Source organism: Vibrio sp. SCSIO 43135 (assembly GCF_023716665.1).
Classification (GTDB): domain Bacteria; phylum Pseudomonadota; class Gammaproteobacteria; order Enterobacterales; family Vibrionaceae; genus Vibrio; species Vibrio paucivorans.
In genome coordinates, this window is record NZ_CP071859.1 from 1 (window position 1) to 115,343 (window position 115,343).

97 protein-coding genes, 4 tRNA genes, 3 rRNA genes, 2 pseudogenes and 1 riboswitch (1 of these 107 running past the window's edge) are annotated in these 115,343 nt (G+C 45.7%); of the genes and pseudogenes, 55 read left to right on the forward strand and 51 right to left on the reverse strand.

The genetic code is table 11. From position 1 onward, the window contains the following. Nucleotides 1–213: 213 nt before the first annotated feature. The 5 genes from dnaA (at nt 214) to J4N42_RS00025 (ending at nt 7,233) form a co-directional block, all read left to right on the forward strand. Nucleotides 214–1,620, forward strand: a complete 1,407-nt coding sequence (gene dnaA / locus J4N42_RS00005; protein ID WP_252028899.1) for a chromosomal replication initiator protein DnaA — start codon at nt 214–216, stop codon at nt 1,618–1,620. Nucleotides 1,621–1,687: 67 nt separating this feature from the next. Continuing rightward, entirely contained in the window at nt 1,688–2,788 is a 1,101-nt protein-coding gene (dnaN, locus tag J4N42_RS00010) for a DNA polymerase III subunit beta (protein WP_252028900.1), read from the forward strand. A 16-nt stretch (nt 2,789–2,804) separates the two neighbouring features. Beyond that, nucleotides 2,805–3,884 carry a DNA replication/repair protein RecF gene (gene recF / locus J4N42_RS00015; protein ID WP_252028901.1) on the forward strand — a complete coding sequence of 360 codons (1,080 nt, stop codon included), beginning with the start codon at nt 2,805–2,807 and terminating at the stop codon, nt 3,882–3,884. Nucleotides 3,885–3,897: 13 nt separating this feature from the next. Next, nucleotides 3,898–6,315: a DNA topoisomerase (ATP-hydrolyzing) subunit B gene (gene gyrB / locus J4N42_RS00020; RefSeq protein ID WP_252028902.1), complete on the forward strand. Its 2,418-nt coding sequence runs from the start codon at nt 3,898–3,900 to the stop codon at nt 6,313–6,315. Nucleotides 6,316–6,798: 483 nt separating this feature from the next. Further along, the gene (locus J4N42_RS00025; protein ID WP_252028903.1) at nt 6,799–7,233 is read left to right on the forward strand and encodes an Hsp20 family protein; all 435 of its coding nucleotides are present in this window, start codon (nt 6,799–6,801) and stop codon (nt 7,231–7,233) included. A 130-nt stretch (nt 7,234–7,363) separates the two neighbouring features. Here the strand turns inward: J4N42_RS00025 and J4N42_RS00030 are convergent, their stop codons facing one another. From J4N42_RS00030 to glyQ, 3 genes are all read right to left on the reverse strand, one after another. Further along, complete coding sequence (locus J4N42_RS00030; protein WP_252028904.1) at nt 7,364–8,617, reverse strand: valine--pyruvate transaminase; 1,254 nt, start codon at nt 8,615–8,617, stop codon at nt 7,364–7,366. A gap of 212 nt (nt 8,618–8,829) precedes the next feature. Beyond that, nucleotides 8,830–10,896, reverse strand: a complete 2,067-nt coding sequence (gene glyS, locus J4N42_RS00035; protein WP_252028905.1) for a glycine--tRNA ligase subunit beta — start codon at nt 10,894–10,896, stop codon at nt 8,830–8,832. 2 nt (nt 10,897–10,898) lie between these two features. Further along, the gene (glyQ, locus tag J4N42_RS00040) at nt 10,899–11,819 is read right to left on the reverse strand and encodes a glycine--tRNA ligase subunit alpha (RefSeq protein WP_008075491.1); all 921 of its coding nucleotides are present in this window, start codon (nt 11,817–11,819) and stop codon (nt 10,899–10,901) included. A gap of 211 nt (nt 11,820–12,030) precedes the next feature. Continuing rightward, nucleotides 12,031–12,210, forward strand: a riboswitch (yybP-ykoY riboswitch). A 27-nt stretch (nt 12,211–12,237) separates the two neighbouring features. Here glyQ and J4N42_RS00045 point away from each other — a divergent pair. Together J4N42_RS00045 and J4N42_RS00050 are read left to right on the forward strand one after the other, a co-directional pair. Next, entirely contained in the window at nt 12,238–12,792 is a 555-nt protein-coding gene (locus J4N42_RS00045) for a TMEM165/GDT1 family protein (RefSeq protein WP_252028906.1), read from the forward strand. Nucleotides 12,793–12,971: 179 nt separating this feature from the next. Further along, nucleotides 12,972–13,232, forward strand: coding sequence for a hypothetical protein (locus J4N42_RS00050; protein WP_252028907.1), 261 nt, complete (start codon nt 12,972–12,974; stop codon nt 13,230–13,232). A gap of 45 nt (nt 13,233–13,277) precedes the next feature. Here J4N42_RS00050 and tusA read toward each other — a convergent pair whose 3' ends face one another. Further along, complete coding sequence (tusA, locus tag J4N42_RS00055; protein WP_252028908.1) at nt 13,278–13,526, reverse strand: sulfurtransferase TusA; 249 nt, start codon at nt 13,524–13,526, stop codon at nt 13,278–13,280. Nucleotides 13,527–13,675: 149 nt separating this feature from the next. Between tusA and J4N42_RS00060 the strand changes: the two genes are divergently transcribed. After that, on the forward strand, nt 13,676–13,867 hold the full coding sequence (locus J4N42_RS00060) for a hypothetical protein (protein WP_252028909.1): 192 nt from the start codon (nt 13,676–13,678) through the stop codon (nt 13,865–13,867). 157 nt (nt 13,868–14,024) lie between these two features. Next, entirely contained in the window at nt 14,025–14,966 is a 942-nt protein-coding gene (locus J4N42_RS00065) for a LysR family transcriptional regulator (protein ID WP_252028910.1), read from the forward strand. A gap of 73 nt (nt 14,967–15,039) precedes the next feature. On the opposite strand, the gene acuI is transcribed toward J4N42_RS00065, so the two are convergent. The 6 genes from acuI to ilvG form a co-directional block, all read right to left on the reverse strand. After that, nucleotides 15,040–16,020, reverse strand: a complete 981-nt coding sequence (gene acuI / locus J4N42_RS00070; protein WP_252028911.1) for an acrylyl-CoA reductase (NADPH) — start codon at nt 16,018–16,020, stop codon at nt 15,040–15,042. 173 nt (nt 16,021–16,193) lie between these two features. Next, a complete protein-coding gene (gene ilvA, locus J4N42_RS00075; RefSeq protein ID WP_252028912.1) occupies nt 16,194–17,723 on the reverse strand; it encodes a threonine ammonia-lyase, biosynthetic in 1,530 nt (509 codons plus the stop codon). A 4-nt stretch (nt 17,724–17,727) separates the two neighbouring features. After that, nucleotides 17,728–19,584, reverse strand: coding sequence for a dihydroxy-acid dehydratase (gene ilvD, locus J4N42_RS00080; protein ID WP_252028913.1), 1,857 nt, complete (start codon nt 19,582–19,584; stop codon nt 17,728–17,730). A gap of 18 nt (nt 19,585–19,602) precedes the next feature. Beyond that, the gene (gene ilvE, locus J4N42_RS00085; RefSeq protein WP_252028914.1) at nt 19,603–20,553 is read right to left on the reverse strand and encodes a branched-chain-amino-acid transaminase; all 951 of its coding nucleotides are present in this window, start codon (nt 20,551–20,553) and stop codon (nt 19,603–19,605) included. A gap of 11 nt (nt 20,554–20,564) precedes the next feature. Further along, nucleotides 20,565–20,849, reverse strand: a complete 285-nt coding sequence (ilvM, locus tag J4N42_RS00090; RefSeq protein WP_252028915.1) for an acetolactate synthase 2 small subunit — start codon at nt 20,847–20,849, stop codon at nt 20,565–20,567. Between the two features lie 12 nt (nt 20,850–20,861). Continuing rightward, nucleotides 20,862–22,508, reverse strand: a complete 1,647-nt coding sequence (gene ilvG / locus J4N42_RS00095; protein WP_252028916.1) for an acetolactate synthase 2 catalytic subunit — start codon at nt 22,506–22,508, stop codon at nt 20,862–20,864. Between the two features lie 480 nt (nt 22,509–22,988). On the opposite strand from ilvG, the gene J4N42_RS00100 reads away from it, so the two are divergent. After that, nucleotides 22,989–24,512: a YifB family Mg chelatase-like AAA ATPase gene (locus tag J4N42_RS00100; RefSeq protein ID WP_252028917.1), complete on the forward strand. Its 1,524-nt coding sequence runs from the start codon at nt 22,989–22,991 to the stop codon at nt 24,510–24,512. Nucleotides 24,513–24,524: 12 nt separating this feature from the next. Here the strand turns inward: J4N42_RS00100 and J4N42_RS00105 are convergent, their stop codons facing one another. Next, nucleotides 24,525–25,481 carry a DUF2860 domain-containing protein gene (locus tag J4N42_RS00105; RefSeq protein WP_252028918.1) on the reverse strand — a complete coding sequence of 319 codons (957 nt, stop codon included), beginning with the start codon at nt 25,479–25,481 and terminating at the stop codon, nt 24,525–24,527. A gap of 210 nt (nt 25,482–25,691) precedes the next feature. Here J4N42_RS00105 and yihG point away from each other — a divergent pair, with 210 nt between their 5' ends. Next, a complete protein-coding gene (yihG, locus tag J4N42_RS00110) occupies nt 25,692–26,570 on the forward strand; it encodes a 1-acylglycerol-3-phosphate O-acyltransferase, YihG family (protein WP_252028919.1) in 879 nt (292 codons plus the stop codon). A 38-nt stretch (nt 26,571–26,608) separates the two neighbouring features. Here the strand turns inward: yihG and J4N42_RS00115 are convergent, their stop codons facing one another. The 5 genes from J4N42_RS00115 to J4N42_RS00135 all read right to left on the reverse strand — a co-directional run bounded on the left by J4N42_RS00115 (nt 26,609) and on the right by J4N42_RS00135 (nt 30,645). Next, a complete protein-coding gene (locus J4N42_RS00115; RefSeq protein ID WP_252028920.1) occupies nt 26,609–27,211 on the reverse strand; it encodes a thiol:disulfide interchange protein DsbA/DsbL in 603 nt (200 codons plus the stop codon). 37 nt (nt 27,212–27,248) lie between these two features. Beyond that, nucleotides 27,249–28,235 (reverse strand): serine/threonine protein kinase, encoded by a 987-nt coding sequence (locus tag J4N42_RS00120; protein WP_252028921.1) that lies wholly within the window; start codon nt 28,233–28,235, stop codon nt 27,249–27,251. Between the two features lie 163 nt (nt 28,236–28,398). Continuing rightward, nucleotides 28,399–29,817: a cytochrome c oxidase accessory protein CcoG gene (ccoG, locus tag J4N42_RS00125; protein WP_252028922.1), complete on the reverse strand. Its 1,419-nt coding sequence runs from the start codon at nt 29,815–29,817 to the stop codon at nt 28,399–28,401. 296 nt (nt 29,818–30,113) lie between these two features. After that, nucleotides 30,114–30,380 (reverse strand): YihD family protein, encoded by a 267-nt coding sequence (locus J4N42_RS00130; RefSeq protein ID WP_252028923.1) that lies wholly within the window; start codon nt 30,378–30,380, stop codon nt 30,114–30,116. 97 nt (nt 30,381–30,477) lie between these two features. Continuing rightward, on the reverse strand, nt 30,478–30,645 hold the full coding sequence (locus J4N42_RS00135; protein WP_252028924.1) for a hypothetical protein: 168 nt from the start codon (nt 30,643–30,645) through the stop codon (nt 30,478–30,480). Nucleotides 30,646–30,987: 342 nt separating this feature from the next. Here J4N42_RS00135 and J4N42_RS00140 point away from each other — a divergent pair, with 342 nt between their 5' ends. Together J4N42_RS00140 and trhA are read left to right on the forward strand one after the other, a co-directional pair. Continuing rightward, on the forward strand, nt 30,988–31,788 hold the full coding sequence (locus tag J4N42_RS00140) for a sporulation protein (RefSeq protein WP_252028925.1): 801 nt from the start codon (nt 30,988–30,990) through the stop codon (nt 31,786–31,788). Between the two features lie 92 nt (nt 31,789–31,880). Further along, nucleotides 31,881–32,546, forward strand: a complete 666-nt coding sequence (trhA, locus tag J4N42_RS00145) for a PAQR family membrane homeostasis protein TrhA (RefSeq protein ID WP_252028926.1) — start codon at nt 31,881–31,883, stop codon at nt 32,544–32,546. A 1-nt stretch (nt 32,547) separates the two neighbouring features. Here trhA and J4N42_RS00150 read toward each other — a convergent pair whose 3' ends face one another. The 6 genes from J4N42_RS00150 to def all read right to left on the reverse strand — a co-directional run bounded on the left by J4N42_RS00150 (nt 32,548) and on the right by def (nt 38,948). Then, nucleotides 32,548–33,108 (reverse strand): DUF3157 family protein, encoded by a 561-nt coding sequence (locus J4N42_RS00150; RefSeq protein WP_252028927.1) that lies wholly within the window; start codon nt 33,106–33,108, stop codon nt 32,548–32,550. A 14-nt stretch (nt 33,109–33,122) separates the two neighbouring features. Beyond that, the gene (locus J4N42_RS00155; RefSeq protein ID WP_252028928.1) at nt 33,123–34,568 is read right to left on the reverse strand and encodes a TrkH family potassium uptake protein; all 1,446 of its coding nucleotides are present in this window, start codon (nt 34,566–34,568) and stop codon (nt 33,123–33,125) included. Between the two features lie 31 nt (nt 34,569–34,599). After that, a complete protein-coding gene (trkA, locus tag J4N42_RS00160; RefSeq protein ID WP_252028929.1) occupies nt 34,600–35,976 on the reverse strand; it encodes a Trk system potassium transporter TrkA in 1,377 nt (458 codons plus the stop codon). 108 nt (nt 35,977–36,084) lie between these two features. Continuing rightward, nucleotides 36,085–37,365: a 16S rRNA (cytosine(967)-C(5))-methyltransferase RsmB gene (gene rsmB / locus J4N42_RS00165; RefSeq protein ID WP_252028930.1), complete on the reverse strand. Its 1,281-nt coding sequence runs from the start codon at nt 37,363–37,365 to the stop codon at nt 36,085–36,087. Between the two features lie 64 nt (nt 37,366–37,429). Further along, a complete protein-coding gene (fmt, locus tag J4N42_RS00170; RefSeq protein WP_252028931.1) occupies nt 37,430–38,377 on the reverse strand; it encodes a methionyl-tRNA formyltransferase in 948 nt (315 codons plus the stop codon). Between the two features lie 49 nt (nt 38,378–38,426). Further along, a complete protein-coding gene (gene def / locus J4N42_RS00175; RefSeq protein WP_252028932.1) occupies nt 38,427–38,948 on the reverse strand; it encodes a peptide deformylase in 522 nt (173 codons plus the stop codon). A 128-nt stretch (nt 38,949–39,076) separates the two neighbouring features. Between def and J4N42_RS00180 the strand changes: the two genes are divergently transcribed. Genes J4N42_RS00180 through J4N42_RS00195 form a run of 4 tightly spaced genes read left to right on the forward strand, consistent with a single transcriptional unit; the run spans nt 39,077 to nt 42,404 of the window. Then, on the forward strand, nt 39,077–40,183 hold the full coding sequence (locus J4N42_RS00180; protein ID WP_252028933.1) for a LysM peptidoglycan-binding domain-containing protein: 1,107 nt from the start codon (nt 39,077–39,079) through the stop codon (nt 40,181–40,183). Further along, the gene (gene dprA, locus J4N42_RS00185) at nt 40,183–41,328 is read left to right on the forward strand and encodes a DNA-processing protein DprA (RefSeq protein WP_252028934.1); all 1,146 of its coding nucleotides are present in this window, start codon (nt 40,183–40,185) and stop codon (nt 41,326–41,328) included. The genes J4N42_RS00180 and dprA overlap by 1 nt, the downstream gene beginning before the upstream one ends. 2 nt (nt 41,329–41,330) lie before the next feature. Then, nucleotides 41,331–41,807, forward strand: a complete 477-nt coding sequence (locus J4N42_RS00190; RefSeq protein WP_279348551.1) for a DUF494 family protein — start codon at nt 41,331–41,333, stop codon at nt 41,805–41,807. 15 nt (nt 41,808–41,822) lie between these two features. Next, on the forward strand, nt 41,823–42,404 hold the full coding sequence (locus J4N42_RS00195) for a DNA topoisomerase family protein (RefSeq protein ID WP_252028935.1): 582 nt from the start codon (nt 41,823–41,825) through the stop codon (nt 42,402–42,404). Nucleotides 42,405–42,472: 68 nt separating this feature from the next. Here J4N42_RS00195 and J4N42_RS00200 read toward each other — a convergent pair whose 3' ends face one another. Next, nucleotides 42,473–43,603: a 5-(carboxyamino)imidazole ribonucleotide synthase gene (locus J4N42_RS00200; RefSeq protein WP_252028936.1), complete on the reverse strand. Its 1,131-nt coding sequence runs from the start codon at nt 43,601–43,603 to the stop codon at nt 42,473–42,475. 4 nt (nt 43,604–43,607) lie between these two features. Next, the gene (purE, locus tag J4N42_RS00205) at nt 43,608–44,093 is read right to left on the reverse strand and encodes a 5-(carboxyamino)imidazole ribonucleotide mutase (RefSeq protein ID WP_252028937.1); all 486 of its coding nucleotides are present in this window, start codon (nt 44,091–44,093) and stop codon (nt 43,608–43,610) included. Between the two features lie 200 nt (nt 44,094–44,293). On the opposite strand from purE, the gene tsaC reads away from it, so the two are divergent. The 4 genes from tsaC to J4N42_RS00225 all read left to right on the forward strand — a co-directional run bounded on the left by tsaC (nt 44,294) and on the right by J4N42_RS00225 (nt 46,974). Further along, entirely contained in the window at nt 44,294–44,851 is a 558-nt protein-coding gene (tsaC, locus tag J4N42_RS00210) for an L-threonylcarbamoyladenylate synthase type 1 TsaC (protein ID WP_252028938.1), read from the forward strand. A gap of 33 nt (nt 44,852–44,884) precedes the next feature. Next, complete coding sequence (gene hemF, locus J4N42_RS00215; RefSeq protein WP_252028939.1) at nt 44,885–45,802, forward strand: oxygen-dependent coproporphyrinogen oxidase; 918 nt, start codon at nt 44,885–44,887, stop codon at nt 45,800–45,802. A gap of 75 nt (nt 45,803–45,877) precedes the next feature. Further along, entirely contained in the window at nt 45,878–46,711 is an 834-nt protein-coding gene (aroE, locus tag J4N42_RS00220) for a shikimate dehydrogenase (RefSeq protein WP_252028940.1), read from the forward strand. Continuing rightward, entirely contained in the window at nt 46,711–46,974 is a 264-nt protein-coding gene (locus tag J4N42_RS00225) for a DUF1488 family protein (RefSeq protein ID WP_252028941.1), read from the forward strand. Before aroE ends, J4N42_RS00225 begins: the two co-directional genes overlap by 1 nt. Nucleotide 46,975: 1 nt before the next feature. Here J4N42_RS00225 and J4N42_RS00230 read toward each other — a convergent pair whose 3' ends face one another. Then, entirely contained in the window at nt 46,976–47,521 is a 546-nt protein-coding gene (locus tag J4N42_RS00230) for a gamma carbonic anhydrase family protein (RefSeq protein ID WP_252028942.1), read from the reverse strand. A gap of 519 nt (nt 47,522–48,040) precedes the next feature. Between J4N42_RS00230 and J4N42_RS00235 the strand changes: the two genes are divergently transcribed. The 7 genes from J4N42_RS00235 to J4N42_RS00265 all read left to right on the forward strand — a co-directional run bounded on the left by J4N42_RS00235 (nt 48,041) and on the right by J4N42_RS00265 (nt 53,578). Continuing rightward, nucleotides 48,041–49,593 (forward strand): 16S ribosomal RNA (locus J4N42_RS00235). Between the two features lie 92 nt (nt 49,594–49,685). Beyond that, a tRNA-Glu gene (locus J4N42_RS00240) sits at nt 49,686–49,761 on the forward strand. A gap of 2 nt (nt 49,762–49,763) precedes the next feature. Continuing rightward, a tRNA-Lys gene (locus J4N42_RS00245) sits at nt 49,764–49,839 on the forward strand. Between the two features lie 33 nt (nt 49,840–49,872). Then, nucleotides 49,873–49,948, forward strand: a tRNA-Val gene (locus J4N42_RS00250). A 352-nt stretch (nt 49,949–50,300) separates the two neighbouring features. After that, nucleotides 50,301–53,190 (forward strand): 23S ribosomal RNA (locus J4N42_RS00255). Between the two features lie 89 nt (nt 53,191–53,279). Further along, nucleotides 53,280–53,395, forward strand: a 5S ribosomal RNA gene (gene rrf / locus J4N42_RS00260). The 16S, 23S and 5S rRNA genes sit together here with 4 tRNA genes alongside, the layout of an rRNA operon. 92 nt (nt 53,396–53,487) lie before the next feature. Continuing rightward, a tRNA-Ser gene (locus tag J4N42_RS00265) sits at nt 53,488–53,578 on the forward strand. Nucleotides 53,579–53,812: 234 nt separating this feature from the next. On the opposite strand, the gene add is transcribed toward J4N42_RS00265, so the two are convergent. The 6 genes from add to glnA all read right to left on the reverse strand — a co-directional run bounded on the left by add (nt 53,813) and on the right by glnA (nt 62,341). Continuing rightward, complete coding sequence (gene add / locus J4N42_RS00270; RefSeq protein WP_252028943.1) at nt 53,813–54,817, reverse strand: adenosine deaminase; 1,005 nt, start codon at nt 54,815–54,817, stop codon at nt 53,813–53,815. A gap of 97 nt (nt 54,818–54,914) precedes the next feature. Then, nucleotides 54,915–57,461 (reverse strand): phosphodiesterase GepA, encoded by a 2,547-nt coding sequence (gene gepA, locus J4N42_RS00275; protein WP_503034755.1) that lies wholly within the window; start codon nt 57,459–57,461, stop codon nt 54,915–54,917. Nucleotides 57,462–57,572: 111 nt separating this feature from the next. Further along, on the reverse strand, nt 57,573–58,976 hold the full coding sequence (glnG, locus tag J4N42_RS00280; RefSeq protein WP_252028945.1) for a nitrogen regulation protein NR(I): 1,404 nt from the start codon (nt 58,974–58,976) through the stop codon (nt 57,573–57,575). A 50-nt stretch (nt 58,977–59,026) separates the two neighbouring features. Then, nucleotides 59,027–60,073: a nitrogen regulation protein NR(II) gene (gene glnL / locus J4N42_RS00285; RefSeq protein WP_252028946.1), complete on the reverse strand. Its 1,047-nt coding sequence runs from the start codon at nt 60,071–60,073 to the stop codon at nt 59,027–59,029. Between the two features lie 124 nt (nt 60,074–60,197). Further along, on the reverse strand, nt 60,198–60,737 hold the full coding sequence (locus J4N42_RS00290; protein ID WP_252028947.1) for a DUF4124 domain-containing protein: 540 nt from the start codon (nt 60,735–60,737) through the stop codon (nt 60,198–60,200). 194 nt (nt 60,738–60,931) lie between these two features. Beyond that, a complete protein-coding gene (glnA, locus tag J4N42_RS00295; RefSeq protein ID WP_252028948.1) occupies nt 60,932–62,341 on the reverse strand; it encodes a glutamate--ammonia ligase in 1,410 nt (469 codons plus the stop codon). Nucleotides 62,342–62,841: 500 nt separating this feature from the next. On the opposite strand from glnA, the gene typA reads away from it, so the two are divergent. The 5 genes from typA to J4N42_RS00320 all read left to right on the forward strand — a co-directional run bounded on the left by typA (nt 62,842) and on the right by J4N42_RS00320 (nt 67,713). After that, the gene (gene typA, locus J4N42_RS00300; RefSeq protein WP_252028949.1) at nt 62,842–64,671 is read left to right on the forward strand and encodes a translational GTPase TypA; all 1,830 of its coding nucleotides are present in this window, start codon (nt 62,842–62,844) and stop codon (nt 64,669–64,671) included. Between the two features lie 87 nt (nt 64,672–64,758). Next, a complete protein-coding gene (locus tag J4N42_RS00305) occupies nt 64,759–65,292 on the forward strand; it encodes an AAA family ATPase (protein ID WP_252028950.1) in 534 nt (177 codons plus the stop codon). 88 nt (nt 65,293–65,380) lie between these two features. Beyond that, a complete protein-coding gene (locus J4N42_RS00310; RefSeq protein ID WP_252028951.1) occupies nt 65,381–66,313 on the forward strand; it encodes a virulence factor BrkB family protein in 933 nt (310 codons plus the stop codon). After that, nucleotides 66,285–66,719 (forward strand): D-aminoacyl-tRNA deacylase, encoded by a 435-nt coding sequence (dtd, locus tag J4N42_RS00315; protein ID WP_252028952.1) that lies wholly within the window; start codon nt 66,285–66,287, stop codon nt 66,717–66,719. Before J4N42_RS00310 ends, dtd begins: the two co-directional genes overlap by 29 nt. A gap of 70 nt (nt 66,720–66,789) precedes the next feature. Further along, nucleotides 66,790–67,713 (forward strand): bifunctional GNAT family N-acetyltransferase/hotdog fold thioesterase, encoded by a 924-nt coding sequence (locus tag J4N42_RS00320; RefSeq protein ID WP_252028953.1) that lies wholly within the window; start codon nt 66,790–66,792, stop codon nt 67,711–67,713. Here J4N42_RS00320 and J4N42_RS00325 read toward each other — a convergent pair. The 4 genes from J4N42_RS00325 to hslR form a co-directional block, all read right to left on the reverse strand. After that, nucleotides 67,710–69,629: an AsmA family protein gene (locus J4N42_RS00325; RefSeq protein WP_252028954.1), complete on the reverse strand. Its 1,920-nt coding sequence runs from the start codon at nt 69,627–69,629 to the stop codon at nt 67,710–67,712. The two genes, J4N42_RS00320 and J4N42_RS00325, sit on opposite strands and share 4 nt — an antisense overlap. A 123-nt stretch (nt 69,630–69,752) precedes the next feature. Continuing rightward, nucleotides 69,753–71,381, reverse strand: a complete 1,629-nt coding sequence (gene pckA / locus J4N42_RS00330) for a phosphoenolpyruvate carboxykinase (ATP) (protein ID WP_252028955.1) — start codon at nt 71,379–71,381, stop codon at nt 69,753–69,755. Nucleotides 71,382–71,716: 335 nt separating this feature from the next. Then, nucleotides 71,717–72,592 carry an Hsp33 family molecular chaperone HslO gene (hslO, locus tag J4N42_RS00335; RefSeq protein WP_252028956.1) on the reverse strand — a complete coding sequence of 292 codons (876 nt, stop codon included), beginning with the start codon at nt 72,590–72,592 and terminating at the stop codon, nt 71,717–71,719. A 30-nt stretch (nt 72,593–72,622) separates the two neighbouring features. Then, the gene (gene hslR / locus J4N42_RS00340) at nt 72,623–73,009 is read right to left on the reverse strand and encodes a ribosome-associated heat shock protein Hsp15 (protein WP_252028957.1); all 387 of its coding nucleotides are present in this window, start codon (nt 73,007–73,009) and stop codon (nt 72,623–72,625) included. Nucleotides 73,010–73,259: 250 nt separating this feature from the next. On the opposite strand from hslR, the gene gspC reads away from it, so the two are divergent. The 12 genes from gspC to J4N42_RS00400 all read left to right on the forward strand — a co-directional run bounded on the left by gspC (nt 73,260) and on the right by J4N42_RS00400 (nt 84,616). Continuing rightward, nucleotides 73,260–74,144, forward strand: coding sequence for a type II secretion system protein GspC (gene gspC, locus J4N42_RS00345; protein ID WP_503034756.1), 885 nt, complete (start codon nt 73,260–73,262; stop codon nt 74,142–74,144). Between the two features lie 37 nt (nt 74,145–74,181). Next, complete coding sequence (gspD, locus tag J4N42_RS00350; protein WP_252028958.1) at nt 74,182–76,209, forward strand: type II secretion system secretin GspD; 2,028 nt, start codon at nt 74,182–74,184, stop codon at nt 76,207–76,209. Then, nucleotides 76,206–77,699 (forward strand): type II secretion system ATPase GspE, encoded by a 1,494-nt coding sequence (gene gspE, locus J4N42_RS00355; RefSeq protein WP_252028959.1) that lies wholly within the window; start codon nt 76,206–76,208, stop codon nt 77,697–77,699. The genes gspD and gspE overlap by 4 nt, the downstream gene beginning before the upstream one ends. Then, nucleotides 77,699–78,922: a type II secretion system inner membrane protein GspF gene (gspF, locus tag J4N42_RS00360; RefSeq protein WP_252028960.1), complete on the forward strand. Its 1,224-nt coding sequence runs from the start codon at nt 77,699–77,701 to the stop codon at nt 78,920–78,922. Before gspE ends, gspF begins: the two co-directional genes overlap by 1 nt. Before the next feature lie 95 nt (nt 78,923–79,017). Next, a complete protein-coding gene (gspG, locus tag J4N42_RS00365; protein ID WP_252028961.1) occupies nt 79,018–79,461 on the forward strand; it encodes a type II secretion system major pseudopilin GspG in 444 nt (147 codons plus the stop codon). 45 nt (nt 79,462–79,506) lie between these two features. After that, nucleotides 79,507–80,100, forward strand: a complete 594-nt coding sequence (gene gspH, locus J4N42_RS00370) for a type II secretion system minor pseudopilin GspH (protein WP_252030760.1) — start codon at nt 79,507–79,509, stop codon at nt 80,098–80,100. Then, the gene (gene gspI / locus J4N42_RS00375; RefSeq protein WP_252028962.1) at nt 80,093–80,446 is read left to right on the forward strand and encodes a type II secretion system minor pseudopilin GspI; all 354 of its coding nucleotides are present in this window, start codon (nt 80,093–80,095) and stop codon (nt 80,444–80,446) included. The genes gspH and gspI overlap by 8 nt, the downstream gene beginning before the upstream one ends. Nucleotides 80,447–80,459: 13 nt before the next feature. Beyond that, nucleotides 80,460–81,149: a type II secretion system minor pseudopilin GspJ gene (gspJ, locus tag J4N42_RS00380; RefSeq protein ID WP_252028963.1), complete on the forward strand. Its 690-nt coding sequence runs from the start codon at nt 80,460–80,462 to the stop codon at nt 81,147–81,149. Next, on the forward strand, nt 81,121–82,158 hold the full coding sequence (gene gspK / locus J4N42_RS00385; protein ID WP_252028964.1) for a type II secretion system minor pseudopilin GspK: 1,038 nt from the start codon (nt 81,121–81,123) through the stop codon (nt 82,156–82,158). Before gspJ ends, gspK begins: the two co-directional genes overlap by 29 nt. Next, entirely contained in the window at nt 82,124–83,350 is a 1,227-nt protein-coding gene (gene gspL / locus J4N42_RS00390) for a type II secretion system protein GspL (protein WP_252028965.1), read from the forward strand. The genes gspK and gspL overlap by 35 nt, the downstream gene beginning before the upstream one ends. A 13-nt stretch (nt 83,351–83,363) precedes the next feature. Beyond that, nucleotides 83,364–83,858 (forward strand): type II secretion system protein M, encoded by a 495-nt coding sequence (locus tag J4N42_RS00395; RefSeq protein ID WP_252028966.1) that lies wholly within the window; start codon nt 83,364–83,366, stop codon nt 83,856–83,858. Then, complete coding sequence (locus J4N42_RS00400; RefSeq protein WP_252028967.1) at nt 83,858–84,616, forward strand: type II secretion system protein N; 759 nt, start codon at nt 83,858–83,860, stop codon at nt 84,614–84,616. Before J4N42_RS00395 ends, J4N42_RS00400 begins: the two co-directional genes overlap by 1 nt. Nucleotides 84,617–84,681: 65 nt before the next feature. Here J4N42_RS00400 and cysQ read toward each other — a convergent pair whose 3' ends face one another. The 4 genes from cysQ to J4N42_RS00420 form a co-directional block, all read right to left on the reverse strand. Further along, entirely contained in the window at nt 84,682–85,509 is an 828-nt protein-coding gene (gene cysQ, locus J4N42_RS00405; RefSeq protein ID WP_252028968.1) for a 3'(2'),5'-bisphosphate nucleotidase CysQ, read from the reverse strand. A gap of 70 nt (nt 85,510–85,579) precedes the next feature. Next, nucleotides 85,580–86,128, reverse strand: a complete 549-nt coding sequence (nudE, locus tag J4N42_RS00410) for an ADP compounds hydrolase NudE (protein WP_252028969.1) — start codon at nt 86,126–86,128, stop codon at nt 85,580–85,582. A gap of 463 nt (nt 86,129–86,591) precedes the next feature. Then, nucleotides 86,592–87,179: a Fe-S biogenesis protein NfuA gene (gene nfuA, locus J4N42_RS00415; protein ID WP_252028970.1), complete on the reverse strand. Its 588-nt coding sequence runs from the start codon at nt 87,177–87,179 to the stop codon at nt 86,592–86,594. Nucleotides 87,180–87,271: 92 nt separating this feature from the next. Further along, on the reverse strand, nt 87,272–88,018 hold the full coding sequence (locus tag J4N42_RS00420; protein ID WP_252028971.1) for a ComF family protein: 747 nt from the start codon (nt 88,016–88,018) through the stop codon (nt 87,272–87,274). Nucleotides 88,019–88,069: 51 nt separating this feature from the next. Here J4N42_RS00420 and bioH point away from each other — a divergent pair, with 51 nt between their 5' ends. Together bioH and J4N42_RS00430 are read left to right on the forward strand one after the other, a co-directional pair. Beyond that, a complete protein-coding gene (gene bioH, locus J4N42_RS00425) occupies nt 88,070–88,855 on the forward strand; it encodes a pimeloyl-ACP methyl ester esterase BioH (protein ID WP_252028972.1) in 786 nt (261 codons plus the stop codon). Between the two features lie 109 nt (nt 88,856–88,964). Next, nucleotides 88,965–89,435: an ATP-dependent Lon protease gene (locus tag J4N42_RS00430; RefSeq protein ID WP_252028973.1), complete on the forward strand. Its 471-nt coding sequence runs from the start codon at nt 88,965–88,967 to the stop codon at nt 89,433–89,435. 164 nt (nt 89,436–89,599) lie between these two features. Here the strand turns inward: J4N42_RS00430 and J4N42_RS00435 are convergent, their stop codons facing one another. Continuing rightward, nucleotides 89,600–91,927, reverse strand: coding sequence for a Tex family protein (locus J4N42_RS00435; RefSeq protein WP_252028974.1), 2,328 nt, complete (start codon nt 91,925–91,927; stop codon nt 89,600–89,602). Between the two features lie 264 nt (nt 91,928–92,191). Here J4N42_RS00435 and J4N42_RS00440 point away from each other — a divergent pair, with 264 nt between their 5' ends. Next, nucleotides 92,192–94,069 carry an ATP-dependent zinc protease family protein gene (locus J4N42_RS00440; RefSeq protein WP_252028975.1) on the forward strand — a complete coding sequence of 626 codons (1,878 nt, stop codon included), beginning with the start codon at nt 92,192–92,194 and terminating at the stop codon, nt 94,067–94,069. Nucleotides 94,070–94,113: 44 nt separating this feature from the next. On the opposite strand, the pseudogene greB (J4N42_RS00445) reads toward J4N42_RS00440, so the two are convergent. Further along, nucleotides 94,114–94,446, reverse strand: a pseudogene (gene greB, locus J4N42_RS00445) (transcription elongation factor GreB); the annotation flags it as partial. 342 nt (nt 94,447–94,788) lie between these two features. Between greB (J4N42_RS00445) and gmtY the strand changes: the two are divergent. The 4 genes from gmtY to greB (J4N42_RS00465) are packed head-to-tail and all read left to right on the forward strand — an operon-like array spanning nt 94,789 to nt 101,532. After that, nucleotides 94,789–96,084 carry a gamma-mobile-trio recombinase GmtY gene (gmtY, locus tag J4N42_RS00450; protein ID WP_252028976.1) on the forward strand — a complete coding sequence of 432 codons (1,296 nt, stop codon included), beginning with the start codon at nt 94,789–94,791 and terminating at the stop codon, nt 96,082–96,084. Next, complete coding sequence (gmtZ, locus tag J4N42_RS00455) at nt 96,084–100,409, forward strand: gamma-mobile-trio integrase GmtZ (RefSeq protein ID WP_252028977.1); 4,326 nt, start codon at nt 96,084–96,086, stop codon at nt 100,407–100,409. The genes gmtY and gmtZ overlap by 1 nt, the downstream gene beginning before the upstream one ends. 1 nt (nt 100,410) lies before the next feature. Next, nucleotides 100,411–101,034, forward strand: coding sequence for a gamma-mobile-trio protein GmtX (gmtX, locus tag J4N42_RS00460; RefSeq protein WP_252028978.1), 624 nt, complete (start codon nt 100,411–100,413; stop codon nt 101,032–101,034). A gap of 18 nt (nt 101,035–101,052) precedes the next feature. After that, nucleotides 101,053–101,532: a transcription elongation factor GreB gene (greB, locus tag J4N42_RS00465; protein ID WP_252028979.1), complete on the forward strand. Its 480-nt coding sequence runs from the start codon at nt 101,053–101,055 to the stop codon at nt 101,530–101,532. On the opposite strand, the gene J4N42_RS00470 is transcribed toward greB (J4N42_RS00465), so the two are convergent. Beyond that, nucleotides 101,529–101,843: a helix-turn-helix domain-containing protein gene (locus J4N42_RS00470; RefSeq protein ID WP_252028980.1), complete on the reverse strand. Its 315-nt coding sequence runs from the start codon at nt 101,841–101,843 to the stop codon at nt 101,529–101,531. The genes greB (J4N42_RS00465) and J4N42_RS00470 overlap by 4 nt on opposite strands. Nucleotides 101,844–101,944: 101 nt before the next feature. Between J4N42_RS00470 and J4N42_RS00475 the strand changes: the two genes are divergently transcribed. Further along, entirely contained in the window at nt 101,945–102,475 is a 531-nt protein-coding gene (locus tag J4N42_RS00475; RefSeq protein ID WP_252028981.1) for a VspR family transcription factor, read from the forward strand. Nucleotides 102,476–102,798: 323 nt separating this feature from the next. Here the strand turns inward: J4N42_RS00475 and J4N42_RS00480 are convergent, their stop codons facing one another. From J4N42_RS00480 to J4N42_RS00505, 6 genes and pseudogenes are all read right to left on the reverse strand, one after another. Then, complete coding sequence (locus J4N42_RS00480; RefSeq protein ID WP_252028982.1) at nt 102,799–104,625, reverse strand: GAP1-N1 domain-containing protein; 1,827 nt, start codon at nt 104,623–104,625, stop codon at nt 102,799–102,801. Further along, entirely contained in the window at nt 104,618–105,460 is an 843-nt protein-coding gene (locus J4N42_RS00485) for a TRAFAC clade GTPase domain-containing protein (protein WP_252028983.1), read from the reverse strand. The genes J4N42_RS00480 and J4N42_RS00485 overlap by 8 nt, the downstream gene beginning before the upstream one ends. After that, on the reverse strand, nt 105,453–106,460 hold the full coding sequence (locus tag J4N42_RS00490) for a TRAFAC clade GTPase domain-containing protein (RefSeq protein WP_252028984.1): 1,008 nt from the start codon (nt 106,458–106,460) through the stop codon (nt 105,453–105,455). The genes J4N42_RS00485 and J4N42_RS00490 overlap by 8 nt, the downstream gene beginning before the upstream one ends. A 5-nt stretch (nt 106,461–106,465) precedes the next feature. Continuing rightward, the gene (locus tag J4N42_RS00495; protein WP_252028985.1) at nt 106,466–107,593 is read right to left on the reverse strand and encodes a GTPase-associated system all-helical protein GASH; all 1,128 of its coding nucleotides are present in this window, start codon (nt 107,591–107,593) and stop codon (nt 106,466–106,468) included. Then, entirely contained in the window at nt 107,590–108,930 is a 1,341-nt protein-coding gene (locus J4N42_RS00500; protein ID WP_252028986.1) for a metallophosphoesterase family protein, read from the reverse strand. Before J4N42_RS00500 ends, J4N42_RS00495 begins: the two co-directional genes overlap by 4 nt. 712 nt (nt 108,931–109,642) lie before the next feature. After that, nucleotides 109,643–109,783 (reverse strand): annotated as a pseudogene (locus J4N42_RS00505) (transcription elongation factor GreB); the annotation flags it as partial. 156 nt (nt 109,784–109,939) lie between these two features. On the opposite strand from J4N42_RS00505, the gene ompR reads away from it, so the two are divergent. Together ompR and envZ are read left to right on the forward strand one after the other, a co-directional pair. Next, complete coding sequence (gene ompR / locus J4N42_RS00510) at nt 109,940–110,659, forward strand: osmolarity response regulator transcription factor OmpR (RefSeq protein WP_252028987.1); 720 nt, start codon at nt 109,940–109,942, stop codon at nt 110,657–110,659. Nucleotides 110,660–110,756: 97 nt separating this feature from the next. Then, entirely contained in the window at nt 110,757–112,061 is a 1,305-nt protein-coding gene (gene envZ, locus J4N42_RS00515) for a two-component system sensor histidine kinase EnvZ (protein ID WP_252028988.1), read from the forward strand. 54 nt (nt 112,062–112,115) lie between these two features. Here the strand turns inward: envZ and recG are convergent, their stop codons facing one another. The 3 genes from recG to spoT form a co-directional block, all read right to left on the reverse strand. Beyond that, the gene (gene recG, locus J4N42_RS00520) at nt 112,116–114,194 is read right to left on the reverse strand and encodes an ATP-dependent DNA helicase RecG (RefSeq protein WP_252028989.1); all 2,079 of its coding nucleotides are present in this window, start codon (nt 114,192–114,194) and stop codon (nt 112,116–112,118) included. Between the two features lie 122 nt (nt 114,195–114,316). Further along, nucleotides 114,317–115,000: a tRNA (guanosine(18)-2'-O)-methyltransferase TrmH gene (gene trmH, locus J4N42_RS00525; RefSeq protein WP_252028990.1), complete on the reverse strand. Its 684-nt coding sequence runs from the start codon at nt 114,998–115,000 to the stop codon at nt 114,317–114,319. Between the two features lie 53 nt (nt 115,001–115,053). Beyond that, nucleotides 115,054–115,343, reverse strand: the 3' end of a protein-coding gene (gene spoT / locus J4N42_RS00530) for a bifunctional GTP diphosphokinase/guanosine-3',5'-bis pyrophosphate 3'-pyrophosphohydrolase (RefSeq protein ID WP_252028991.1). The gene runs 1,831 nt beyond the window's last position; 290 of the gene's 2,121 nt are visible here — the last part of the coding sequence; the start codon falls outside the window, past its right edge; it ends in the stop codon at nt 115,054–115,056.

The following is a 115,343-nucleotide window of genomic DNA, read 5'->3' on the forward strand; positions in this document are numbered from 1 at the left end:
CACCAATCTTACGATCTGCTCAAAATGGCACTAATGTGGATCAAAGTGTGGGTAATTTTAGGGCAATATGTGTTGATCCATAGGATTAAGTCGAAAATATTGTGAATAACTTAGATCTTATTCACTGGATCACCGATCAATTGCTGGCGATCTTGGTTATCAACAGGTAAAATTGCCAATCTTTTCCGATCATTAATTACGAGTGGGGGCACCGTGTCATCTTCGCTTTGGTTGCAATGTTTGCAACAGCTTCAAGAAGAGCTACCAGCAACAGAGTTCAGTATGTGGGTTCGACCGCTGCAAGCTGAGCTCAATGACAATACGCTTACTCTATTTGCCCCAAACCGCTTTGTACTTGATTGGGTGCGCGATAAGTATCTAAATAGCATTAACCGACTACTGCAAGAGTTCTGCGGTAACGACATTCCAAGTCTTCGTTTTGAGGTTGGTAGCCGTCCAGTTGCTGCGCCAAAGCCAGCACCGACGCGCACGCCAGCCGATGTGGCTGCGGAATCCTCGGCTCCCGCACAGCTTCAAGCGCGTAAACCCGTGCATAAAACATGGGATGACGACGCTGAAGCGATTGTCGACATCAATCACCGTTCAAACGTGAACCCAAAACACAAGTTCAATAACTTTGTTGAAGGTAAATCAAACCAACTTGGCCTGGCGGCTGCTCGTCAGGTATCGGATAACCCTGGTTCTGCTTATAACCCACTGTTCCTATACGGTGGTACTGGCCTAGGTAAAACCCACTTATTGCATGCGGTAGGTAATGCGATTGTGGATAACAAACCGAATGCTAAAGTGGTGTACATGCACTCCGAGCGCTTTGTACAAGATATGGTTAAAGCGCTACAGAATAATGCGATTGAAGAATTTAAGCGCTATTACCGTAGTGTTGATGCATTACTTATCGATGATATTCAATTCTTTGCCAACAAAGAGCGTTCACAGGAAGAGTTTTTCCATACCTTTAACGCATTGTTAGAAGGCAACCAGCAAATTATCCTGACATCGGATCGCTATCCGAAAGAGATCAATGGGGTAGAAGATCGCTTGAAATCCCGCTTTGGTTGGGGCTTAACGGTAGCGATTGAGCCACCAGAGCTTGAGACGCGTGTTGCGATCTTAATGAAGAAAGCAGAAGACCACCAAATTCACCTTGCTGATGAAGTGGCATTTTTCATTGCTAAGCGTCTGCGTTCTAACGTTCGTGAGCTTGAAGGGGCGCTAAACCGTGTTATTGCCAATGCCAACTTTACTGGCCGCCCAATCACTATCGATTTTGTTCGTGAAGCACTGCGTGACTTGCTGGCACTGCAAGAAAAGTTAGTCACTATTGATAATATCCAAAAGACTGTGGCGGAATACTACAAAATTAAAGTTGCAGACTTACTGTCTAAACGCCGCTCTCGCTCAGTGGCTCGTCCACGTCAACTTGCAATGGCACTGGCTAAAGAACTAACAAACCACAGTTTGCCAGAAATTGGTGATGCATTTGGTGGTCGTGACCATACAACGGTGCTGCACGCTTGTCGTAAGATCGAACAGCTGCGTGAAGAAAGCCATGATATTAAAGAAGACTATTCGAATTTGATTCGTACCCTTTCTTCTTAAATCACAGTATTCTTATACCTAATAGAACAATGTCGGCGTCGTGCCAAACTACCGTTAAGAGCTAGATATGAAATTTACGATTGAACGTAGTCATCTAATTAAGCCACTACAGCAAGTGTCGGGCGCATTAGGTGGAAGACCTACATTGCCGATTCTAGGCAACTTGCTGATCACCGTTCAAGATAATGTTCTGTCGATGACAGCGACAGATTTAGAAGTCGAGCTGATCAGTCGCGTGACGCTAGAAGGGGACTTTGAAGCGGGTAGTGTGACGGTTCCATCTCGTAAGTTCCTCGACATCTGCCGCGGGTTACCAGATAGCTCGGTTATTACTGTGGTATTAGAAGGCGATCGCGTACAAGTACGTTCTGGTCGCAGTCGATTTTCACTTTCAACGCTCCCTGCCAGCGATTTCCCTAATATCGAAGATTGGCAGAGCGAAGTAGAAGTCTCTGTTACTCAAGCTGAATTGCGTGGTCTGGTTGAAAAAACACAGTTCTCGATGGCAAACCAAGATGTGCGTTATTACCTCAACGGCATGTTGTTCGAAATCGAGGGAACGACGCTACGTAGTGTCGCGACTGATGGCCACCGAATGGCAGTGTCTCAAACTCAGCTATCTGCTGAGTTTGCTCAAAAGCAGATCATTGTACCGCGTAAAGGGGTACAAGAGCTGGTTAAGTTATTGGATGCACCAGAACAGCCAGTAGTACTGCAAATCGGTAGCTCGAATGTGCGTGCAGAAGTGAATAGCTTTATCTTTACTTCTAAGCTAGTTGATGGCCGTTTCCCTGATTATCGCCGCGTATTGCCGCAAAATACCACCAAAACGCTGGAAGCAGGTTGTGATGAGTTACGCCAAGCATTTTCGCGTGCAGCGATTCTCTCCAATGAAAAATTCCGTGGTGTTCGTGTCAATCTAGCCGATAACGAAATGCGCATTACGGCGAATAACCCAGAGCAAGAAGAAGCGGAAGAAATGCTAGACGTCTCTTTTGAAGGTGATGCTCTAGAGATTGGGTTCAACGTAAGCTATGTGCTTGATGTACTTAACACGCTACGTTGTGAGACAGTTAGAGTCTCTATGTCGGATGCGAATGCCAGTGCACTGATCGAAAATTCACAAGATGACAGTGCAATGTACGTTGTCATGCCTATTCGCCTCTAATTGCTTCTGAATTTAAATGCCTCTTACGCGTTTAATCGTCCAACAATTTCGTAATATTAAAGCCTGTGATATTGAACTATCGACAGGCTTTAACTTTCTTATTGGTCCTAATGGCAGTGGAAAAACCAGTGTCTTAGAAGCGATCTATTTGCTTGGTCATGGGCGTTCGTTTAAGAGCTCCCTTACTGGGCGAATTATCCAAAATGAGTGTGAAGAGCTGTTTGTACATGGCCGTTTTTTGAACTCGGATCAATTTGAACTACCAATTGGCATTAATAAGCAGCGCGATGGCTCGACAGAGGTTAAAATAAGCGGTCAATCTGGGCAAAAACTGGCGCAGTTAGCGCAAGTTTTACCTTTGCAGTTGATTCATCCTGAAGGGTTTGATCTACTCACTGATGGGCCGAAACATCGCCGTGCATTTATTGATTGGGGCGTGTTTCATACTGAAACGGCATTCTACGATGCGTGGGGGCGTTTCAAGCGCTTAAACAAGCAACGCAATGCCTTACTGAAAACGGCTACCAGTTATCGAGAACTGAGTTACTGGGATCAGGAAATGGCGCGATTGGCCGAGAATATTAGTGCTTGGCGCAGCCAGTACGTTGAGCAAATGAAAACAGTGGCAGAGGAAATTTGTCGCACATTTTTGCCAGAATTTGATATTCAATTGAAGTATTATCGTGGTTGGGAAAAAGATACCCCATATCAACAAATCCTCGAGACTAACTTCGAACGTGATCAGTCGCTCGGCTACACCTTTAGTGGGCCAAATAAAGCGGATTTAAGAATTAAGGTGAATGGGACACCTGTAGAGGATGTTCTGTCACGTGGTCAGTTGAAGTTAATGGTGTGTGCATTGAGAGTCGCTCAAGGGCAACACTTAACTCAAATGACAGGTAAGCAGTGCATCTACTTGATAGATGACTTCGCTTCCGAATTAGATAGCCAACGTCGCAAGCGTCTCGCAGACTGCTTGAAAGAGACGGGGGCTCAAGTTTTTGTAAGTTCTATTACCGAAAGCCAAATTGCCGATATGCATGACAATACCGGTAAGATGTTTCATGTGGAACAAGGCAAGATAGAGCAAGGATAAAAGAGAGAAACTCATGTCTGAAAATTACGATTCATCGAGTATTAAAGTACTGAAGGGTCTGGATGCAGTACGTAAGCGTCCAGGTATGTACATCGGCGACACAGATGATGGCACCGGTCTACACCACATGGTTTTTGAGGTGGTGGATAACTCAATTGATGAAGCGTTAGCAGGTCACTGTAATGACATCATTGTGACTATTCATGAGGACAACTCAGTATCAGTACGCGATGACGGTCGTGGTATCCCGACTGAAATGCACCCAGAAGAAAACGTATCTGCGGCAGAAGTTATCATGACGGTACTTCACGCTGGTGGTAAGTTCGATGACAACTCGTACAAAGTATCAGGTGGTCTACACGGGGTGGGTGTTTCGGTAGTAAACGCACTCTCTAAGCAAGTGACGCTAACGATTCACCGCGGTGGTGAGATTCATACTCAAACGTATCACCATGGTGAGCCTCAAGCGCCACTTTCAGTGATCGGTAAAACGGACACAACAGGTACAGAAATCCGATTCTGGCCAAGTGAAGAAACGTTCTCTAACGTTGAGTTCCACTATGACATCTTGGCAAAACGCCTACGTGAACTGTCTTTCCTAAACTCTGGTGTATCTATCAAATTGATCGACGAGCGTGAAGAAGATAAGAGCGATCACTTCATGTTTGAAGGTGGTATTCAAGCGTTCGTTGAACACTTGAACACTAATAAAACGCCAATTATTCAGAAGATTTTCCACTTCGATAATGAACGTGATGACGGTATTACCGTAGAAGTAGCCATGCAGTGGAACGATGGTTTCCAAGAAAACATTTACTGTTTCACCAACAACATCCCTCAGCGTGATGGTGGTACTCACCTAGCAGGTTTCCGTGCAGCATTGACTCGTACACTGAATACCTTCATGGATAAAGAAGGTTTCTCGAAGAAAGCGAAAACGGCGACGTCGGGTGATGATGCTCGTGAAGGCTTAACAGCAGTTGTTTCGGTTAAAGTGCCAGATCCTAAGTTCTCAAGCCAAACCAAAGACAAGCTGGTTTCTTCTGAAGTGAAATCTGCAGTTGAATCAGCAATGGGTGAGAAACTGTCTGAGTTCCTAGTTGAGAACCCGAACGAAGCGAAGATGGTTTGTTCGAAAATCATCGACGCAGCACGTGCTCGTGAAGCGGCGCGTAAAGCTCGTGAAATGACTCGTCGTAAAGGCGCGCTAGACTTAGCTGGCCTACCAGGCAAGCTTGCAGACTGCCAAGAAAAAGACCCAGCGCTTTCAGAACTCTACATAGTGGAGGGTGATTCGGCAGGCGGCTCCGCAAAACAAGGCCGTAACCGTAAGAACCAAGCGATTCTTCCACTGAAAGGTAAAATCCTTAACGTAGAGAAAGCACGTTTCGACAAGATGCTTTCTTCACAGGAAGTAGCAACGCTGATCACCGCACTTGGCTGTGGTATTGGTCGTGACGAGTACAACCCAGATAAACTGCGTTACCATAACATCATCATCATGACCGATGCGGATGTCGATGGTTCGCACATCCGTACGCTACTATTGACCTTCTTCTACCGTCAAATGCCAGAGCTTATTGAGCGTGGCTACATCTACATTGCTCAGCCACCACTATACAAAGTGAAGAAAGGCAAACAAGAGCAGTACATCAAAGATGAAGATGCAATGAACCAATATCAGGTTGCGTTGGCACTGGATAATGCTGCTCTACACGTTAACCCAGAAGCGCCAGCGCTAGCGGGTGAAGCGCTAGAGAAGTTGGTTCAGCAGTACAATGCGGGTATCAAGCTGGTGGAGCGTATGAGCCGCCGTTACCCACAACCTCTTGTGCATGAATTCATTTACACTCCACGTCTAACTGCAGAGCAATGTCATGATGCATCAGCGGTTGAAGCGTGGACTAAGCAGCTTGTCGATCAGCTAAATGCGAAAGAAGTGGGCGCAAGCCAATACAGCTTTGAAGTTGAACAGCATGCAGAGCTAGGCCTAAACCTGCCGAAGATTGTGGTACGTACTCACGGCGTGACTCATGAGCACGTTTTAAGCATTGATCTGATTAATTCTAAAGAATACGGCAAACTGGCAGATCTTTCAGAAGCGCTAGAAGGCCTAATCGAAGAGGGTGCTTACATTAAACGTGGTGAGCGTACTCAGCCTGTCGCGAACTTTGTTGAAGCACTAGAATGGCTAATCAAAGAGTCTCGTCGTGGTCTAAGTCTACAGCGATACAAAGGTCTAGGTGAGATGAACCCAGATCAGCTTTGGGAAACGACTATGGACCCAGAGACTCGCCGCATGATGCAAGTAACAATCGAAGATGCGGTTGGTGCAGATCAGCTGTTTACGACACTAATGGGTGACCAAGTAGAACCTCGTCGTAACTTCATCGAAGAGAATGCTCTTAAAGTAGCCAACCTAGACGTTTAGTATCTTTGATACTTCGCTCTTTCGCTTAATTTCTGTGTCAGAGGTGCTCACATACCTTCGTATGCTCCGCGCCTCTTCCTTGAACTAAAGCGAAATAGCTTCGTCTCAAAAACTAAATTGTTATTTTAAAGACTGCCAGAAATGGCGGTCTTTTTTTGTTTTTAAGTGATTGAAAAGTATTGGCTTGTAAAAATAATTGAAAAAAGTCCCTTGAAACTGATTTGAGCTATCCACATATCTATTTGTGAAGAGGGAAGCTGTCTTGCTCAAGAGAGAAGAAACAGACCCTTTGGAACGCTGAAGAGGTATCGCTCAGGAGAGGATAGCCTTGAAGGCACACAATTGAACTGATTTATTACTACGTCCCTGCGTTATGAGAACCCGAGGAGTAGAGGATAAATCCCTTAGTCGGCAGCGATCGAACACACTATCGATCCATGCAAACTCACGACTAAGACTATTGCTTACTAAAAGGATAGCATTATGAGAACTGTAGATTTCACTCCACTTTACCGCAACGCAATTGGCTTCGATCGTCTATTCAACATGATGGAAGCGAATACTTCGAAGAATTCTTCTGGTGGTTACCCTCCATACAACATCGAGCAAAAAGATGAGAACAACTACCGTATTACGATGGCGGTTGCTGGTTTTGCTGATGAGCACTTAGACCTGACTCAAAAAGAGAATATGTTGATCGTTAAGGGTGAACGCAAAGCTGAAGAAGAGAAAACATATGTTTATCAGGGTATTGCTGAGCGCGATTTCGAGCGTAAATTCCAGCTGGCAGACTACGTGAAAGTCGTTGGTGCGAGCATGGAAAATGGTCTATTACACATCGACTTAGAGCGCGAAATCCCAGAAGCTATGCAACCTCGTAAAATTGCGATTAATGGCAGCAAGCTAATTGAAGGTTAATGGTTGCCAATAGCTTTAATTAGCTGAGCTAAATCGGGAAAAGAGTGAAAGAGCACCTTATTGGTGCTCTTTTTTATTGTGTGGTTTTTAAGTCACCCCATAGGAAGGAGAGGAGTGTCTAAGCCGAGTGCTATTGATGTTCGCGATATGCTTTTTCTACTTCTTCAGCAATAATGGCAATGCCTTTTTGCATCATTTCATCGTCTTGAACGTAGTTCATTCGTAGGCATTGATGTGCATGGTCCCAATCGCCTTTTTGGCCGATAAAGAAATATTCCCCAGGTACTATCAGTACACCACGTGCTTTTAAGCGTTGGTATAGTTCCATTGTGGTAATAGGTAATTCGTCAAACCACAACCAAAGGAAAATAGCCCCTTCTGGTTTATGAATTCGAAAACGAGGGTCGGTGATGGATTGCTGCAAAAGCTCCACAGCTCGTTGGGACTTTTGCTGGTAAAACGGCTTGATGACATTACTGCTGAGGTTTAATAAATCACCCTTTTCAATCATATGATTAGCCAGTGCAGGGCCAATACTGCCCGGAGCTAAACTGATAATGCCATTCATATTCGTAAGAGCTTGGGTCACTTCTTCACTTGCTATCACAATGCCACATCGCACACCAGGTAAACCCAGTTTAGATAAGCTCATACATAGAATTGTGTTTTCGTTCCAAAATGGCTGAACATCTTCAAAAATGATGTTTGGAAATGGCAGACCATAAGCGTTATCGATAATCAGCGGGATATTGTTTTCTCGGGCGAGTTTATCCAGTTTCAGGATTTCTTCGTCAGTGAGAACATTACCGGTTGGATTGGTTGGGCGAGAAGCACATATCGCCGCTACGGAGCCATCAACCGTTAACTGTTCAAAGTCGACATGGTATTTAAACAATCCATCTTCAAGCATCTCAATTTCAGGGTGGTAGGACACAAAAATGTCTTCATCAATCCCTGCGTCACCATAACCAATGTACTCGGGTGCCAACGGCAGTAGAATTTTCTTATGAGAACCATCTGATTGAGCACCTGCCAACAAGTTAAATAAGTAAAAGAAGCCACTTTGGCTACCGTTGGTTAGGCTGATGTTCTTTTTGCTGATATTCCACCCATAGGTGTCTTTTAAAAGCTTAGCGAGTGCTTTAACAAAGCTATCTTTTCCCTGAGGGCCGTCGTAGTTGGCCATGGCGGCCACGAGGTCCCCGTTGGCGAGCATCTCCTCACTGGCTTGGCGAAAGTAGTCGAGCATGGCAGGAATGGCCGCTGGGTTACCACCACCGAGCATGATAGCGCCAGGTGTGCGTAAACCATCGTTAAGATCATCCATTAACTGCGTAATACCGGAATACTGATTAAATTTTTCACCAAACTTTGAGAATTGCATTACTACTTTTACCTAATTCATTGTGATTGCTTTTATTGAGTGTGAGTACTGAAGAAAGTTAGTGTCATACACTGTGCTTCGAGTAATCCTTGAACATACCTTAATGACAATGCGAGTCAAAGCTCATTTTTAGCTTAGCGCAAAAATAAAGCCCAACTCATGGAGTTGGGCTTTATCATTTTATCTCTGAAAGAATGGCTTCGAAGTGAAGATTACTTCTGCAGTAGAGAAATATCCGCAATCTGTAGGAACAGGTTACGTAGGTTGTTCAGCAGTGTTAGACGGTTTTTCTTCAGAGCTTCGTCATCTGCCATTACCATTACGTTATCGAAGAAGGCATCAACAGGCTCGCGTAGACCTGCAAGCTTGCTTAGCGCTTCTTGGTAGTTACCTGTAGCGAATGCTGGCTCTAGCGCTTCTGTCATCACTTCAACGCTTTCTGCTAGTGCTTTCTCTGCGTCTTCTTGTAGAAGAGCTAGGTCGATCTCAGCAGCTAGTTCACCGTCGAATTTCGCTAGGATGTTACCTACACGCTTGTTCGCAGCAGCTAGTGCTTCAGCGGCTTCTAGCTCGCGGAAGTGAGATACCGCTTTTACGCGTTGGTCGAAGTCTGCTGGTTTCGTTGGACGGTTAGCCAGTACGGCTTGGATGATGTCCACACTGAAGCCTTCGTCTTTGTACCATGCGTTGAAACGACCAAGCATAAACTCGATAACGTCGTCAGAAACATTTGCGTTAGTCAGCTTGTCGCCAAATAGAGACTGAGCCTTTGCGATAAGGTCTGTTAGGTCTAGGTTGTAGCCGTTTTCTACGATGATACGTAACACACCTAGTGATGCACGACGAAGTGCAAATGGGTCAGAGCCTTTTGGAGCTTGGCCAATACCGAAGATACCTACGATAGTGTCTAGCTTGTCTGCCATTGCTACTGCAGAAGAGATACCAGTGCTTGGTAGGTCATCACCTGCGAAACGAGGCATGTACTGCTCGTAAAGTGCTAGTGCAACTTGCTCGTCTTCACCATCGTGAGTCGCGTAGTGCATGCCCATTACACCCTGAGTATCGGTAAATTCGAATACCATAGAGGTCATTAGGTCACACTTAGCCAGTAGGCCTGCACGCTTAGATTTTTCAACGTCAGCATCGATCTGCTCAGCGATGTAGCCAGCAAGCTCGGTGATGCGGTCTGTTTTGTCTTTGATAGTACCAAGCTGTTTCTGGAAGATAGCTTGTTCTAGCTCTGGTAGACGGTCGATAAGAGGACGCTTACGGTCAGTGTTGAAGAAGAATTCTGCATCCGCTAGACGTGGACGTACAACCTTCTCGTTACCTTCGATTACGTAGCGAGGCTCTTTTGATTCGATGTTTGAAACGAAGATGAAGTTAGGCAGTAGCTTCTTGTTGTCATCGTAAACAGGGAAGTACTTCTGGTCACCTTTCATGGTGTAAACCAACGCTTCAGAAGGAACCTTTAGGAACTCTTCTTCAAACTTCGCAGTTAGGACTACTGGCCACTCAACTAGAGAAGTTACTTCTTCTACTAGGTCATCTTCTAGATCCGCTGTACCACCAACCGCTGCTGCTGCTTTTTGTGAATCAGCAAGGATGATCGCTTTACGCGCTTCGTAATCTGCCATTACTTTACCGCGCTCTTCTAGGATCGCTGGGTATTGCTCTGCAGAATCGATAGTGAACTCTTGCTCACCCATGAAGCGATGACCACGGATAGTGCGATCTGAAGCTACGCCTAGGATTTCGCCTTCGATAAGGTCAGAGCCCATAAGCATAGTTAGTGTTTTAACAGGACGGATAAATTGAGTCGTCTTGTTACCCCAACGCATTGGCTTTGCGATAGGTAGGTTACCCAGTGCTTTTGCTGCTAGGTCTACAACGATTTCAGACGTTGCTTGGCCTTTCACTTCTTGTTTGAAAAGAAGCCATTCGCCTTTGTCTGTTACTAGGCGGTCAGCTTGCTCAACCGTGATGCCGTTACCACGTGCCCAACCTTGAGCCGCTTTAGTTGCATTGCCGTCAGCATCGAATGCCACAGAAACTGCAGGACCGCGTTTCTCAACCACTTTGTCTGCTTGGCCTTCAGCTAGAGCTGAAACCTTAAGTGCGAGACGACGAGGAGCCGCGTACCATTTTACACCTTCGTGTGCTAGGTCTGCGCCTTTAAGCTCTGCTTCGAAGTTTGCAGCGAAAGCTTCTGCTAGAGTACGAAGTTGCGTTGGTGGTAGCTCTTCAGTACCCAGTTCAATTAGAAATTCTTTAGCCATGATTACTTCTCCTCTTCCTTACGGCACATTGGGAAGCCAAGAGCTTCACGTGATGCGTAGTACGCTTCTGCAACAGACTTAGTCAGGTTGCGGATACGAAGGATGTAACGTTGGCGCTCTGTAACAGAGATAGCTTTACGCGCATCAAGAATGTTGAATGCGTGGCCAGCTTTAAGAATGCGCTCGTAAGCTGGAAGCGGAAGTGGCTTCTCAAGCTCAAGTAGCTCTTTACACTCTTTCTCACACTGATCAAAGAACGTGAATAGGAAATCTACGTCTGCGTGCTCGAAGTTGTACGTTGATTGCTCAACTTCGTTTTGGTGGAAGATATCACCGTAAGTTACCTTGCTGCCGTCTGGTGCGATGTTCCACACTAGGTCGTAAACAGAATCGACTTCTTGGATGTACATAGCTAGACGCTCGATACCGTAAGTGATCTCACCAGTAACTGGTTTACACTCAAGGCCACCAACTTGCTGGAAGTAAGTAAACTGAGTCACTTCCATGCCGTTTAGCCAAACTTCCCAACCAAGACCCCATGCGCCTAGCGTTGGGTTTTCCCAGTTGTCTTCTACGAAACGAATATCGTGTACTAGCGGGTCGATACCAAGAACTTCAAGTGAGCCTAGGTACAACTCCTGGATGTTATCTGGAGAAGGCTTTAGGGCTACTTGGAACTGATAGTAGTGCTGCAGACGGTTCGGGTTTTCACCGTAACGGCCATCGGTAGGACGACGTGAAGGTTGAACGTAAGCTGTCGACATTGGCTCTGGGCCAAGTGCACGTAGACATGTCATTGGGTGAGAGGTGCCCGCACCTACTTCCATATCTAGAGGTTGAACAATGGTACAACCGTTTTGTGCCCAGTAATCCTGCAGCGCGAGGATCATTCCCTGGAAGGTTTTGATATCGTATTTTTGCATAGTAATTCGCGCGATTCTTCTGTCTTAAATTGAGAAAAAATAACAATCAAGTATACCCAGATATTTGGCATGGGAGTAGAGCTAATCTTGATTAATTGGTAGCCGAAAATCTCCTTTAGTGGATTTTTTCCGACTTATCTAACCGATTTCTATTAAAAGGGAGTTTATTTGTAGTTTGAAGGTTGAGAATCTTCAACGAGGTGGATAGAATCACGCTGTCTTTGGGGAGTAGCTTACCGTTTTAAACACTCTGTTTATTCGGTTCGTTCGTCAACATAATTGGTGCAAAATCACCATGGCGTTCGAGGCTTATCGCACGATGAGTTTAGCAAGACCTTAGACAAATCATCACGAACCAGGGTGGGGCGTGAGGTTTGTCTTCGGTTAAAATAATTATCCCACCCTAAAAGAGCATGTCGTGAGCGTTTTAGCTATTTCAATTACCACTGTAGCGTTAGCAGAAATTGGAGATAAGACCCAACTGTTATCCCTATTGCTGGCCAGCCGTTACCGAAAACCAATTCCTATTATTGCTGCAATCTTTTTTGCAACGATCGCCAATCACGCATTAGCGGCATGGCTAGGGGTGGTTATTGCTGATTACTTATCGCCTGAGATCTTAAAGTGGGTGCTGGTGGTGAGTTTTATCGTTATGGCAGCATGGGTTCTCATTCCAGATAAGCTGGATGACGACGAACAGATCTCTAACCGAGGCCCTTTTATAGCCAGCTTTATTGCGTTTTTTATTGCGGAGATTGGCGACAAAACTCAAATAGCCACTTCGATTTTGGGTGCACAATATGCCGATGCACTGACTTGGGTGATCTTAGGTACGACGATTGGCATGCTGTTAGCTAATGTTCCGGTAGTGATTATCGGAAAGTTATCTGCCGACAAAATGCCACTGGCATTGATCCGAAAAATCACCGCTATGTTATTCATGGCATTAGCCATTGGTGCGGCATTTTTCTAAGCCAATTTCGAGTGAGCTTATAGCGCAAGGTCTTGATTGGTTAGGTTGAAGTTGCACTGGATCAAACTCTGGTTCGGTAGCATTGAATAGCGTGATGGCTGACATATTAGTGTCACAATTGTCATGCTAATTTAATGTTGGACAAGGTAATCCGTTCCTATCAGCGAGAGGGCACTATTATGCTTACACGTTATATGGGTATGACTGCGAAAAGTCAGAGTTACTTATTCACCTTTGGTCTAGTACTGACCATTCTCGGGATGGTGCTAACAGATATGTGGCTGCCGATGGTCGTAGGCGCTATTTTGATGACCGGCTTAATGGTGGAGTCTTGGATTCGCGTTGCGCACATTATTCCCATGCATGAAGAAATGCGCGCTATGAGAACCCAAGTCAATAAGCTGCAATTGGAAATACGCACCTTAGAGTACAACGAATAAAAAAACGGCAGCCCAAGGGCTGCCGTTTGTTTTAGTTGGCTGGAATTATTCCATACCTTTCTTTATCAGATATTGGTAAGGCAACGTCTCTGTTTGCGAACCAATTAACTGGTGATCCATAAAACGGCAAAAGCTCGGAATGTCGCGAGTTGTTGACGGGTCATCAGCATTCACTAACAGCACCTCACCGTCTTGCAGATTTCGAATCGTCTTCCTGACCATCATGACCGGCTCTGGGCAGCGTAGTCCTTCTGCCTCTAGAGTATGTGTTGCGAGTTCTGGGTTAAATGTCATGGTCATATCTTTATTACAGCGTATTGAGAGGTGAATGATACTAATGGAGAAAAAATATTCAATAAGCACTTGGCAAAGCGATCGAATTGTTTTAACTTAGTTAACAAGTTGGTAACAAATGCATTTATGCAGCGAATGGAGGAGCAAATATGTTAACAGCCCTAGATAGACTGACCATCTACTCTGTACTCTGTTTTATTTCATTTTGCGCCTTAGTTTTGCGTACGCCAGCAGAGACGTCATTAATGCCATTACTTGGTATGAGTGCAACTATTGCAGGAATTTGGCTTGAGATGCGCCGTTGGCACGGTTCATCAGAAGAACAAGAGAATAATTCCTAGCATATCGTAGGCACTTGTAAGACTACGCTCAAATACATTCCGACACTATCCCCAGTTTTCTTGGGCTTCCCCGCTGAAAGGCGGGATTTTTTTTATCTAAAGAAAGAGTACACTTAACGGATAAGGCAACCCTTCTGCCGATTGTGGAGTGTATACAGTGGAATTAGAAGATATCTACCGACGTGACCTGAGTCTATTGGTGGCGTTGAGAGTCTTGATTGAAGAAAGCAGTGTGAGCAAAGCGGCAGCTCGGCTTAACCTGAGCCAATCGGCGATGAGTCGGGTTCTTGGGCGCTTACGCGATTTGCTTGATGATCCACTATTTACCCGCCAAGGTCAGCATCTTATTCCCACCGAGAAAGCGCTTGAGGTTGATCGGGCGCTTGGTGAGCCTTTGGAGTCTTTGCGCGCATTACTCTCTCCGGTGGAGTTTGACCCGCAAAGCTGCGATCAGACTTTTACCATCGCTACTACCGACTACGCAATGCAAACTATTTTGCCTTTTGCACTACCAAGAATTTATCAGGAAGCACCGAACCTATCGTTTGAGTTTTTGCCTCTACAACATGATCGATTAGCTGATCAACTGACTTACGAAGGTGCGGATTTAGCGATTTGTCGGCCCACCGCACCTGTCGACCCACTGCGTAGTGAAATTCTAGGCCGGGTAGGGGTGTTGTGTTTATTATCCAAACAGCACCCTCTGGCAGACGCAGATATGAGCTTAGAGGATTATTTGAGTTATCCGCATGCCATGATTGCTATAAGTGATGGCGTGAAAGCCCTAATTGAGCAAGCGCTGGTGGACAAACCTAAACGCAAAATGGTGTTGCGCGCATATCATCTTGAAGCGGCACTCGCGATCGTTGATACCATGCCGATTATTATTACCGTGCCTGCTGATTTAGCTTATTTGGTGGCTGAGCGTTATGACCTAGTGGTGAAACCACTGCCATTCCAGTTCACCCCGTTTGATTATTCAATGATATGGCACCCTCGTTGTGAGCATTCACCTGCACAAGAATGGCTTCGCTCTATGGTGAAGGAAGAGTGCAGCCGCTTGATAGCCAAACGCATTGAAGATATGGGGCTAAACTGATGGTTTTAAATTGACTATCTAGTGATACAAAAAGAGCCAGCAATGCTGGCTCTTTCTGTTTTCTTGCTTGTCGTTATAGCTTGATGACAACGCGACCCGTTACTTGGCCGTTGGTAATGTCTTCTGCGTACTTTGGTGCTTCTTCTAGTGCAACTTCGGTACAGGCTTGCTCGAAGTAGCTGTCTGGTAGCAGTTCAACCAGTTTTTCCCACGCTGCAATACGTTTTTCTGTTGGGCACATTACGGAGTCGACACCTTGTAGGCGAACGTTACGTAGGATGAATGGCATTACCGTTGTTGGTAGATCAAAACCACCAGCAAGGCCACACGCTGCAACTGCGCTGTTGTAATCCATCTGCGCCAACACTTTCGCTAGTACTTTGCTACCAACCGTATCTACCGCACCAGCCCATACTTGTTTTTCTAGTGGGCGAGCTGGCTCTTCAAATTCAACGCGGTCGATAATGCGGCTAGCACCCAGTTTCTCAAGCAGTGGGCCGTTTTGCTCCACACGACCTGTTAGCGCTGCAACTTTGTACCCTAGCTCTGCCAGAAGTGTCACTGCAACAGAACCGACACCACCACTTGCACCCGTGACCAGGATTTCACCATCTTCCGGTTTGATACCTGCGTCAAGTAACGCTTGTACACAAAGCATACCTGTGAAGCCTGCAGTGCCGACCATCATCGCTTTTTTGCTGTCTAGGCCTTTTGGTAGTGGAACCAGCCAATCTGCTTTTAGGCGAGCACGCTGTGCCATACCACCCCAGTGGTTTTCACCTACACCCCAGCCAGTCAGTACTACTTTGTCACCCGCTTGGTAACGGCCGTCTTCAGAGCTTATTACTGTACCCGCTAAGTCGATGCCTGGCACCATAGGGAAGTTACGGATGATCTTACCTTTACCTGTGATCGCCAAACCGTCTTTGTAGTTCAGGGATGAGTAATCCACTTCAATCAGGACGTCACCTTCAGGAAGTTGCGATTCATCAATCTGTTCGATGTTAGCGATGGTACGTTTTTCTTCTTGGTTTAGGACTAAGGCGTTAAACATAAGAGTCTCCAGTTAAGCACTGCAAGGAATTAAATTAGCGTTAGTGTAGACGCTAAATCTATATGATTAAAATGAAACTTTAGCATTATATCTATGCGTAAAACGCATCTTATTTTGCAGAACATAGACATTGAGTAGCAAAAAGCCAGTCGAAGACGACTGGCTTTGGAAGTTTAAGATAAGAAGAACTGATAGGAAGGATTATCGGTTTCATCTTTACACTGATAACCCAGCTCTCTTAGGTGAGTAGAGAAGCGAGCTAAATCACTTTCATCCAGCTCAAAACCACATAACACTCGGCCGTAATCTGCGCCATGGTTACGATAGTTGAATAAGCTGATATTCCAGTGTGTACCAAGCGTACTCAAGAACTTAAGCAGTGCGCCAGGGTATTCTGGGAATTCAAAGCTGTACAAACGCTCTTTGAGAGGCTTTGAAGGTTTGCCGCCAATCATGTAGCGAACGTGCAGTTTTGCCATTTCATCATCAGACAAATCTACTACTGGGTAGCCCCCGTCACGCAGATCTTGGATGATGCTCTCCAATTCTTCCTGACCACCTTGAAGGCGAACACCCACAAAAATATTGGCCAGTTCATCGCTACTGTAACGGTAGTTAAACTCAGTAACCGCGCGGCCACCTATGATGTTACAGAACTCAAAGAAAGCACCTTGGCGCTCTGGGATTGTAACCGCAAGTAAGCCTTCACGCTTTTCACCCAGCTCACAACGTTCAGAAACATAACGTAAACCGTGGAAATTGGTGTTGGCACCAGACAGCACTGTACCAAGCTGTTTGCCCTGCAACTGATTTTGTTCTGCGAACTTTTTCAGGCCAGCAAGCGCTAACGCGCCGGAAGGTTCAGCGATTGCTCGAGTATCTTCGAATATATCTTTTACGGCTGCACAGATTTCATCGCTTGATACCGCAATATGGCCATCAATGTACTTTTGGCATAAACGGAAGGTTTCTTCACCAATTCGTTTCACCGCAACCCCATCTGCAAACATGCTGACTTGGTCTAATACCACTGGCTCACCAGCATCGAGCGCGGCTTTCAAGCAAGAAGAGTCTTCTGGCTCTACGGCAATCACTTTGATTTCAGGCATCAGCTGTTTAACTAATACCGCTACGCCTGCTGCTAAGCCGCCGCCACCTACTGGCACAAAGATGTAATCCAAATGGCCGTTTTGTTGCAGCATTTCCATACCAATAGTGCCTTGCCCTGCGATCACCAATGGGTGGTCGAAAGGTGGGACAAAGGTATAGCCATGCTCAGAGGACAAGCGCTCTGCTTCGGCTTTAGCTTCATCAAAGTTGCTGCCGTGCAACACTACGTTGCCACCAAACCCACGTACCGCTTCGACTTTGATGTCTGGCGTCGTTTTTGGCATCACGATGGTGGTCTTGATACCTAGTTTAGTGCCTGAAAGTGCCATGCCTTGTGCGTGGTTGCCTGCCGATGCGGCTATGACACCTGCAGCTTTTTGCTCCTCAGTTAAGCTCGCGACCATGTTGTAAGCACCGCGTAGCTTGAATGAGTGTACTGGCTGGCGATCCTCACGTTTGAGTTGCACATTGTTGCCAATGCGCTGCGATAGGCGAGGCATTTCTTGAAGTGGCGTAACCGTCGCCACTTCATAGACCGGAGCGCGAAGGATTTGGCGCAGATAGTCTGCGCCTGTTTGTTCGGTCAGGGTCATAGGGTTACCCCTCGAGTTTAGACTTGTCGCGTACTGCGCCTTTGTCTGCACTGGTCGCCATACTTGCGTATGCTTTCAGTGCAAATGACACTTCACGTTGACGGTCAACCGGTTTCCAGCCGAGTTCGTCTTGCTTAGCGCGACGTTCAGCGAGTTCTTGCTCCGACACTTCAAGTGAGATTGAACGGTTTGGAATATCAATCGCAATCATATCGCCTTGTTGAACCAAGCCAATCGCACCGCCGTTAGCGGCTTCTGGTGAAGCGTGACCGATTGAAAGGCCAGATGTACCGCCAGAGAAACGACCATCAGTCAGTAGCGCACACTCTTTACCAAGTCCCATTGATTTCAGGTAAGTGGTTGGATAGAGCATTTCTTGCATACCTGGGCCACCTTTCGGACCTTCGTAACGGATAACAACCACATCGCCCGCTTTCACTTTGCCACCAAGAATGCCTTCTACCGCGTCTTCTTGGCTTTCAAATACCATAGCAGGACCTGTGAATTTTAGGATGCTTTCGTCTACGCCTGCGGTTTTTACGATACAGCCGTCAAGTGCGATATTTCCCGACAATACGGCTAGGCCACCTTCTTGGCTAAAGGCATTGTCTTTAGTACGAATACAGCCTTCTGCACGGTCGTCATCAAGGCGATCCCAACGGCAGTCTTGAGAGAATGCTTGCGTTGTACGGATACCAGCAGGGCCGGCACGGAAGAACTTAAGTACGTCTTCATCTTCGGTTTGCATGATGTCGTATTGAGCTAACTGCTCTTTCATCGACACGCCGAGTACTGTGCGCGCATCATTGTGCAATAGTCCAGCGCGATCCAACTCACCAAGGATAGCCATAACACCACCCGCGCGGTGTACGTCTTCCATGTGGTACTTCTGAGTGGATGGCGCCACTTTACATAGATGTGGTACTTGGCGAGATAGGCGGTCGATATCTTCCATATCGAAATCAACTTCACCTTCTTGTGCCGCAGCTAGTAGGTGAAGAATGGTGTTGGTTGAGCCACCCATCGCGATATCGAGTGCCATTGCGTTCTCGAATGCATCAAAAGTTGCGATGTTGCGTGGTAGCGCTGAATCATCGCCTTGCTCGTAGTAGCGCTTGGTTAACTCAACGATGCGTTTACCGGCATTGATGAATAGATCTTCACGGTCGGCGTGCGTTGCTAGCATAGAGCCGTTACCTGGCTGAGAAAGGCCGAGCGCTTCGGTTAGACAGTTCATCGAGTTTGCTGTGAACATGCCTGAACATGAACCACAAGTAGGACACGCGCTACGCTCGATTTGCTCGCTCTGCTCGTCAGAGACTTTCGGGTCAGCGCCTTGAATCATTGCATCGACAAGGTCGAGTTTAATGATTTGGTCTGAAAGCTTAGTTTTACCTGCTTCCATTGGGCCACCGGACACGAAAATTACAGGGATGTTTAGGCGCATTGACGCCATCAGCATTCCCGGAGTGATTTTGTCACAGTTCGAGATACATACCATAGCGTCGGCACAGTGAGCGTTGACCATGTATTCTACAGAGTCGGCGATAAGCTCGCGTGATGGTAGTGAGTACAGCATGCCGCCGTGACCCATTGCGATGCCATCATCGACAGCGATGGTGTTGAATTCTTTAGCAATACCGCCCGCTTTCTCAATTTCACCCGCAACCAGTTGGCCCATATCTTTTAGGTGTACGTGGCCCGGTACGAATTGAGTGAATGAGTTAACTACTGCAATGATAGGCTTACCGAAATCTTCATCTTTTACGCCAGTTGCACGCCATAGTGCGCGAGCGCCAGCCATGTTGCGTCCGTGAGTCGTTGTTGCGCTACGGTATTTGTTTTTTGGAGCCGAGGACATCTGATACTTCCTTATAAATTATTTAGCTGAGGGTGCGTTTTCTGGGTAGACGTAATCCAACCAGCCCCACTTGTCTTCAGTGGTGCCGTTGAATAAGCCAAAGTAAAGATCTTGCATTACTTTGGTGATTGGTCCGCGTTTACCGCAACCTACTTCAATTTTGTCGATAGTACGAACTGGAACAATTTCTGCTGCCGTACCGGTCATAAATACTTCGTCTGCAAGGTAAAGCGCTTCACGAGCGATATTCGCTTCACGCACTTCATAGCCTTGTTCTTTTGCTAGCGTCATGATGGTGTCACGAGTAATACCAGGTAAAATCGCGCTGGTTGCTGGTGGAGTCGTAATTACGCCATCTTTAATCACAAAGATGTTTTCACCCGCACCTTCAGACAGGTAACCATCTACGCTTAGTGCGATACCTTCATCGTAACCGTGACGACGTGCTTCACCACCAACCAGTAGTGAGGACAGGTAGTTACCGCCCGCTTTTGCTGCGGTTGGAATCGTATTTGGAGCAGCACGGTTCCAGCTAGAAATCATCGCATCTACGCCGTTTTCTAACGCTTCTTCACCTAGGTAAGAACCCCAAGGGAATGCTGCAATGATCAGCTCCATCTCAGTGCCTTCTGGAGGGCATACACCCAAGCCAACGTTACCCACAAAGCCAAGTGGGCGAATATAAGCAGACTGGAGTTTGTTTTGACGCAGTGTTTCACGAGTGGCTTCCATGATTTCTTCTTCAGTGTAAGGAATCGGGAAGCGATAAATCTTAGCAGAGTCTTTTAGGCGCTTAGCATGCTCCGGATGACGGAAGATGATTGGGCCGTTAGGTGTGTTATAGCAACGTACACCCTCAAATACCGAGGTTCCGTAGTGCATTGCATGAGTAAGTACATGGACATTAGCTTGGTCCCATGGAACCATTTTCCCATTAAACCAAATGAAATCTGCAGTTCTCGCTGTCATTATTGCTTTCCTTATGCACTTACTTGTTGTTGTAGGTTGTTATTCGGGAGCTCGTCATTGCGTATTTGCAACACGTCTACTGTGCGTACATCCCATAACTTCTCTATCTGGTTGGTAAGAAATGAAATCGGTCGATCGCTATCGACAATGATTTCAACACTCGCGACCTTACTCGCGTGGTTTTGTGTTGCAGCAACCTGCTTGATCACAAAGCCACGGTGGCGAATAACACGTAGTACCCTTTCTAATAATACTGGCTTATCGTCAGCCTTAATGTCTAATAAATATCTTTCCATTGGCTGAGTCTCCTACGTGTTTTCCAACATATCACTGTTTGATGCACCTGGTGGTACGAGTGGCCACACATTTTCTTCTTCATCGATTAAAACGTGCAGTAGATAAGAAGTCTTGCTCTCTAACATTTCTTTTAGAGCAGGCTCTACTTCTTCTTTTCTCGTGATGGTTTTACCTGGAATATCAAACGCTTTCGCTAACATGACGAAATCAGGGTTATCATCCAAAATTGTTTCACTATGGCGGCCATCAAAGAACAGCGATTGCCACTGGCGCACCATGCCTAAGCGTTGGTTGTCTAGCAGAACAATTTTTACTGGGATTTGGCGGCGTTTCAGTGTGCCGAGTTCTTGTACGTTCATCATGAACGAACCGTCACCGGTAATAAGTACAGACTGATCGTCCGGGCGAGCAACAGCTGCGCCCATCGCAGCAGGTAGGCCAAAGCCCATAGTGCCTAAACCAGCAGAGGTAATGAAGTTTTGTGGATTGCGTGGCTGAATGTGCTGCGCAGCCCACATTTGGTGTTGGCCAACATCCGTCGACACAATGCTGCTTTCAGGCATCATATCCGAAAGCTGTTTCAGCAGTAGCGGGGCAAAGATTAGATCACCTGGGTGATCGTAGCGCCACTTAAACGCGCTGCGTAAACTCTCTGAGTGGTGAACCCATGGTGTGATGTCTTGGCTTAATTCCAACTGAGGCAAAATTACATTGATATCACCGCGCAGTGATGCGTTAGCCGTTCGGAGTTTATTGAACTCAGCGGCATCAATATCGATGTGAATGACTTTAGCGTGCGGTGCGAAGGTATCCAGTTTACCGGTGACTCGGTCATCGAATCGAGCGCCAACCACAATCAGTAAGTCACACTCTTGCACAATGAGGTTTGCCGCTTTCGTACCATGCATACCGAGCATGCCAAGGTAGTGTGGGTCGTGACGTTCGATAGTACCCAAGCCTTTCAGCGTGCTGACTGATGGCATAGGGTTAATACGTAGAAATTCACGTACTGATCCGGTTGCGTGTGCCAGCTGAACGCCACCACCCACATACAATACCGGGCGAGTGCTTTGTGCTAACACTTCTTGTGCGCGAGCAAAATCTTCATTGCTTGCAACAGGGATTGCTGGTGGAATGAACTCTGGAAGACTCTCGACAGGCGCTTGTCCAAGCTGAACGTCTTTCGCTATATCAACAATAACAGGGCCTGGGCGGCCAGTTTTGGCAACTTCAAATGCTTCTGCAAGGGTTGGAGCGAGTTCGTTGATGTCGGTGACGAGATAACTGTGTTTAGTACATGAAAGGGACATACCGATCACATCCATTTCTTGGAATGCATCGGTACCGATGTGAGAGCTTGCTACCTGACCAGTGATAGCAACTAATGGCACTGAATCCATAAAGGCATCGGCCAAACCCGTTACCAAGTTGGTAGCTCCTGGGCCCGACGTTGCCATACATACTGCAACGTCTTGAGTAGAGCGAGCCATGCCTATTGCAGCCATTGCAGCACCTTGTTCGTGTCGGCAAAGGATGTGTTCTACGCCGCCATCATAAAGCGCATCGTAGATTGGCATAATAGCGCCACCGGGATAACCAAATATGGTTTTGATCCCTTCTTGTCTTAAAGCGGCTACGACTAATTCAGCACCTGTCATCGTATGCCTCCTGTACTACCTGTCTGTGTAGTGATGTTGTGATTGTTGCACGTCATGTGCGCTCCCATTCTTCCTGTCATTTCTGACTACTATCTGTATGTGGTAATCAGGACTTACTTCAATTTAATAGTTGTAAAAAAACCCCCGGACTTTTCAGTGCGGGGGTTTTTTAAATCTTGTGGTTATCTTTCGCCCACTAAACCCCGCGCGGTGCCAATAATGACCACGATAAGCAGGATAATCAGTGCATTGAAGCGGGCGTTGAAGTTCATCTTTTCTTCTTTATATTGAGTCGCGTAATATCTTACGTAATTGTTTGCGTCTCTAGTGGTAACATACAAATCCGTTAAATGACAAGCAAAAAGTCATTCTTTTTTCACATTCAATCATCATTCCTACAAGCTATATAACAACCTCTATGAAAATACAGGCAGCTGATTACAGCTGTGAATGCTTTTAAATCAATAGCAAGGGTGTGTTATGGGGTTGGCGATAATTCATAGCCGTGCCAGTGTGGGAGTTGAAGCTCCTGCCGTTACAGTCGAAGTACATATTAGTAATGGGATGCCAGGGTTCAATTTGGTGGGCTTACCCGAAACGACGGTTAAAGAATCCAAAGATAGGGTGCGCAGTGCCATCATCAACTCACGATTTGAGTTTCCTTCCAAGCGAATTACAGTGAACCTAGCACCAGCAGACTTACCTAAAGAAGGCGGGCGGTTTGACTTACCCATTGCGCTTGGCATTCTTGCTGCCTCGCAGCAAATTGCGATAGAGCGGCTGGGGGATATGGAATTTGTCGGTGAGCTGGCTTTGTCGGGCGAATTGAGAAAAGTGAAAGGAGTACTGCCTGCGGCATTGGCGGCCAATAGTGCACAGCGTTGTCTCGTCGTGCCGCATCATAATGGCGATCAAGCAGCATTGGTCGCACAAGACAGTCACAAATCGGCGCAAAGTCTGTTAGAGGTATGCGCGGAAGTATGTGGGCAGCAGAGCTTGGGGCTGCACCAGAGTGTCACTCAGCAAGTTTCACCAAATTTGCAACGCGACCTGCAAGATATCATTGGCCAACAGCAGGGTAAGCGAGCACTAGAGATAGCCGCGGCAGGAAACCATAATTTGCTTTTCTTAGGCCCGCCCGGTACAGGAAAAACCATGCTAGCCTCTCGTCTGTGCGATTTATTGCCAGAAATGAGTGATGAAGAAGCAATGGAAACGGCATCGGTGGCGTCGCTGACTCAGCAGGAAATCAATGTTCACAATTGGAAGCAAAGACCATTTCGTGCCCCTCACCACTCGAGCTCTATGGCGGCGTTAGTTGGAGGCGGCTCTATCCCAAGACCAGGGGAGATTTCGTTGGCACATAACGGGCTGCTGTTTCTTGATGAAATGCCTGAGTTTGAGCGCAAAGTGCTGGATTCACTCCGTGAGCCTTTGGAGTCCGGGGAAATTATCATTTCGCGAGTACAGGGCAAAACTCGTTTTCCTGCTCGGTTTCAGCTTGTGGGCGCACTCAACCCTAGCCCGACAGGGTATTACGAAGGCAATCAGTCTCGAATCAATCCCCAAGCTATATTGCGTTATCTCGGCAGGTTATCGGGGCCATTGCTGGATCGTTTTGACATGTCGATAGAAATCCCGTCATTACCGAAAGGGACATTGGCTCAAGGAGGCGATAGGGGAGAGCCTACTCAAGTGGTCAAGCATAGAGTGGCGTGCGCAAGAAATATCATGTGGCAGCGCGGTGGTATGAGCAATGCGTTGCTAGGCAGTCGAGAAATAGAAGCTTACTGTCCACTGCAAAAGGAAGACGCCGAGTTTTTGGAGAATGCGCTACATAGGTTAGGCTTATCTATTCGGGCTTACCATCGAATAATCAAGGTAGCGCGAACCATCGCAGATTTGGAAGGCAGCGAACAGATAGCGAGGCCGCATTTAGCTGAAGCATTAGGCTATCGAGCGATGGATAGACTGCTTAAGCAACTTACCGCTCAAGCAGTCTAGCAGTTTGTACGATTAGAACTTGTAGTTGATACCGAGAGACATGAAGTACTCGGTTTCATCGTAGAAAGTGATATTAGAATCGCTGCTGCTGTAGCCCGCTAGCGAGATCAGCGACCAATTTTCCCAGTTCATCAACTTATCGTATTCATAAACCGCAAATAAACCGAGCTTATCGTCGGAACGTATTTGGTTTCCAAACAAGGAGTTTTCACCTTCGTAATCCGACACAGTATATGAGCCTGTGAGACCAAACGTATGCTTGTTAAGGAATGTGAAATAGCTTAACTCAAATGCATACGAGTCGTAAGAGTTGGCGTTGCCATCCGCTTCGTGTTTGATGTACTTGAGCGCCGGTAGGACAAAGCTAGTGCGGCTGAGCATCTGACGATACTGCGCTTTGAGGTAATAGCTTTTTCCATCGCGAGCTAGCTCGGTGCCGACCAGTTCGTCGTTTTCTACGTCTTTCGTTCCGTAGGCAAAATCTAGGGTAAACGGTGTGCCTGCAATTCGATCTAGAGTGAGGCGGTACGCATTGCCGTCTTCATCGGTTTCTTGGCGAGCGGTATTCAGTTCATAAGGGTTAGTCCAACTTTTCGCTGCCATTACTGTTGGTAAGTAAGCGACATCGATAATTGTCCCACCAGGGATCTGATATTTGTAACCAAATTGAAAGGCCAAAGTACCGACCGCGATATCTTCACGGGTGGTACCCATATACAACTGCTGCTGTTGTTGGCTGCCGAAGGTGTAGGCCAGGTTACCCAATGGGCCGACAAAACTGCCACTTTCTGAGCTTCCACTCTGATCGCGCGAAGTGATGGTCGCCTCACCTTCTGTATTGAAGTTAGAGTCACTGGAAGTGTAGCCCGCGTTGAGTGAAATTTCGCCGCTGATACCAGCAGGCCCAAGTGCAGCGTAGGAAGGAATGGCAACAGCACTTAAAAGGGCAATAGAGAGAGACTTGTTCATTGAAATTCCTTTTAACTATCAAACATAAATAGACTGAATGTTTCAATAATGTCGATTACAACACATTAAAACTAATCTGACCATTTTGTGAGTGATTCCATTGTGAGAATACAATTGTATAATTACACACTGTTTTATTGTCAGCGGCACTTTATGCTTGCTTAACAGGATCTTAGTCACTTTATATTAGCTATTCTGATGTTGGCCACTATGTTTGCGTATTTATTGCTCGTACTTAATGTTTCCCTAGTTATTGCGAACTCAGCAATTTGCTCCATTCTGATCTGTATTATTGCGTTGTTTAAGTTTGTGCTGCCAACACAAAGCTCGAAAGCGGCGGGCACGGCATTAGCAAATAAGGTGATGTGGCTGTGGGCAACCGTCAATGCCAAAATCCTCTCGATATCCAACGACATTGATTGGGATATTCAAGGAGGAGAGCAACTGAAAAAAGATGGTTGGTATTTGATGATCAGCAATCACTTAAGTTGGACTGACATTGTGGTGCTGTGTTGCGTGTTTAAAGATCGTATCCCGATGCCGAAGTTTTTTCTAAAGCAGCAACTTTTATATGTCCCGTTTATTGGTATGGCTTGTTGGGCGCTTGATATGCCGTTTATGCGCCGCTATTCCCGTGAGTACTTAATTAGGAACCCACACAAGCGTGGGCAGGATCTTGAAACGACTCGCCGCTCATGTGCCAAATTCCGTCATACTCCCACAACGGTGGTTAACTATGTAGAAGGCACGCGCTTTACATCTGAAAAGCAGCGCAAGAGTCGAGCAGGCTATCAACACTTATTGCAGCCTAAATCTGGTGGTATTGCTTATACCTTAGCGGCCATGGGAGAGCAGTTCGATAATATTGTTGATGTCACTCTGGCTTACCCAGAGAATACGGAAAAACCGTTTAAAGATGCTCTTATGGGCCGCATGAGTAAGATTGTGGTGAGAACCAAAGTGCTGCCAGTCGATGAGCAAGTGCAAGGCGATTACTTTAATGATAAGCCTTATAAGCGCCAGTTCCAGCAATGGCTAGGGGAACTTTGGCAAGACAAAGACCAAGTGCTAAAAGATATTCATAAATAAAAAAGGGAGCCAAATGGCTCCCTTTTTTATTGCAGCGTTTATTTCTTAGTGAGTAGGTAGTTAACCAGCTCAAAGTACTCATCCAGAGTTTTGATCGACTGAGACTGAACTAAGTAACGGTTGTTTACAACAACAGCCGGTACACCAGACAAACCGCTATCTTTAAACTGTTTGTCGAAGCGACGAACCATAGAATCTACTGCAAAGCCATTGAAAGCCGCGTCGAACTTCTTACCATCGATACCTTCATCAACAAAGATTTGGCGTAGCTCTGCGTCATCTTTTGGTGCTTTACGAATATTGTGAATGCGGTTAAACATTACAGGCACCATTTTGTCTTCCACTTTCATAGCAACCATAGTTGCGTAGGCCTTGCTCATTGAAAGCCCCATGTTGCCACCCATGAAAGAAACGTGGTTCTTTTGTAGTTTAGCACCTTCAGGTAGTTGGTCTTTCAACTGCTGAATGATTGGCTCAAACGTATTACAGTGTGGGCAGTAGAACGAGAAAAACTCGGTTACAACAGGCTTTTTAGAGGCTTCTAGGTCCAACACTTTGTAGTGTTCGCCTTGTTTAAATTGAGCTGCGTGAGCAGACAGGCTCAGCATGAGAGTTGCAACAAGTGCAAACAGCTTTTTCATTTTTTACTCCATTGTACTTTTTAGGCAAAACAGCCTGTTACCACTGAGGCATTAAAGAAAGAGGTGCTTCCTCTAACGCCGCAATTTGTTCTTTAAAGGCTAAAACTTGGCTTTCCCAGTATTTTGGATCATCGAACCATGGAAAAGCGATAGGAAAAGCAGGATCTTGCCACCTTTTTGCTAGCCATGCCATATAGTGCACCATTCGTAGACCGCGCAATGGCTCGATTAGTTTCAACTGGTTGGAATTAAAGTCGCAAAACTCTTGGTAGGCTTCCAAAATCACATCGAGCTGCATCAGCTTATCTTGGCGTTCGCCGTTTAACAGCATCCACAAATCTTGAATTGCTGGGCCATTACGTGAGTCATCCAAATCAACAAACATCGGCCCATCTCGCCATAGAATATTACCAGGGTGGCAGTCACCATGTAGGCGAATAGGAGCCGCACTGTTATCCCAATGCTGTTCTAGTTGACCGATCAATAAATCGAGGTCATTGAAGAACGCATTCTCAAGATGCATTGGGATAAACTGAGAGTTCTCTAAGATTTTTCTAGGTTGATGTAAGTACTCATCCAAACCTATGGTAGGACGATGAGTAAAGGGTTGTCGGCTACCCACTTTATGAATCCGGCCTAAAAAGCGGCCAACACCTTCAAGCTGGTCGATGTTATCGACTTCAAATTGTCGCCCACCCACACTGGCAAACAGAGCAAACAAGTACCCCTGATATAGATGCAGCGTTGCTCCGTTGATCTGGCAAGGTGGAGCAACGGGGATGTCTGACTCAATCAGCTCAAGAGTGAACTGATGTTCCTCAATAATCTGTTGTTGGCTCCAACGCTCTGGACGATAGAACTTCACTACGTAGCGTTGACGCTCTTCGTCTGTAAATTGGTAGACGCGGTTTTCGTAGCTATTGAGTGGAAGAAAACCAGACTCAGCACGAATTCCGATGCTTTCTAAGGCGTACCACATGAAGTCGGGTGTCAGTGCATCAAAATTAAAGGCTTGGTTAGTCATAGGTTTGGCTCGTTGAGTGGCGATGGCGGTGGTTCTCATCGCGTGAGTAATTGCTTATATGATTACACAGTTTTGCCGTTCGAACCTAATCACTGTGAGCTTATGTTGTTGCTAGAAAATAAAAAGGCTCATTGCTGAGCCTTTAGGAAGGTATTAGTGAAAACTAGAGCTTTTTGATAAAACGGCTCTCTACTTCGATAGAGAAATCTTCACTGTCGGAAAGGACAAATTGAATGGTTGTCACTGGCGAACTGAGTTCATCAGGGTTAGCACCTAAACTCATTGGTAAGTTCACCACTTCACCCGGCTGTACGGTGACGGTTTGTCGACCATACCAAGACACATCACTGAAGCCTTTCACATCCAAGCGATATTCTTGTACCTGCTGGGTTTTATTGATCACTTTTAGAGTGTAGGTGTTTTCAATCTCACCGGAGCTGTTGGTTCTAAACAATTGATTGCGGTCACGGATAACGCTGAGACCGGCGGGGTCAACGCTGACAATCTGGACAAAGAACAAGCCAATCATTAATAGTAAAACCGCACCATAACCCAGCAATTTTGGGCGCATGACTTTGGTGTTGTGGCCAGATAAACGATGCTCTGTGGTGTAGTTGATCAAGCCTTTTTCATAGCCCATGCGATCCATGGTTTTGTTACAAGCATCAATACATGCACCGCAGTTAATACACTCATACTGCAGGCCGTCACGGATATCGATACCGGTTGGGCACACCTGAACACACAAATCACAGTCGATACAGTCACCTAAACCGAGTGCTTTTGGATCGGCTTTACGTGAGCGAGGGCCTCGGCTTTCACCACGCTTGGCATCATAACCAACGATAAAGGTGTCTTTATCGAACATGGCTGATTGGAAACGAGCATATGGGCACATGTGGACACAGACAATTGAGCGCATCCAGCCTGCGTTTGCGTAGGTACAACCAGCAAAGAACAGTACCCAAAACGCCACCCAGAAACTGGTGTTAAAGGTGAAGAAGTCAATCACGAGCTCTCGAACTGGAACAAAGTACCCAACAAAGGTCATGCCGGTTGCAAGCGCAATGGCCCACCACGCGAGGTGCTTCGCGGTTTTTCGCATTGCGAGGTTAGCGGTCATTTTGCCAGAGTCTTGTTTACGACGTTTGTTTGCTGCTCCCTCTAGTTTTTCTTCAAACCAGATATACATGAAAGTCCAGACCGTTTGCGGGCATAAATAACCACACCACACCCGGCCTAAAAAGGTTGTGAGGAAAAACAAGCCGAACGCGGCGATCATGAATAGCAGCGCTAGCAAAGTGAGATCTTGTGGGTAGAGGGTTGTACCAAAGAAATTAAACTGCTGATTGCCGATGTCGAGCAAGATAGCTTGTCGTTCACCGTAAGGAATCCAAGGAATTAAGGCAAATAACAGCAGCAGAAACCAGCCACCATAACGGCGCAGTTTCTGGAATGTACCTTTACTTTCCCGAACGTAAATACGATTGCTTGGGTTAAAGCGATCGTCATTTCCTTTATGGGTTTTGGGGTTAAAGGTTTTAGGAGTCACATCTTTGATATCGATCTTATCCTGACTCATGAAGTTTTCCTTTTTAGGCTTAACGGCACAATTTCTTTGATTGTGCTCTATGACATTGCTCAAAGAGGTTTTATCAACGCTGTTGATACAAGAGTTGATAAGGCCTCTCTAATATTTTAGAAGATTCTTATGGACGGCGATTATATACGCAATAACATTTTTATTTCTTTAACGTTATCAACCTTTAACAACAAAGATCAGTACAGTTTTATAAATAAATAGCCTAACAGTTCAGGCTTTCATGATGTTTAGGTATAAAAAAAGCGACATGACGTCGCTTTAGTATTCTGAGCGGCTTAGTCGATCAAGCCACGAGCACGCAAGATTGCGGTTTTAAAATCGTCTTCTTGGTCTTTTTTAAGACCCGGAATCATTTCATCTTTTTCGCTGTTACGCATTTTAAGATGGTAGATCAGCACATCGTCAGTGAGATCTTCCAATTTGCCTTCATAGCCAGCTTCTTGGCTCAGTTTGATGATGAACTGAAGTAGGTTCAATTCTTGGTCTTTTTGCCATTCTGGCTCAAGTAGCTCAAGTAGCTCTTCAATACGGTGACACTTCACGGACTTTCTCCACAATATTTATAATGATTTGTTGGTAAAGGTATCAAATTGCAGAAATGAAGGTAAGAAAAAAGCGCAGTGATACTGCGCTTTTTAATTAGGCTGCTTTGACAACTTTTGCAGGAGCTTCAGCCATAAGAGCTGTTTTCTCTACAAGAGTCATCGCAGGAGCGATTTTTTTTGCAACCGGTGCAGTAACAAAGCCACTGCGACGGCGCATCGCACTACGATTAGTGTGCGAGAACCTGACTGCTGTTGGGCGCATTAATTTACCTAACTGTCAGGCATATCCATTGCCAATGTAATGGCCTGTTCAACTATGAGTTGAGCTTCAACAATCTGAAGGGTGGCTCTTCTGGCTTTCGCCAATCCAAATAATTGAGCAGGAATAATGATATGCATGCATATCACAAAGTAGATTATCACCATCTGATAAATTGATCGATAGATGAACAATAAATACACAAAATATTAATGGCTTTAATTCATTATGAGAAAGGTATGAAAAGCAGCGTAGTGTGCGGTCTGGGTATAAAATTGTGTGAGTAGGGTAATTGAGTTCATAGTGACTTCAGGATTACTATGGCTGTCTACCAAGGAGGTGTGTATGTCGTTTTTTAAGAAAACTCTCGCGAGTTTTGGTATTGGCTCTGCACAGGTTGATTCCGTTCTACAGCAAGAAGTGTTGTACCCAGGTCAAAGCGTTGACGTCACCATCCATGTATATGGTGGCTCCAGTGACCAAGATATCGACAACATCGACTTAAAGCTTTGCTGCCGCTATGTTGAAGAGGTTCCTGTCGATCGCGATAGGGGGCAACATCGTCCTGGTGAGCGAATGCGTAAGGTGAATCAAAGCTATACATTGGCTAAGTGGAGCTTACCTTATGCGTTTACTATCAAAGCAGGGGAGACCCGCGACTTCAGTATTAGTTTAGATGTGCCTTGGAATACTCCGATCACGGTTGGAGACGCCAAGGTTTGGCTCGAAACTGGGCTCGACATTTCAATGGCAATAGACCCTACAGACAAAGATATTCTCACGGTTCGACCTGACCCTTTGATGGATGGCATTTTCACTGCCCTCGAAGAGCAAGGTTTGCGCATCAGGCAAGTGGAATGTGAAGCAGTAAAAGGATTTGATTTACCGTTTGTACAGGAATTTGAGTTTGTGCCAACCACAGGCCCGTATCATGGTCGTTGGCGTGAGTTGGAAGTTGTTGCTTACCGTACCGACGAAGTACTTAAGCTATGGTTTGAGATAGATCGTAATCGCAGCGGCGCTAAAGGGTTGTTGGCAACTTTCCTCGGTACCGGCCAGCTCAAAAGGCAGTTGGATATTCCATTGCATACTCCAGCGGAGGACGCGGGCCAGCAGGTGCTCGAGTATCTGGAGAGTACTTCTTAACCAAAACTTAACGTATTTGAGCTTACACCTGTACGCTTAATGTGTCATACTGCGCTTGTTGGAATAAATACTCTAGCTCGAACAGGTGCACTATGACGCAATCCACTCAAGCCAGTTATGGTTTAAAAGAAGAGATCGCCAATGCGGTGACCCATGGCCTTGGAATGGTATTCGGCATTGCTGGTTTGGTGTTTCTGCTGCTCAAAGCCAATGAATATCATGCAGATACGATGACCATCGCGAGCATGAGCATTTATGGCGGCAGTATGATCTTGCTGTTTCTCGCTTCAACCCTCTACCACTCTATCCCTTACCAAAGAGCAAAACGTTGGCTCAAAACCCTCGATCATTGCGCGATTTATTTATTAATTGCGGGCAGCTATACCCCATTTTTGTTGGTGAGTTTGAGAACGCCACTTGCCATTGGTTTGATGGCTGTCATTTGGGGTATCGCGTTAGTCGGAATCATCATGAAATTGGCGTTTGTGTACCGCTTTAAACGCTTTTCATTGTTTACATATCTTGCGATGGGGTGGCTGTCCTTAGTGGTGATCTATCAATTGGCGATCAATTTAGATGTGGGGGGATTAGTCTTGCTGGCTGCGGGTGGAATCATTTACTCACTAGGCGTGATTTTCTACGTTGCTAAGCGCATTCCCTACAATCACGCCATTTGGCATCTATTCGTGTTAGCGGGATGCGCATGCCATTTCTTTGCTATCTACCTCTACGTTCAGCCGGTGCCTGCCGTCTCTTAGTTTAGCGGGTGCTGACTTGGCTGATATGCGCTGACACTTGGTATTGTTTGTGTTCATCCAGATCGAGTTGGATGGTTTTACCTTGCTCTGCTTGTTGAGGGCGTAAGTAGGTGTCTGCCATGCGCTTTATTGACTTCCAAATGTCGACACTCTCGCTGAACAACACTTTGCCGGTAGTATCAGACACTGTGATATCGACCGTAACAAGTATCACTGATTGAGAGCTCTGGTTAGTGAGTGAGGTTGGAATAACTAACTCGCCATCTTGATATTGAGCTGAGCCTAATAGGACGTCAACTCCAGAATCAGATAACTGCATGGTTGGTTTTTTGCTACCGACAGTGACTAACGTACCTACTTTTTGAGTGACGACTGGGATTGCCACGACCGCTGGTTCAACGGCTTGTTTTACTTCAGATTGGTCAGTTGCCGGTTCAGGTACATACTGCCAGGTGAAGTCGTCGTTAAGTTGTACTTGTCTGCCATCTTCTAGCGTTACTTGTTCTGCGGCGTAGGTTGACGATGTTGCCAGTAGGCAAGCAAATGCGATTCCATTTTTCATAAGTATTTTCCTTGTTAACGGCGCCAGAATGCTGGGAAGAAGAGTACTAATAGCGTCAATATTTCTAATCGTCCCATTAGCATACCCAAGCTCAGTAACCACTTAGCGGCATCTGGTAGTGGAGCAAAGTTACCGGTTGGACCGATGACGCTGCCCATGCCTGGGCCGACGTTTGCGACCGCTGTAATTGAACCCGAAATGCTGGTAATAGGGTCAAGGCCCATCGCACTTAAGCAGCCAGCAATAAAAATGATGGTAATAAAGAACATTAAGCCAAATGCCACAACAGAACGAACGATGTCATCATTCACAGGCCTTTGATTGTAGCGCTGGACAAAAACACCTGAAGGGTGGATGAGCTTCATCATCTGCTTATGTAGAAGCGTCATGGCTATTTGGAAGCGGAATACCTTAATTCCACCTGAGGTTGAGCCTGAACAAGCTCCTGCCATCATAAGGAAGGCAAATAGCGTGGTAGGTAAGGCGCCCCAAGCGGTGAAATCTTCTAAACCAAAACCAGTGGTTGTCACGACGGATACGATATTAAACATAGATACACGCAGCGCATCGAGTATCGGGTAACCATCACGAATATTCAGCCACAACGCAACGACAATACTCGAACCTAAGAACAGGTAAGTGAAGCCTCTAACTTGGGCATCGTTATACAGTGCCGCTGGTTTTTTCTTACGTAGTGCGGTGACAAACAGCAAGAAAGGTAAACCACCTAAGAACATAAATAGTGTGCCCACCCAGTGAGCGCCTTTAGAGAAGTGGTTCATTGAGCTATCGGAGGTGGAATAGCCGCCGGTAGACAAGGTGGTGAAAGAGTGGTTGATCGCTTCGAACAGGCTCATACCAGTGAGTAGGTACCCCAGTAAACATAGCCCCGTTAACACCAAGTACACGACGACGATGTTCTTCGCGACGGTTTTGGCTCGTGGGCTGCTTTTGTCGGACCAGTCTGATGACTCGGTTTGGAACAGCTTCATACCACCCACATTGAGCATCGGCAGTACTGCTACCGCCATAACGATGAATCCTACGCCACCAAGCCATTGTAAGATGGAGCGCCACAACAAAATGCTTGGTGCCATATTATCGAGCCCACTTAACACCGTAGAGCCCGTCGTGGTGATACCGGACATGGTTTCAAAGTAAGCGTCGGTGAAGCTTATGTGGTTGATGAACACAAAAGGCAAAGCAGCAAAAGCACTGGCAATCGTCCACACTAAGCTGGTGATCAAGAACATATCACGTACGCTAAGGCGGAATTTATCAGTGCGCCCTAAGCTTAGGCAGGCAAAAGCTGCAAGGTGAGTGATCAGCACCGCTTGGCCAAATTCAAGAAAACCATCGGTACCAGATACGAACGCAACTAAGGTTGGGACGTACATAAATAGGGCTAGTTTGGATAGCACTAACCCTATAACAAATAGAACGGGGCGTAGATTGACCATAATGCCAACTTAACTCGCGTTGCCTACTTCTCTATAGGAAGAAAGGACTCGGTTGGAACAGTGCTTCAACATCAGGCACGTATTTTTTATCGACTAAGAACATCACTACGTGGTCGTCTTGTTCAATGATGGTTCGGTCGTGGGCGATCAGCACCTCTTCGCCGCGTACAATAGCACCAATAGTGGTACCAGGTGGTAGCTTAATGTCACCAATGGCTCTTCCAACTACTTTTGAGGTGGTTTCGTCTCCGTGAGCGATCGCTTCGATGGCTTCTGCCGCGCCGCGACGTAAAGAAGATACGTTAACGATGTCTGCTCGACGTACGTGAGTGAGTAGTGCAGAGATTGTTGCTTGTTGTGGTGAGATAGCAACATCAATGACACCGCCTTGAACTAGGTCGACATAGGCGCCACGCTGGATCAGCACCATGGCTTTTTTAGCACCCATACGCTTGGCTAGCATAGCTGACATGATGTTGGTTTCATCTTCATTGGTAAGAGCGATAAACACATCGACTTGGTCGATGTTCTCTTCAGTGAGCAGCTCTTGATCGGCGGCATCACCACAAAAGACGATGGTATTCTCAAGCTCTTCGGAAAGTTTTTCGGCGCGTTGGTAACTGCGTTCAATTAGCTTAACGCTATAGCTCTGTTCTAGGCGTTTGGCCAAACTAGCACCAATGTTACCACCGCCGACTATCATGATACGGCGGTATGGCTTTTCTAAACGCTGCAGTTCACTCATGACAGAGCGGATGTGGTTACTCGCGGCAACAAAGAACACTTCATCATCGGCTTCGATAATGGTAGTTCCCTGTGGCCGGATAGGGCGACCTTGACGGAAGATAGCTGCAACACGAGTATCGATGTGAGGCATGTGCTCACGTAGGGCTGATAACGCATTACCGACTAACGGCCCACCATAATAGGCTTTTACAGCGACAAGGCTAACTTTTTGCTCGGCGAAACTCACCACTTGCAGCGCGCCTGGGTACTGGATTAGACGCTCAATGTAGCTCGTTACTAGTTCTTCTGGTGCAATCAGGTGATCGACAGGGATCGCACCGGATTTAAACAGCGCTTCTTTTTCCGCCAAGTACTCTGGCGATCGGATTCGAGCGATACGGTTTGGGGTATTAAACAAAGAGAACGCAACCTGACAAGCTGCCATGTTGGTTTCATCCATGTTGGTGACGGCAACTAACATGTCGGCGTCTTGTGCACCGGCCTCGCGCAGCACATCTGGGTGGCTTGCGTAGCCATTTACAACACGTAAATCATATTTATCTTGCAGTTCACGAAGACGATCGCTGTTCTTGTCGACGATAGTAATATCGTTGTTTTCACCGACAAGGTTTTCTGCCAGCGTACCACCGACCTGACCTGCACCAAGAATGATGATTTTCATACTGAGTTCTCTTTGTTACCACTTGGCCATATGACCTGATTGGTTGGCGCCTGCCAACCAAAACCAATCAAGGCGGCTTATACAATCGCCGCCTATACTGCGCCTAATCTATGCGTGTTTTGTCAGCACTGCGTAATAGAAACCGTCCATATCTTCTTCACCTGGAAGAATTTGGCGGCCTGGGTTGTCTGCGTCAGAACCAATTAGAGTCGCGTTTTGAGTGCGTTCTAAGAAGGCTTTAACCTGCAGGCTGTTTTCTTGTGGAGTGATAGAGCATGTCGCGTAAACTAATGTTCCACCGGGCTTGAGCTGTTGCCACATCGCATCCAAAATTTCACTTTGCAGCTGAGCAAGCGCGTCAATATCATCAGCGCGGCGAAGCCACTTAATATCTGGATGACGGCGTATTACCCCAGTTGCAGAGCAAGGTGCGTCTAGCAAAATACGATCAAACTGGTCACCTTGCCACCATTCTTGCGGGTAACGTGCGTCACCGCAAATTACGTCAGCTTTGAGTCGCAGGCGCTCTAGGTTGTCATGAACACGGTTCAAACGCGTAGGATCGCTATCAATGGCGACCACTTCGGTATCATTGGTGTGCTCAAGAATGTGTGCGGTTTTTCCACCTGGCGCTGCACAGCAATCAAGAATCAGCTCGCCTTCTTGAGGTTGTAGGTAGTCCACCGATAGCTGCGCTGCTGCATCTTGCACCGATATCCATCCTTTTTCAAAGCCAGGCAGAAGCGTAACGTCACATGGAGAGGCCAGTTTAATCGCGTCTTCTGCTTGAGAGTGAACGCTATGTTCAATGTCAGCGTCTTTGAGTAGCTCTATGTACTCGTCACGGGTATGGTGTTGGCGGTTGACGCGTAACCACATCGGCGCCTTGCTATTATTCGCTTCAATCAGACTTTCCCATTGTTCTGGATAGGCTTCCTGCAGCATTTTTAAGATCCAGCTTGGGTGGCCGTACTTGCCTGCGTTGTGGCTGACGGCGATTTCGTCGAGCTCTTCTTGATTACGTAGGTAGTTACGCAATACCGCATTGATCAAACCACGCAGGCTAGGGCCGCGTAGCGTTTTTGTTCCTTCAACGGTTTCCGCGACAGCAGCATGAGAAGGAATTCGCATGAAGCTCAATTGGTAAATACCGACCAAGATGAGATGGTGAAAAACGCGCTTTTTGCCTTTTAATGGGTTTTCCATCAGCTCATTCGCGATTGACTCAAGGCGTGGTAAGTAACGCAACGCGCCATAGCAGATCTCTTGTAGAAGAGCATGGTCTCTTGGTCGAATGGTTTTTTGAGCTGCCGGTAAGGCGTGAGAAAGAGATTGGCCTTTGTCGACCACTTGGAAAAGGACGTTAGCTGCCGCAGCGCGAACATTCATGGTGAATACCTTAAAGTCGGTGGAGGCATCTCTGCCTCCGAAATGTACTATCTAAAAATAAGTGTTAGCTCAGCTGTGAGCCAACTTCGAACCAATTGGCTCGTGAGTTAAGAATATCTTGCACAGCCATGGCTTTCTTGCCTGGTACTTGTAGCTGCTCTAGGACTAATACGCCGTTGCCTGTCGCGACATAGATACCCGTTTTATCCGCTTGAACAATAGTGCCGGCAGGTTTGTCTGTGCTTTGCTCTGCGACACGGCTTTGCCATACTTTGATGCTGTTTTCAGCCGCAATAAAGTGGCTCATCGGCCAAGGGTTAAAAGCGCGAACGCAGCGTTCAATGTGCTGTGCTTCATCAGCCCAATTGATGCGAGCTTCATCTTTACTTAGTTTTTTCGCGTAGTTTGCTAGCTCGTCATCTTGCTTCTCTGCAGTAGCGTTGCCACTTGCGATATCTGCAAGGCAGTCAATCAGCGCTTCAGGGCCGAGGTCTGCCAGTTTCTCGTACATAGAGGCACTAGTGTCTGTGTCTTCAATCGGTAACGTAGCGATTTTAAGCATGTCACCTGTATCTAGGCCGATGTCCATTTGCATGATGGTCACGCCTGTTTCAGTGTCACCTGCCCAGATTGAACGTTGAATTGGCGCAGCACCACGCCAGCGTGGCAGAATAGAGCCATGGACATTGATACACCCTAGTTTTGGCGTATCAAGCACAGCTTGAGGCAGTAGTAAGCCATACGCCACCACCACCATTAAATCAGCATTGAGGTCTGCAAGCTGTTGCTTTGCTTCATCTGACTTAAAATTCTCTGGTTGGTAAACCGGAATATCATGCTCAAGTGCGATGTTTTTAACTGGGCTGGCGGTTAGCTTTTTACCACGGCCGGCAGGGCGGTCTGGCTGAGTATATACCGCAATAACTTCATGCTCCGAAGACAACAACGCCGCCAAGTGACGGGCGGCGAAATCCGGAGTACCTGCAAAGACAATTCGTAATGACTGGCTCAAGAGAGGTTTCCTTCTAAATTCTAATACGGCTACAAAAGGCCGCGTGGCGTTACGCCTTGTTCGCTTGCTTATCGTTGAAGCGTTTGATCTTGGCAAGCTTATCTTGGATGCGCTTGCGTTTTAGAGGCGAAAGGTAGTCTACAAACAGTTTGCCTTCTAAGTGATCAAGTTCGTGCTGCACACAAATCGCAAGTAGGTCATCCGCGTCAAACGTGAACTCTTTTCCATCGCGGTCAAGCGCTTTAACCGTTACTTCTGCTGCGCGCGCAACAAGTGCTCGAGCACCTGGGACTGAGAGGCAACCTTCTTCAATGCCATCTTCTCCACGCTTTTCAATGATTTCAGGATTAATAAGCACCATTGGCTCATCACGAGTCTCTGAAATATCGATCACAACAATACGCTGGTGGAAATCAACTTGCGTTGCCGCAAGACCAATACCTTCTTCGTCGTACATGGTTTCAATCATGTCATCAACGAACTTTTGGATCTCAGGAGTCACTTCAGCAACTGGCTTTGCGACAGTGCGAAGACGATCATCTGGGAATGTTAATACTTGTAATACAGACATATACACTCGAAAAATTGAACTGTGCCGAAGCAGCATAAACCTTGTTGGCTCAATTCTAGACATTTTGTAACCCAAATGACAGCATCGCAGCGTTATTAATCGATATTTACGACCAAGGAATTCAGGTCATGTCGCGACTTTTCCACTATCTCATACCAACACTTATCTCTACCTTTGTGCTTGTTTCAAATGGCGCGCATGCTAAGCCAAGTAACTCTGAACTGACCGTTAAGCACGATGCGCCGAAAAGCTACACTGTCGTAAAAGGCGATACCTTATGGGACATTTCGGCACTGTATCTCGATAGCCCTTGGTTGTGGCCTAGGTTATGGCAAATCAATCCAGAGATAGATAACCCTCATCTGATTTATCCAGGCGACAAATTGACTTTAATATGGCGTGATGGCCAGCCCGTACTTAGCCTTAAACCGATGGTCAAGCTTAGCCCGAAAGTTCGTGTTTTAGACAAACAAGCTCTGCCGACCGTACCTGAAGGCTTGGTGCTGCCTTATTTAAAATCTGACCGTTTGGTCGATATGGAAGTGTTGGCCACAAGCGAAAAGGTCCTTGGTGCCAGTCATGGACGAAAGTACTTAACCTCAGAAGACAGTTTGTTTATCAGTGGGCATCAAAAGCAACAGAAGTGGGGGATTTATCGAGTTGCTGCTGAATTTAAGCGTGATGACAAAGTGATGTTAGCGCTAAAGAGAATCGCGTCGGCAACCCTGCTTAATGCTGAGCCTGAATTTACCGGCCTCACAGTGACCAATCAGCAGCAGGAGATATTGGTTAATGATCTTGCTTTGCCAGAAACGGGTATCGAAACGCTTGGGCTTTCGACCACCTTTTATCCTCAACCGTCTCCGCCCAATAGCCAAGCGACGATACTCGGTGCGCTAGAAGGGGTAGAGTATGTTGGGCAAAACCAGATTGTGGTTATTGATAAAGGCACAAAAGATGAACTCCGTCAGGGCAGCATGTTTGAGCTTTATCAGCAAGGCTCTAAAGTGTTCAAGCAGGGGAACGAATTCAGTTACCAAGAGGAACGTGGGGCCGGAGAGTTACAGCTTCCAGATACCCCTATAGGTAGCTTGATGGTCATTCGCCCATATCCGTTCTTTAGCCTTGCGCTGATCACCGACAGCAAAGCCCCAATCGATAAAAACGTTACTGCTCTCTCTCCCGAGTCTAGCCAAACTTCCCTAAGTGAATCACCAAAAGACAATCAAACTTAATGTGCTCTCAATCGTTATTTGCTTGGTTAGCATTGAGCTTTACGCCTAAGCTGGGGGCTAAGGCTCTTTCTCGCTTAATGTCGATCGACTCTGCACCGAGTTTGATTAAGCGAGATTCACCTTCACTGCAAGCGATTGGACTGACTACTGAACAGATTCGATACCTTCATGGAGAAGCACAGCGCCAAGCGGAGCTAAGCCTAACTTGGGCAGAGCAAGACAGTCACACTATTCTCACCCCATTTGATTCTATCTACCCTCCTCTTTTGAAAGAAATCGCCTCAGCGCCTCCTGTGTTATTTGTTAAAGGAGAGGCCAGTTGCTTGTCTGAACCGCAACTGGCGATGATTGGTAGCCGCAATGCCAGTTTGCAAGGGCTTCAGATTGCGAAAGAATATGCGAGCGCCTTTACTAAGCGTGGCCTAGTGGTAACGAGTGGCTTAGCGTTAGGTGTAGATGGTCATGCACATGATGGAGCGTTGCGAGCCGGGGGAAAGACGATTGCGGTATTAGGCTCTGGTCTAGAGCAAATTTACCCAGCAAGACATAGGAAGCTGGCTAGTCGAGTGGTTGAAAATGGTGCCTTGGTCTCTGAGTTTCGCCCAGATACTAAGCCTAGGCCGGAGCACTTTCCTCGCCGGAATCGCATTATCAGTGGTTTGTCTGTTGGTGTCTTAGTGGTCGAAGCGGCAGAAAAAAGCGGCTCACTCATCACTGCGCGTTATGCTGCCGAGCAAGGGCGAGATGTTTTTGCAATTCCAGGCTCAATTCATTCCCCGACTAGCCGAGGGGGCAACCTTTTGATTAAAAACGGGGCGTGTTTAGTACAAAGTGAGCAGGACGTTTTAGATGAAATTGATACTTTGGTAAACTGGTCTATTGATAATAGGGTGAGCAGTCAGCCAGATCTTTTCAATGATAAATTTGAGCAGCCACGAGAAAATGGTAAAGAATTCAATCACAATGAAGAATTGCCATTTCCGCAACTGTTAGCTAACGTAGGAATAGAGGCTACACCAGTTGATATTCTCGCAAGCAGGACCAATATACCTGTGCATGAAGTCATGATGCAGCTCTTAGAGCTTGAGCTTTCAGGGCATGTTGTTGCAGTTTCCGGTGGCTATATTCGTAAGGGGAGGGGCTAGCTATGATGATGGACATACTGATGTATTTGTTCGAAACCTACATCCATAGCGATGCAGAGTTACAAGTGGATCAAGATGAGCTAGAAGATGAATTGCTTCGAGCTGGTTTTCACGAGAAAGATATCTATAAAGCCCTAAACTGGTTAGAAGAGTTGGCAGCATTGCAGCAAAGCGATGAGCACTCTGCTATTTCAACCAGTGCAGCGACTTCAACTCGCATTTACACCCATAAAGAAATGGAACGGATCGATTTAGAAAGTCGAGGTTTCCTGCTGTTTCTTGAGCAGATCAAGGTGTTAACCACCGAGACGCGCGAAATGGTGATTGACCGAGTTATGGGACTAGAAACGAGTGAGTTTGAGCTGGATGATTTAAAGTGGATCATTCTTATGGTGCTGTTTAATGTACCTGGAAATGAAAATGCCTACACGCTAATGGAAGAGCTGTTGTACACCAAAGAGCAAGGTATTTTGCACTAATCAAGTAAGAGTACGATGAGCAGTAAGATTGACCATCAGCTGTTTTCAGCTCATGAACATGCTTTAGAACATGAGTCATGCCCACAATGTGGTGATGAAGGCGGTGAGTTGCAGCTTCGCCATGGTAAACATGGCCCATTTTTAGGTTGTAACCGTTACCCTAACTGCGACTACATCAAGCCGCTACATCAAAATGACGGGCATGTAATTAAGCCGTTAGGTGTGGCGTGTCCTGAATGTGAACATGAATTGGTATTACGCCAAGGCCGCTATGGCATGTTTATTGGCTGTAGCAACTACCCGCAATGCCATCACATAGAATCTCTGGAGCAGGCTCCCGAGAAAGAACAGCCTAAGCATGCTTGCCCTGAGTGTCATAAAGGGCATTTGGTCGAGAGAAAAACGCGCTTTGGCAAATTGTTTTATGCGTGTGATAACTATCCGAAGTGTAAGTTTGCCGTGAACCAGCCTCCTATTGAAGGCCAGTGCGAGAAGTGTGGCTTTGGCCTACTTATTGAGAAGAAACTCGCCAGTGGCACTAAGTATCAATGTGCAGACCGAAAGTGTCATCACACTCAAAGTGCTATGGAAAAATAACTTTGCTAAATAAAGAAAAGGCGCCATGGGCGCCTTTTTTGATTGGTGTTTAGTTTTGCCTTTGGGTACTAGCAATGCTTCTGAGCAAATTCATGTACAGCAGGGAAGGCTTCTTTATCTAAGATGTCAGCCAGTGCGCAAAGCTTACGTTGCAGCTCTGCGGTGTACTCAGCAGAAACGTTGATGTGACCCATCTTACGTCCAGTACGTTTTTCTTTCCCGTACCAGTGTACATGACAGCCATCCATCGCCAACACTTCGCTTGGCAAAGTATCCTCACCGAGGATGTTGATCATAGAGGTAGTACGAATCAGTTGAGTGCTACCTAGTGGCAAGCCGCACACTGCGCGCAAATGGTTTTCAAACTGACAGGTTTCAGCACCCTGCTGCGTCCAGTGACCAGAGTTGTGGACTCGTGGTGCAATTTCGTTAACCAGTAACTGACCTTGTACGTCAAAGAACTCGAGAGCAAGTACACCTACATAATCGAGGCGATTCGCTACGGCGGTGAACATTTGTTTCGCTTGCTGTTGAAGCTCAAGGTTATCAATCGCTGTAGATAGGCTCAGTACGCCATTGGTATGAACGTTTTCTGCGAGCGGGTATACCGCGACACTGCCGTCTTTACCACGCGCACCCACCAATGACACCTCTCGGTCAAATGGGACAAATTCTTCAGCGACAATAGCTTGGGTTTCTGAAGCTTGAATGCAAGCTTCCATTTCAGGCCAAATTGCGTCGGCTTGCGCTATATCCTTGAGGCGCCACTGTCCTTTGCCATCGTAGCCCCCTAATGCACTCTTGAGTACCATAGGAATACCGACAGATTCGATCGCAGCATCAAAATCGGCGCGAGTTTGAATGACGGCATACTTAGCATTCTTCACTTCTGCAGCATCGAGTAATGCTTTTTCGATACGTCGATCACCACCCGTTTTGATGGCCTGTGCACTCGGTAAGAACTTACCGCTTTGCTCACAGACTTCGAGTACATCATGGGGAATGTGCTCAAACTCAGCCGTGATAATGTCAGCTTGCTCAATCGCATTGGCTAAGCCATGGCCGATCACCGTTTGTGTTAGTGGATGAACGATATTTTCGCTACCGACATCAAACGCTGAAATTTCAATATTGAGAGGGGCACCAGCAAGAGACATCATACGAGCTAATTGGCCTGCTCCCAGTACTAAAACGTGCATGAGATTAATCCTCTGCTGGGTTTGGATTCGCTAGAATCGTTTCAGTTTGCTCGCTACGGAATGCTTCAACTTTTTCCATCACGGCTTCATCGAATGTACCGATGATTTGTGCGGCAAGCAGACCCGCATTAGCAGCACCTGCTTCGCCAATTGCAAGCGTCCCTACAGCAATACCTTTTGGCATTTGTACGATAGAATATAGAGAATCAAGGCCGCTTAGCGCGCGCGATTGAACTGGGACACCTAGAACTGGTAGTGCGGTGAAGGCTGCTGTCATTCCTGGTAGGTGAGCTGCGCCGCCAGCACCAGCGATGATCACTTTTAGACCGCGCTCTTTTGCGCCGTTGGCGTAATCAGCCAGAAGTTGAGGAGTTCGGTGTGCAGAAACAACTTTTGTTTCGTACTCTACGCCGAAACTATCTAGCATTTCAGCGGCTAGTTTCATGGTTGGCCAGTCAGATTTAGAACCCATAATAATGCCGACTTTCATCTCAAACTCCTTAAAGCTACAAAAATGGATGAGCAGATAATTTGTGCGCATTATACGGGGAAAATAAATTCAAGCAAACGTTTGCGTCATTCTAAATTTCAATTGATACATTTTATAAACAAATAGCTTTAGGCACTGAAAGTGATTATTTGTACACTTATCATTTATAGAAAACATAAAAGTAACAACAGGAAGTCATAGTGGATAACTTTGAACAAGCGCTCAACGCACTCAAACAAGGCGAAGTCATCGCTTACCCAACGGAAGGTGTATTTGGTGTGGGGTGTGACCCAGATAACCCAGAGGCGATTGAAAAGCTGTTGCAGTTAAAACAGCGTCCAGTCGAAAAAGGCTTGATACTTATCGCTGCCAACTATGAACAGCTACTACCTTATATCGATGAATCACAGTTGACCGAAGAGCAGCTAAAGAAGGTGCAGGCTACTTGGCCTGGCCCTGTGACTTGGATTATGCCGACGAGCGAACGAGTTTCTGACTGGGTTTCAGGCCAATTCGACTCAATAGCTGTGCGAGTAACTGATCACCCATTGGTACAAAAAATGTGTAATGCCTTCGGAAAGCCGTTAACCTCTACCAGCGCGAATCTGACGGGGCAGCCTCCTTGTATGACGACTGCAGAGGTTGAGCAGCAATTAGGCGATAAGCTGGTGGCTATTCTTGCTGGAGAAACCGGTGGCAGAGAGAAGCCGAGTGAGATTCGCGACGCGAAAACATCAAAAATACTAAGACAGGGGTAGAGTGTCGGCTAACGACCTGTCAAAGGAAGAAATATGTCAGTCATAGATAAGCAAGCAGTAAAGCAGTTCTTAATGGAGCTGCAAGATTCTATTTGTCATCAACTTGAGCAGGCGGACGGCAAAGCTCAGTTTGAAGAAGACGTTTGGCAACGCGAGCCAGGAGAGCGCTTAGGTGGTGGTGGTCGTACTCGTGTTATGCGAAACGGTGATGTATTTGAGCAAGGTGGTGTGAACTTTTCTCATGTTCAGGGAAAACAAATGCCAGCATCGGCAACAGCACATCGCCCTGAATTAGCAGGTCGTAAGTTTGAAGCGATGGGAGTGTCGTTGGTGATGCACCCAAACAATCCTTACATTCCCACATCGCATGCCAATGTTCGTTTCTTCATTGCTGAAAAAGAAGGTGAAGCGCCGATTTGGTGGTTTGGTGGCGGCTTCGACTTAACGCCATTCTATCCATTTGAGGAAGATTGCCAGTACTGGCATAACACAGCGAAGGAAATTTGCGCGCCATTTGGCAGTGATGTGTATTCTGAGCATAAAGCCTGGTGTGATAAGTACTTCTATCTACCACATAGAGATGAAACTCGAGGTGTGGGTGGCTTGTTCTTTGATGACTTGAATCAGTGGCCATTTGATAAGTGCTTTGAGTACATGAAAGCAGTTGGCCTTGGCTATACAGACGCCTACTTACCAATCATTGAGCGTCGTAAACATACTGAATTTGGTGAGCGAGAGCGTCAGTTTCAATTGTACCGCCGCGGCCGTTATGTGGAATTTAACTTAGTTTACGACCGAGGTACTTTGTTTGGCCTACAGAGTGGGGGGCGAACGGAGTCGATATTAATGTCTATGCCTCCTCTTGCGCGTTGGGAATATGCTTACCAAGTAGAGCCAAGCTCACCAGAAGCAGAGTTATACGATCATTACCTCAAACCTAGAGAGTGGTAAGACTTTCTTCCTTATAGGGATAGTGATAGGGTCAATGGTTCGCATTGACCCTTTTTATTTCCGACAGGCAAGGATATGACTCAGCAAGTAGACCAATACGTAGTGTTCGGTAATCCCATCAAACAAAGTAAATCACCTTTTATCCACACACTATTTGCTCGTCAAACCAATCAATCGCTCACCTATAAGACTGCTTGCCCAGAAAAAGATAGCTTTAATGAAGCGGTAACTCGCTTTTTTGCGGAAGGTGGTAAAGGCTGCAACGTGACCGTACCTTTTAAGGAAGAAGCGTACCAATTTGCACATCGATTGACAGAAAGGGCTCAACTTGCAGGAGCCGTGAACACTCTGAAGAAGTTAGATGATGGTGAAATCATTGGTGATAACACAGATGGTGAAGGGTTGGTGCAAGACTTATTGCAATACCAAGTGCCATTGAAAGGTGCGCGTATTCTTTTAATTGGAGCGGGCGGCGCGGCTCGTGGAGTGATTAAACCACTACTCGATCAAGAGCCTGCGGAAATTGTCATTACCAATCGAACTTATGCGAAAGCGCAGACACTCGCGAGTATGTTTGAGCAGTACGGCGCAATTAAAGCGGTGGCGATGGAAGAGGTTTCAGAGTCATTCGATGTCATTATTAACTCGACCTCTTCAAGTTTGAGTGGTGAGTTACCTAATATCTCCACGGCCATATTCTCACCTAATAGCACTGTGTATGACATGATGTATGGTTCTGGAAAAACAACGTTCAATCAATGGGCATTAGATAATGGTGTTGTGGTTGTCTACGATGGCCTTGGCATGCTCGTGGGTCAAGCGGCAGAAAGCTTTATGTTGTGGAGAGGGTTAAGGCCAGGCTCTAAGCAAATATTGCGTGAGTTACGTAAAAACCTAGAAGGCTTGTAATGAATCAGTCGATATTATTTCCCGATATTCAAACGTGGGATGCAGTTAAAAACGTCATCGTCTTTCCGGCTCAACAATCCGGAGCTCTGATTGAGTGCGTAGTCTCGAAATCTTACTTGGAAAATATGGTAGGAAGTGCAATCGAAACAGAGCAACAAGCGATACAAGTATTTCAGAAGCTAAGGTTTGATCTGGAAGAGCAAGCAGAAGAACTCATAGAAGAGGAAGAGTTCAACCTGCAGGGGCAGATTGAACTCGGATAATCTAAACGGGTTTTACATCATTGATGTAGTCGTTTTTGTTTTGTACATAGTTATCAGAAGATTTCTGTAAGAAGGCTCGTTCCTTTTCACTTAAAGGGCGAGCTTGCTTTACTGGACTACCAACATATAGATAACCACTTTCTAAAACTTTATTCGGTGGGACAAGGCTGCCAGCACCAATCATCACTTCTTCTTCAATGATTGCTCCGTCAAGTACAATTGCTCCCATGCCGACCAGTACACGATCTTTGATAATACAGCCGTGCAGCATCACTTTATGCCCGACGGTGACGTCGTCGCCAATGAGTAGAGGGTAGCCCGCTGGGTTTTCTTTGTTCTTGTGTGTCACATGAAGGACGGAACCGTCTTGGATATTGCTTCTTTCACCAATGTGAATATGGTTTACATCACCACGAGCGGCGACTAATGGCCAGACACTCGAATCGTCACCAATTTTAATATCACCAACTAAAACTGCACTCTCATCTATATAGACGCGCTCTCCTAACTGAGGGGCTATACCTTTGTAACTACGAATTGAGTTCATAACTTCTCCTTATTTGTGGTGATTAAAGGGCAATATCGCATAGAAGAGTAGCAAAAATAGCCCTTTTTGAATAAAAAACACCCAAACAATAAAAAAATCAAAAAAAACTCGAAAAAGGGCTTGCCAATGTGATGACGATCTCTATAATGCCCCCTCGCTGACACGGCAACGCTCCACAAGGAACGAGAGCCCAATCAGCAAGGTCAAATAGCTAAGCCAAGTGCTTAAAAAAGTTTTGAAAAAAGTGGTTGACACTAAAACTTAACTCGCTAAAATGGCCGTCCGTTTTGAGCGTAGCTCAGTTCGGAAAGCTCTTTAACAATTTAAACCTATCAATCTGTGTGGGCACTCGTTGATGATAATCCAAAAGATTTATCAATGAACTGAGTGACCAAACGAGTCGTCTTTTTATTTGAAAGGACAGCTTGGCACAGTCAATTCACATTACTCTGCTTTTTATAAGCAAAGAAAATGTAATCAGTATTCATTGAGCCGAAGCTTATAGCTTCAACAAAACTTTAATTGAAGAGTTTGATCATGGCTCAGATTGAACGCTGGCGGCAGGCCTAACACATGCAAGTCGAGCGGAAACGAGTTAACTGAACCTTCGGGGAACGTTAACGGCGTCGAGCGGCGGACGGGTGAGTAATGCCTAGGAAGTTGCCCAGTAGAGGGGGATAACCATTGGAAACGATGGCTAATACCGCATAACCTCTTCGGAGCAAAGCAGGGGACCTTCGGGCCTTGCGCTATTGGATACGCCTAGGTGGGATTAGCTAGTTGGTGAGGTAATGGCTCACCAAGGCGACGATCCCTAGCTGGTCTGAGAGGATGATCAGCCACACTGGAACTGAGACACGGTCCAGACTCCTACGGGAGGCAGCAGTGGGGAATATTGCACAATGGGCGAAAGCCTGATGCAGCCATGCCGCGTGTGTGAAGAAGGCCTTCGGGTTGTAAAGCACTTTCAGCAGTGAGGAAGGCATTAAGATTAATACTCTTGGTGTTTGACGTTAGCTGCAGAAGAAGCACCGGCTAACTCCGTGCCAGCAGCCGCGGTAATACGGAGGGTGCGAGCGTTAATCGGAATTACTGGGCGTAAAGCGCATGCAGGTGGTGGATTAAGTCAGATGTGAAAGCCCGGGGCTCAACCTCGGAACTGCATTTGAAACTGGTTCACTAGAGTACTGTAGAGGGGGGTAGAATTTCAGGTGTAGCGGTGAAATGCGTAGAGATCTGAAGGAATACCGGTGGCGAAGGCGGCCCCCTGGACAGATACTGACACTCAGATGCGAAAGCGTGGGGAGCAAACAGGATTAGATACCCTGGTAGTCCACGCCGTAAACGATGTCTACTTGGAGGTTGTGGCCTTGAGCCGTGGCTTTCGGAGCTAACGCGTTAAGTAGACCGCCTGGGGAGTACGGTCGCAAGATTAAAACTCAAATGAATTGACGGGGGCCCGCACAAGCGGTGGAGCATGTGGTTTAATTCGATGCAACGCGAAGAACCTTACCTACTCTTGACATCCAGAGAACTTTCCAGAGATGGATTGGTGCCTTCGGGAACTCTGAGACAGGTGCTGCATGGCTGTCGTCAGCTCGTGTTGTGAAATGTTGGGTTAAGTCCCGCAACGAGCGCAACCCTTATCCTTGTTTGCCAGCGAGTAATGTCGGGAACTCCAGGGAGACTGCCGGTGATAAACCGGAGGAAGGTGGGGACGACGTCAAGTCATCATGGCCCTTACGAGTAGGGCTACACACGTGCTACAATGGCGCATACAGAGGGCGGCGAGCCAGCGATGGTCAGCGAATCCCAAAAAGTGCGTCGTAGTCCGGATTGGAGTCTGCAACTCGACTCCATGAAGTCGGAATCGCTAGTAATCGTAGATCAGAATGCTACGGTGAATACGTTCCCGGGCCTTGTACACACCGCCCGTCACACCATGGGAGTGGGCTGCAAAAGAAGTGGGTAGTTTAACCTTCGGGAGGACGCTCACCACTTTGTGGTTCATGACTGGGGTGAAGTCGTAACAAGGTAGCCCTAGGGGAACCTGGGGCTGGATCACCTCCTTATACGATGATTATTGCGATGAGTGTTCACACAGATTGATATGGTTTAAGAAGTTTAAGAGATAGAGATGTCCCCCAAGACATTTCGCACTAGTGTCCCGTTCGTCTAGAGGCCTAGGACACCGCCCTTTCACGGCGGTAACAGGGGTTCGACTCCCCTACGGGATACCATTGGGTCGTTAGCTCAGTTGGTAGAGCAGTTGACTTTTAATCAATTGGTCGCAGGTTCGAATCCTGCACGACCCACCATTCTTTCTCCACGAAGGAATTAAAACTTTTAGTGGGCGATTAGCTCAGTTGGGAGAGCACCTGCCTTACAAGCAGGGGGTCACTGGTTCGAGCCCGGTATCGCCCACCATTCTCTAAATATTTTTGGAAATTCATTGTCCAAACCACAACAAAATATTGCTGATGGTTCGGATTTTTGACGCCTCCGAAAGTCTTTAGAAAATGTTCTCTAACGAGAAACATGCTCTTTAACAATTTGGAAAGCTGACGAATAACATTTGATTGATGTTATTCAAATAAAAGTTCTCAAATCCTATGTCTCTTAGAGATGTAGGTACCAACACACATTCAAGTGTTCTTGGGAATAACTTTCGAGTTATTCATATTTGAGTCCGGCAAAATCGAATGTCTCTCGCTCATTCAAATAATGAGAGACAACACCTTGGTTGTTTGCCATACGTAAAGACCCCTTCGGGTTGTATGGTTAAGTGACTAAGCGTACACGGTGGATGCCTTGGCAGTCAGAGGCGATGAAGGACGTATTAACTTGCGATAAGCCCAGATTAGGTAGTAAAAACCACTTGAGTCTGGGATTTCCGAATGGGGAAACCCAACTGCATAAGCAGTTACTGTTAACTGAATACATAGGTTAACAGGGCGAACCCGGGGAACTGAAACATCTAAGTACCCGGAGGAGTAGAAATCAACCGAGATTCCGAAAGTAGCGGCGAGCGAAATTGGATTAGCCCTTAAGCTTTTAATGATGCAGGTGAAGAGTCTGGAAAGTCTCGCGATACAGGGTGATAGCCCCGTAACCGACACATCATAATCAGTGAAATCGAGTAGGGCGGGACACGTGATATCCTGTCTGAATATGGGGGGACCATCCTCCAAGGCTAAATACTACTGACTGACCGATAGTGAACCAGTACCGTGAGGGAAAGGCGAAAAGAACCCCTGTGAGGGGAGTGAAATAGAACCTGAAACCGTGTACGTACAAGCAGTAGGAGCACCTTCGTGGTGTGACTGCGTACCTTTTGTATAATGGGTCAGCGACTTATATTCAGTAGCAAGGTTAACCGATTAGGGGAGCCGTAGAGAAATCGAGTCTTAACTGGGCGTCGAGTTTCTGGATATAGACCCGAAACCAGGTGATCTAGCCATGGGCAGGTTGAAGGTTGAGTAACATCAACTGGAGGACCGAACCGACTAATGTTGAAAAATTAGCGGATGACTTGTGGCTAGGGGTGAAAGGCCAATCAAACCTGGAGATAGCTGGTTCTCCCCGAAATCTATTTAGGTAGAGCCTCGGACGAATACTACTGGGGGTAGAGCACTGTTAAGGCTAGGGGGTCATCCCGACTTACCAACCCTTTGCAAACTCCGAATACCAGTAAGTACTATCCGGGAGACACACGGCGGGTGCTAACGTCCGTCGTGGAGAGGGAAACAACCCAGACCGCCAGCTAAGGTCCCAAAGTATAGCTAAGTGGGAAACGATGTGGGAAGGCTTAGACAGCTAGGATGTTGGCTTAGAAGCAGCCATCATTTAAAGAAAGCGTAATAGCTCACTAGTCGAGTCGGCCTGCGCGGAAGATGTAACGGGGCTAAGCTATACACCGAAGCTGCGGCAATGCAATTTATTGTATTGGGTAGGGGAGCGTTCTGTAAGCCGTTGAAGGTGGGTTGTAAAGCCTGCTGGAGGTATCAGAAGTGCGAATGCTGACATGAGTAACGATAAAGGGGGTGAAAAACCTCCTCGCCGGAAGACCAAGGGTTCCTGTCCAACGTTAATCGGGGCAGGGTAAGTCGACCCCTAAGGCGAGGCCGAAAGGCGTAGTCGATGGGAAACGGGTTAATATTCCCGTACTTCTTACAATTGCGATGGGGGGACGGAGAAGGCTAGGTGGGCCTGGCGACGGTTGTCCAGGTTCAAGTGCGTAGGCTTAAGAGTTAGGTAAATCCGGCTCTTTTTAAGGCTGAGACACGATGTCGAGCTACTACGGTAGTGAAGTCATTGATGCCATGCTTCCAGGAAAAGCCTCTAAGCTTCAGATTGTAAGGAATCGTACCCCAAACCGACACAGGTGGTCGGGTAGAGAATACCAAGGCGCTTGAGAGAACTCGGGTGAAGGAACTAGGCAAAATGGTACCGTAACTTCGGGAGAAGGTACGCTCTTGACGGTGAAGTCCCTTGCGGATGGAGCTATTGAGAGTCGCAGATACCAGGTGGCTGCAACTGTTTATTAAAAACACAGCACTGTGCAAAATCGTAAGATGACGTATACGGTGTGACGCCTGCCCGGTGCCGGAAGGTTAATTGATGGGGTTAGACTTCGGTCGAAGCTCTTGATCGAAGCCCCGGTAAACGGCGGCCGTAACTATAACGGTCCTAAGGTAGCGAAATTCCTTGTCGGGTAAGTTCCGACCTGCACGAATGGCGTAATGATGGCCACGCTGTCTCCACCCGAGACTCAGTGAAATTGAAATCGCTGTGAAGATGCAGTGTACCCGCGGCTAGACGGAAAGACCCCGTGAACCTTTACTACAGCTTGGCACTGAACATTGAGCCTACATGTGTAGGATAGGTGGGAGGCTTTGAAGACGGTACGCCAGTATCGTTGGAGCCATCCTTGAAATACCACCCTTGTATGTTTGATGTTCTAACTTAGACCCATTATCTGGGTTGAGGACAGTGCCTGGTGGGTAGTTTGACTGGGGCGGTCTCCTCCCAAAGAGTAACGGAGGAGCACGAAGGTGGGCTAATCACGGTTGGACATCGTGAGGTTAGTGCAATGGCATAAGCCCGCTTGACTGCGAGAATGACAATTCGAGCAGGTGCGAAAGCAGGTCATAGTGATCCGGTGGTTCTGTATGGAAGGGCCATCGCTCAACGGATAAAAGGTACTCCGGGGATAACAGGCTGATACCGCCCAAGAGTTCATATCGACGGCGGTGTTTGGCACCTCGATGTCGGCTCATCACATCCTGGGGCTGAAGTCGGTCCCAAGGGTATGGCTGTTCGCCATTTAAAGTGGTACGCGAGCTGGGTTTAGAACGTCGTGAGACAGTTCGGTCCCTATCTGCCGTGGGCGTTGGAAGATTGAAGGGGGCTGCTCCTAGTACGAGAGGACCGGAGTGGACGAACCTCTGGTGTTCGGGTTGTGTCGCCAGACGCATTGCCCGGTAGCTAAGTTCGGAATCGATAACCGCTGAAAGCATCTAAGCGGGAAGCGAGCCCTGAGATGAGTCTTCCCTGGCGCTTTAAGCGTCCTAAAGGGTTGTTCGAGACTAGAACGTTGATAGGCAGGGTGTGTAAGCGTTGTGAGGCGTTGAGCTAACCTGTACTAATTGCCCGTGAGGCTTAACCATACAACACCCAAGGGGTTTTGATGGACTCAAATAGAACATTGAATGTGTATAACTAGAGCTTAAAATCAGTTTTCCGAATTAAGAATTTGCTTGGCGACCATAGCGTTGTGGACCCACCTGATTCCATGCCGAACTCAGAAGTGAAACGCAATAGCGCCGATGGTAGTGTGGGGCTTCCCCATGTGAGAGTAGGACATCGCCAGGCTTTAATTTTATTTTCACTTTTCAAAAGTGAAGACAAAAGACAACATCGAACTAAAGCAATTAAAGTAAGACTTTGGGACGATTACATATTGTGGAGAGATGGCTGAGTGGTTGAAAGCACCGGTCTTGAAAACCGGCATACGTTAATAGCGTATCTAGGGTTCAAATCCCTATCTCTCCGCCACATTCGAAAGCCCCAGTCGAAAGACTGGGGCTTTTTCGTATGCGCTTTATAGTGTCTCACTGCAAGAGTGTACCGCTATATCCGATATCGATGAGTCATTGAAAGGCTCATTCGATATAGCATTTAGGAGTTAAGGGAGTGCATGCTCTAATAAAAGCGTAGATTAGGTGTTGTAAAGAGATACAAAAAAGCCGACACAAACTGTATCGGCTTTTAGCTAGGTATTTAAATACGTTAGGTGCGGTCAGCTACGCTATCTTTAAGCTCTTGCTTTTCTTTATCTGAGATAAACGCTAAATCAAGGCCATTGATTTGCGCTTGGCGAATCTGTTGTTGAGATAGACCCGCTTGTGGTGCTGCCACTTCGTATTCGTAAGGTAGTTCAATACCTTCTACCGCTGGGTCATCGGTGTTTAGACAAGCCATAACCCCATGTTCTAGGAATTGCTTAATAGGGTGGTTAGACAGTGACTCTACTGTGCTGGTTTGGAAGTTTGAGGTTAAGCAAGACTCGATACCGATGCGGTTCTCCGCTAGGTAATCCATAAGCTTCGGATCGTGAATAGCTTTTACACCGTGACCAATACGTGTCGCGCCTAGTTCTTGAATTGCCTGCCACATACTTTCTGCACCAGCTGCTTCGCCAGCGTGAACGGTAACATTTAGACCTGCATCCTTAACTTGAGCGAAGTGTTTCACGAAGCGATCACCCGGCTGACCTAATTCATCACCTGCTAGATCAACGGCAACGATATTGTCTTTTTGGGTAAGGATAGCGTCTAGTTCTTGCTGACAAGCGTCGGTACCGAAGGTACGACTCATAATACCAATAAGGTTAGCTTTGATACCAAAATCACGCACACCTGCTTGTACGCCATCTACGACGGCTTCAACAACACCTTCTACTGGTAGTTTGTGCTTCATAGCCATGTAGTAAGGAGAAAAACGCAGTTCAGCATAATCGATTTGTGCATTCAGTGCGTCTTCTACGTTCTCGTACGCAACACGACGACAAGCTTCCAAGTCACCCAGCACCGATACACCCCAGTCAAGTTTAGATAAAAACGCAACCAAAGAAGGCTCCGCCTCAACAATCTGAACATGCGGTGTCAGGCCTTCAATATCATAGGCTGGAAGTGCAATACCAAACTTTTGGCCTAGGTCTAGAATAGTTTGCGTGCGAATGTTGCCGTCTAAGTGGCGGTGCAAATCTGTTAGGGGGAGGTTTTTGGTTATCATTATCGTCGTTCCAAATCTGTGTGTACGCTAAGTATAAAAACCAAAGCTGATAGTGTCAGCAAGCAATTGATTGGTTTCGCACGAATATTGATGAATTCTACTTCATGTTAACCAAATGTGTTGGCCACTCTTCGAAGGGAACAGGTCGGCTATAGAGAAAGCCCTGACCTTGATTGCAATGGAGTTGTGTAAGCATCTGAGCTTGCGCTGTGGTTTCGATTCCTTCAGCAACAATGTTCACTTTCATGCCTTTAGTCATATTAATAATGGCAGCAACAATAGAGGTATCTAGGTTGTCAGGGTCCATTTTTTCGATGAAAGTTCGATCAATTTTAAGGCAATCGAAAGGCAACTTGTGTAAGTAAGCGAGTGAGCTGTAACCAGTCCCAAAATCATCAATAGCGATGTGCACACCAAGTGCTCTAATGGCTTCCATATTGGAGAGCACGACAGGGTCGCGGCTCACTATACGTGACTCAGTAATTTCTAATGTAAAACAACTAGGGTCGATACCCGTCTTGTCGAAGGCACGTTTGATGACGTCGATAAACTCAGGTTGAGAAAGTTGGTTTACCGAGACATTTACGTGCATCTGAAAATGATTGCTCCACTTACCTTGTTCGATCCCAGTCTTCAAATCTTGGCAAGCTTGAACAAGGATCTGCTCACCAATGACAGAGATGAGTCCACTTTCCTCTGCCACGGGAATAAAATCTAGTGGTGGAATCAAGCCTGACTGTGGGGATAGCCAGCGCGCTAAAGCTTCCGCACCAATGACATCACCACTATTGAGGTCGACAATAGGCTGATAAAAAGGAATGAACTCATTCTTTTCTGCTGCGGTTTTTATTTTGGCGAGCATCGAAGTACGTTGGCGAGAGATATCCGCCATTTCCGGGCGATAGTAGCTGATGTTGGAAATATCTTGCTTTGCATTACTCAAAGCAATGCTGCCATTACGGAGCCAATGAGTCATGTTGGTATCTGGGCTGCTATCTGAGATAACAATACCTATCGATGTATTTACCACGACATTTTCGTTCTCAGCTTCGAAGGGAGAAGCAAACATTTGAGCAATACGATTGGCGGTTAGCTGGATATCCTCGTAACTTTGTAAGTTAGGATGATAGAGGGCAAACTCATCTCCGGCGATTCGGGCAATGTAGCACTCCTCACTAAATACATCTTTAAAGCGGTCTGCGATGACAATGAGTAGTTCATCACCTTTCGAATGACCTAGGCTGTCGTTGATATCACGGAATTTGTTGATACCAATAAGCATCAGTGTGCCATTTAGATTAGGCAGCTTATCGCACGAATCAATAAAGCCTTCTCTGCTGTATAAATTGGTGAGTGAATCGTAGAGTAGTTGGGCTCGTAAGGCGTTAAATGACGCTTTGAGATTATTGGTCATCTCATTAAATGCGTATACCAACATACTGGTTTCGTAGATGTTACCAGGCTTAGGCATAGTGGCATCCCAATCGCCTTTGGCAAGATGCTTTGCTGCAGAAGCGGTAGAGGTTATGGGTCTAGTTACTCGGTTGAAAGCAATGAGCCCAAGTCCAATGCCAATCAAGCTGACTACTAAGCCAATTAACCAGCTGTTTCTTTGATTCTCTGGTAGGTTACCGAGCAAATCAGACTCTGAGATAGAAACACCAATATACCATTGCAGGCCATGCTTATCTCGGTAAGGGGTAATGTGGTTGAAGTAGTGTTCTCCACTAATGAAAGTTTCGAACTTGCTTGTTTGATTTAATTTGCTGTCGGTAAAGGATTGTGCGTATTGAGCACTAGCTTGGATTATCGGGTTTGGGCTCTCAACCGCCAATAGACGTTGGCCTTTCTCAGATCGTTCTGTTCCCCAAGAAATCACACTGCTATTGTTGGAGTGGGCCACCAATCGTTTGTCTTGATCGAAAATAAAAACAGAAGCTGTTGTTTGGTTTCTGAGCTGTTTCAGGAAGTTATTGAAGGTATTGATTTTGATATCCAGCCCAATCACGCCTAGGAAGCTGTTACGATCAAATACTGGAGTGAGTGCTGATAGGGTGACCTCTTGTCTTTCATCAGCGTTGGCATAGATAGAAGACCATGCAGGTTTAAAAGATTGGCTAACCGGCGTATACCAAGGTCGAACACGAGGGTCGTAATTTCGAATGACCGTACGAACATCGCTACTGATGGTTTGACCGCGGTAAATGATCAAGTTCTGCTCAGTACGGCGATCTTTAATCATTAAGGTATAGCCATCATTTGGCTCTTTACGGTAGCCAATATACTCTCCACCTTCTCCACCAAATCCAATCACATCTAATTGATCAATAGAGCTATACAGGTCTTCAAAACTAGTGAGCAGATAGCTCTGAATCTCTGAGCCATCATTTGGGTTGTATAGGTTGTTGAACCCAATACTGTGACCGATGGATTGAGCCGCTTGGAAAGGTTCTTTGAGGAAGTTATCGAGCTCTTTAGTGACGTTATCTGTCAGGGCGGTAAGACGTTTAACACTGACGTCTTCTACCATTTGCTGGTAACTGCTTTTTTGAGTAGCAACAATAACACCGATAGTGATGAGGAAAATCATCACAAATGGAAGGACGACGGCAGTGCGTAGTGTAATTTGGGTCATTACCAGTATTTTTATTCTTTATTGGTATCCATTTAAACAGTGCGCCGACGTCTTCGGCGCTGCGTTAATACGAGCGCATTCGTAGTGAAAAAATACCGGTATGACAGTGGATGTATAAACTCAATAAAGCTCTTTGAGTTTACGTGTCAATGTGTTGCGTCCCCAACCAAGTACTTTTGCTGCGTCTTGTTTGTGGCCATTGGTATGATTCAACGCTGCTTCTAGAAGTATACGCTCAAATTCAGGGAGTGCATAAGAAAGCAGTTCGGTTTCTCCAGAGGTTAGAGCCTGTTTCGCCCATGAAGATAGTTGCTCTTGCCAACTTATACCATCGCTAAACTGAGGTATTGATTGCTCTGTTAATAACTCGGGAGGAAGATCACTTGGTAATATCTCATTTCCGCTAGCCATCACAGTTAACCAACGACAGATATTCTCTAGTTGTCGCACGTTGCCTGGCCATTCCAAATTATTGAGTACTTCCACTGTCGATGGGTGTAGAGACTTTACATCAACACCAAGCTCTTCAGCTGCGTGGGATAAAAAGTGCAAGGTGAGCTTTTCGATGTCTTGCTTTCGCTCACGTAGAGCAGGAATTTGAATTCGAATGACGTTAAGGCGATGGAATAAGTCTTCACGGAAATCGCCTTGATGAACCAGTTTTTCTAAATTTTGGTGAGTCGCAGCAACAATTCTTACATCAACCTGTACCGCAGCATGACCACCAACTCGATAAAATTGCCCATCAGCTAGAACACGCAACAAGCGCGTTTGAATATCAAGCGGCATATCCCCGATTTCATCTAGGAATAAAGTGCCGCCATTTGCTTGTTCAAAACGGCCTTGGCGTACACTGTTAGCACCGGTGAAGGCGCCTTTCTCATGCCCAAACAGCTCTGACTCGATCAAATCTTTTGGAATCGCTGCCATGTTGAGGGCAATGAAAGGTTTTTTAGCTCGAGGACTATGTCGGTGTAGAGCATGAGCAACCAGTTCTTTACCTGTACCAGACTCTCCATTGATAAGGACAGAGATAGAAGAGCGCGACAATCTACCAATTGCACGAAATACTTCCTGCATTGCTGGTGCCTCACCAATGATTTCTGGAGCGTCATTGGCTTGTAAGTCATCGCCAGCTTGGCCTTTTCGTTGCTCTTGGTTATGGGTGATAGCTCGTTCAACCAGTGTTAGGGTCTCATCTACGTCGAATGGTTTTGGTAGGTACTCAAACGCCCCTTTTTGGTAAGCATTCACCGCGGCATCTAGATCTGAGTGGGCAGTCATGATGATGACTGGCAGCTCAGGTGAGCGAAGGTGGATTTGCTCTAGCAATTCAATCCCATCGATTCCAGGCATACGAATGTCAGAGACCAGCACATCTGGGACTTCACGTTCCAATGCGAGCAGCACGCTTTCTGCATCGGAGAAAGTCTCGCACTTAATGTTTGCTGAAGAGAGGGTCTTCTCCATAACCCATCGAATGGAGCTGTCATCATCTACAACCCAAACATATCCTTTACTCATAATCTTTTAATCCTTACAGCAATAGCAAACTGACCCAATCTAGCTAAGCGCTAGATTGGCAAATAAATGGTGAACGTGGTTCTACCAGGCCAACTTTCAACGTCTATTTTGCCGTTATGTTGGTCAATTAAGTTTTGTGAAATCGATAGCCCGAGCCCAGTGCCACCTTCGCGGCCGCTGACCATAGGATAAAATAGTGTGTCTTGTAAATCGGCAGGAATCCCCGGGCCGTTATCAATGATCTCTACCCGAGCCGCAAGTTTATGGCGTTGGCCATGAATGTTCGCCTGATGCACCGTTCTGGTGCGTATGGTGATTTTTCCATGTTCTTGAGGTTGTAGGATCTGAGCTGCGTTACTGACGATGTTGAGCAGCGACTGCTCTATTTGATCGGTGTCCATTAGAATATCTGGTAGGCTGGGGTCATAATCCCTTTCAATCACCACGCTATGTCCTGATTCAAGCTCGACCAGCTGACGTACCTTTTCTAGGATGAGGTGAAGGTTCTCTGGTTTTTTTTGTCCTGGTTTTTGTGGGCCAAGTAATCGGTCTACCAAAGAGCGTAGTCGGTCGGCTTGTTCAATAATGATCTGGGTATATTCGGTCAAGCTCTGATCTGGCAACATGCGCTCCAAAAGCTGGGCTGCGCCTCTTAAACCGCCTAAAGGGTTTTTGATTTCATGAGCTAACCCGCGCACCAACAATTTAGCCGCCTGCTGCTGGGCATGTTGATTCAGCTCTTGGCTTAGCCTACGTTGCTGCCCTATCTTTCGCATTTCAACCAGCAACATCAGGTTCTTTTCCCAAGATAGGGGACTAACGGTGACTTCTAGCATTAAAGGTTTACCGTCTACCACAAAGGTCACATCGCTATCTGTGATACTTTGGCCACTTTGTAATGGTTGAGAAAGTAGAGCTAAATCCATGGAGGCATGCTGAATCAATTTGGAGAGTGGCTGATCGACAATACGCTTAGCGCTTTGAGTGAATAGCTGTTCTGCAGCCGGATTGGCATAACGAACGACAAGAGCTTCGTCCAACATTAACGTGGCGGTAACTACATTATTGAGTATCGCATTACTGAGTTCGAGGTTCACTGCGTCATCCTTGGCGGTGGTAAAGAAAGTGTTGCACTAATTTGGTGCGTACTATTCTCAGTATGGCGCATTGATGCTGGAAGAAAAAGAAAAATAGGCGGGATAATTGCGTGATAGGCCTAAATTACTGCTTCTTGAGCGATGTTCTATGCAAATGCACCGTTATTGAATCTGATGATGCAATAAGCTTGCCGCCTCTAAATGATTGAATAGACAGGGTGTGAGTACCTCTATCAATATTTTTTAGCTGCCAGTTGTTCGCTATTTGTGGGGCGCCATATTTATTACCATCTAGCAGAAGTTGCAACTGCTCCCCCACGGCCAGCTTACGGCTGACCGATGCTGTAACAGCAATGAACCCTTGGTTGCTACGGATAGTTTGATCGTGCACTGGTGACTCAATCGCAAGCTCTAGCTTGGCTAACGATTTCGTTGAGGGTGATGATGCAGTTGTAGAAGCCTCTACTGGTTCAGGTTGTTCAAATGTAGGGGCAGGAGATGCTGCACTATGATCGGGCAAACTAATAAGTTTGGCGTTCTTGTGCTGTGGTGAATCACCAAAATGAATCACTCCATTGTCATCTTCCCACGTAAAGACATCTTGAGCTGAAAGGCTCAAAGGTATTGTGATCAATAAAGGGGCAGTAAAATGAAAAAGTTTCATTGCTCACCTCAGCCGTCAAGGCGTTGTATGGAAAGCGCAAGCTGGAGAAAGCGCTGGATTAGATACAATGCTACTGGTTGATTTATGAGCGAAAAATACAAAAAAGGCTCGCCTGCGAGGCGAGCCTAATATTTGGTCATTGGGTTACATGGTATTCCAATGAGATCTTGTGATCTAACCGTAAAGACGCTGAATTAAACAGAGTAGTACAGTTCGAACTCAAGTGGGTGAGTCGTCATGTTAACTTTTTCAACATCTTGAGACTTCAGGTCGATGTACGAGTTGATGAAGTCGTCAGAGAACACACCACCAGCTGTTAGGAACTCACGGTCAGCGTCTAGACACTCTAGCGCTTCTTTTAGTGAGTAAGCAACTGTTGGGATTTCTGCAGCTTCTTCAGCTGGTAGATCGTAAAGGTCTTTATCCATTGCTTCGCCTGGGTGGATCTTGTTCTTGATGCCATCAAGGCCAGCCATAAGCATCGCTGCGAAACATAGGTATGGGTTCGCTGATGGATCACCGAAGCGTAGCTCGATACGACGCGCTTTCGGGCTTGGTACCACTGGGATACGGATAGAAGCAGAGCGGTTACGTGCTGAGTAAGCAAGCATAACTGGTGCTTCGAAGCCTGGTACAAGACGCTTGTACGAGTTAGTTGATGCGTTAGCAAATGCGTTGATTGCTTTAGCGTGCTTGATAACACCACCGATGTAGTAAAGCGCCATTTCAGATAGGCCGCCGTACTTATCACCAGCAAATAGGTTAACGCCATCTTTTGCTAGAGATTGGTGAACGTGCATACCGCTGCCGTTGTCGCCAACAAGTGGCTTAGGCATGAATGTCGCTGTTTTACCAAATGCGTGAGCAACGTTATGTACAACATACTTGTAAACTTGGATTTCGTCAGCTTTAGCTGTTAGCGTGTTGAAACGAGTCGCGATTTCGTTCTGACCAGCTGTTGCTACTTCGTGGTGGTGTGCTTCTACCACTTGGCCCATTTCTTCTAGGATTAGACACATTGCAGAGCGGATGTCTTGAGAAGAATCAACTGGAGCTACTGGGAAGTAACCACCTTTAACGCCAGGACGGTGACCTTTGTTACCACCTTCGATTTCAGAACCTGTGTTCCAAGCTGCTTCGATGTCATCGATCTTGAAGAAAGAACCAGACATGTCAGTTGCGAACTTAACATCGTCAAATAGGAAGAACTCTGGCTCAGGACCAACTAGAACTGTATCTGCGATACCTGTTGAACGTAGGTAGTCTTCAGCGCGCTTAGCGATAGAGCGAGGGTCGCGATCGTAGCCTTGCATTGTTGCAGGCTCAAGGATGTCACAACGTACGTTTAGTGTTGCGTCTTCAGTGAATGGGTCAAGAACAGCAGATGATGCGTCTGGCATCATTACCATGTCTGACTCGTTAATACCTTTCCAGCCAGCAACTGATGAACCGTCGAACATCTTACCTTCTTCAAAGAAGTCTGCGTCAACTTGGTGAGCAGGGATAGATACGTGCTGCTCTTTACCTTTAGTATCAGTAAAGCGTAGGTCAACAAACTTAACTTCGTTTTCTTGGATCAGCGATAGAACGTTTTCTACTGACATCTTGGATAACCTCCAGTGTTATTAAAGCGGTAATAGCCCGATTCGGGTGAATCCAGCATTGATTAATTTCATTTCAATCTTATTAATCGATGCTATTTCTCATAAAGCCAAAATCGTGCCAAAAAAATTAATCCATTAATTTCAATGTATTAAGCTGTTTGTGGTGTTTTTGGTGCGTTCTGGTGCACCAAAATGATCTCTTTCTGCACTTTATTGGTGCAAATGTTGATTGCTGCACCAATATGACTCAAACACCGCATACCATTCAGCCTTTCTTTGCTGACTATGTCAATCGTATTTCTGTGTACCTGATTCGAGTTTGTTCCAAATCAACTCCTCGCCTAGTCTTAAAACAGACGAAAACTGCCGTGATAGATCACATATTTCTAGGTTTTTCGCTAGAATCTGGTACATTACGGTCGTTTTTTTAATCAAATAGGCAGTGCTCGTTAAATGTTCGGTTTAAGAGGGCTGCTTCTTTTATAAGTGAATCTAAATCCATGGCTACTCCACAGATTGATAAATTAAGAAATATCGCGATCATCGCGCACGTTGACCACGGTAAAACAACACTGGTTGATAAACTACTACAGCAATCAGGTACCCTTGAGTCTCGCGGTGAAACTGAAGAGCGAGTCATGGACTCGAACGACATCGAGAAAGAACGTGGTATCACCATCCTTGCTAAAAACACAGCAATTAACTGGAACGATTACCGTATCAACATCGTAGATACTCCGGGACACGCGGACTTCGGTGGTGAAGTAGAACGTATCATGTCGATGGTAGATTCTGTGCTTCTTATTGTTGACGCAGTTGATGGCCCAATGCCACAAACGCGCTTTGTAACGCAAAAAGCTTTTGCTCATGGCCTAAAGCCAATCGTTGTTATCAACAAGATCGACCGCCCAGGCGCACGTCCTGATTGGGTAATGGACCAAGTATTCGATCTATTCGATAACCTAGGCGCAACTGACGAACAGTTAGACTTTAAAGTCGTTTACGCTTCAGCTCTTAACGGTTGGGCTTCTCTAGAAGAAGGCGAAACTGGCGAAGACATGGAACCACTATTCGAAACTATCGTTGAAGAAGTGGCGGCGCCAGAAGTTGACCTAGACGGTCCTCTACAGATGCAAGTTTCTCAGCTTGATTACAGCTCTTACGTTGGTGTTATCGGTGTTGCTCGTGTGACTCGTGGTAGCGTTAAGCCAAATCAGCAAGTAACTGTAGTGAGCGCTGATGGCAAAACTCGTAACGGTAAAGTGGGTACTGTAATGGGTTACCTTGGTCTAGAGCGTCACGACGTTGAGCAAGCGAATGCAGGTGACATCGTTGCAATCACAGGTCTTGGTGAGCTGAAAATCTCAGACACTATCTGTGCGCAAAACCAAGTTGAAGCACTACCAGCACTTTCTGTTGATGAACCAACAGTAACCATGACGTTCCAAGTAAACACGTCTCCGTTTGCGGGTAAAGAAGGTAAATTCGTAACCTCACGTAACATCCTAGAGCGCCTAGAAAAAGAGCTAGTACACAACGTAGCACTGCGTGTTGAGCAACTCGATGATCCAGACAAATTCCGCGTTTCAGGTCGTGGTGAGCTTCACCTATCGATCTTGATCGAAAACATGCGTCGTGAAGGTTTCGAACTTGCGGTATCTCGCCCTGAAGTAATCATCAAAGAAGAAGATGGCCAGCTAATGGAACCGTACGAAACGGTAACCATCGATGTGCTAGAAGAGCACCAAGGCGGCATCATGGAGAACATCGGTCTGCGTAAAGGTGAGCTAACTGATATGGCTCCTGATGGCAAAGGTCGTGTACGTATGGACTTCATCATGCCATCTCGCGGCTTGATCGGCTTCCAAACTGAATTCATGACGCTAACATCTGGCTCTGGCCTGCTTTACCATACATTCGATCACTACGGTCCACACAAAGGTGGCGAAATTGGTCAACGTATCAACGGCGTACTGATTTCTAACGGCATGGGTAAAGCGCTAACTAACGCACTATTCAACCTACAAGAGCGTGGCCGTATGTTTATTGGCCATGGTGTTGAAGTGTACGAAGGCATGGTTGTTGGTATCCACAGCCGTGACAACGACTTAACGGTTAACGTACTAAAAGGTAAGCAGCTAACCAACGTTCGTGCGTCAGGTACGGATGATGCACAGGTTCTTACTCCGCCAATCATCATGACGCTAGAGCAAGCACTAGAATTCATCGATGATGACGAGCTAGTAGAAGTAACTCCAGAGAGCATCCGTATTCGTAAGAAATTCCTAACGGAAAGTGATCGTAAGCGTGCATCACGCGGAGCGAAGTAATCTCTAGTTAGGTTGATTTCGTGATTAGATTGAAGGGTGAGAGGGAAACTTCTCACCCTTTTTTATTGACTCAATATGAGCAAATAGATGAAGCCATTTATTATTTCAGGTGGTCCTGGTGCGGGGAAAACCACACTCATTAATGCACTAAGTGATAGAGGCTATACGACATTTGAGGAAGCCTCGAGAACGTTGATAGAGCAGCAGAGCCGGTTAGAACACGGAATTTTGCCTTGGCACGACTTAGCGGCTTTTGCCAAACTGTGTTTTGAGTTGATGAGTGAGCAAAAACAGAGCGCTCTTGTGGTGCAGGTGCCAAGCTTTATGGATCGTGCTATCCCTGATGTCTGCGCCTATTTAACCCAAGCAGGTATCGATATACCTTCGCACTATATAGATGCATGCCAAGGGTACCAAACGGTGGCGTTTTTATGTCGTCCAGAAGCCTCTATATATGTGCAAGATGAGGTGCGCCCTTACCCGTTTACGCAAGCTTTAGACATTCACAAACAACTTCACCACACATACCTCAACCTAGGCTTTCAAGTGGTAGAGGTACCTTGGGGCTGCATTGAACAGCGCACCTTATTCATTGATAATCATGTACAATCACTAGATTAGGGCATTGAATTCATTCTGTGAGATGATAGATGACCAAAGGGATTGTTAGGCTTGCTTGGCCAGACCATGAGATCAAGGATTGAAGTACATGCTACCGAAAGCACCATTCGAGTGGCCCCCAGCCATCACCACTACGGTACACTTTTTTCGCTATTTATTGGCGCGGATGAAACATGACCGCGTTAACGTCAATGCCGGTTATCTAGCGTATATCACTTTGCTGTCGATTGTTCCTATGTTGACGGTACTTCTCTCTGTCCTTTCTTCTGTGTCGGTATTTTCAGATGCAGGGGAAGTGATTCAAGATTTTGTGATTACTCACTTTGTGCCAGCTGCTGGTGATGCGGTTCGTGCAGCGCTTATTGAGTTTGTCGCGAATACCGGAAAAATGACCGCGGTAGGTAGTGTGTTCTTATTTGTCGCAGCGTTAATGTTGATCTCAAATATCGACTCGAACCTTAACTATATCTGGCGAGTGACTCACAAACGTCGGGCAGTGTTCTCGTTTTCTATGTACTGGATGGTGCTTACCTTGGGCCCGCTGTTAGTCGGTACCAGCATTGCTGCTACTTCTTACATTACGTCGTTAAAAATACTAGAAAGCGATGCGGTTTCTGGGGTGTATAACTTATTACTTCGCTGGTTACCTTTCTTGCTGTCCTTTTTTGCTTTTGTGGGGTTGTATCTGATTGTTCCTAACAAAAAAGTACGCTTTCGCCATGCGATGTTGGGGGCGATTGTAGCTGCGATCTTGTTTGAGTTGAGCAAAAAAGGCTTTGCTGCCTACATTACTCAGTTCCCTTCTTACCAGCTGATTTATGGCGCGTTGGCGGCGATTCCTATTTTGTTTGTGTGGGTGTATTTGTGCTGGCTAATCGTGTTGATTGGTGCAGAAGTGACAGCCGCAATGGGCGAGAGGTCACACTGGAGTCAAGAGCCGGACATGGTACACTCTAGCCAACGTAACCCAGAGCAATCGATAGGAAGTTGTAGTGATCGCACTGATTCAAAGAGTGAGTGAAGCCGCGGTAAAAGTGGACGGTGAAGTCGTTGGGCAGATAGACAAAGGTCTACTTGTATTACTTGGCGTAGAAAAAGACGATGATGAAGCGAAAGCGAAACGTCTTATGGAGCGTGTCACCACGTATCGTGTATTCGAAGATGAAGCTGGCAAGATGAACCTGAATGTTCAACAAGTGAACGGAAAGGTGTTGGTGGTGTCTCAATTTACATTACCAGCAGATACCAAAAAAGGGACTCGCGCTGGTTTTTCACGCGGTGCTCATCCTGCAGATGCGGAGCGTTTGTACGAGTATTTTGCCGAGCAGTGCGAAGGCGTCTTGCCAACGGAACGTGGTCAATTTGCAGCGGACATGAAAGTATCGCTGGTTAATGATGGCCCAGTGACGTTTTGGTTGCAGGTTTAATAAAGGAATAAGCGCTGGTTGCATAAAGCATTGATACAAGCTAAGCGGCTAGGCAATTAGGGATGAATTCATGTTTAAACTGATTACGCCAAAAACAGATAACCAGCTTAATAAGTATTACCACTTTCGCTGGCAAATGCTAAGAGAGCCATGGCGTATGCCAATTGGTTCGGAGCGTGACGAATACGACCCAATGAGTCACCATCGAATGATTGTGGATGGTCGTGGTCGCCCTATGGCGATTGGTCGCCTGTATATTACTCCCGATAACGAAGGTCAGATCCGCTATATGGCGGTGAAAAGCAATCGCCGCAGCAAAGGTATGGGCTCATTGGTGCTAGTGGCGCTAGAATCACTGGCGCGCCAGGAAGGAGCGAAGCGTTTAGTTTGTAATGCGCGTGAAGATGCGATCTCTTTTTACGAAAAAAATGAGTTTGAACCGCGTGGTGAACTGAATGATCAACGTGGCCCGGTTAGACACCAGCAGATGGTGAAGCAACTTGACCCTATGGCCAATGTACTGCGAAAGCCTGAATGGTGTACTGAACTGCAAGAGCGCTGGGAAAACCAGATCCCAATCAGTGACAAAATGGGTATCAAGATTAACCAGTATACGGGTTATCAGTTTGAGTGTGGTGCACAGTTAAACCCAAACCTTAACCCACACAACACTATGTTCGCAGGATCTGCGTTTACTTTGGCAACCCTTACCGGCTGGGGGATGACTTGGCTGCTGCTGAAAGAGCGAGGCTTACAAGGTGATATTGTGCTGGCCGACAGTAAAATTCGCTATCGCCATCCGGTAGAGCAAAATCCAGTGGCCTCGACGTCCCTCGATGGAATTAGTGGTGACCTAGATAGGTTAGCCTCCGGTAGAAAAGCACGTATCGTAATTAACGTGACCATCTATAGTGGTGACAAGCCAGCGGTAGAGTTTGTCGGTACGTACATGCTATTGCCAAACTACAAGCAACGATTAACTGCTGAGGCTTAGTCCACCGCTTCAGATGCTTTCTCTGAGCAGTTATCGGCAAACTGATTGATGCCAGACAGCACATTAGAAGTGACTGTCTGGCATTTTTGTTTGAGTTCTAGAGTGAGCGTTGCTTGCTCTGGGTTAACTAAGTCTAGCTCTCCCGAGAAGTTTGCGTTTAGCTCCGTCCCTTCAATATTCGTACTAGCGATCGTCACTCGCCCGCGATCGGCTTTTGCGTGAATGCTGGCGGAGTCTAAGGGTTGGAATAGAGTCCGATTGTGTTGTGATTGTTGTTCTTGTATCACTAACAAGCTGTCTCTGAGTTTGAGATCGACTTGTCCCGAAAGAGAGTGGGCCAAAGCAGATTGATCTCCAGACAAGCCTTGTAGTTCTAATTCTAACTCAGCTAACCCATCTAGCTTGAATGGTAATAATTTGGTGTAGCTAAACAGTTCGGTCGGTAGCCCATCCCCATGAACGGAGAGCTGCCAAGGTGCGCTAGGCTGCTGCCTATCCCATTGGCCTGTTACGTCTAAATATCCTTGCTCTAAAGGAACAAAAAGCCTATCGACTTGCCACAAGCCTTGATGAGATTGAGCAGAAAAAATTGCCTGAGTCGCGCTGGTATCTCCATAGCTTAAGCTATTGGCAGATGCGCTAAGCTTTCCTTGCCAAAGCCCTAGTTTTCGCTCACGAATCAACTCAAGCTCTTTCCCTTCTACACTCACGCCAGAAAGCTGCCAATATGGTGATTGCTCCAATTGGATTATTTGGCTGCGATTAATTTCGAGAGCATCGACGATGAGGGTGTCGGGTTCACCTAGGTAATCAGAAATGAACTGAAGCGTATCTTCAGTATCTTCAAGCAGTTTAAGCCCGGTAAGCCTTAGCGTAGACAGATGAATGTCAGAGGGGCTAAGGTGCCCTGATAGCTGCACTCGCCCTTGTAGGTAATCACTGTCGAAGTCTTCAATTTCTATCGTATCGGGTTTGAAATTGAGTGTCGCTGTTGGGCTGATGACCTTTTGTTGGCGCAACTCTATGCTTTCAGCATTAAACGATAAGTACGCCTCGGGTTGTTCCCAAGCCGATCTACTGAGCTCAAGGTTCTCTAGCGAAGCGTCTAGGTTAGTCAATGTCATGCCAGCAAAGCGAAAACTGCTACCTAGTATGTCCAGGCTGTTAATGTGGTAGATATTTGCCAGCCAAGGTGCAACGACGGGCTGAACTTGGCTTAAGACGTCGGTGTCAGGCTGAACTAGGTGGTTGATAGTGACATTAATCAGCGACCAACCTTGTGGAAATTGTTCTGCTTGCCCTGAAATATCAGCCCCGCGCCAGCGGAAAGAGGCGCCATAAATGGTGCTGTTTTCCTGTTTTAGCTCCGCATCGATCAATAACGAGTTCAGAGCTTCGCCGTAGTAATAGATCTGTTCGGCTGAAAGCTGAATATCACCAAACGGAATGTGTTGCGTTGGCTTATCCCAATGTGGCTGCTTGATCTGTACATTAACTCCTCGTGCAACAACGTCTTGATTGGAGAAATCAAAGTTATTCAGTGCCAGTTGGTGCAGTTCAATATTATCTATGGGCAGCTTGGCAAGCTCCTGATCTTGTAGGCTTAGACCATCAATCAGTACGCTATCAATCTGCAGCTTGTTATCTTTGAAAAGTGAAGAGTTAAACCAAATATCTGTCTGTGGGATGTAAATAGGATTGGAATTCGTTTGGAGTGTTAAGCCTTTAACCGTGAAGTGGAAAGGGGCTTGGTAGCGGACACTCTCAATCTGAACGTCATTGCCATAACGTTGCTGGAGTAGATAGTTTGCTAGCTTGGCGGAATAAGGGGTTTGTGACACAGTAAACAGCGCTGCAATGCCGATCGCTATAACAATTATCACAACTGCTAATGCAGTCAGTAGTTTCTTAGCCAAAGCTCTAACCAAATCCTTATGAGTGTGCTGTTAGCTTGAAACAAATGCTGCAACTGTTCAATAAAAAAAGCCCCTCTTTAGAGGGGCTTGTAGCATAGTTAACAGTTTTATCGCGTGTTGCGATTAGTCTAGTTGAGGGCCTGCCGCAACCAGAGACTGACCTTCAGCATTATCGGTGTATTTATCAAAGTTGTTGATAAAGCGACCCGCTAGATCTTTTGCTTTGCTTTCCCATTGTAGAGGGTCGGTGTAAGTATCACGTGGATCTAAGATGTTAGGGTCAACATCATGTAGCGCCACTGGAACCTCTAGGTTAAAGATCGGGATGTGCTTAGTTTCCGCTTGCTCAATTGAGCCATCTAAAATGGCATCAATGATCGCACGTGTATCTTGAATCGAGATACGCTTGCCGCTGCCATTCCAACCTGTGTTGACCAGGTAAGCTTCAGCACCAGCAGCTTCCATGCGTTTAACCAACACTTCTGCGTACTTAGTTGGATGCAGGGTTAGGAAAGCAGCACCAAAACAAGCTGAGAATGTTGGTGTTGGCTCTGTAATTCCACGCTCAGTGCCCGCAAGTTTTGCTGTAAAGCCTGATAGGAAGTGGTATTTGGTTTGCTCAGGTGTCAGCTTAGAAACTGGAGGTAATACACCAAATGCGTCTGCCGATAGGAAGATCACTTTATTTGCGTGACCGCCTTTTGATACAGGCTTAACGATGTTCTCAATGTGGTGAAGTGGGTAGGAAACACGAGTGTTTTCTGTTTTTGAACCATCATCAAAGTCGATCGAACCGTCAGAACGAACGGTCACGTTCTCAAGAAGTGCATCGCGGCGGATTGCATTGTAAATATCAGGTTCAGCTTCTTTCGAAAGCTTGATGGTTTTTGCGTAGCAGCCACCTTCAAAGTTGAAGACACCATCGTCATCCCAGCCGTGCTCGTCATCACCAATTAGTGCGCGTTTAGGATCGGTAGACAGGGTTGTTTTACCCGTACCCGATAAGCCGAAGAAGATCGCCACGTCGCCGTCTTGACCCATGTTAGCGCTACAGTGCATTGATGCGATGTCTTTAAGCGGAAGGAAGTAGTTCATCATTGCGAACATACCTTTCTTCATCTCACCACCGTACCAAGTACCACCAATAAGTTGCATGCGCTCAGTTAGGTTGAAGACAGTGAAGTTTTCAGAGTTCAGACCATGCTCTTCCCACTTCTCGTTAGTGCACTTAGCACCATTCATGACTACGAAATCAGGTTCGAACGTTGCTAGCTCTTCTTCCGTTGGACGAATGAACATGTTTTTCACGAAGTGCGCTTGCCAAGCGACTTCAGTAATGACACGAATGCTAAGGCGAGTATCAGGATTGGCACCACAGTATCCGTCGATGACGAATACACGCTTGCCAGACAGTTGTTCAGTCACTTTCGCTTTAAGATCGTTCCATACTGCTTGGTCGATTGGCTTGTTATCATTTTTCACCGCATCGGATGTCCACCACATGTGTTCTTCAGTAGTTGCGTCTTTAACGATGTATTTATCTTTTGGTGAGCGGCCAGTAAAAATACCAGTATCCACGGCGACGGCGCCTAGCTCTGTCACTACGCCTTTTTCGTAGCCTTCTAGATCAGCGCGAGTCTCTTCTTCGAACAGCATTTCGTAGCTAGGGTTACGAATAACCTCTTTGACGTTTTGCAGCCCGTGCTTGGTAAGATCAATTGTTGCAGCCTTTGTATGTTCCATAACGGTCATAGGTGCTCCTTATTAGGATATTTTGTAGGGATTTTGTAAGTATTTTTAATTTTTATATGCTCACCATGTTAGCAACGGGTCTTACGACAAACAGGGATATAGCTCAAAATATATCCATGATTTTTGTGGGGTTTAAGCGTCCCGTCACATATTGGTACTGCTATTTTATCCCGCCCGCAAACCTTTGCGCTAGATCAAATGAATTATTAATATCAAAAAATTAAGTACGCTATTCGGTCGCTTGTAGGCCTTGATTTGTCAGGCTTTGATCACAAAAAAAGCCAACATAAAGTTGGCTTTTTCTCAGTGCTAATTAGCTTGTTGTTTAAGGCGAATTAATGCAGCGTATCGTTACCAGAGGATGCGTGACGGTAAAGCTCTTTGATCTCACCTTCATCGAACGAGTAATTCGTGCCACAGTAATCACAATGTAAAGAAACTGATCCTTCAGTGGCCAAAATGTCATAAATTTCATCTTGACTGACTGTGATGATTGCTGCGCCACTTCGCTCGCGTGAACAACCACAATGGAATACGACAGGCTGTGGCTCAAACAAGCGCACTTTCTCTTGGTTGTACAAACGGTAAAGAAGTTCGTTTGCTTCAAGAGTGAATAGCTCTTCATCTTTCACTGTGTCGGTCAATTGCTCTAGATGCTCGAAGTCATCTGGGGAGCCTGTGCCGTCTGGCATGACTTGCAGTAGCATACCTGCTGCATGTGCTTTGCCTTCTACTTCACCTGTGCGAATCCAAATACGCGTTTTAAGCTGTTCAGAGTTAGCAAAGTAGCCTTCTAGAATAGAAGCGAGATCATCGCCTTCTAAACCAACGATACCTTGATAACGTTCGCCTTTCTTTGGCTCGATAGTGATTACTAAGTGGCCTTTGCCCATCAACTGAAGGATTGATGCATCATCAGCAATATCGCCATCCCAGCGAGCGACACCACGGATTTTCTGGTCGTGGTCGCCATTGATTACAGCCAGTGATACAGGGCCATCACCTTGCAGTTGCATAGTGATTGAACCTTCGAACTTCAGTGTGGCGGTAAGAAGGGTAGTTGAAACGAGTAGCTCACCGAGTAGTCTTTGAATTGCTACTGGGTATTCCTTGCTGGAAATAATCTGTTGGTACGCTTCATCAACTTGTACCAACTCACCACGTACTGATAGGTCTTCAAATAAGTAGCGATTTAAAACGTTGTTTGCCATCAGGCTATTCCTCTCAAGAATGTGTGGAGCTTACTGGTGTTTAAACTTAATGATGTCGCGACGCTGCTTTTTGTCAGGGCGACGTTCAGGGCTAGGGTTGTGAGCATGAAGCTTACGCTGCATGGCATTTTGCTCTCGTTTGGCAATACTCTCGGACGTTTCTGAGTACAGTGTTTGCGCGATAGGAGCGCCCTTGCGTTGATCTGATAGAATTTCGACCACAACGGTTTTTTCTTCATGCCCCTGTCTTAGGGTAATCGTTGCGCCAAGCTCAACTATCTTGCTTGGTTTACTACGTTGACCATTATAATGGACTTTACCGCCGTCAACCATGTTTCGAGCGATAGAGCGGGTTTTATAAAATCTTGCGGCCCATAACCATTTATCAAGTCTAACGGCAACTGAATTGGAACTCATTGTGAAGAAACACCTCTAATTTATTCGGCATACTATCGATTAATGTTGGTAACAATGGTGTTGTGCTCCCAGTTTTTCAAGGTAAGGGGCAATTTTTGACAGTAATTCGATGTCGTTCAAAACAGCTATGTTATATTGAATAATCCCTGTAACTGCATGATCATAAAAACTTCACAAGCAGTCTCGTAGGATCTAAAAGAGTAAGGATTTTTTGGTGAGGCAGAACCAAATCGAAAGGAACACGGCTGTTATTTGGCTGCAAAACCTAGTCAGCAAAACACCCAATCTACAAGTCAAAGCCAGTTGGACGATCACGGCTTTGCTTTTAGCCTTGTCTGCTTGGTTACTCGGCCAAATGTTCTGGATGCTCCAAGGCGAGCAACAAGCTGTGCCTAAGTGGTCACCAAAAGCGGTGGCGACGACCACGACGTCAAGTAACGGGGTTAATATCTCTGACTTGCAAAAAAGTGAGTTGTTTGGTGAGTATCAGGCCGATAAAAAACCGGTCGAAGTTGCGCCAGTAGTGCAAGACGCACCAAAAACGCGATTAAATTTAACCTTAGTGGGTGTAGTAGCCAGCAGCAATGCCAGCCGAGGCTTAGCGGTCATTGCCAACCGAGGCTCTCAAGCAACTTACGGCATCAATGAACAAATTGAAGGGACTCGCGCTAGTTTGAAAGCCGTTCTTGCTGATCGCGTCATCATTGATAACGCAGGCCGTGACGAAACATTGATGCTAGACGGCATAGATTACAGTAAACGAGCGGCCCCTACTGAAACACGCCCTAAACCGGCCTTATCTGTGGGCAATAACGCGCACAATCAGGCTAATCAACTAGAAAAGATTCGCCAACAAATCACCAAAGATCCCCAGCAGATTTTCCAATATGTTCGCATGTCTCAAGTAAAGAGAGATGGCGACGTCGTGGGGTATCGAGTGACACCTGGAAAACAACCTGAACTGTTTCGCTCTGTTGGACTCCAAAGTGGGGATATTGCGGTACAGATTAATGGGCAGGATCTGACTGACCCAAAAGCAATGAGCAACGTGTTTAAGTCAATAACGGAATTAAGCGAGCTCAACCTGACCGTTGAACGAGATGGTCAGCAACATGATATCTACATTGAATTTTAGTACTGCTGCCGGAGTGCATCAGGGTGAGGAGTAAAGAGTGAAGCATTGGTTTAGTAAAAGTGCTTGGTTACTAGCAGGAAGCTTATTTGTAGCGCCTATGGCTGCTGCTAATGATTTCAGTGCCAGTTTTAAAGGGACTGATATTCAAGAGTTCATCAACATCGTTGGTCGAAACTTAGAGAAAACAATCATTGTTGACCCTGCTGTACGCGGTAAGGTAGATGTCCGCAGTTATGACATGCTGACGGAAGAGCAGTATTACAGCTTCTTCCTTAACGTGCTGGAAGTCTATGGTTTTGCAGTGGTTGAAATGGACAACGGTATTCTTAAAGTCATCAAGTCTAAAGATGCCAAAACGTCTGCAATTCCTGTCGTTAGCGATGACAGCGCGAATGGCGACAGTGTGATCACTCGTGTGGTTGCGGTTCGTAATGTGTCGGTACGAGAACTTTCTCCTTTGCTGCGCCAGCTTAACGATAATGCGGGTGCGGGTAATGTTGTGCACTACGACCCGGCCAATATCATCTTAATCACTGGCCGTGCTGCTGTGGTTAACCGCTTAGCAGAAATCATCAAGCGTGTAGACCAAGCGGGTGACAAAGAAATTGAAGTGGTTGAGCTGAAAAACGCTTCTGCGGCTGAAATGGTACGTATCGTCGAAGCTCTAAACAAGACTACTGATACCAAGAATACGCCAGCTTTCTTACAGCCTAAATTGGTGGCTGATGATCGAACCAACTCGATTCTGATCTCTGGCGATCCTAAAGTTCGTTCGAGACTCAAAAAACTGATCACTCAGCTTGATGTGGAAATGGCGTCGAAAGGAAACAACCGAGTGGTGTACTTGAAGTATGCCAAAGCAGAAGATCTAGTCGATGTTCTGAAAGGGGTCTCCGACAACTTACAAGCCGAGAAGCAAGCGGGTCAAAAGGCGTCATCAAGCACTCAGCGCGGTGAAGTGATGATCGCTGCACACCCAGAAACCAACGCGCTCGTGATTACTGCTCCGCCAGATATTATGAATGCGATTCAAGATGTGATTGCTCAGCTCGACATTCGCCGCGCTCAAGTACTGATTGAAGCGCTGATTGTTGAAATGGCAGAAGGTGATGGCGTTAATCTTGGTGTCCAATGGGGTAACTTAGAAACAGGTGCCATGATTCAGTATGGTAATACTGGTGCTCCAATCGGCCAGGTCATGGTTGGCCTTGAAGAAGCCAAGGATACAGAGACGACCACAGCTGTGTACAACGATGAAGGTGAATTTGTACGAAATGAAACCACCACCGAAGAAGGCGACTACACAACTCTGGCAGCAGCGCTAGCTGGAGTTAATGGTGCAGCAGTGAGTATTGCGATGGGTGATTGGACCGCATTGATCAGTGCTGTTTCTACCGATTCCAATTCAAACATTCTGTCATCACCAAGCATTACCGTTATGGATAACGGCGAAGCTTCATTCATCGTGGGTGAAGAAGTACCTGTCATTACTGGCTCTACCGCTGGCTCTAATAATGACAACCCGTTCCAAACAGTGGATCGTAAAGAAGTCGGCATCAAACTCAAAGTAGTACCACAGATCAACGAGGGTAACTCTGTGCAACTCAACATTGAGCAAGAGGTTTCCAATGTGCTTGGTGCTAATGGTGCCGTAGATGTGCGCTTTGCGAAAAGGCAGTTGAATACTTCTGTGATGGTGGAAGATGGCCAGATGATTGTCCTCGGCGGTCTTATTGACGAGCGTGCGTTGGAAAGCGAATCAAAAGTGCCTCTGCTGGGTGACATTCCTTGGTTAGGTCACTTATTTAAATCGACCAGTACGCAAGTTGAGAAAAAGAACCTAATGGTGTTTATCAAGCCAACCATTATTCGAGATGGCGTGACCGCCGACGGTATTACTCAACGTAAGTACAATTTCATTCGAGCAGAGCAGCTGTATAAAGCGGAACAAGGCTTGAAGCTGATGGATGATGGTCATATTCCTGTTGTACCAAAATTTGGTCAGGATATTCGTCATCCAGCTGAAATACAGGCATTCATCGACCAGATGGAAGATGTTCAATGAGTGACACCATAGAGGCACCTGCTTTGCGTCGTCTTCCATTTAGCTTTGCTAATCGCTTTAAGCTTGTGTTTGAGTATACCGAACAAGGGCCAACGCTGTTTTATGTTGAGCCTTTGTCTATGGAAGCGTTAGTTGAAGTTAAACGCGTGGCCAAAGTGGCGTTCGCACTGTCTGCTTTAAACTCTGAAGACTTCGATGCCAAGCTTACTCAGGTGTATCAAAGAGACTCTTCTGAAGCGCGTCAGTTGATGGAAGATATTGGCGCTGATAACGACGACTTCTTCTCTTTAGCGGAAGAGTTACCCCAAGACGAAGACTTATTAGAGTCGGAAGACGATGCGCCGATCATCAAACTTATCAACGCCATGTTGGGTGAAGCGATCAAAGAAGGTGCATCGGATATTCATATTGAAACCTTCGAAAAATCTCTATCGATTCGCTTTCGTGTCGATGGTGTCTTACGAGATGTGCTTGCCCCAAGTCGCAAGCTAGCGCCGCTGTTGGTCTCTCGTGTAAAGGTTATGGCTAAGCTCGATATCGCTGAAAAACGCGTGCCTCAAGATGGACGAATTTCTCTACGAATCGGTGGCCGAGCGGTCGATGTGCGTGTATCCACTATGCCGTCTTCTCACGGCGAGCGAGTGGTGATGCGTCTATTGGACAAAAATGCGACTCGACTTGATTTGCACAGCTTAGGTATGACCAAGTCCAATCATGATAATTTCCGTCACCTTATCCAAAGGCCGCATGGCATTATATTGGTGACTGGCCCGACGGGCTCAGGTAAATCAACTACGTTGTATGCTGGCCTGCAAGAGCTTAATAGCAACGAAAGCAATATTCTTACCGTAGAAGATCCGATCGAATTCGACATTGATGGTATTGGTCAGACTCAGGTAAACCCAAAAGTCGACATGACCTTTGCCCGTGGTTTGAGAGCCATACTGCGTCAGGACCCTGATGTAGTGATGGTGGGGGAGATTCGAGATTTAGAAACCGCCCAAATTGCGGTTCAAGCTTCTTTGACTGGCCACTTGGTGATGTCTACTTTGCACACTAATACAGCAATTGGTGCAATTACTCGTTTACGCGATATGGGCATTGAGCCGTTTTTGATTTCTTCATCGCTACTTGGTGTGTTGGCTCAGCGCTTAGTTCGCACACTGTGCAGTGATTGTAAAACGCCTTTCCAAGCCGACAAAGAGCAGAAAAAGTTGTTTGACTTGAGCGCTGATGAAGAGCTGATCCTGTATAAAGCCAATGGCTGTGAAAGCTGTAACGGTAAAGGCTACCGTGGCCGGACTGGTATTCATGAGTTGTTGATGGTCGATGACCAAATCCAAGAACTCATTCACAGTGAAGCGGGTGAGCAAACCATTGAGAAAGCGGTACGCGAGAAAACACCAAGTATCCGTAGTGACGGGCTGGCCAAAGTTAAACAAGGGATCACCTCGCTCGAAGAAGTGATGCGAGTGACCAAGGAAGTGTAATGGCGGCATTTGAGTACAAAGCACTGGATGCGAAAGGGCGTAAGAAAAAAGGCGTCATTGAAGGAGACAATGCTCGCCAGGTTCGTGCTCGCTTAAAAGAGCAAGGCATGGTGCCGATTGAAGTCACGGAGACTCGCGCTAAGCAGCAGAGCAGTAGTACAAGTGGCTCGTTTACTTTTAAACGAGGTATTAGTACACCAGACTTAGCGCTGATCACTCGCCAGCTTTCAACTCTTGTTCAATCCGGTATGCCACTGGAAGAATGTTTAAAAGCCGTGTCAGAGCAATCTGAAAAGCCTCGTATACGTTCGATGCTAGCGGCTGTTCGCTCTAAAGTAACCGAAGGCTATACCTTGGCCGACAGCCTAGCCGACTATCCACACATCTTTGACGAGTTGTTTCGCTCTATGGTGTCGGCAGGCGAAAAATCAGGCCACCTAGATGCGGTGCTTGAACGTTTAGCTGACTATGCCGAAAACCGACAAAAGATGCGCTCAAAGTTACAACAGGCCATGATTTACCCTGCTGTGCTGGTAGTGTTTGCGGTCGGGATTGTCTCGTTTCTTCTGGCTAGTGTGGTACCAAAAATCATCGAGCCGATTATTCAAATGGGGCAAGAGTTACCTCAATCGACACAAATCCTGTTAGCAGCAAGTGAATTCATTCAGGCTTGGGGTCTGTACCTATTCATCGGTACGGTTGTGGTTATCTATGCCGTTCGCTGGCTGTTGAGTAAGCCGGATATTCGTTTGAGTTGGGATCGAAAAGTAATCGCGATGCCGCTGCTAGGAAAAATCGCCAAAGGGCTAAATACGTCTCGTTTTGCGCGGACTCTCGCGATTTGTACTTCGAGTGCTATTCCTATCCTTGAAGGTATGCGTGTCGCTGTCGATGTGATGTCGAATCAATATGTGAAGAAACAAGTGCTTGCAGCAACAGATAATGTGCGAGAAGGTGCGAGTCTTCGTAAAGCGCTTGATCAAACCAAGCTGTTTCCACCCATGATGCTGCATATGATAGCCAGTGGTGAGCAGAGTGGTGAGTTAGAAAGCATGTTAACTCGAGCTGCTGATACTCAAGATGCGAACTTTGAGTCGTCGGTGAATATTGCACTTGGAATATTTACCCCGGCACTGATTGCATTGATGGCGGGTTTGGTGCTGTTTATCGTCATGGCCACCCTGATGCCAATGCTTGAGATGAACAACTTAATGAGCCGCTAGTACCAAATGGTTTAAACGCTGGGAACTTATTGTGCTCATGCGTCTCTATATTGAATTAAATTTGCTGTAACCAAGATCCATAGTTGGAGAACATAATGAAAAACAAATTGAAAAAACAGTCAGGCTTTACGCTACTTGAAGTAATGGTGGTGGTAGTGATTCTCGGTATCTTGGCGAGCTTTGTTGTGCCTAACTTACTTGGTAACAAAGAAAAGGCCGACCAACAAAAAGCAATTACGGATATTGTGGCACTCGAAAATGCGCTGGATATGTACAAGCTGGATAACAGCGTTTACCCAACAACCGACCAAGGCCTAGAAGCACTGGTTAACAAGCCAAGTAACCCTGAACCGCGTAATTACCGTGATGGTGGCTACATTAAGCGCCTTCCAACTGACCCATGGGGCAATGAATACCAATACCTAAGCCCAGGCGACAATGGCACGATTGATATCTTTACGCTGGGTGCCGATGGTCAAGAGGGCGGTGAAGGAATTGCTGCTGATATTGGTAACTGGAACATCCAAGACTTCCAGTAACAGAAGAAAGCGGGCGGCACGTGGCCGCCCTATTTGTCTGTGATGATGTCATCTCGTCTTACGCCTTCGCGCGGGTTTACCCTTATTGAAATTCTGCTAGTGCTGGTGCTACTAGCGGTGAGTGCCGTTGCGGTTATCGCAAGCCTACCGAATAGCTCTGAAGACACTGCGAAGAAGGATGCCCAATCTCTTTTTCACCGAATGCAGTTGCTGAATGAAGAAGCTATTTTGAGTGGTAAGGACTTTGGCTTGCGGGTGGATGAAAAGCAATCTGGCTATGCATTGATGGCACTGGCAAGCGATGGCTGGCAGTTGCTTGATATGGATGGACTTCCCGCTGAAACTCATTTGGATGACAGGCTTTCAATTCAAATGACTTTAGGTGGCGATGCATGGCGCGACGATGATCGGCTATTTAACCCGGGTAGTTTGTTTGATGAAGACATGTTTGCTGATGTCGAAAAAGACAAAAAACCAAAGCCGCCTCAAATATTCATCATGTCGAGTGGAGAGGTTACGCCAGTGAATGTGGCGTTTTATCCGAGTGATAAGGATGCTGAGCAAGATAGTTGGACCGTTGTGGTGAAAGAAAATAGCCAGATCTTGTTGCTTGCACCGGGAGAGTCGTTGGATGAATAGCGCTCGAGGCATGACTCTACTTGAGGTTCTGGTCGCTCTGGCCATTTTTGCGACAGCGGCGATCTCTGTCATTCGCTCGGTCAGTCAGCACATCAATACCATCAACTATTTAGAAGACAAAACCTTTGCTGCCATGGTGGTGGATAACCAAATGGCCAAAGTATTACTCCAACCGGGAAATTTAAAAAAGGCGAAAGGGGAAGAAGAACTCGCGGGTCGAGTGTGGTACTGGCAAGTTGAACCGGTAGCCACTTCCGGAGACATGCTGAAAGCGTTCGATGTAAGCGCAGCCTTAGAGAAAGAAGGTTCACCTTTGGTGACGGTGCGAAGTTATGTATCGAAATAGCAAGCATATTCCTATGAAGAAAAGCACCCTCTTAAACTTATCAGCGTCGAAAAAGCGAAGCCGAAGCAAAGGCTTTACCCTAATTGAAGTGCTGGTTTCCATTGCTATCTTTGCAAGCCTGAGTTTAGGCGCCTATCAGGTGGTGAGCCAAGTGCAAAAGAGCAACCAGTTGTCATTGGAGAGAAGCAGTCGGCTCAAAGAATTGCAACGTGCGCTGGTGATGATGGACAGCGACTTTCGCCAAATGGCAACACGTGCGTTTCGTACCAATGGTGAGGAGCCAGGTGAAGAACTGTTGGTTTGGCGTGACTACTTACTCGACTCAGACCATAAAGGGGTGATGTTTACTCGCTTAGGCTGGCATAACCCACAGCAGCAGTTTCCTCGTGGAGAAGTGACTAAAGTCGGCTATCGAGTTAAGGAAAATGTCTTGGAGCGCATTTGGTGGCGCTACCCTGATACGCCAGTGGGGCAAGAAGGTTTAGTGACACCTCAACTGACGGACGTTGAGTCTTTTGATATGAAGTTCTATGTCAACGGACAATGGCTGACTAAGTGGGAAGAACAGCCCGGTTTACCTCAAGCTGTATCGGTGATGCTTGAATTAAAAGATTACGGAAAAATAGAGCGAATTTATCTGACTGCTGGTGGTGATTCGCTCAATCGTAGTGGTGATGACGAAGGTGATAATAGTGAAAGCTAACACTCGTCAGAGAGGCGTTGCACTGATTGTAGTGCTTATGCTCTTAGCCATCATGGTATCAATAGCGGCGGCAATGTCTGGACGCCTTTTTACCCAGTTTAAACGAGCGACAAACCAAATTAACTACCAACAAGCCTATTGGTATAGTGTTGGTGTTGAGGCATTAGCGAAAGTCGGTATCGAGCAGAGCTATCAAGATAGCGATACGATCAACTTGTCTCAGCCTTGGGCATTAGAAGAGCAAACTTACCCGCTCGACTATGGAGAAGTTAAAGGGCGTATTTGGGATCAGCAGGCTTGTTTTAACCTTAATGCGCTGGCGTCGATACAGCCGACGAGTAATAGCAATGACAAGCCATACTTGCTCACAGTATGGCAGGCATTATTAGAAGAGCTTGAAGTGGAAAACTATCAAGCTGAAGTTATCGCGGATTCGACTTGGGAGTTTATTGATCAAGACAACACCGTGCGCAGCCAAACGGGTGTAGAAGACAGCCAATATGAAGCTATGTCTCCTGCTTATTTGACGCCGAATGGCTTTATCGCTGATGAAAGTGAGCTGAGGTCTGTGTATCAGGTTTCAGGGGAAGTGATGCAAAAAGTTTCCCCATACATTTGTGCTTTGCCAACGGATGAGCTGAGAATTAACGTTAATACCTTGAATGAGGACCAAGCGATGTTGTTGGCGGCAATATTTACTCCGCATTTAAGTGAAGACGATGCAGCCGAATTAATTGCTAGTCGTCCGTTTGACGGTTGGTCGAGTATTGATGATTTTATGTCTGAGGCTAAGATTGCCTCACTAGATGGTTCGGTGCGTGAACAAGCGAAGAGCCACCTTGGCGTAGACAGCGCCTACTTTGAGCTGGATGCCGAAGTGTTAGTGAATGACTCACGAGTAAGAATTCGTAGTCTGTTATTTAGTGATAATCGAGAAACTGCGACGGTGATACGCCGACGCTTTGGAGGGTTCAGTGAGCGAGTTTCTGATCGTTCGACTGAGTTGTGATAAGGACGCCACCATACAATGGTTAGTTTGGTCCACCAGTCAAAATGAAGTGATCGCCAGTGGCGATATAGCCTGCTGGGAAAATTTGTCAGAGCTGGCTGAGTATGCTCAGCAAAGGACAGTGCATTTGCTGGTGTCTGCGGATGATGTGATTTTGTCTCAGGTGGTGATTCCTGCCGGAGGCGCTAGGCAGCTTGACTCTATGTTGCCATTCCTTATGGAAGATGACATTGCGCAGGATGTCGATGAATTGCACTTTTCAGTGTTAGAAAAAGGTGCTGAACATGCCTTCGTATGTGCGTTGGATAAACAATGGTTGAGCGACACCCTTGCTGAGCTTAAATCGTTCGGGGTAGAGGTAAAGAAAGTGCTACCTGACGTGCTAGCCCTACCAAGCTATTCTGATGCTGATCAACGCTCGGGAATTTCTTCTGCGCAGATTAATGACAAATGGCTGATGAAAAAAGGTCAGTACTTAGGTGTCAGTATTGATAGTGATTGGCTACAAGTGCTGGCAGCTTCTGAGTGGGTTAAGCAAGATGATGCGTTCTTACCGCTTTCCAGCCATAGCCCGCTGCCAAGCTTGGAGCTAGCGTCTGAACAGGAATGGCAGGAGCTGCCACCACAACTGGTGATGGCTTTGCTTGCACAAGGTGCTATTAGTTCAAAAGTTAATTTGCTAACCGGATCGTTTAAGCCTCGCTCTTCTTGGCTTCGCCATTGGAAAGTGTGGCAAAAAGCTGCGATGGCCGCTGTGTTCCTAATTGCGGTGTCGACCACTTATAACATTCTGCAGATTAGCAAATTTGAGTCTCAGGCCAATGCGTACCGTGCTGAGAGTGAGCGTATTTTCCGTGAAGCCTTGCCTGGTAAAACGCGTATTCCGACCGTGAGTTACTTGAAGAGGCAAATGGAATCGGAAGCCAACCGATTATCAGGCGGTGGCTCGGGGGGGAGCCTGCTGGAGTGGGTGGCAAAACTGCCGCAATCACTGGGTGTGGTGAATACCATGCAGTTGCAAAGCATAAAATACGATGGCAATCGTGATGAAATTCGCATCCAAGCGCAGAGCAAAGATTTCCAAAGCTTCGAACAGGTTCGAGTGAAACTCGCTGAGCAATTTGAAGTTGAACAAGGCCAACTCAACCGTTCTGGTGAGTGGGTGAATGGCACGTACGTGCTTAAGCGTTAATGAGGATTGAATCATGGATAAGATGTTAGCCACATTCAATGCTTGGTGGGGGAGTATCAGCCAACGTGAACAACGATTGGTGATGGTGTGCACGGCGCTATTAGTGGTTGGTGGAATATACTGGGGTGTGATTCAGCCGCTGACTGAGCGTGCAGAGCAGGCGCAAATGCGCATCAATAGCGAAAAGCAGCTGTTAAATTGGGTTAGCAATACAGCCGATGAGATCACGAGCTTAAGGGCACAAAGTGGTATCAAAACCTCATCTCAGCCGATGAACCAAGTGATTTCATCATCTGCTCGTCGTTTTAATATTGAACTGATTCGAGTCCAGCCGCGAGATGAGATGATTCAAGTGTGGATTCAACCTGTGGTGTTTAATCAGTTCGTGAACTGGCTGGATTATTTGCAGCAAGAACAGGGGGTTGGGGTCGAGTTTCTCGATATCGATCGCTCAGAACGCGCTGGAGTGGTTGAAGTGAAGCGATTGCAGTTTAAGCGAGGCAGTTAATGAAGCGGATCGTTCTAGTATCAGCACTGGTTAGCGTGGTCTTTAGTACCAGCGTTGTGGTACACACGCCAGCAAGCTTTGTTGTTAACTACTTGCCTAACATCCCCTCTCTCTCTTTATCTGGTGTGTCTGGGACTATCTGGAATGGTAAAGTGAATCAAGTTGAATGGCAGGGCAACTCGTTAGGCGAGGTTCAATGGCACTTAAAGCCTTTGAAGCTGCTAACTGGTAAAGCCGAAGCTGACGTACGTTTTGGCCGAGGTAGTGAGATGAACGTCAGTGGCAAAGGGACAGTAGGCTATGGGTTCTCGGGCCCTTATGCCAACAATCTCGTGGCATCTGTACCGGCTGATTATGTCATGCAGCAGATTCACATCCCTGTTCCTCTAACGGTTGCAGGACAGCTTGAGCTGTCTATCAAACAGCTCGCGTACGCTGCGCCCTATTGTCAAACTGGTGAAGGTGCTCTGGTTTGGAATGCAGCGTCAGCGACGTCTCCTCTGGGAGGGTTAGAACTAGGGCCAGTGGTAGCGCAGCTAAGCTGTCAGGATAGCGTTGTGTCAGTGCAGGGCGACCAACAAAGTGAGCAGGTTTCTGCTGAGTTCAGTGCCACTCTTCAGGCTGATAACCGCTACAGTGCACAGGCTTGGTTTCAACCCGGTGCGCAATTCCCTGAGGGGCTTCAGAGTCAGCTTAAATGGCTACCTAGCCCAGATAGCCAGGGACGTTATCAGTTTAACTATCAGGCCAAACTGTAATTTAAGTAGGGACTTGGAAATACAAAAGCGGCGCATCATGCGCCGCTTTTCAATTTTGAAGAGGATTAATCTTTGACTTGAAGAATATCATTCCATGGCAGATCTGCGTCACCCAATACAATAAAGTTAGGATTCTCTAGCGTCTCTCGTTCGTTGTACGACAGAGGGGCAAGTTGAGTGCTGAGAATACGACCACCTGCTTCTTCAACAATGCATTGAGTTGCTGCGGTATCCCATTCACCGGTTGGCCCGATACGTAAATAGCAATCGACGGCCCCTTCTGCTACTAAGCAAGCCTTGAGCGCAGCAGAACCTAATGGAACAAGGTCATAGTTCCATTCGCTACTCATACGGCCTGTAATGCGGTTGATATCTTGGCGGCGGCTGATAGCAATGGCGATGCTTTGGCTGCCTTCTTCGTGCTTGTGAGTGTCGATACGAACACTTTCATTCATATCTGGGATTTTCCAAGCCCCTTTGCCTGAATAGGCGTAGTAAGTCACGCCAGAAACTGGCCCGTACACCACGCCCATCACTGGGTGGTTATTCTCAACCAAAGCAATAATCGTAGCGAAATCGCCGCTGCGAGCGATGAACTCTTGCGTACCATCGAGTGGGTCGACCAACCAATAGCGTTCCCACTGCGAGCGCTGTTCTAAGCTAATATCGGCATCTTCTTCAGATAAGATTGGGATATCAGGCGTGAGCTCGCTTAGCTGTTTCATGATCAGCTTATGTGCGGCAATGTCAGCACTGGTGACTGGTGTTTCATCGCTTTTTACATAAGCTTCGTATTGTTTGTTTTCGTAGATATCAAGAATCAGTTGCCCGGCAGAGCGCGCAATCTCGATTACGGAGGGGAGTAGGTTCGATAGATCTTTTTGTATTGGCATAATGTTTCCTAACGCCCTAGATTATTATTTTTAGATATTAATTTTTCTAGGTGGCTCATTCTTTAGGTGACTACCTATTTAGGTACTTAAGGGCGAGCATTAACGCCGTGATGCTCCGCGCTTCACAAAAATCGAGGTGAGTCAGCAGCTCTTCCGCTTGGGCAAGTGGCCAACGCACAATTTCCAAAGGTTCAGGTTCATCGCCCTCTAACTTTTCTGAGTATAGGCCTTGTGCGACAAATAATGTCATTCGGCTAGAAAAATAGGAGGGTGCGAGTATCACTTCTTTCAGTGGAGTCAGTGTTTGAGCACCAAAGCCAATTTCCTCTTTGAGTTCGCGAACTGCGGCCTGCTCAGCTGTTTCACCTAAGTCGATAAGCCCTTTCGGGAAGCCAAGTTCATAGCGCTCTGTGCCCGCCGCGTACTCTCTGACCAAGAGTAAGTCGCCTTGCTCAGTGACTGGCACCATCATCACCGCATTGCGTCCACTCGGCTTCATGCGTTCGTAAGTTCGCTGTTCTCCGTTACTAAAACGTAAATCAAGCGACTCAATAGAAAACAATCTCGATTGCGCAACAACTTGCTTCGCTAAAATCTCCGGCTGGCTGCGTTTGGTCATGACGCTTACTCCTTAGCGTTTAGGATCATCGATCCCATAGGTAGAGTTAATATATGAAAAAACACCGCGGTATTAAAGGGATAGATTTCGACCAATCAAGATTGTTATTAGGGTCTGTTGAACTTTCGAGCTGATTTTTGCAGCACTTTGTGGGAAATTGATACAAGACAGAGGCTTTGATGTGTAGCTCTAGCCTACATGAGAAGCCGATAACGCAGTAGAAATGAACCACAAAGGCTGCCCGAAGGGTTCGGCTACGCGCCCCGGACTAAAATCGTTTTATGCTTTGTTGAAGACTATTTGCTTAGAATGACTAGGCTACACAGTCTTCGCCTCGCCTAAAACGATTTTATCTCGAACAAAACTTAACCGCGAAAGTTCAACAGACCCTAGTCTTGGCGGAGACTTAAAAACAAAAAGGGCTGGCGCATGGCCAACCCTTGATATCAACGATGATGACGGATTAGTAGTAAGAGTGCTCACCACGGTCATGTTCAGTCGCATCGCGTACAGCAGTAAGCTCACCTTCAAACTGTTGAAGTAGCTCTTTTTCGATGCCTTCTTTCAGCGTGACATCGACCATTGAACAGCCGTTACAACCGCCACCAAATGCAACAATCGCCACGCCTTCGTCAGTAATTTCGACTAGATTTACGTGACCACCGTGACCTGCGAGTTGCGGGTTAACTTGAGTTTGAATTGCGTATTCTACGCGCTCCAGCAGTGGAGCGTCGTCGGCAACTTTACGCATTTTTGCGTTAGGTGCTTTTAGCGTTAACTGAGAACCCATTTTGTCTGTAACAAAGTCGATTTCAGCGTCTTCTAGGAACGGTAGGCTCAATTCATCAACAAACGCAGAGAAGCCTTCGAATTTAAGCTCAGTATCTGTTGATTCGACTGCTTCAGGTGGACAGTAAGAAACACCACATTCAGCGTTTTGAGTACCTGGGTTAACCACGAAAACACGAATGTTAGTGCCTTCTGGTTGTTGGCCAAGCAGGTTGGCAAAGTGAGATTGGGCGTTTTCTGTAATAGTAATAGAATTTGACACGACGAATACCTGAGTGAAATTGTAGGCTATTTAAGCGCCATTTTACTCCTGCACAGCCTAAGATCTAGCCTTTTTTCATCGTGATGCAATGACTAGTGTGAGTCTGTGGGTTCAGGGGTACGGCAGATACAGTAAATATCAATGGTTTCGACGCCCGCTTCAAGCAGTAATTTGCATAAATGATGCACCGTACTGCCTGTGGTGACGACATCATCAATAATCGCGACATGCTTTGCTAGTGGTGGCGATGAAAGTCGAAATGCTCCGCGCAAATTACTCAGCCGTTGAGACTTGTTTAAACCTTGTTGCTGCTTGGTTGGTCTACATCTCTTAAACACATTGTGCTGATATGTTATTCCTGTAAGTTTTGCTACTTCAGCAGCCAAAATCTCACTGTGGTTAAAGCCTCGCCACCATTTCCTTCGCCAATGCATAGGGACTGAAGTTAGTATCTCTGGCTTTGTGTCGATTTTTTCCGTAAGCAATGGTGCTAAGTTGCGGGCATGCCAAAACTGGCGCTGGTATTTAAGTTTGCTGATGTAGTTGGATAGCGGTGCTTGGTAGTCGCCCACGCAATACAGTCGCGACCACAGTGGTGGAGCGGTTAAGCATGAGCCGCACATTGGCGTCGATGTTACTGTTGGAAGTCCACATCGCTGGCAACGTGATGTAGATTGGAAGTAGCTTTGGCAACTAGAGCACCAGATGCTGAACTCTTGCTTTGGAGCGAGCGGTAATCGGCATAAGTCGCATACCGGTGAGCAGTATTGGTGCATGGTTTTTTGTAGCCAATCGGATAACATGGTCGCCAAACTGTTGGGTGAAGTGGTGTTTATCATCCCGCCTAACGACGGTGAGTAGGGCTGAATTTAGTAGGAGAGAGTGCGACCATGAAGGAAACTTTGCACTGGCATCGAGAAGGTCATGTGAATCAAGATAGCGAAGTCGCTGACTTGGTGCTTGTTCACGGCTGGGGAATGAATGGCGCGGTTTGGCATCAAACTGCAGAAGTCTTGAGCCAACATTTCAATGTTCATGTTGTTGATCTTCCGGGTTATGGCCATAGTGCTCACTTGCATGCCTCGACCTTAGAGGAAATTGCTCAGCAGCTTTTGATTGAAGCGCCAGAACAAGCCATTTGGGTTGGGTGGTCGTTGGGTGGTTTGGTGGCAAGTCATGTCGCTTTGCATCACTCCGGACGTGTCACTAAGCTTGTGACGGTGGCATCCTCACCTAAGTTTGCTGCAGAGCGACCTTGGCGTGGGATTCAACCTAATGTGCTGACGGCGTTCACCGATCAGCTGGTGGATGACTTTCAGACTACGATTGAACGGTTTATGGCGCTGCAAGCTATGGGGAGCCCGTCAGCTCGTCAAGATGTTAAGCAGCTGAAGCAAGCGGTGTTATCTCGCCCAAGTCCAAATCCAGAATCACTGCTGGCTGGGCTAAAAATGCTGGCGAATGTTGATATGCGTGAGCAACTGGAAGAGATTTCGGCGCCAATTTTACGACTGTATGGTCGGCTTGATGGCCTGGTGCCAGTTAAGGTTGCCAGTGATGTTCAAAAAGCCCTGCCGAGCAGTGAACACTATGTGTTCAGCCAGTCTTCACATGCGCCATTTATGACTGAATTGGATGCATTCTGTCATCAAATTGTCGTTTTTGGCCAAAAGTAATGAATAATTGCTAAATTTTTAACCACCTCAGTCGATACAGAAATTAACCCAATAGAGCTGACACAAGTTAGGCATTATCGGGTTGGGCGATACTGAGGAGGTTTCGACTATGATCGTGTCACCGACTAACGTTAGTGTGCCACTTATCGCCCCATCAGTTAATGTACAAACGGAGCAGGCCGCGCGCGATAATAAAGTGCGGGAGCCTATAATACCGACCGTTGAACTGGCTAAAACCAATGCTGAGCGAAAGGTTAAGGCAGACGATAAACGGCGAAAGCAATCTTCATGGGATCCGTCGGAGCATCCTGGCTACGAAACGGAGAACGACAGTGAGGTTGCCGAGTCTTATCACGAAGACCCCAAGGATACCCTTGAGCGGCTCTTCAGTTTGCTGGCCCTCGAGACATACAGCGAGAAGCAGGGAAAAGGCTATGCGATGCGTTTTCGGTTGCCCAAGTGCATTATTGATGCTGCGATAACTGAAGGAAGAATGGCGAAGCGGCGAACTGTGATCAGGTACCATTATGGTCATGCCGTTGCACCAAACACTCCATCTGAGGTTATAGCGGTGTTGTAAACATCTACAGTTCGGTGTTTATCGCTATCAAAAATACCCACTTTCTTGTAGTGCACCACTACCAGCAAGTGGGTTTTTCTTTTTTACTCGCATTAAAAAGCCATCGGCGTGCGATGGCTTTTAGTCAGTGATAGCTATTGGTCCGTTGATAGCTACTGTATCAATTAGCGTTTGGCTTTGGCAAAGGCTGCTGCAAACGCACCGCCCATAGCACCGTTCTGTGGTTCTTCACGTTGGCGCTGCCCTTGCTGGCGATGACCACCACGAGGAGCGTTTGAGCGTGATGTGTGCGAGCGCTGCGAACGGTTGTCTTGGCCTGGTTCATCTTTTAAGCGCATAGACAGTGCGATGCGCTTCCGTTGCACGTCGACCTCCATCACTTTTACTTTAACAATGTCACCTGCTTTTACCACTTCACGTGGATCAGAAACAAAGCGGTCGGTCAGTGCTGAGATATGAACTAAGCCATCTTGGTGAACACCGATATCGACGAAAGCACCAAAGTTAGCCACGTTGGAAACGACCCCTTCGAGAATCATCCCGATCTCTAGATCTGACACTTCGTTCACACCATCTGCAAATGTGGCCGTTTTGAACTCAGGGCGTGGGTCACGGCCCGGTTTATCAAGTTCTTTAATGATGTCAGTGACGGTTGGAACACCAAAGCTTTCATTGGTGTAATCCACAGCATGCAGGCCGCGTAAGAATTCAGAGTTTCCAATCAGTGCTTTGATGTCTTTGCTGTTCTTCTCGGCGATGGCTTTCACTACTGGATAGGCTTCTGGGTGAACAGAAGAAGCATCCAGTGGATTTTTACCATCCATAATACGTAGGAAACCAGCACACTGTTCAAAGGCTTTTGGCCCAAGGCGAGCCACCTTTTTTAGTGCTGTACGGGCTTCAAATCGGCCATTGTCGTTACGATACTCGACAATGTTCTGAGCCATAGTTGTGCTTAAACCTGCAACACGAGTGAGCAACGCTGCTGAGGCAGTATTCACATCCACACCCACTGCGTTTACACAGTCTTCAACCACCGCGTCCAGACGTTTGGCTAGCATCGCTTGGCTGACATCGTGTTGGTATTGACCCACACCGATCGATTTTGGATCGATTTTCACCAACTCAGCCAATGGGTCTTGCAGACGACGGGCAATCGACACCGCACCGCGCAGCGACACATCCATATTCGGGAATTCTTTCGCCGCCAATTCAGAGGCCGAGTACACCGACGCACCCGCTTCACTGACCATGATCTTTTGTACTTTGAGGTTGCCGCGCTTGATTAAATCGGCCACAAACGTATCGGTTTCTCGTGAGGCTGTACCGTTACCGATTGCAATCAGATCAACATTAAACTGGCGCACCAGTTGGTCAACCACTTGCATCGACTTATCGTATTGCTTCTGTGGCGGATGAGGATAGATGGTATCCGTTGCTAGCACTTTACCGGTTGAGTCTACGACAGCAATTTTAGAACCAGTACGTAGGCCTGGGTCTAAGCCGAGTGTTGCGCGAGGGCCAGCTGGTGCAGCCATCAGTAAGTCTTTTAAATTGGTGGCGAACACTTCAATCGCTTCGATCTCAGCTCGCTCTTTCATCGCACCCATTAGTTCTGTTTCCATGTGCATGGAAACTTTAATGCGCCATGCCCAGCTGATGACTTGCTTGCGCCACCCATCGGCTGGTGCGCTACTGAGGTTGATACCGTAGTGATCAGAGATAATGGCTTCACAGTAAGACTGACGAACACTTTCTTCCTGCTCTGGGTCAGCATTCATCGCTAAGGTTAGGAAACCTTCATTGCGGCCACGCAACATAGCCAATGCGCGGTGGGAAGGTACTTTGCTGAGTGCTTCATTGTGCTCAAAGTAATCTTTGAATTTCTCGCCTTCGGTTTGCTTACCGTCGACAACACGTGCGACTAGCTCCGCATTGCGATTCAGGTGAGCACGGATTTTTTCTAGCAGATTCGCGTCTTCAGCGATACGTTCCATGATGATCGCGCGAGCGCCATCAAGGGCTGCTTTGGTGTCCGCAATGCCTTTATCGCTGCTGATGTATTGGCTTGCTTCTGCTTCTGGCTCAGTTTGCGGTTCATTCCATAGCTTATCAGCCAAAGGTTCTAAACCTGCTTCAATCGCGATTTGCCCTTTCGTACGACGTTTAGGCTTATAAGGAAGATAAAGGTCTTCTAAGCGCGTTTTGCTGTCTGCTTGGTTGATTTCGCTTTCCAGTTCAGCGGTTAGTTTGCCTTGTTCGCCGATGGACTTGAGAATGGTTTGCCGACGTTCGTCGAGTTCTCTTAAGTAGGAGAGTCGTGAGTCTAGATTACGTAGCTGAGTATCGTCTAAGCCACCAGTCACTTCTTTACGGTAGCGGGCAATAAATGGGACGGTGTTTCCGTCATCGATAAGGGTGACAGCAGCAGTGACTTGTTCAGTCTTAACATTTAGTTCCTGAGCAATCAGGCGACAGATAGCTTGGCTCATCCGTGTTTTCTCTTTATTTGTTTGATTGTAGGGAGATTCCCGTAAAGCGGACTTATGACGCTGTAGTGTTTGTGTATATTGGGGTTAAGGCGTTATTTTCCAATCTTTTTGCTACTCAGGTGTCAATTTTGCAGACAAAGTAAAAGATGAATGTGTACTTTGGTTAAAGTTATGTCAAAACTGTAACTAGTGTCAGAACTTATTGTTTTTTTTATGGACTGAAAGACGGTAAGGTTTACCGGAAGAATAAAACGGATGCATAGAATGAAAAAAATATCCTTGGCGTTAGCCATCTTGAGTACCTCCTTGTTTTCTCACTCGTCTCTGGCTGTAGAAATTCCTTTTACTACGCAGAGCCCAGCGTATGAGCTAGACGATAAATTGGTACTTGGCCGTCTTGAGAATGTGTACTTGCACGATGCGGAGGCGTTAAAAGGCGTTCCGTTTGTGGGCAAAATCGATACCGGTGCTGATAGCACTTCTATGCATGCGGAAAATATCCATGTTTCCAGTGCCAATCCAGACTATAAAGACCTGAAAGATCACGACTTAATGGCTGCGATGGTGAAAGAAGTCGAGAAAAATAAAGAGCTCGACTATTTTGATTGGGACGGGACCACGTTTGCACCCTTCAAAGCGACTGTCACCTTTACCGTTCAACACCCATATAGTGGTGAGCCTGTAGTGATCAAAGAACCACTGGAAAGGGTGGCGATGATCCGTAGCCGTACCAGCAGCACGCCACTGTTGCGCCCAACTGTGAAGATTCCAATGAGCATCGCGGGCCGCCAAGTGAAAACCGATGTTAACCTAACCGATCGCAGCAATTTCTCGACGCCTGTGCTGATTGGTAAAACATTTTTGGCCGACAATGCGTGGGTGTTTGCCGGTTATGACTACTTGCAAGAGCAGCCAAAAGCCAAAGTGGTGGGTAAAAAAGAAACCGTCAGTATCAATGATATACCGCTTAACGTCAGCTTCTCTTTGAAGAACAGCTACAGCATTTTGCACGCGAAGAATATCGATATAGATACTAAGCGTGATGAAGTGAAGTTCGACATGGTTGGTAGTGACGGCAAGCAGAAAGAGATGACTTTGCCACTTGTACGCATGTTAAAAGTAAGTGGTCACAAACGCCCGTTGGTATATGTGCCAGTGCAGCTTGACAGTAAAACGACACAATATTGGTTGGTGTACCTAAAAGATCGTTCGGGTAGCAGTTCTCAGCTGCGTGTTGGTACCAACACAATCAGCGAGTCGTTCATGATCGACACTGGTGCTGAAAATCTTTTGGGTAAAGGTGCCAAGAGCTTCCTAAGTGTGGCCAAGTCGAACCAACCTTTAGTGGTCTCCCCACAAGAGAGCCTATCGCTGGATGGCTTTAAGTTAGATGCAGAACCATCATTTGCCGTCAAAACTCCACTACTCAAGGTGGCAAGCTTTGAGGTGACTGATAAGGGTAAAGATGAGTTCGTTGAGTACTTTTTGAGAAACTCGGACGGCGAACAGCAAAAAATTACTAAGAAGATTCAGAAAAACCTACGGGTAGGCGACACGGTTCGACCTGTGGTGCTAGGTCAGTTTGCTCTTGAAGGCGAAGTGCGTGAACAGGAATTTGCTATTGATGTGCTAGATAGCGATGAAAAACGTCCTTACTTCGTATTGGGCCAGAAGATGGTCAAAGACGGTGTCTTTGTGAATACTCGCGCTGATCACCTGCTGCAAGCCGATCCACTATTTAAAGCGGGTCATATCGAAATTGCTCAAGTCGAAGGCATGCGTTTCCCTGCGAAATTGGATACGGGTGCTGACGTAAGCTCAATGAATGCGGTCAACATCAAGCGTTTCAAGAAAGATGGCCAAGATATGGTGACATTTACGTATCAAAACAGCCAAGGTGACAAACAAGAGTTCACCAAGCCTGTGATTGATGTAATGCGCATTAAAGCGAAGAAAGGTGAAAAACCGAATATCCGCCCAGTGGTAGAAATGACGGTTAAGCTCGGAGATTTAGAGCGTCGCGTTAAAGTGAACCTTCAGGATCGTTCTCGCTTTGAATACAGCATGATTTTGGGTAAGAACTTCTTAAAACACGGTGCTGTCGTGAGTAGCGATGAAAACTACTTGTTAGGCAAAGACTAACAGCCGTAACACATTTAAAAATCCCCGCCTTAGCGGGGATTTTTTTATTGATAGCGAATTGAGTTAATAAACCACTCTTTTTCGCCTTCCGGTGTGCGTACCACAAACTCATCATCGACTTCTTTTTTCAATAGCGCACGGGCCATTGGTGAATCGATCGAAATATAGCCCTTGGCATCACCATAAATTTCGTCTGGGCCTACGATGCGAAATTGCATGACATCGCCGGCGTCATTTTCGATTTCTACCCAAGCACCGAAAAATACTTTTCCTTCTTGCTGTGGCGAGTAATCGACGACTTTCACTTGTTCCAAGCGCTTGCGCAGATAGCGGACACGACGGTCGATTTCACGCAGCCTTTTTTTATTGTACTGGTATTAGTTCTACTCTTAAGAACGTACTAATAGCTGCAATACTACTTCTAACTATCTGATATTAAGTTGGCCTCTTTTTATAGTTGAGTCATTTGAATTAGTGAGAACCATCAACTATATACTAAGTAGTATATTAAGAGTTCCTTAGTATTTTAGGTGGCCTATGGACTATGACAAGCGATGGACGAGTTGGCGTGAGTTTCTGGAGAGCAGTGGTCGACTCTCCGATTGTGATGATCGGGAATGTAAGAATAAACAGCAGTTTAAGCATCTACCTATAAGTATGACGGCCTATTACGATAAGAGTTGGCCTGGATGGCATGACTACTTAAGACAAACAAAGAAATGAGTTTCGTTATCAAACGTGGAGTGAACTACAAAGCTCATGCAAGTCGGCCTTCGTTTCGTTTTCCAGCGCTTTTTACTGAAAGTGGTTTGCTGATTTCTCATCTGAGATTTTTGCACGAGAATCGCTACAAATCTCAATCGTGGCTAGAGCGGAATACTTTTGCTGTAGAGCTTCTCTTAAAGTTCATTGAGCGCCAAGTATCAAACTATTCAACGGCTACAGATTTACTTAGAGCTTTTGTTGAAGCATTACAGTTCGGAACTATTCAAGATGGACAAGATGATTCTGGTTTGTTCTGGAGCCATCGAAGAAATGAGGATGTTAATGTTCTTCTTCGTCATATTACTGAGTACTGTGATTACCTAGACACTATCCATGGCACTGACTTACCCAAGCTAAATCCCTTGAGGAAAGCAACTCAGGTAGAAGAGCGTTTGCAATGGTGTGCTTACTACAGAAGGCACAGTCGTAGCTTTTTAAATCATTTAGCGAAACCGTCCCGACAGCAATTCTCCGCTGTTAGAAAGGTTCGTGGACCTGAGAGGCATCTAGTCGATATTGAAGCGGTATATCGCTTTCCAGAAGATAGAATTGAAGACTTACTTTTGCACGGGTTTGTTTCTACCTCAGGAGAGCCGGATTATAGTAGCCAGTTAATCGTAATGTTGATGCATTTTGGTGGGCTACGATTGTCAGAGTGCTTTCATATATATACCGATGACATATCGATAGATCCACAATCAGGTTCAGCTCTGATATCGGTTTTCCATCCTAGTGATGGAAAGTCTCCAGATGAACGTTTCAGTAAACGAAATGAATACTTGGTTCATAAATACCGGATGAATCCAAGGAATGACTATTCGAGAAGCCATAGGCTCTACGCGGGCTGGAAAGGACCTTTGCTTACAAATCGCAATCTGTCCTTTGACGTCATGTTTTATCCGGTAAGTAAAGCTGTTGAGTTTACTCTGTTACTGCAAAAGTACCTTTCGATTAAACCTGCTTCAGAATCTCCGTTCCTGTTTGTTAACTCAAAAGGCAACCCAGAAAGTAAAAAAAATTTCAATCAAAAACATAACAGAGCCGTTCAACGAATTGGACTCGAACCTTGCAAGTCATTAGGGACAACCCCGCATGCACATCGCCACTCCTATGGATATAGATTAAGCCAAGGAGGCTTTTCTCAGCTAGAGATTCAAAAAGCGATGCATCATAAAAGTCCTGATAGCTGTTTGGTTTACTTGAAACCTTCAGACGATGAAGTTCGTCATCAAATGAGAAGTTTTTACTGATGAAAAAGTTCTACAAAACTATAAACCAAGCAAGCAAAGCGGCGATCGAGTTGGGCATTCAATCATATCAGGAATACAAACAGCGCTACAAAGAGAATAAACATCTCCCTTCTAATCCAGATAAGGCTTATGCCGATAATTGGGTGGATTGGTTTAGCTTTCTGGGTACAAAGGAACGAACTATATATCCAACATACGCAGAGGCAAGCAAAGCTGCGATAGCTTTGAGTATTCTATCAGCACACGAATATAACAAGCGCTATAAAGAGGATGAATGTCTTCCTTCTTCCCCAAAACAGACTTACGGCGATGATTGGGTGGACTGGTTTAATTTTCTGGATAAAGAAAAACGGTCTATATACCCAACCTATACAGAAGCAAGTAAAGCTGCAATAGTTTTGGGCATCCAATCCACACAGGAGTATAAACAGCGCTACAAAGAGGATAAATGTCTTCCCTCGCATCCAGACGGAACTTACGCCGCTGATTGGGTGGATTGGTTTAGCTTTCTGGATAAAGAAAAACCGTCTATATACCCAACCTATGCAGAGGCAAGTAAAGCTGCAATAGCTTTGGGCATTCAATCGATCTCTGAATATAACCAGCGCTACAAAGAGGATAAATGCCTTCCCTCTCACCCAAATGGAACTTATACGGATAGCTGGGTGGATTGGTTTAGCTTTTTGGATATAGAAAAACCGTCTATATATCCAACCTATGCAGAGGCAAGCACAGCTTCAATAGCTTTGGGCATTCAATCGGTTTCTGAATATAACCAGCGCTACAAAGAGGATAAATGCCTCCCCTCTCGTCCGGCTGCGGCTTATGCGGATGATTGGGTAGATTGGTTTATCTTTTTGGATATAGAAAAGCCGTCTATATACCCAACCTATGAAGAGGCAAGAACAGCTGCAATAGCTTTGGGCATTCAATCGTACTCGGAATATCAGAAGCGCCACAAAGAGGATAAAAATCTTCCCTTTAGTCCAAATCGGACTTATGCAGATGATTGGGTAAATTGGTTTAGCTTTCTGGGTACAAAGGAACGAACTATATATTCGATCTATTCTGAGGCAAAAGCAGCTGCAATAGTTTTGGGTATTCAATCGACAGTGGAATACAACCAGCGTTATAAAGAGGATAAATGCCTTCCCTCTCTTCCAAATAAGGCTTATCCCGATGACTGGGTGGACTGGTTTAGTTTTCTGGATAAAGAAAAACGCTCTATATATCCGACCTATGCAGAGGCAAGCAAAGCCGCAATAGCTTTGGGCATCCAATCGCAACAGGAGTATAAACAGCGCTACAAAGAGGATGAGTGCCTTCCCTCTCATCCATATGGGACTTATTCTGTTGATTGGGTGGATTGGTTTAGTTTTCTGGATATAGAGAAGCGGTTTTTATATCCAACATATGGAGAGGCGAGTAAAGCGGCAATAGCTTTGGGTATTCATTCGCAGCTAGAATATCGGAAGCGTTACAAAGAAGATGATTGTCTTCCCTCACGTCCCAGTCAGATTTACTCTGATGATTGGTCTGGCTGGATTCAGTTCTTATTGCCTAGTGATATATCTAATCTAAAGCAGTTCAAAACAGCATGTACGATTCTAAAAATCAAAGACTCTGCTCAATATAGAGTTACGCAGAAGAACTATTCTCAATTACCCTCCAAACCTGAAAAAAAAATACCTGACTGGAGCAATTGGTATGATGCTCTCGATATACCACGACCTTATGGATATGACGAACTAGTGGCTTTGGTGCGAAGCAAAGGTGTTTTCAGTCTCGCTGAATATGCGAAGCTTCGATCAGAATCCAACGACCCTAGAATGCCAGCCAAACCAGAAGAGTATTATCAAGGAAAGGGCTGGACTAACACTTATGACTTCTGGGGAGTAAAACGACCGTACCAGGTAAAATACTTTACCGATGAATGGTCTTTGTGGGCGGAGACGATAAAAGAGTTTCTCAAGTCTGCACGTGGGGGAGATACCAAAGCGAAAGACTTATGTGAATTTGTTCGTGAATACATTGAGCCAAATGATTTTGAAACATCTCCGTTGGAGTTTCTTACTCGTGGTTCGACAAACATTCAACCCATGCTGAATCTGTTTGAACAAGTTCCAGTGACTCGAAGAAAAAAATGGGCATTCTCAATCAATGAGTTCTTAGATTGGATTATCTCGAGTTATCTTATTTTGGAAGACACAGAGACGGGAGAAATTACCCACATCAAGGGCGCTAAAAACCCTTTTAGTCACATCAACTTTAATGGAGAGACTGCTCCTCAAGCTATCAACGAAACAGACAAGATGGCTCTGCCCTATCAATATGTAAAAGCAGGGCGAGAATGGATATTTCCATTGGACTCTATAGAGAAAAAGCTAAACTATCGGGATTTGGCTCATTTGCATCGTTTTTCATCAGATTGGGTACAGATCAACGATAGTTCTCTCCTAGATAAAAACGACCTAGATTGTGTTTTCAAAGTTGAAAATGGAAAAACCTACCTTTGGTTTCCAGCGTATTGGACCTATACCTACTCACTGATGCAACTACCTGCGAGAGGGATGCAAATCGTTTATTGCGATTCTGGAGAGGCTGATCAGGAGCTCGCCGATTTTAAGAACGGTAATGTAGTCTGGAAGAAAAATAGATCTAAGTTGGCTGGCCAAACTAATCGGCAAAGTATGGTGAGTAAATCAGGTCAAAGAGAGTTTGGTGTTCATTATACGTCCAACAAGACAAAATTTGATGGTTCAGGCTATACAATACCTTTCATGCCAACCGAACTCGCCTATTGGTTAGTGAAGCTGAGAAAGTGGCAACAGAAATATAATCCACTTAAGGAGCCAACGAAATGGCTTGATTGTGAGCGCACTAATCTAAACGAAGTACAGCGTAAGCAAAAAGGGGCGAATTGCTTTTTATTCCGAGACTATCTAGAAAAAGAGCCAGGCACATTTGGTGGCAGACTAACGACACGACTTGCATCTGCACTATATTTCTCTGGCGAGAATGATATTACAACGGCTACCTACCAAGGACTGAAATACAATCAATCGATCAAAGAGTTGGAAAAGAGTCAAACGATACCGCTTTCACACTTCAAATCCCCCTATACTCCGCACTCAATGCGCGTCAGTTTGATCAACGCGTACGCGTATGAATTCGGTATTCCGTTAGAAGTCATAATGAAGCTAGTTGGTCACTCAAACATCATTATGTCTATCTACTATCTCAAGAGCGATAAAACTGGTGCCAATTTACGAGAGAAGATGGAGTTGGGAGAAAAGGAAGCTTTGAGCAATGCAACACAAACGCTCAAATCGTATGTTGAACAACAGAGAATCGAGGAGGTTAAATCACAGTTGGTAGGCTCATCTGTGGATCTACTAAATTCACTAGACAATGCTCGGCCGGCCTCCAGCTATCTTTGGAAAGACTTCGGTATCTGCCCTGTCGGCGGTGCTTTTTGTTCAGAAGGGGGCTGTCCTGTAGCCACAAAAGCTAACATATATCACCCTGTACCATCCGGTTATTTGGGTGAGCAGAACTGCTTTCAGTGTCGATTCTTCATTACCGGCCCTGCATTTTTGGTTGGACTTGCCGCCATGTTCAATGAGATTAGCCTAGCCGTAAACACTCAGTCTATACGTTACGCTTCCCTTGGGCAGAAGCTTGATAATATTGCAGAGAAGATAGATATCATTGATCACCAACTTTACAAAATTAAAGCGGATAGCTCAGAGAAGTCGGCTTTGGAGTCTGATAGATGTGAGTTAGTTGGAGAGCGTATGCATTTGAACTCGGAAATTGAAACACGAGCGAAGAAGCTAGATTTGTATCTCTCAGACATGAACGCGATTCACCGACACATCCATAATTGCCAAACTCTTATGCGTAAGCCTAAAGAAAACACGGAGAATCAGTATCAACTTATTGTGCCGCATGAATTTACATTAGGTGTAGAGCTAGACGAAGTGAGTAATTTCCATCAACTATCAGAAGTATGTTCGAACGCTGAGCTGTACCACAGTTGTAGTGATGATTTAGCAGTAACCAGGCGTTCCCAAATGATAGACAAAATGATGGTTGAAAATGGTATTCAGCCGCAACTATTTTTACTGTCAGAAGAAGAACAACTCTTAGTGGGGAACCAGTTAACAGAGTTAATGCTGACACGTTTGAAAGGCTGGGAGAACGTCGACCGCCTCATAGATGGAAGCTTGACCCTAAAGGACTTATCGATAGATAACCAGTTCGACGAAAAGACGATTCGTGAACTGTTTGAGAAATCGAAACCACTAAAAAGGATCGGTTAGCATGTCAGAAATTACTCCTGAGCAAGTACTGAGTCAGCTAAAAAAGAAGGCATCATCTCGGGTACAGAACTCATTAGAGGCCGTGTTCACCATATGCAAGGAACAACAAGAGCGCGGATTGAACGACTTTAGTTATTCAACGATAGCTCGTCTTGGAAAAGGGCGAGGTGTTCCTGCAGCACAAAGCATCCGAAACAAAACCGGTGAATCTTACCGAACTTTAATTGCTAGCTTCAACTCCTCAATAAAAGACCAACCAAGGTCAGCGCGAAGCACCTCAAAAGGTAAGATGCACGCTTGGATAGATGAACTAGAAGATCCAGTAGTTAAGCTTCAAGCCAACATTCTCTATGCTCAGAAAAAGGAAGCGGAGCGATTACTTAATGAAGTAGTGCCTATCAATCAGGTCATTGAAGTGTTCGATAACGTCGATGTCTCTGTTGCATCGATAAAGCTAACTGAGCTGGAACGAAGCGCATTGGAGTACCTCATTTCTAGTGAGTTTTTACGTAGACATCAATTGGAGCTTGGAAAAAATGGCAGTATAGTCTCAAGTGATACTCAAAAGTCTTTTTTCCCTGTTGCGACTTTGGATGCAATTAAAAAGGCGTTACAGAACTTATAGATAACTTGGATTGCAGAAGTGAAAACAAAACTAATCACCAGAGAAGGTTATAACAAACTCAAAGCGGAACACGACCATCTGTGGAATGAGAAGCGTCCAGAGATCACCAAAATCGTCACATGGGCAGCTAGCCTTGGCGATCGCTCTGAAAATGCCGATTACACTTTCAATAAGCGCTTACTTCGTCAAATAGACCGTCGTGTGCGCTTTCTTCGCAAGTTTCTTCCTGAGGTGACCATCGTAGATTACTCTCCTCAACAAGAAGGAAAGGTCTTCTTCGGCGCTTGGGTTGAGGTTGAGAATGAAGCCGGTGATGTGAAGACATTCAGAATTGTCGGGCCTGAAGAAATCTACGGAGACGCAAAAGACTACATCTCGATTGATTCACCTATGGCGAGAGCATTGTTGAAGAAGGAAGTGGATGACGAAGTCACGGTTCGCACTCCTGAAGGTGACAAAGAATGGTTCGTTAACTCGATTAGCTACAACAAACTCTAATTATCTCTGGAACCGCTCAACTTATTGATAAGCTCCTGCCTCTCTTCCTCGTTCAGATTTGCAATCAAGCAAGCTAACTTGGCAGAGCTTTCTTCCTCACAAAAGAAATAGTTCAAAGGAACACCTAGCTCGTCAGCAATGAGCTTTAGAGTCTGTATGTCAGGAGTGTGTTTGCCTTTCTCGTACTGATTCATTCGGGCACTTGCCGAGCCTTCATCCATACCTATTCGCACCCCCAAGGCTTTCTGGGAGAGTTTAGCTTTTTTGCGCGCATCTTTAAGTCGCACTGGGATTGGGCTAGTAAATGACATTTTCGGTTCATGTGTGAAAACCTATAGTAACTAAGATTTTCTTAGTTTTATCGATTTCTGTATACTAAGCAATCCTTAGTTTTTTGGTGATAAAACAATACATGAAGTGCTCTACAAAAATCAGTGCAGTAATGCATGAGCTATTGATTGAAAGAAGAATGGATGGTTTTTCCGTTACGGAAGCGAGAGATGCCTCATTAAGCATCGAATGTAGTACACAAGACCTTGATGCAAAACGAAAGAAGGTTTATCGCCACATATGGCAATACCAACAAAGGGGTTGGCTTCGAAGCGAAGGGACAGGAAGAAATAAAAGATACTTTCAAACTGAACAATTTAGAGCACTTCAAGTAGTACCTCGGAGAAAAACTGAAAGCGAAGCTTCTATAAAGGAACCAACACCAGATTACTCCGTGTTACTTCGAGAAAGTAATGAATACAAAGGTGAATTAGAGGCTATGCTTGGTGAAATAGATGAATATCTGTCATTGGGATGTCGTTTCCCTGAACTTGAAGACCGCTTAGCTCCATTATTACAGTATGCAAGAGAACGTTCAGCGTACTTAGTTGGAAAGATGAATGGATTGGAGAATGCTCTAAAAGCTATCCTAGAGGGCAGTCAGCCATGTTAAGAAAATGGTTGAAAATATCTTATCGGATCAGCAAGATTTTTGCCTTATATGAACAGTAAAAAAAACCACCTGAAAGTGGCTTTTTTCATACGATACCTGCCAGTTACACAATCTTTAGTATAAAAGTACAGGGCTATCTAATTTCATATGTCCTCGGTGGTCTGATTTGCAGTTACGCCAAGTTTAGTTTTACGCTATCACTTCTGGCCAAGCAGTAGGTAGCATATTGCTAAAAAATCAGGGAATACCCGAGGCTCTCAACGTTGATAATAATAAGTAATGAACAAATATTCAAGGGTGTAAGTGTGGGCACGAGTATGTTTTTATAGATCGAGAAACCAGAACAAATTATATTTTTTCTTATCTTTGCCTTTGTCTTTACACAGATAAAACTTCTCTGAAATTTTTGGTGGTAAGTCTACTTTATGCTTAATAGCATAACGCTTAGAGAATGAAATTAGCATCTCGAGTAGGGAACTAGGGATGACTACTTCTAAGCGAAGATAGTCATTCAAAGTTGCTCTTAACTTACTCATATCCATATACATCAAGTCATATGAAGCTAACTTATTAAAAGTAATACCAAACACCAACTCTAAAGTATCTAATCTAGTATTTTCATCATCTAAACACAAAACCTCAAACAGCTTCAATATATTATCATTGCGTTTACTTGAGTTAGAGTACATGCCACACAAAGTCTTATCATCTAATTTAATCAAGTCACTGGCAGAGTAGTTTCCTAATATAAAATCATATAAACCAATAGATGGATAAGGATAATCATCTTTGATGAATTCTAAAACTTCGCACTTTGAAGTTATTATTTTCTCCTTGTGAGATAACCTGTCAATATTAAAGCCGAACATCACAATATAAATAGATAAACTACCTTTAAGATCTAAACTATCAACATCGTTCAATAGTTTTTTCATTAGGCCACTTGGTATCTCTCTATAACACTCATATTCATTAATAATATCAACACAATTTGATACAGGTAGATTTTCCCAAAATCCAGATTCTGATATTAGGCTTTTATCATGTATTGATGCTAATTCAATATTACACTTATGAACCAACTCGGCAACATCATAACCTGCAAGATTCATAATGCCTTTAGAATAGAAGGCTGGCTTATAGTAAAAATTTGACTCTAAAACTTTTTTAAAAAAGTTCATGTCATTTTTTGATATTATATCACCAACCTCTACAATTAAGCTCTCATCAACATCATTTTCGTCTATTGTTAATATGTATTTACTAATCAGATAGGCTAAAGGTAGGGTGACTTTTTCTTTCGATGCGTTTTTAATAACACTCTTTACTAATGGGACTGGAGCTCTTCTCCATCTGAGTAAATAATCTATCAATTCATCATCTTTATTTTCTATATATAATTTCCAAACTTTATATAGTTCAAAAACTCCTCCTTTACCCCCAGTTAAAGAAGCTCCATACTTCCAATTGAAGTCATGAATAGACGAGTTTTCGATAAAGAAATCTTTTGCCCAGTTATCAGCATCCTCATTATTAAGTACATAATCACTAATAATCAAACTAAACTTATCAAAGCTTGATGACATTCTATTGTTTTTAGGCGCCCATGTTTTAAAAGAAAATTCTCGTCTCATTCTTGGCCACAATTTACCCCAAATAGAAGTAATATCTTCAAATGAAACATTATCAGAATTAAGTGTTACTTGTTCATCATGACTAAACACTCGGCTAAACAATGGAGATAAGTCTTTATCAGAGGCTCTATAGTAGTTTAAGTCAATATTTATTGGCTCTATAGATGGTAGCTCATTGACATTAGCTTGCGTTAAAAACAAAGCTATAAAGTCAAAGCAATTAATACTCTCACGCTTAGCTAATAATGAAAATGGTATAAGTAAACTATGTGTCCATACACAGCCTGGCCTCTTAATTTCTTTTGCTACCCACGTTTTTGATAATACATAAAATCCTGATTCAGCTATAGGATAGCCAGAATAGCAAGGTTTAACTTGATGATGGAACTCTTCACCAGGAGAGTCTGACTCTCTAAGTAGAATATTTTTAGCTTTTACTGACAAATCAACGGATGAAGCTAGCAACTTATGCCCATTATCATACCCATGAAATGTTTGATGAATGACGTTACTCATTGACTAACCAGGAAAGTATTTTTGTAAGGTCACTATGCTGTGCCCCACTTTCTTCTATAACCTTAATTCGATGCGTTGGATCATCAACCTCCAAAAGCTCATCTTTATCCTCCATAAGGCACCCCCCTTGAGCACTCACACCAAAAAACTGAAACTCGCTAAAGTCAAAACCTGAACGAAGGTATTGATACAAAAGAGGCATTTGGATTTTCACAAATTCATGAGGTGATTGTTCTCTGGGCTTTACGGTATCCCATGCAGAAAGTATTAGTGCAACTCGTTTGTTCGCATTTTTCATCATAGATGAAGCTTTAATCAACAGATCGACTGTCTTCGCCTGAGTCGAAGCATGTTTACCAGCATTCCACACCTCTGCTTTCTCAGCTTGTAACACTACATTCGTACTTCCACGCAGCATTGAGTTCTCTTCACTGAGGTTCAGAGGAGTAGATATCTGATCTACATGAATAAAGAATGCTAGTGAAGAACATTGATTTAAAAAACTAGAAACTACCGGTGACATTTCATGTTCAGACCATATTGAAGCCCAAGTTTCTCCCGATAAATCAGGCATCTCAACATTGAACTTGAGATCCGTAGATGAGAGAGTCATCTCTATAGAGTCTTGGCTGTCAATTTTGGTTCTCATCATTGGTTCACAATCAACCCATGTATCCGCAAGCAGATTAAAGAAATGCCGTTGCTCTTGTAGCCCTTCTAGCCTAAGTGCATTGTTATCATCATTACTTTCCGCTAGGTAGCTTAATGCGCCTAGAAAAGTCGTTTTTCCTGAAGCTGGTAAACCGCAAAATACTATCTTCTTATCATCAGTCATACATTAACTCTAAGTTATGAAAGCTTCTTTCCGATCTAAAACGAGTAAACTTTATACGACTCTGAGATCTTTCTGATTGAGTAATTAAGTCCCACAATTCACAAATCGCATCAGGCTTTTCTTGCTCTTCGAGGAAAGGGCGAGCTGATAAGTGAATACAACTCAAGCCAATAGCATGATCTTGTTGTACCTTTTGACAAATTGCTCCAACTTCTTTTTTACAAAGTTCTTCACTCACAGTACCTTCGACCAAATCATACTTTGTGAGCAATAATACAAAGTTATTCTTCTCAAAAGCCTGTAGTTGACTAATAAGCGCTTTTATTAAGTTAATAGTCTGTCTTTTATATCGATGTCTTTTGGCTTTATCACCTAGAGTACTTGAATCAATCAATATACATATTAAATCACTTCTGCTTAGCTCACTGTATTGCTTCACCAGTCCAACATCATTGAGCATTTCAGAGTAGCTTTCACCAGATCTATCTGCTAGGTAAACATTATGCCTATTATCTGATGAGTCCAATATGGACAGATTATAAAAAGTAACTCCATCAGCAGATGTTGTTCTTGGTGTAGAAACCTCCGAACTGTTTGATGTCACACGCGCATGATGACATAGCTTTTCAAAGGCATAAATTGAATGAGAGTGCCCAAATCGCACATTTAGCTGATTTCTTCGGTTGAATACATCATACATACTCGAAATCAACGTGGTTTTCCCAACTCCGACTGGACCTACAAAAGATATGACCTTACTAGGAAATGCTTTCATAGTTGAAGAAGCAGCACCTTCCGAAAGAGGCTTTTGTCCCCAAAACGGTATTTTATTATCTGGATCAGATGGTTCAACGAAATCACCCTCAGAGCTATCGACTCCTTCAGGTGATATTAACTCCAGATCGAGTCCTTCATTAAAGCTAGGACAGTCTTCTAGAGGTAAACCATCGATGCAATAGCCATCTACATCATAGTTACAATTGGGGTTTGTGCACTTCATTTACACTATGACCACTTAACAATTAGTAATTCTCGGTACAATTGCAGCGTTAGATCCCTACTGCAGATCTGAAAGTTATAGTCTACCCCTGTAAGTTCTCTCCATTTCGTCTTCCATTTACCATCACTCGATAACTTGAGTGATAACAAAATAGGAGTTAATTCATCTATCTCAGAAAGGTATTCATCTAGGTGCTCAAATTCATTATTAGTGAAATTTTCAACCCAATCAGAAAACTGAACATCTCTAGATTCTACCCCAAGCTTTGCAGCTACACCTTTTACAGAAGGTAGCTCTACGTACATCAGGGTTCTTTCAGCTAAGCTAATAGCAATGGATAACATTTTTTTCTCGAGGCTTAGCTCATTGTAAGGTTTGTCATAATGTTCAGACCAACCAATAGAAGCCAACCAAAGTACTTCCTGCTCTTCTGCTAGTTTATTCAGCTCAGCATTAATACGTGTTGCTTGTCTTGTAAGAGACGAATTCGTTGATGATAGTTGGGAAAAAAGCTCTTTTTTTAGAGCAAGCAGAGCATTTTTATTGTATGTAGCATGTGGTCCACTATCCTCTAGAGTTTGGAACTCTTTTTCAAACTCTTCACTTTTCTTAAAATGAGAACAAGCCCCTCTAATATGTTGCTTCTTTCTACGCATTCTGCATAAATTGAATCTTTTTTCAGACACATAAGATAGAAGGTCAACACCACCTTTAAATCTCTTTCTATTACTTAAAGAAGCTCCTTGTATTTTAACTATATTCGTACAAACAAAGTCTTCGTCCCAAATAGAGTCATCAAGCAAGAGCTTTAGTGAATAAGATGCCAGAACCTGCAGTTCTTCATCTTTTTGGCCTCCACTATTAGAAAACATTACGTCGTCTTTTTTTAACTCAGAACACAATCGTTCAGCAAATTCTGGGTTGTTTTTGAGATTCCCTAATGCAAGTTTTAGAAGTTCATAAACCCAACTGTCATCTAGATCACCTTCTGAGTCGATGAATAATCGATAAATAGTATTCCATCTAAGTTGGAAGTTATCTCGATCCAAACCAACCTGTACAGATGACATCCAATCCGCAAAATCTGAGTTTGGTGGACAAACTTCATTCTCCACCATCGCTACGTCTGTCATATCGCTTTACCTTTCATCATAATCATCTTGTAAAGTTGGCTTTCTTTTCCTTGCTCAATGGCTCTTTGAAAAGCAATTTGCTGCTTTTCAACATCTGACACTAAAAGCTCATCTTGGTCTAAAAGGGCACATTCAAGTAAAATCTTATCTTTACTACTTCTTTCTAAAAGCCCGAAAACTCTCGAAGCTTCTTTAATATTTATATTGCTTTGTTTAGCTGAATTACAATCTTTGTCAGTTGTTTTCTCATCTACGCGAGTGCTTTGAGAGTCCCCACCTGTTTCTAAGGTAGGTGCTTCTAACGAATCAGATGAATACTCAGCCTTAGGACGAGACTTTGGCTCAAGCACATCTAAAGTAATTGCCTTCGTGAAATATCCTTTATGTTCAAAAAATGGCTTAGAAACAAACATTTGAGGATTAGACTCTAACTTCCGAACGACAACCTTGGCTGTAATAGTGCATTTCTTATCACTAGACTGTGTTTGAGATAAATCTATTATGTTATATCCAGGCTCATAACTAGACTCATACCGATCAGGGTGAAGTGATATTGACTCTACTTTCAATAAGTTATCGGCGTTGCTCCACCTAGACCGATGTTTATGGCCAAAAAGTTGAATATGAACATTGTTGTCGAGAATATCTTCTATCTCATCGCTATCAACTAGCCAATCACAGGGGTGGTGCATCAAAGAAATATGCACTACTCCAGGAAGTTTCCTAAAGTTAAGTTGGCTCTTACTTAATATTAGTGAGCCTCGGCTATCGTTTTTATTGGAAAAAAAGGGCGTCGTAATACCCCTTAACTCAACATTAACACTCTCTGATAGTTTTAGGCTTTTACTCCAAAAAGGACGCGAAGGAGTGATTTGACAACCATAGTGTGAACTGAAATCTACGTACTTCTGCATTGGAGCAAAAAAGGCAGCATCTGCGTGTTCAGATCTAAACGCCTCGGAAATTGTTTTCTCTCGCTCCCAACCCTGAGTCTTCGACTCAATATTATCCCTCATCATTCTTGGCAAGAGTTCATCAGCTCTATTTCGGTCAACATCATGGTTGCCGGGAACTACAAAAATCTGATCATTAGAAAGCTTTAGAGCCTCTTTAAGGTTATCCAGCCACCTGTGAGCAGCTTGGTATTCACTCTCCTTACCCGCAAAAGCAATATCGCCTGTAATCAAGACGGCATCGACAGCCTTCCCATCAGCCGATGTAAATTCAGCTATGTCTCTTTGAACCATATCCCTGATATGGATATTTTCATCGGTATGATCAAAGTCGCAGTCGGGCGAGCGAAGATGAATATCAGAAAAGTGTATTAGACGGAGCAAAGGAGTCTCACTATAAGTTTTAACAGATTAAGTCTAGCGAGTTTCCCAAATACTCTAAAAATACACAAGGTTGCAATGAAACTAAGTAGATATCAATCAAACTTCTTATCCCAACTCCAAGTACCGCTTTTTACTTTTACGACAGACTTTGAGTTTCCTATCCACATACCTTCTAACCTTGAGCTCGAATGAATTATCAAATGTAGAGAACCGGAGTATCCCAATGGGTCTTTTTTATCAAACCATTCACCTATGACTTGGTCTCTATCAATTTTTGCAAATAAAACATATGTTGCAGAGCCAGACTCAAACTCTGAATAGCAATAGTTACCAAGCTGCCTTATTTTCGAACTACTAGATGTCAGGTTGGACTGCGAGAACCTATCACTTTCAACATCCCATACTTGAAGCCATTCCCCTTTCAATATAGGTGGATTTTGTCTAAACAAAGAACGAACAGGGAGGAAGTGTAGATATTTGACAGCATAGACGGCAAGCCGTAAGTCCAAGAGTAGTTTTATTGATAGAGCTAGTACGAGAGCTACTGTTGTGTTGAATATTAGATTAAAGTCTAGGGACAATTCCATAAGATGATACGCTAAGCCAATAACTGCTAGAATAGTATGTGTATTTAGTTACATATACTATTAAAAGTTAACAATCCTTCAATTACTTATACTGAAAATTATTTTTATAGTGGTACTAAGTACCGATCCGCATTCTCACTTCGGTCTCCAAGGCTGGCTGCCCAAGTGACTTTCTTGGTGACTTCCGGACGCTCTTCGCGCCAAAGAAAGTCCAATTCCTTCTTTAGTTTTTCATAACCTTCACGAGTAATTAGGTTTGTTTTCATATTCTTGACGTTATTCGATTGAATCTACTGCATACATTAGCTAAAAAGGTAATAAACGTTAACAATTCTTTGCGCCACTTTGCTTAGAACAGTGTTACATTTTGCGTGACCTAATTTTCTTTGGGTACAAGCTTATTAAATAGGTGGAACCATTACATGCAAGAAAACTACAAAATATTAGTGGTAGACGACGATGCGCGTCTACGTGCGTTACTAGAGCGTTACTTATCAGAGCAAGGATTCCAAGTACGCAGTGTCGCTAACAGTGAGCAGATGGACCGCCTGTTAACACGTGAAAACTTTCACCTTATGGTGTTGGATTTAATGCTGCCTGGTGAAGATGGCTTGTCTATCTGTCGCCGCCTGCGTAACGCTAACAATATGCTGCCAATCCTTATGCTGACAGCCAAGGGCGATGAGATCGACCGTATTGTTGGCCTAGAAGTGGGTGCAGACGATTACCTACCAAAACCATTTAATCCACGTGAATTGCTTGCTCGTATTAAAGCGGTATTGCGTCGTCAAACGATTGAAGCACCGGGAGCGCCAAGCTCTGAAGAATCAGTGGTTGAGTTTGGCGAGTTCCGTTTGAACTTAGGTACGCGTGAAATGTTCCGCGGTGATGAACCAATGCCACTCACTTCAGGTGAGTTTGCGGTTCTGAAGTCCTTGGTGACCAATGCGCGTGAGCCGATGTCGCGCGATAAACTGATGAACATGGCTCGCGGACGCGAATACTCAGCTATGGAGCGTTCGATAGACGTTCAAATCTCGCGTTTGCGCCGCATGCTAGAGGTTGACCCAAGTAAACCTCGATACATCCAAACGGTTTGGGGGCTAGGCTACGTCTTTGTCCCAGACGGTAAAGAAGTTTAAGCTTTATTCTAAGCTCTCACATTGCTTCAATGTGGGAGCTTTTTTTACGATACTCCCTCCACCTCGTTAGGTCATTGCCATTCGTTAGGTTATTTCTATGCGCATTCGCAGTTCGTTTACTCAATCGATTCTAATATTTTTTACTTTGCTGATCGCCAGCCAAGTGTACTCATATTATGCGGTGTTCAACTACGCACTGATGCCTAGCTTACAGCAGTTTAATCGCATCCTAGGTCATGAAATCAATCTGATGTTGGATGATTCTGTTGAGTTTCAAGAAGAGCTCGAGCTTGATGCACCATCGCGTCGCAGAGTGTTAGAACAGCTTGGCGTGACCATCCACTCAGAAAGCAGCGAGATTGCCGATGAGTATTATCATGCGGTGACCATCGACCTGATGAGTGAAGAGATGACTCAAGAGTTAGGTGCACCAACTGATGTGAGGATGATGCTAGGCAGTGAAAGTTACATTCTTTGGATAAAAACAGAATCTCTACCTGGTTCGCTGATACGTATTCCACTTTCTGAGCTGCAAGAAGAAGACTTCGCCCCTCTGTTTCGTAATAGCTTGATTATGGCGCTATTGATTGTGGCAGGTGGTTGGCTCTTCATTCGTTTGCAAAACAGACCTCTGATTGCGTTAGAGAAAGCTGCGAAAGGGGTAGGACGTGGTGAAATACCTCCACCTTTGCCTGAAAAAGGGGCATCAGAAATTCGTTCCGTGACTCGTGCGTTTAACCAGATGTCGAAAGGCATTCAGGAGCTTGAAGAAGACCGAGCACTGCTGATGGCTGGGATTAGCCACGACTTACGAACGCCGCTGACCCGAATTCGTTTGGCTACAGAAATGATGTCTCCTGAAGACAGCTATTTAGCTGAGGGGATCATCAGTGATACTGAAGAGTGTAACGAAATCATCAGCCAGTTTATGGACTACCTAAAACCAGTCAATACACAGTCGTTTGAAGCGGTCGACCTCAACGATATCGCTAAAGATGTTGCCACGTCAGAAGGCGGTTACGAGATCCAAATTGAGACGGATCTGCAAGATAACATGAAGCCTGCTTTTGGTACGCCAATAGCGCTAAAGCGTGCCGTCAGCAACCTAGTGGTGAATGCAGTGCGTTATGGTGGTGGCTGGATTAAGATTTCGACAGGAACGACGGCTGACAATAAGTTGGCCTGGATTTGTGTGGAAGATAACGGCCCCGGTATCGAGCAAAGCCAAATTGCCAAACTGTTTGAACCCTTTACTCGTGGAGATACAGCGCGCGGAAGCGAAGGTACAGGGCTCGGACTCGCGATTGTGAAACGTATCGTCAGTCAGCACCATGGCTCGGTGGTGGTGAATAATCGCAGTGAAGGTGGTCTGAAGGCGCAGATAAGCTTCCCAACCAAATAATCTATGTAAAAAAGGGGCTCAATTGAGCCCCTTTTTTTAAGGTTAAATACTAACCTACGCTTTGGAGTAGACATCTCTATCACCCAGCCAGCGGTCGATAATGGCAACGGCGTTTTGCGGATAGTTGTCGTGGATGTAGCGCGCAATACGCTGAACTTCTGGGATTAACCTTTGGTCACGCACCAAATCGGCAATCTTGAAATCCGCTAATCCAGTCTGTTTTGTGCCTAGTAACTCTCCGGGCCCTCTAATCTCTAGGTCTTTCTGCGCAATCACAAAACCATCATTGCTTTCGCGCAGAACGCTTAATCGCTTCTGTGCAGTCTTAGACAGAGGGGAGTGGTACAGCAACACACAATGACTTGCGACACTGCCTCGGCCCACACGGCCTCGCAGCTGGTGGAGTTGAGCTAGCCCTAATCGTTCTGGGTTTTCGATGATCATTAAGCTTGAGTTAGGTACATCAACGCCAACTTCAATCACAGTTGTCGCTACCAGTAGGTGCAGTTTGTTGTCTTTGAAGTCCTGCATGACTGCCTGCTTTTCGGCCGGTTTCATTCGGCCATGAACCAAACCAATTTTGACATCGGGTAGTGTGCGTTGCAGCTCTTCTGCTGTGTCGGCAGCGGCTTGTGCTTCAAGCACTTCTGATTCATCGATCAGTGTGCAGACCCAATAGGCTTGCTTTCCTTCGTTGAGGCAAGCATTACGTACACGCTCGACAATATCATCCCGTTTAGTGTCGGGAATAGCGACCGTTTGGATAGGGGTTCTACCGGGTGGAAGTTCATCTATGATGGAGGTTTCTAAATCAGCATAAGCCGTCATCGCGAGTGTACGTGGAATTGGGGTCGCGGTCATGATCAGCTGATGTGGGAAGTTGCCTTGTTTCACGCCCTTTTCTCTTAGCTCTAAGCGTTGGTGTACACCAAACCGATGCTGCTCATCAATGATGACTAAGGCCAAATTATGGAACTCGACGTGTTCTTGAAAGAGAGCGTGAGTACCCACTACCATTTGTGCTTCACCGCTGGCGATGCGCGCCAGCTCGGTCTCTTTTGCTTTGCCTTTTAGTTTACCGGCTAACCACCCGACTTGAATGCCCATCGATTCGAACCAAGAGGCAAAGTTGATCGCGTGTTGTTCCGCTAGTAGCTCAGTGGGTGCCATAAGTGCGACTTGGTGGCCATGCTCAATGGCACGTACCGCCGCGAGTGCTGCAACTAAGGTTTTCCCAGAGCCTACGTCTCCCTGAACAAGGCGCATCATTGGGTGGGGCTTTTCCAAGTCCGATTCAATTTCTTTTACCACGCGTGCCTGAGCGTTGGTCGGCTCAAACGGCAGCTGCTTGAGGAGTTGTTGCTTAAGTGAATCGACTGGCGTAAGGGGAGTGGCAGCATCTTGCTGACCTTTACTACGTACCGACAGCATCGATAAGTTTTGCGCCAATAACTCTTCCATGATCAAGCGAACTTGAGCTGGGTGCTTCCCTTCATCAAACTCGTCGAGGTTGATGGTAGGCTGCGGGCGGTGAATGGTATGCAGTGCCTGCGCCAACGTAATTTGGTGATCGTATAGCCCATTTGGAAGTAGCTCTTGCACTGCTGCTTTATCGAGCAAAGCTAGCGCTTGATCGGTGAGGTTGCGTAAAGTGATCTGTCTAAGGCCGTCTGTGGTTGGGTAGACGGGGGTAAGGTTTTGTTCGATATCTGGGGTTTGGCGAGGAGCAAAAAACTTGTAATCAGGGTGAATGATTTCAAGTCCCATCCCACCTCGCTTAATCTCACCGTAAGCGTGTACTAACTTACCTTCAGCGAAGTTATTCTTAATCGCGGCAGTAAAATTAAAGAAACGCAGTGTCACGGTGCCGTTACCATCACTGATTTTAACCGCTAACATCTTTCGCTTGCCGAAGATGGTATCCACACTCATTACCTTGCCTTGCACTGCAGCCCACAGGCCAGCATGAAGTTTTGCAATAGGGTAGATTCGTGTGCGATCTTCATAGCGAAGGGGGAGGTGAAAGAGCAGATCTTGCACATTGTTTAGGCCGACTTTAGCCAGCTTTTCTGCCACTTTTGCACCAACACCAGACAGTGAAGTGAGCGGAATAGCGGAAAGCAGTTGAGACATAGCGAGGCTCTAAGTAAGTGGCTGAAATTAAGGTTAGTTAACCACCTGACTGTGTTTTTGTACAGGATAAATTACAACGCTTTGGTGAAGATAGAAGCCCTCCAAAGCGTTGTTCGTCGAAGCTAGGCTTTTTGCATCTCTTTCCACCATGCTTCTTCAGCAACAATTTGACCTTGGTCGTCTAATGGCGGATAAGGCAGTTTTTTGCGTTTAGCGACTTTAGCCAGCACAGGATGGCCGCGTTCAAACAAAATGCGATGAATGGTTTCTTCTGGTAGCGCGCTTTCTTCTCGCTGATACATTCCAGCCATTTCACGTTGACGTTGGGCTTCGTATAGGAGTACGGCGCTTGCAACAGAAACGTTTAATGATTGAACCATACCAATCATCGGGATGATGATGTCTTGGTCTGCCATCTCCAGAGCTTGCTTTGAAGCGCCAGTTTTTTCATTGCCAAGAATGATAGCGGTTGGCTTAGTGTAATCAATCTCGCGAAAATCGACGGCAGTGTCCGATAAGTTGGTGACCAGTACCTGCATGCCTTGAGATTTCAGCTCTCCAATGGCATCCCCGATGGTGTCGTGTGTGTCAACTTCAACCCAGTTACGCGCACCCGCCGAGGTGTGGCTTAGCGTGCGCATTTCATTTGGCCAAACTGCATGGACTTTATGGATGCCTGTTGCATCTGCAGTACGGATAACCGCTGAAACGTTGTTAGGTTTGTGTACTTCTTCTAAGCACAGCGTTAAGTCTGTTTGACGAGATTTCAGCACTTGCTGAATACGTTGGTATCTTTCTATATTCATAATGATATAAAAATGCGCTCCGAAAGAGCGCATTTATTTAATGTTTAACTAATCTAGTTCTTTCTGCGCCTAACTCTTAACGCATGCGGCATCACACGAATTTTCTTCATGATGCTAGCTAAGTGCACACGGTCTTTAGTCGTCAGTAGCACAGTCACGGTATACAGGCGACCATCACGCTCTTCGGTCGACAGGCCATGAATGTTAGAGCCCGTCTTAGAGATAACATTGGTTAGCTCAGCCAGTGCGCCTTGGTGGTTCTGCATGTCGACTTTCAGTTCGGTGATGAACTCTTGGTCATAGTCGTTAGACCATTCTACAGCCATGTACTTGTCTGGTTCTT

Bases quoted from the DNA above. Each gene is read 5' to 3' on its own strand.
- dnaN (WP_252028900.1), top strand. From the start codon at position 1,688: ATGAAATTTACGATTGAACGTAGTCATCTAATTAAGCCACTACAGCAA.
- recF (WP_252028901.1), top strand. From the start codon at position 2,805: ATGCCTCTTACGCGTTTAATCGTCCAACAATTTCGTAATATTAAAGCC.
- gyrB (WP_252028902.1), top strand. From the start codon at position 3,898: ATGTCTGAAAATTACGATTCATCGAGTATTAAAGTACTGAAGGGTCTG.
- J4N42_RS00025 (WP_252028903.1), top strand. From the start codon at position 6,799: ATGAGAACTGTAGATTTCACTCCACTTTACCGCAACGCAATTGGCTTC.
- J4N42_RS00030 (WP_252028904.1), bottom strand. From the start codon at position 8,617: ATGCAATTCTCAAAGTTTGGTGAAAAATTTAATCAGTATTCCGGTATT.
- glyS (WP_252028905.1), bottom strand. From the start codon at position 10,896: ATGGCTAAAGAATTTCTAATTGAACTGGGTACTGAAGAGCTACCACCA.
- glyQ (WP_008075491.1), bottom strand. From the start codon at position 11,819: ATGCAAAAATACGATATCAAAACCTTCCAGGGAATGATCCTCGCGCTG.
- J4N42_RS00050 (WP_252028907.1), top strand. From the start codon at position 12,972: ATGCTTACACGTTATATGGGTATGACTGCGAAAAGTCAGAGTTACTTA.
- tusA (WP_252028908.1), bottom strand. From the start codon at position 13,526: ATGACATTTAACCCAGAACTCGCAACACATACTCTAGAGGCAGAAGGA.
- J4N42_RS00060 (WP_252028909.1), top strand. From the start codon at position 13,676: ATGTTAACAGCCCTAGATAGACTGACCATCTACTCTGTACTCTGTTTT.
- acuI (WP_252028911.1), bottom strand. From the start codon at position 16,020: ATGTTTAACGCCTTAGTCCTAAACCAAGAAGAAAAACGTACCATCGCT.
- ilvA (WP_252028912.1), bottom strand. From the start codon at position 17,723: ATGACCCTGACCGAACAAACAGGCGCAGACTATCTGCGCCAAATCCTT.
- ilvD (WP_252028913.1), bottom strand. From the start codon at position 19,584: ATGTCCTCGGCTCCAAAAAACAAATACCGTAGCGCAACAACGACTCAC.
- ilvE (WP_252028914.1), bottom strand. From the start codon at position 20,553: ATGACAGCGAGAACTGCAGATTTCATTTGGTTTAATGGGAAAATGGTT.
- ilvM (WP_252028915.1), bottom strand. From the start codon at position 20,849: ATGGAAAGATATTTATTAGACATTAAGGCTGACGATAAGCCAGTATTA.
- ilvG (WP_252028916.1), bottom strand. From the start codon at position 22,508: ATGACAGGTGCTGAATTAGTCGTAGCCGCTTTAAGACAAGAAGGGATC.
- J4N42_RS00100 (WP_252028917.1), top strand. From the start codon at position 22,989: ATGGGGTTGGCGATAATTCATAGCCGTGCCAGTGTGGGAGTTGAAGCT.
- J4N42_RS00105 (WP_252028918.1), bottom strand. From the start codon at position 25,481: ATGAACAAGTCTCTCTCTATTGCCCTTTTAAGTGCTGTTGCCATTCCT.
- yihG (WP_252028919.1), top strand. From the start codon at position 25,692: ATGTTTGCGTATTTATTGCTCGTACTTAATGTTTCCCTAGTTATTGCG.
- J4N42_RS00115 (WP_252028920.1), bottom strand. From the start codon at position 27,211: ATGAAAAAGCTGTTTGCACTTGTTGCAACTCTCATGCTGAGCCTGTCT.
- J4N42_RS00120 (WP_252028921.1), bottom strand. From the start codon at position 28,235: ATGACTAACCAAGCCTTTAATTTTGATGCACTGACACCCGACTTCATG.
- ccoG (WP_252028922.1), bottom strand. From the start codon at position 29,817: ATGAGTCAGGATAAGATCGATATCAAAGATGTGACTCCTAAAACCTTT.
- J4N42_RS00135 (WP_252028924.1), bottom strand. From the start codon at position 30,645: ATGCGCCCAACAGCAGTCAGGTTCTCGCACACTAATCGTAGTGCGATG.
- J4N42_RS00140 (WP_252028925.1), top strand. From the start codon at position 30,988: ATGTCGTTTTTTAAGAAAACTCTCGCGAGTTTTGGTATTGGCTCTGCA.
- trhA (WP_252028926.1), top strand. From the start codon at position 31,881: ATGACGCAATCCACTCAAGCCAGTTATGGTTTAAAAGAAGAGATCGCC.
- J4N42_RS00150 (WP_252028927.1), bottom strand. From the start codon at position 33,108: ATGAAAAATGGAATCGCATTTGCTTGCCTACTGGCAACATCGTCAACC.
- J4N42_RS00155 (WP_252028928.1), bottom strand. From the start codon at position 34,568: ATGGTCAATCTACGCCCCGTTCTATTTGTTATAGGGTTAGTGCTATCC.
- trkA (WP_252028929.1), bottom strand. From the start codon at position 35,976: ATGAAAATCATCATTCTTGGTGCAGGTCAGGTCGGTGGTACGCTGGCA.
- rsmB (WP_252028930.1), bottom strand. From the start codon at position 37,365: ATGAATGTTCGCGCTGCGGCAGCTAACGTCCTTTTCCAAGTGGTCGAC.
- def (WP_252028932.1), bottom strand. From the start codon at position 38,948: ATGTCTGTATTACAAGTATTAACATTCCCAGATGATCGTCTTCGCACT.
- J4N42_RS00180 (WP_252028933.1), top strand. From the start codon at position 39,077: ATGTCGCGACTTTTCCACTATCTCATACCAACACTTATCTCTACCTTT.
- dprA (WP_252028934.1), top strand. From the start codon at position 40,183: ATGTGCTCTCAATCGTTATTTGCTTGGTTAGCATTGAGCTTTACGCCT.
- J4N42_RS00190 (WP_279348551.1), top strand. From the start codon at position 41,331: ATGATGATGGACATACTGATGTATTTGTTCGAAACCTACATCCATAGC.
- J4N42_RS00195 (WP_252028935.1), top strand. From the start codon at position 41,823: ATGAGCAGTAAGATTGACCATCAGCTGTTTTCAGCTCATGAACATGCT.
- J4N42_RS00200 (WP_252028936.1), bottom strand. From the start codon at position 43,603: ATGCACGTTTTAGTACTGGGAGCAGGCCAATTAGCTCGTATGATGTCT.
- purE (WP_252028937.1), bottom strand. From the start codon at position 44,093: ATGAAAGTCGGCATTATTATGGGTTCTAAATCTGACTGGCCAACCATG.
- hemF (WP_252028939.1), top strand. From the start codon at position 44,885: ATGTCAGTCATAGATAAGCAAGCAGTAAAGCAGTTCTTAATGGAGCTG.
- aroE (WP_252028940.1), top strand. From the start codon at position 45,878: ATGACTCAGCAAGTAGACCAATACGTAGTGTTCGGTAATCCCATCAAA.
- J4N42_RS00225 (WP_252028941.1), top strand. From the start codon at position 46,711: ATGAATCAGTCGATATTATTTCCCGATATTCAAACGTGGGATGCAGTT.
- J4N42_RS00230 (WP_252028942.1), bottom strand. From the start codon at position 47,521: ATGAACTCAATTCGTAGTTACAAAGGTATAGCCCCTCAGTTAGGAGAG.
- add (WP_252028943.1), bottom strand. From the start codon at position 54,817: ATGATAACCAAAAACCTCCCCCTAACAGATTTGCACCGCCACTTAGAC.
- glnG (WP_252028945.1), bottom strand. From the start codon at position 58,976: ATGAGTAAAGGATATGTTTGGGTTGTAGATGATGACAGCTCCATTCGA.
- J4N42_RS00290 (WP_252028947.1), bottom strand. From the start codon at position 60,737: ATGAAACTTTTTCATTTTACTGCCCCTTTATTGATCACAATACCTTTG.
- glnA (WP_252028948.1), bottom strand. From the start codon at position 62,341: ATGTCAGTAGAAAACGTTCTATCGCTGATCCAAGAAAACGAAGTTAAG.
- typA (WP_252028949.1), top strand. From the start codon at position 62,842: ATGGCTACTCCACAGATTGATAAATTAAGAAATATCGCGATCATCGCG.
- J4N42_RS00305 (WP_252028950.1), top strand. From the start codon at position 64,759: ATGAAGCCATTTATTATTTCAGGTGGTCCTGGTGCGGGGAAAACCACA.
- J4N42_RS00310 (WP_252028951.1), top strand. From the start codon at position 65,381: ATGCTACCGAAAGCACCATTCGAGTGGCCCCCAGCCATCACCACTACG.
- J4N42_RS00320 (WP_252028953.1), top strand. From the start codon at position 66,790: ATGTTTAAACTGATTACGCCAAAAACAGATAACCAGCTTAATAAGTAT.
- pckA (WP_252028955.1), bottom strand. From the start codon at position 71,381: ATGACCGTTATGGAACATACAAAGGCTGCAACAATTGATCTTACCAAG.
- hslO (WP_252028956.1), bottom strand. From the start codon at position 72,592: ATGGCAAACAACGTTTTAAATCGCTACTTATTTGAAGACCTATCAGTA.
- hslR (WP_252028957.1), bottom strand. From the start codon at position 73,009: ATGAGTTCCAATTCAGTTGCCGTTAGACTTGATAAATGGTTATGGGCC.
- gspE (WP_252028959.1), top strand. From the start codon at position 76,206: ATGAGTGACACCATAGAGGCACCTGCTTTGCGTCGTCTTCCATTTAGC.
- gspF (WP_252028960.1), top strand. From the start codon at position 77,699: ATGGCGGCATTTGAGTACAAAGCACTGGATGCGAAAGGGCGTAAGAAA.
- gspG (WP_252028961.1), top strand. From the start codon at position 79,018: ATGAAAAACAAATTGAAAAAACAGTCAGGCTTTACGCTACTTGAAGTA.
- gspH (WP_252030760.1), top strand. From the start codon at position 79,507: ATGTCATCTCGTCTTACGCCTTCGCGCGGGTTTACCCTTATTGAAATT.
- gspI (WP_252028962.1), top strand. From the start codon at position 80,093: ATGAATAGCGCTCGAGGCATGACTCTACTTGAGGTTCTGGTCGCTCTG.
- gspJ (WP_252028963.1), top strand. From the start codon at position 80,460: ATGAAGAAAAGCACCCTCTTAAACTTATCAGCGTCGAAAAAGCGAAGC.
- gspK (WP_252028964.1), top strand. From the start codon at position 81,121: ATGACGAAGGTGATAATAGTGAAAGCTAACACTCGTCAGAGAGGCGTT.
- J4N42_RS00395 (WP_252028966.1), top strand. From the start codon at position 83,364: ATGGATAAGATGTTAGCCACATTCAATGCTTGGTGGGGGAGTATCAGC.
- J4N42_RS00400 (WP_252028967.1), top strand. From the start codon at position 83,858: ATGAAGCGGATCGTTCTAGTATCAGCACTGGTTAGCGTGGTCTTTAGT.
- cysQ (WP_252028968.1), bottom strand. From the start codon at position 85,509: ATGCCAATACAAAAAGATCTATCGAACCTACTCCCCTCCGTAATCGAG.
- nudE (WP_252028969.1), bottom strand. From the start codon at position 86,128: ATGACCAAACGCAGCCAGCCGGAGATTTTAGCGAAGCAAGTTGTTGCG.
- J4N42_RS00420 (WP_252028971.1), bottom strand. From the start codon at position 88,018: ATGATAAACACCACTTCACCCAACAGTTTGGCGACCATGTTATCCGAT.
- bioH (WP_252028972.1), top strand. From the start codon at position 88,070: ATGAAGGAAACTTTGCACTGGCATCGAGAAGGTCATGTGAATCAAGAT.
- J4N42_RS00430 (WP_252028973.1), top strand. From the start codon at position 88,965: ATGATCGTGTCACCGACTAACGTTAGTGTGCCACTTATCGCCCCATCA.
- J4N42_RS00435 (WP_252028974.1), bottom strand. From the start codon at position 91,927: ATGAGCCAAGCTATCTGTCGCCTGATTGCTCAGGAACTAAATGTTAAG.
- J4N42_RS00440 (WP_252028975.1), top strand. From the start codon at position 92,192: ATGAAAAAAATATCCTTGGCGTTAGCCATCTTGAGTACCTCCTTGTTT.
- gmtY (WP_252028976.1), top strand. From the start codon at position 94,789: ATGAGTTTCGTTATCAAACGTGGAGTGAACTACAAAGCTCATGCAAGT.
- gmtZ (WP_252028977.1), top strand. From the start codon at position 96,084: ATGAAAAAGTTCTACAAAACTATAAACCAAGCAAGCAAAGCGGCGATC.
- gmtX (WP_252028978.1), top strand. From the start codon at position 100,411: ATGTCAGAAATTACTCCTGAGCAAGTACTGAGTCAGCTAAAAAAGAAG.
- J4N42_RS00470 (WP_252028980.1), bottom strand. From the start codon at position 101,843: ATGTCATTTACTAGCCCAATCCCAGTGCGACTTAAAGATGCGCGCAAA.
- J4N42_RS00475 (WP_252028981.1), top strand. From the start codon at position 101,945: ATGAAGTGCTCTACAAAAATCAGTGCAGTAATGCATGAGCTATTGATT.
- J4N42_RS00480 (WP_252028982.1), bottom strand. From the start codon at position 104,625: ATGAGTAACGTCATTCATCAAACATTTCATGGGTATGATAATGGGCAT.
- J4N42_RS00485 (WP_252028983.1), bottom strand. From the start codon at position 105,460: ATGACTGATGATAAGAAGATAGTATTTTGCGGTTTACCAGCTTCAGGA.
- J4N42_RS00490 (WP_252028984.1), bottom strand. From the start codon at position 106,460: ATGAAGTGCACAAACCCCAATTGTAACTATGATGTAGATGGCTATTGC.
- J4N42_RS00495 (WP_252028985.1), bottom strand. From the start codon at position 107,593: ATGACAGACGTAGCGATGGTGGAGAATGAAGTTTGTCCACCAAACTCA.
- ompR (WP_252028987.1), top strand. From the start codon at position 109,940: ATGCAAGAAAACTACAAAATATTAGTGGTAGACGACGATGCGCGTCTA.
- envZ (WP_252028988.1), top strand. From the start codon at position 110,757: ATGCGCATTCGCAGTTCGTTTACTCAATCGATTCTAATATTTTTTACT.
- recG (WP_252028989.1), bottom strand. From the start codon at position 114,194: ATGTCTCAACTGCTTTCCGCTATTCCGCTCACTTCACTGTCTGGTGTT.
- trmH (WP_252028990.1), bottom strand. From the start codon at position 115,000: ATGAATATAGAAAGATACCAACGTATTCAGCAAGTGCTGAAATCTCGT.